The sequence below is a fragment of the Halorubrum xinjiangense genome, from assembly GCF_049604745.1.
Lineage (GTDB): Archaea > Halobacteriota > Halobacteria > Halobacteriales > Haloferacaceae > Halorubrum > Halorubrum xinjiangense_A.
The window spans coordinates 224,464-332,612 of record NZ_CP187140.1 but is presented as its reverse complement, the minus strand read 5'-3'; the positions used below and the strand labels follow the sequence as shown (position 1 = coordinate 332,612).

Below are 108,149 nucleotides of genomic sequence, written 5' to 3'. Positions count from 1 at the left end.
GTCGACCCCGAGGAGAGGACGAGGTCGCACTCGTCGGCCGCCCGACGGAGCAGCCGCTCCATCTCCTCGTAGTCGTCGCCGGCGTGGGGGTAGAGGACGGGCTCGCCGCCCGCCTCTTCGACGCCCGCGGCGATCGTCGTCGAGTTTACGTCGTATATCTCGCCGCGCTCCGGGTCGAGCTCGTCGCCCGGCCGCACGAGCTCGTCGCCGGTCGAGACGATCCCGACGCGCGGGCGTCCCTCGACCGGGACCTCGTCGACGCCGAGCGCCGACAGGAGGCCGATCTCGCGGGGCGTCAGGCGCGTTCCGGGACCGAGCGCGCGGGCGCCGGCGGCGATGTCCGTCCCCGCGGTCATCACGTGGTCGCCGGGCGCGACCGAGGTCCGGACCGCGATCCGTGCGGACTCGGCATCGTCGCCGTCGTCGCCCCCGCCGACCTCGTCCGTCCGCTCGACCATCACGACCGCGTCCGCGCCGTCGGGCATCACCGCGCCCGTGGATATCTCCGCGCAGGTGCCCGACTCGACGGTCACGTCGGGCGCCGCGCCGGCGTGGACCGCGCCGACGAGGTCGAGTTCGGCGGGGTCGGCCTCGTCGGCGCCGAAGGTGTCGCGCGCCCGCACCGCGTACCCGTCCATCGAGGCGCGATCGAAGCCCGGCACGTCGATGGCGGCGTCGACGCGCTCGGCGAGGACGCGCCCGCGCGCCTTCCGCAGCGGGACCGTCTCCGGCGCCGGCGAGAGGTCGAGCGACGCGATCGCCTCGCGGGCGGCCTCGGGCGTCGCCAGGTCGCGGAACTCCTTGCGGTCGCTCACGGCGTCACCTCCCAGAGCTCGACGTCGACGGCCTCGCCCGCGTCGAGCCCCTCCCGCGGCTCGGGGACGACGACCCAGCCGTCCGCGAGCGCGACGCTGGAGAGGATGCCTGAGCCGCTGGCGCGCGTCGGCGTCGCGGTCGGGAGCGCCTCGTCGTCGTCTTCGTCGGGAGTATCGAGCGTCACCCGCGCGAACGTCCGCACGCCGGGCTCGCTCGCGACCTTGCGGGCGAGCGTCGCGCGACGCGTTGGGAACGGCTCGGCGTCGGTCCCGCCCGCGCGCTTCGTCGCGGGGCGGAGGAACTGCGCCGCGTTGACGATGCACGCGACCGGGTAGCCGGGGAGCGACACGATCGGCGTCCCCTCCGCGCGGCCGAGACACACCGGATGGCCGGGCTTCAGGGCGACGCCGTGGACCAGCACCTCGCCGAGGCCGTCGACGACCTCGGGGATCAGGTCCCGCTCGCCGACGGAGGAGCCGCCGGTGGTGACCACCACGTCGGCGTCGAGGTCGGATTCGACCGCCTCGCGCAGCGCGTCCGGGTCGTCGGTGACCACGTCGCGGTAGCGCGCCTCGCCGCCCCAGCGCTCGACGAGCCGGGAGACGGTGAGCCCGTTCGTCTCGATCACCTCGCCGGGGCCGGGGTCGGACTCGACCAGCTCCTCGCCGGTCGGAATGACGGCGACCTCGGGCGGTTCGCGGACCGGAACGCTGTCGAGGCCGACCGAGCGCAGGAGGCCGAGATCCGAGGGGCGCAGGACGTGGCCGGATTCGAAGAGCCGCTGGCCGTCGGCGACGTCCTCACCGGCCTCGCCGACGTTCTCGCCGGTCGCAACCGCGTCGAACACCTCCACCTCGTCGCCGACCTCCTCGACTTGTTCGATCATCACGACCGCGTCCGCGCCCTCGGGCACCGCGCTGCCGGTGTGGACGCGGGCGGCCTCGTCGGGCGCGATCGAATCAGTCTCGGCCGGCTTGGCGGCGAGGACCGCGGGCGAGCGATCGCCCGCGCCGAAGGTGTCGCTCGCGCGGACCGCATACCCGTCCATCGCGGCGCGGTCGTACCCCGGCACCGGCGCGGGCGCGTCGATCGGCTCGGCGACGACTCGACCGTCCGCCGTCTCGACCGGGACGGATTCCGTCCGGTCGTGGGGCGTGACGGCGTCGAGCAGCGTCGCCCTCGCGTCCGCGACCCGGGTCCGCCGCTTGAACCCGGACTCGCGTCTGTCGTGGCTCATGGGAATACATTCGCGGCCGCGGGCAAAAACCCCGTTCTCCGCGGGCGCCGGCGCCCCGGTCTCGGTTCTCAGGCGAACCAGGAGAGGAGCCGCCGGGTGCGGTGGATCGACTGGAGCGCGGCGACCTTCGCGGCGACGGCGCCGTCGACCGCGGTTCGCTTGGTGGCTCGCGCGCCGCGGGCCGCGCCGGTCCGTGCGTAGTACGCCGAGCGGCGCCCGGCCGCGCCGACGTAGTGTTTCGCCGCCATCCGGATCGGGGCGCGCCGCCCCTCGACGGTCGTCGTGCCGCGACGGATCGCCGCCAGCACGTCGTCGGCCGTGACCTCGTGGACGGAGTCGACGCCCTCGACGGTCAGTTCCGTGAACGCCCGGCCGACGTACTGGAGGTGGTGCGCGTCGCTCGCGGCGACGCCGGGGTAGCCGTGTTCGGCCGCGAACCGCCGCGCGCGACGGTTCCGGTACCCGGTGAACAGCCACGCGTTGAACACCTCGATCGCGTCGACCTCGGCGACCGACGCGGCGGGCTCCGGGTCCGGCCCCGAGTTCGCTTCGACCGCTCCGACCGGACCGCCTTCGGGGGCGCCGTCCGTCGCGATGGGCTCGTCCGCGTCCTCGGCCGACCCGGGCGTCGGGATGTTGCGCTGGCGGACGCCGTGGCGCGAGCGCTGGAACGGGTGCGGGACGATGGTGACGCCGCCCCGGTCGCGGACCCAGCGGACCGTCTCGGCGTAGGAGCGGCCGCGGGGCGGCATCCGGTCGACGCCGATCGCGAGCAGGTGGCCGTGCGCGGTCGACACCTCCACGCCGGGGATGCCGATCAGCCCGTACTCGGGGGCGATCTCGGCCGCTCGTTTCGACTCCCGGATCACGTCGTGGTCGGTGATGACGACCGCGTCGAGCCCGATCTCGGCCGCGTGTTCTAAGATCAGCTCGACGGGCTCATGGCCGTCGTAGCTCCCCTCGGAGTGGACGTGCGGGTCGATACTGACGGTGACGCTGGACACGCTCGGACTACGCAGCGGGAGATATATAAATGGGCGAACGACGGTCGTCGGACAACCGACTCGCGGGCAGTTATAAATTGACTCGCGGTGGCGCGTGCCGGCGAGCGCCCAACGGGCGCGAGTCGCACGCGCGAGGGAGTCGCTGGCGGTCGAGCGAAGCGAAGACCGCCAGCGACGAGGCTGGGGAGGTGTGAGGCTGCGGGGCGGTGCCGTGCGGGGCGGGACTCAAAGGGGCAGCCGCGAGGGCGCCGTAGGCGATGTAAGGACCGCAGGGCGGGAGCGAGCAAAGCGAGCGACCAACCGAGGACCGCAGCGAGCGTACGGCGCCCTCGCGGCTGGGGCTTTGGAGGTGGTCGTCGCCGATCTGTTACTACTCATTTATAAGCGAGCGGCTGGGGCTTTGGAGGTGGTCGTCGCCGATCGGGTATCGCCCATTTATAAACAAGCAACTGGGGCGTTGACCGTGTTCTCCACCGATCTCTGCTTTTATAAATAGTATCGAACGTAATTCGCCCGGTTCAGCCGAACAGTCCCTTGATCCTGTCGACGACCGAGCCGTCCTCGTCGTCCTCCTCGGCCTCCTTCCGCTGCTGTTCGCGCAGTTCGCGGAGCTTCGCGGCCTGGTCGTCGGTCCCCTGGCCGCTGTCGGTCTTCACGTCGCCGCCCTGGAGCCCCTTCAACTCGGAGACCGCGTCGTTGACGGTCCCGGAGGTCGTCCGCGTCTCCGTCGCCGACCCCGCGAGCTTCTCGGTGTCGACGTCGGCCTCGTCGACCGCGCTCGTGTTCAGCTCCAGCCGGCGCGTCTCGGAGCGCTCGACGCCGCCCCACGTCAGCTCCGCGTCCTCCAGCTCGCGCTCGATGTCGGCGCGGACCGACTCCTCGGTGACTTCCTCGCCGCCAGATCCGGCCGCCCCCGGGCCCGACCCGCCGCCCGCGTCCGCGGTGCCACCCCCGGTTCCCGCACCGCCCGCCGCGCCCGCCGCGCCAGCGCCGCCAGCGACGCGCTCGACGCGGTGCGCGACCAGGGCGCCGCCCGTGGCACCGATGACCGCCACCAGGCCGAGCGTGTAAACGGCGACGATCTGCGCGCTGTAGTCCGTGTTGACGACGACGTTCCAGTTGTGCGGGTACGCCCAGGTGAACGCGCCCGTGGCGGCGAGCGTGACCGCGATCCCGGCGCCCGCGAGATACAGCATCCGGCGGTCGACCGGTAGGAGGACGACGATGCCGAACAGCAGCGCGGGGAGGCCCACCGCGCCCACAACGGCGGCGACCTCGCGGACCGCGAACGTCGAGGCCGCGGTCGGGTCGAGCGTCGCGCTGTAGAGGAACACGACGACCCCGATCACCCCGAGCGCGATGCCGGCGGAGAACAGCCCGAACCCCGCGTACACGTCGATCGTCCGGTCCGGGTCGCCGACGTAGCGACGGTAGTACTCGATGAGGACGTTCTCGGCGTCCGCTTCGCTCATGTCCGAACGTTTCCGCCGAGTGTAATGACTGTTACCCCGTGCGGCGCTCCGTCCGCGCGCCACTCCCCCCGCGTTCCCGCCTGCCCGCCACTCCCCCCGCGTTCCCGCCCGCCGACGCACCCGCCCGACCCGTGCGTTTTTCACCGCGGGCGACGAGGCTCTACGCGAGAATCCGTGTCGCACGAGTGCCCCCGCTGTGGCGCCGAGCTGACGTCGCTCTCGCTGGGCGCCGCCACCGCCGTCGCCTGCGACGACTGCGGCTACGCCGACGTCGAGGCCGACCACTCCGGCGAGCCCGAGTTCGCCGAGAGCTGGGCGGACGCGCTCGCGCGCTTCGAGGAGAATCAGTAGCCCCAGACCCACGGAACCAGTCGCCGCCCGACCCACGGAACCAGTCGCCGCCCGACCCACGGAACCAGTCGCCGCCCGACCCACACCATGCCCACGCTCGACATCTCCGACGACCACGCCGACCGGATCGAAGCGCTCCGCGAGGAGCTGGCCGCGGCCCACGCCGGCCCGTACGCCTCCGTCGACCGCGAGGACGCGCTCGCGTACCTGCTCGACCTCGCCGACGCCGTCGACGATCCCGACCGCGTCGCGGCGCCGGCGAGCGACGACGACCCCGTCGAATCCACCGAGTCCGGCGAGTCCTTCGACCGCGACCGCGCCCGCGAACTCCTTTCGGCCCGAAACCGACGGGACAGCGACCCCGACCCGGAGGACCCGATGGACCTGTCGGACATCGCCGCCGCGTTCGACGTCACCGGGCGCAGCGAGATGACGAAAGACGAGCTCGTCGACGCGATCCTCGACGCGGCCGAGGCGCTCGCCGCCGACCCGTTCGCGCGCGTCGACGTCGACCTCGACGCGGCCGAGTCCGCGGATGAGCCAGTCGAGGACGCCGCCGACGAAAGCGACTCGGCGGAGGAGGATACAGGCGAAGACGACACGGGGGGAGACGCCGCGGCCGACAGCGCCGACGACGGCGGTGCCGGCCAGCTGGACGCGATGATGAGCCTCCTCGACACCCACGGCGACAAGTGGCGGGAGGCGGACGGCGACGCGCGGTACGAGGTCGACCTCCCCGACGGGAGCGTCGAGACGGCGCGGACGAAAGACGACGTGCGCGCGCTGCTGTTCAGGAACTACTGACGACGACCACACAGACCAATGGGATTCATCGACGCGGTCCGCGTGTGGCTCTTCGGCGCGGACGACGAGACGGCCGACGCGGGCGAATCGGACGACGAGACGGGATCAAGCGGCGGCGACGACGCCGACTCGAGCGCGACCGGCGCCGACCAACCCGACGGGCTCGACCCTGCGGCCGCCACCGAGACGCGAACCGCGACCGCCACCGACGACGCGGTCGACGCGCTCCGCGACGTCCGGCGGTCGCAGGAGGCAGCGGAGGAAGACCCCAAATCGGCCCCGACCGAGAGAGACTCGAGAGCACCCGACGACGACCGCCCGAAGTCGTCCGACGACGGCGGTACCAACCGTTAGGTACCCGGAGGCGAACTGGAGAGTATGACAGACGCGGACGCGCCCGGCGACGCCGGCGAGTTTCAGGACCTCGAGGACCTCCCCGACGACCCGACCGATCGGGAGTACGTGGAGCGAACCATCAGGCTCTCCGAGGAGGCGGTGGAGGCCGGCAACACCCCGTTCGGCGCGCTGCTCGTCCTCGACGGCGAGGTCGTCGGCGAGGCGCACAACGAGACGCGGACCGAGGGCGACGTGGCGGCGCACCCCGAGCTGACGCTCGCGCGGTGGGCCGCGCGCGAGCTCGACGCCGACGAGCTGGACGACTGTACGATGTACGCGAGCACAGAGCCGTGCCCGATGTGCGCGACCGCGATCCACTACGCCGGGATCGGGCGGGTCGTCTTCGGCGTCGACGGCGAGACGCTCGGCGAGCTCTCCGCCGACGTGGTGCCGATCCCCCTCGAAGAGGTGATCCGGCGCGCAGACGGCGACACGACCGTCGAGGGACCGATCGCCGTCGAGGCCGCGATGGCGGTCCACGACTCCTTCTTCCGGGAGTCGTGACGGCGGGATCGGACGCGGCCGACGCAGGCGAACCCAACCCCGCCGGCGACACCCCCGCGATCCTCTCCATCGGCGCCGCGGCCATCGACGAGTGGTACGCGGTCAGCAACCTCCCCGAGCCGGACGGCGGCGCGTTCGCGGGCGAGGTGACGTCCGCGTTCGGCGGCGTCGGCGCCAACGTCGCGGTCGCGCTCGACCGACTCGGCCGCGACACGGGGCTCGTCAGCCGCGTCGGCGACGACGAGTACGGGCGGCGCGCGCTGGCGTACCTCGACGAGACCGGCGTCGACGGGACCCACGTCGCGGTCGGAGACGACCCCCACACGCGGTCGCTCATCCTCCGCGACCCCGACGGGGAGCGCGCCATCGTCACCGCGGGCGAGAGCTTCCGCGGCCTCCGGCTCGACGACGACGCGCTCGCGGCGATGGCCGACACCGACGCCGTCTTCCTCACCGCCTACGCCCCCGACCGAGCGGCGCGACGGGTGCTCGACCGCGTCGAGTCGCTCCGGGAGAGCGCGGTCGACTCGGCTGACGCCCCACCCGCGCTCGTCTTCGACCTCTCCGGGTCCGTCGAGGAGCTGGTCGGGCGGGGGACGGAACCTGAGACGATCCACCGGTTCCTCCACCGGGCCGACCTGTTCGTCGCCGACGGGGTCGCCGCCCCGGCGTTCTTCGGCTCGGCGGAGGCCGCAGTCGAGCGGATCGCAGACAGCCAACGCCGAGCGTCCAGATCCGACCCCGCACCCAGGTCACGCTCGCGACGTGGACCGACGTGGCCCCGCGCCGTGCTCACCCACGGCGCGGACGGGATGACGGCGGTCGCCGGGGGCGAGGTGGCCGAGTTCGACGCGTTCGACGTCGAGACGGTCGATACGACAGGTGCCGGCGACGCGTTCACCGCCGGGCTGATCGACCGGTGGATCGCGGGGGCATCGGAGGACGTGTCCGCGAGGTCGCACGCCGACCGCGACGACGTCGCCTCCGGCGTCAGGTTCGCGGCCGCGGTCGCCGCGATCAACTGTACGAGCCGGTTTACGCAGCCGGGACTCCCGACGCGGAGCGAGGTCGAATCGTTCCTCGCGGAGCGCGGGTTCGGGGCCGACTGAAATCAAAGGGAAGAGAAGAGAAGGGAAGGGAAGAGAAGGGAAGGGAAGAGAAGGGAAGAGAGGGGAAGTTAACGAGCGGAGCCGACGAGGTCACCGCACCGCGTCGGCGGCCGCGACGAGGTCCGCGACGCGGTCGGCGTCGACCGGGGCGGTCGTCTCGCCGCCCTCCTTGAGCGCGGTGCCGACGATGGCGCCGTCCGCGACGCCGAGCAGGTCGGCGACGGTCTCCGGGGTGACGCCGCTGCCGACGAGGACCGGCGTGTCGAGGCCGTGGCGGTCGCGCTCGGCGACTACTGCTTCGAGAGCCTCCGCGTCGACCGCCTCGCCGGTCCCGGACCCGGAGGCGATGACGGCGTCGGCGAGGCCGCGCTCGGCGGTGTCCGCGAACGACTCGGCCGTGTAGCCCGCCGGGGTCAGCGGCGCAGAGTGTTTCACGTCGGTGTCGGCGAAGACGCCGACGTCGACGCCGAGTCGGTTGCGCAGGCGGAGCGTCTCGTGGGCACGCCCCTGGACGATCCCCTGGTCCGTCACGCGGGCGCCGGTGTGGACGTTCACGCGGACGAAGTCGGCGCCGACCGCGGCCGCGACCGAGAGCGCGGCCTCGGCGTCGTTCCGGAGGACGTTGATCCCGAGCGGCAGGTCCGTCTCGTCGGCGACCGCGGTCGCGGCGCGGGTCACGCCGGCGACGACGTGGGGCGGGACCTCGTCGGGATAGAAGGGCGCGTCGCCGAAGTTCTCGATCACGATCCCGTCGACGCCGCCGCGGTCGAGCGCCCGCGCGTCGCTCGCTGCCCGGTCGACCGCCGCGCGCATCGCCTCGCGCCCGTCGTCGGGCGCTCTGGGGGCGCCGGGCAGCGGCGGGAGGTGGACCATGCCGAGCAGCGGCGCGCCCGTGCCGAAGGTGGATTCGAACTCCATCGTCGGGGCCGAGGAGGCGCCCGGACAAAAGCCTCCCCACAGCGTTTAGGTCGCGGGTCGCCTCCCGCCAAACGAGATGGGAATCGACGCGACGACCCCCGGCGACGGCGACGTGACGCTCGTCTTCTCGCTCGGCGCCGCGCGCTCGCTCGCCGACCCGGCCGCGGCGTTCGCCGACGCGCGCCGCTGGAGCCGCCACGTCGGCATCGTCGCGAACGAGGCGGATCAGGTGGCGGCGTTCGCCCGCGACCACGGAGTGGAGAACGATTACGAACTAACGAACTGGGACAAGTGGGGGACGCTTGCGGACGTGCGCGAGGAGAGCGCCGCCCCGCGGTGCGTGTTCGTCGGCACCACCCGCGCCGACGAGCGCGTCGCGACCGAGACCGGCTACGAGTTCCTGCGGGTCGACGAGGCCGCCGAGAAGGCTGGCTGGGAGCTCTCGGAGCCGGGAGCGACGGGAGCCGGCGGCGAGGGCAACGAAGACGGACGCCTCGCTCGACTGCGGCGCGCGGTCCGCGACGCGCTCTCACGGTTCCGGTGAGCTCCGGGTACCCGCTCGTCGGGCTCGATGGGGCTCGCCCGCGGAAGGTACAAACCGCTGGTCGCCCAACGTGAGGTATGTCCTCACCGCTCGCGGACGAGCCTGTCGAACCGGCCGATGACGACGCGGAGCCGCTCGACGCCGACGAATGCGCCGACTACGTCGCCGAACTGGGCGACGCCTGGGAGGTCGTCGACGACCACCACCTGGAGGCGAGCTACGAGTTCCCCGACTTCGAGACGGCGCTGGCGTTCACGAACGACGTGGGCGAGCTCGCCGAAGAAGAGTGGCACCACCCGGACATCGCGCTGTCGTGGGGCGAGGTCGGGATCGAGATGTGGAGCCATGAGGTGGGGGGCCTCACCCGCGCCGACTTCGTGATGGCGGCGCGGATGGACCGCCTGTACACCGACTACGACGAGTGACCGGGCGACCCTCGACCCGACACATCAACGAACGGCTTTAAACCTCTGCCGGCGAAACGACGGGTAATGAGCGAGAACGTCTTCCTGGTCCCGATCGACCCGGAGAACTTCGACCGAACGGTCCGGTCCGCCGTCGACCTCACCGACTACCCGGACCGCCCCGAGCCCCTCGCGGACCTCGACGAGGCCCGCCTGTGGGCCGTCGACGACGACAGCGGCAACGGCTCGACGTTCGAGAAGATGGAGTCGGGTGACCTCCTGCTGTTCTACGCGGACGACGTGTACGTCGCGACCGGACGTGTCGGCGAGGCGTTCACGGACGACGACCGGTGGGCGAGCGGCACGTTCTGGACCGCGTTCCCGACCACGCGGGTGTACACGGTCACCGACTTCAGCGCCGTCTCCGCGCCCAAGCGCGCCGTCAACCGCATCTTCGGCTACTCGTCGTCGTACACGCCCGGTTTCATGCGCGTCGCCGACAGTCGCGTGAACGCGGACCTTTCGTCGATCGAGTCCGCGCTGGAACACTACACGAAGCGGAACGCCTGAGCGCGGACCCCCGGACTACTTCTCAACCGTCGATCGCGCCGGTGAGCGCCGCGTACGCCGGTTCGTACTGCGACGCGATCCGATTCGGATCCCCCCGAACCTCGCCGGACAGCGCCGGAAGCGCCTCGGTCGCGAGCGGTTCGATCATCTCCGTCACCGCGTCGACGTGCTCCTCGCGAGTCCCCTCGCGCGGGCTCCCGGCGGCGACCGCGCGGGCCTTCGCGTAGCGGTCCCCCGCGTAGATCCGCGCGCGGCCGGGGTCGACGACGGCGACCGCGTCGGGCGCGACCGGCCTGTCGCGGGGGAGCGTCCCGGCGACGTCGGCGTACGACTCGACGACCCGCGGGACCGGGGTGCGCGCGACGCGCTCCGCGAGCCGTTCGATCGCGGGGAGGTGCGCCTCGGCCATCACCTCGTTGAACTCGGGGACGTCACTCACGCGAGTCGCGTCCGCGAGCGGCAGGCGCTCGGCGAGGCCCTCGGGAAGCAGGCCCGCCTCCTCGGCTGCGCCGTTGACGACGAACCGCGTTCCGGACTCGGTCGTCACCCGGTCACAGAGGAAGGTGCGGTCGGCGTCGCCGAGCATCCCGGTCCGGCCGGGCGTCGGCCTCCAGAGCCGGTGAACGGGGTTGATCGATTCGGGCGTGACCGCCGAGGGCGACAGCGCGGCGTCGTCGACGGTCGCCAGCGCGCGGGTGTTCGCGGCCGCGAGCGTGCGCGCGTCCTTCCCGTAGAGCCGGCCGGCGTCGGTCGCGACCCGGTAGTCGTCGTGGTCGAACCAGAAGTCGTTGCCCGCGCGGGGCTTGACGCCGACCGCGTCGCCCGCGTGCTCGGCGAGGTGCGCGACCAGCCCCGCTGAGAAGGTGGTCTTGCCGGCGTCGACGCGCGCGCCGCCGGCGACGAGGTAGGTCGGCGGGTCAGCAGACTCCCCGGTCACGCGGACTCGTCGGTGGCGGTTTCCGCGTCTGGTTCCTCATCCGTCGCCAGCCCGTAGTATCCCGGTCCGTCCTCGGACAGGGGCTCGGCGACGACCATCTCCTCGGCGTGGACCATCACCCACGGGACCGCCCAGTCGACCAGCACGGCCTCGGTGTCGGGGTCGACGTCGGCGTCCGGCTCCAGCCCCTGAAGGAGGCGACCGATCTCCGGGATCGTGTACATCTGGTCCGGTTCGAACAGCTCCGCTGGCTCGTAGAAGTCGCACGGGTAGGTGGCGTCGAACGCCGACTTCGGTTCAGGCATGCGCGAGGGTACGCGACCGCATCCGTAAACGCTGCCGATACAGGTTCACCGGTGCGGTGGCGCGTGCCTGCGAGGCCGCCTCGCGGCCGAGCAGCACGCGCGAGGGAGTCAGTCGCCGGAGCGGAGCGACGGCGACTGACGAGGCTGGGGAGGTGAGAGGTGCGGTGCGGAGCGGTGCGGGGCGGGACTCAAAGGGGCAGCCGGGAGGGCGGCGCAGGCGACGTAAGCACCGCAGCGAGTGAGCGAAGCGAACGAGCGAGGAGCGCAACGAGCGTGCGCCGCCCTCCCGGCTGGGGCTTTGGAGGTGTGTTCCGTCGGCCCACAATCAACCATTTATAAACGAGCGGCTGGGGATTTAGAGGCGTTTTCCGCCGTTCCGTAGTCGAGGATTTATAAGCAGACGGCTGGCCCTTGGAGGTGTTCACCGCTGACCCATCGGTAATCACTTATAAATCAGCCAGTCTGAACGGATCCGTCACTCACCGGGCCGCGTCCTGCGAAAAAATGCGGATCTCGACGCGCGTAACGCGTCCTCTCGAACGCGCTTACTCGAACAGCTCGACGGCCTGCTCGTAGCGATCCGACGGCTCGTCCCAGTCGACGACCTCGAAGAAGTTGTCGACGAACTCGCCGCGAGCCGGGCCGTAGTCGTGGTAGTAGGAGTGCTCCCAGACGTCGAGCGCGAGGATCGGGTGGCCGCCCCAAATCGCACCCTGGTCGTGCTTGTCGACCACGACGTTACGAAGCTGATTCGAGAACGTGTCGTACACCAGAAGCGCCCACCCGCTCGCCGCGGAGGCCGCCGCCTCGAACTCGCCCTTCCAGGCGTCGTACGAGCCGAAGTCCTCCTCGATGCGGTCGGCGAGCGCACCTTCGGGCTCGTCGCCGCCCTCCGGCGACATGTTCTGCCAGAACAGGTCGTGGAGGATGTGGCCCGAGGAGTTGTGGGTCACGTTGCGGATGGCCCCGCCGGACGAAGAGAAGTCGTGCGACTCACGGTTCTCTTCGAGCGTCTCTTCGGCGGAGTTCCAGCCGTTGACGTACCCCTGATGGTGGGTGTCGTGATGCCATTCGAGCACCTGCTCGGAGATGTGCGGTTCCAGCGCGTCGTAATCGTACGGTAACGGATCGAGTTCGTAGCTCATGTCTGTATCACCTACCACGAACATGTGTCGGAACGCTGTTAAAGATAATGCGGTACGCGGTACCACGGGTCACCGGACGTGAGTGTTACCGGCCGCGTCAGGCGATCAGCGGTGTGGTTGCGGTTCCGGGAGGCAGGCGCACGAGCGCGAAGATGAATCGTGATCGACGGACTGGACGTAGTAGTAACTGAATTCAGTTTCACCAGACCGGTTGCTCTCTGATTCGAATCCCAGCTACCGTTCTCCGCTCCCTAGTGTTCGCGGAGAAGCGGTGGGACTGGGATTCGAACCCAGGAAGCCGTGAGGCTACCTGCTTTCAAGGCAGGCGCAATGGGCCACTCTGCCATCCCACCACACGTGACCGCTGGAGGCCGCCCGACTAAGTGGTGTCGGATCGGAAAAGTCCCACTCAGCGGTATTTTAAAAGCCCTCGCGATAAATCACACGTCAATGGACCGAGACGAGATCGATGAGTACGTCGACCGATGCCGGGGACTCATCGAAGCATCGCCGCAGATGGACGAGGAGAACACGAAGGTTAAGCTGATCCAGCCTTTTCTCGAGCTCCTCGGGTGGGATCTCTACTCAACGGAGGTCGCACTGGAGTACAACGTTCCGATGGCGTCGGGCAGTACACACGTCGACTACGCCCTCCTCGTCGGGGATTCGCCGGTCGTCTTCGTCGAAGCAAAACCCGTCCGATCGACGCTTTCAGACGACGAAGTCCGTCAATTACGAAGCTACATGCGGCAAGAGTTGGACGTCGATTGGGGAATCCTGACCAACGGAAAATCGTTCGAGGTGCTGACGAAGGATCGCCGCCGCAACGGCGGCGAAGAAATGTCGGTCGTACAGTTCAGCCTTGAAGATCTCAGCGAGCGTCCGGGCGTTCTCGAACTACTCACGAAAGAGTCGATTCGTTCGGGAAAATCGGCGGAGATCGCCGAACAAGTCGCAGAAACGAATCGTACGATCCGGTATTTAAGCGAGAACGAATCCGCAGTCACTGATTCCGTCGCGAGCGCGGTTACCGATGAGGTCGGCGAGTTGCCGATCGATCTTGAGGCGCAGTCAAGAGAGTTCGTTCAGGGTCTCGTATCTCTGCTACGTGAACAGCGCCAGTTCGTTGGAGAGACGGAAAACGAGCCATCCTCTGGCGACAATCCTCCCGCGGATGATGACGACATTGACATCAGTGATGAAACTGGTTCTACCGATGGCCCGGACAACCTCCAACTCAATCCGATCAAAAATCATATTGCTGGAACGATCCGGCGCCGAGATATCGAAGGAGATCCGGAGTCAACGGTTGCGGTATTCCCGACGAGAGAATCTGGATTGTCCTTTTTAAAAGAGAACGAGGCGTGGGGGTTCGTTCGGGTCGGACGCGAGTTCGATTACGTGGCGATGTACGTCACTGGTGACGTTCGCCAAGTGAAATACATCGCCGAAGTCGATCGAGTTGTGTCACCTGATCAGGCGGATCTGATGCGTGAGCCGTTAGAGTACAAGGACCGGGGAGCAATCGCGGAGGAGAAGAAGGTCATCATATTCAAACCAGGCTCGCTGTACGAACTGGAAGATCCGGTCCCCTACAAGACACGCTATCCGCAAGCGCTGCGATACACGACCTTAGGAGAGCTCCGGACGGCGGAGACGACTGACGATATGTTGTAATCGGGTTCGGTGCGGCGACTCGCGTTCAGACGGTGTGACGTTTTTTTAATCCCGCACCAGCCGCTGCTCGCCGTCCTCGACGACCACGTCCAGCCCCTTCTCGTGGACGAACGCGGCCGTGTAGTCCGGCACCACGCGCTCCGCGGCGAACCGCGCGCGCAACATGGGAACCACGTCGAGGAGGTCCTCGCCGGCCTCCAGCGAGGGCGACGGCTCGACGAAGTCGACCGAGCGGTCCGCGTCGCGGCCGCGCTCCGCGAGCGTCGGCAGCGCGGGCGCCTCGAACGCCCCGTCGAAGTCGATCGGCTCGGTGAACCCCGCGTAGTACGCCCGCCCGTTCGACGAGGGGCCGAGGACGACCTCGGTCGTCCGCAGCTTCATCGCCGCCGAGTCGACGATGGTCCGCGAGAGCAGCGGCGCGGTGGGGGTGACGACCGCGACGGAGTCGGCGCCCTCCTCGCGTAGCAGGTGCGTGACGGTGTTACCGGCGCGCGCGCCGAACGAGGAGCCGACCTGCCGCTCGAAGCGGACCTCCTCGGTGCCGCCGAGGGTGTCCGCGACGAGCGTCCGCAGCTCCGCCTCCGGGGTCGTGTCGGTGCGGTGCTCGGCGGGTAGATCCTCCTCGTCGGGGTAGTTGACGAGGAGTTCGCCACCGGAGCGGTCGACCGCGAGGACGGCGTCGCGGAACTGCGCCTCGTAGAGGTCGGCCGCCTCGGCGGGCGACAGCGGCGTCGACTCGGCGATCGCGGTTCCGACGAGCCCCTCGCGGGGCGGGTTCGCCAGCAGGGCGACGACGGTCATACCGGATCGCGGCGCGGGAGCGCCTTCAAGCCGCCGTTTCGGTCCGGGAAGAGGGCATCCAAGAGGAGGGCATCCGAGAGAGCGGGCCGCGCCAAGAGAGAAAAGAGCGGCCGCTCAGGAGAAGTCGCGCCGCATCGCGATCTCGAACCACGGGCAGAAGCGGATCTGCCGGTACAGCGCGGGGTTCTCGTGGAGGTGGTCGTAGTCGGCCCACAGCATGCCACCGATCTCGTCGTCGTCCGGGTCCAGAGACTTGTCCTCGAGGGTCACCTTCAGCACCGCGCACACCTCCCACTCGACGCCCTCGTTGGGGTAGTAGCGCTTGTACTCGAACTTGTCCGTCACGCGGAGGTCGTCGTACTGGTCGGGCGAGATACCGAGCTCCTCCTCGAGGCGCTGCTCGGTGGCCTCCTCCTGTGACTGCCCCTCGACCGGGTGGGAGGCGACCGTGCCGTCCCAGTGGCCGTCCCAGAGGCGCTTGTTCGGCGCGCGCTGGGCCAGCAGGATCCGGCCGTCGGTGTCGAAGACGAGGCAGGTGAACGCGCGGTGGCGGATCCCGTCGCCGGTGTGCGCGTCGAGCCGGTTCACCGTGCCCTGCGCGACGTCGTCGGGGTCGACGGCGATGACGTCCTGAAGCGCGTTCTCGTGGTCGGTGTCGCTCGTGTCGCCCGTCTCGCTCGCGCCGTCGCCGGCGGAATCCCCCGGTGCGGCAGCGTCTTCGGAACTCATGCGCGATACGTCGCGGACCAAGGCTAATAAGGGTTCGATACGGCGTCCGTTCACGCCCCCGCCGACGCTCCCGTTCGCGCGCCCGCTGACGCCCTCGTTAGCGCGCCCGCTGACGCCCCCGTTACCGCGCCACGACGGAGCTTCGCTCCCGCCGACCGACGGTCCGCGCACGGTCGCCGGCGCTTCGACGCTCTTAACCGCGTCCCGGCGCTACTTCGCGCGGATGAGTGACCCGGCGCTCGACGTCGTCGAGTTCGTGTTGACGACGCACTTCTACACGCAGGACCGCGACCTCGACGAGAACGACCTGCCGCCGCGCTTCCGGCAGGTGTTCTGGTCGGCCGACGCCGCCGAGGATGCCCCCGGCGGCGTGGAGCGACCGCTGAAGGCGACCGACGAGACCACCCGCACCGCGACCGGCGTCGAGCGGCCGTGGGACGCGGTCTCCGACCTCCTCTTCACCCAACGCACGGAGTTCTCCGGCGAGATATCGCTGACCCAGCCCGCGATGGGGTTAGAGTGGTATCGCGACCACGCGGACGACGAGCGCGTCGCCGGAAACCCGACGATCGTCGCCGCCCTCGAGGCCGCCGAGGACCTCGAGGCGCCGGTGACCCGCGAGGAGGCCAGAGACGACGTGCGGCCGGTCCAGGCCGACCGCGTCTGGATCGACGCGCTGCTCGCGGAGTACTTCGACGAGGACGAGGACGGGGAGATGCTCGACCTCGTCAACGTCCGCGCGCCCGAGGAGATCGAGACGACGCTGGCCGACCTCGTGTTGACCGGCGACCAGGAGGGCGAGATACAGAAGATCGTCAAGGCGATCGAACACCGCGAGTACCTCGCGGAGATCGGCCTCCGCGAGATCGGCAAGCTGCTGTTTGTCGGCCCGCCGGGAACCGGGAAGACGACCGTCTCGCGTGCGCTCGCCCACGAGCTCGGGCTCCCGTTCGTCGAGGTGAAGCTCTCGATGATCACGAGCCAGTACCTCGGCGAGACGTCGAAGAACGTCGAGAAGAGCTTCGAGGTCGCAAAGCGGCTCTCGCCGTGCATCCTCTTCATCGACGAGTTCGACTCGGTGGCGAAGACCCGCCGCTCGGACGAGCACGCCGCCCTCAAGCGCGCGGTCAACACCCTGCTGAAATCTATCGACGAGGTGTCGCTGGTCCGCGACGAGGTCCTCCTCATCGGCGCGACGAACCACCCGGACCAGCTCGACGCCGCCGCGTGGCGCCGGTTCGACGAGATCGTCAACTTCCCCAAGCCGGACCGCGACATGCGCGCCGACATCCTCCGCGTGGTGACCAAGGAGATGAAGATCGCCGACTTCGACCCCGAGGAGGTCGCCGACCGGACCACCGGCCTCACCGGCTCCGACCTCCGGATGGTCCTCCGCGAGGCCGTCCTCGGCGCCCTCACCGAGGACCGGATGACGATCACCCAGGCGGACGTGATGGAGGCGGTCGAGGACTTCGAGGAGCGCGACAACCTCAAGAACATGGACATGATCGACGGGGAGGGCGCCGAGGTCCTCGGCGAGACGGGCTCGAACGACGCCCACGACCACGGCGAGGAGGGGGGTCACGATCACGGCGATCACGACCACGGCGGCGGCCACGACAACGGCGAGGACGCCGGCCACGACGAGGACTCCCCGAACCCGACCCGCGGCGCCGAGCCGCAGGGGCGGACGCAGGACTGAGGCAAACGACCAGATTCATCGACATCGATCGACGCTAACACCTTCGAAGCCCCAGCCGCTCGGCAGTACATCTCTATTTATAAGAGGCCGATCGACACGAACACCGCCGAAGCCCCAGCCGCGAGGCGGGCGTACACTCGCTGCGGTCCTCGTCACTCGCTCCGCTCGTTCCTGCGGTCCTTGCGTCGTCTACGCCCGCCTCGCGGCTGCCCCTTCGGAACCCACCCCGCACCGCTCCGCCCAGCACCTCACCCCTCCCCAGCCTCGTCGCTGGCGGCTGGTGCCGCCAGCGACTCCCTCGCGCGTGCGACTCGCGCCCTGCGGGCGCTCGCAGGCACGCGCCACGGCACCGCCGATCGGCAGTCTCTTTCTCTGTACCGACCGGTCATCGTCGAACGCCGACGACCGTGTAGCCGAACCCGCGGTCGACGATCCGCGGGTCGAGGCCGGCGCCGTCCATCGCGGCCGCGAGGTCGGCCGGCGTCCGGAACCGCGAGTCCATCCCGATCGCGTGCTCGCCGGCGACGAGCAGTCGCCCGAGCGGATGCTCCGGGTCGAACTCGCGAACGACGAGCGCGCCGCCGGGCGCGAGCACGCGTGCCGCCTCCGCGAGCGCGGCGTCCTGATCGGGCAGGTGGTGGAACGCATCGACGACCGTCACCGCGTCGACGCTCGCATCCCGGAACGGGAGGCGTCCCGCGTCGCCGGCGACGCCGGAGAGCCCGCGCCCGCGGCGCGCCCGCGAGAGCATTCCGACGGAGGCGTCGACGACCGTGATCTCCGGGCCGGTCAGCGCGGCCGCCGCGCGCCCCGAGCCGCCGCCGACGTCGAGGAGGCGCTCGATCGGCCGCGTGGCGTGGTCGAGGCCCGCCGCCAGCGCCTCGCCGTCCGCCGGCGGCATCGCGAGGTCGTACAGCGGCGCCACCCGGTCGAAAAAGTCCACGTCGCCGACTCCGTACATGGAGGAGACGAGCGCCGCGAGGGACAAAGAGCCACCGCCCTATTTACCTTCTCGCCGCCGTACGGCGCCCATGGAGTACGCGCTCGTGTGTCCGCCCGACGTGGGGGAGACCCTCCGCCTCGACTACCGGGCGTTCGCGTACGCCGGCAAGTTCGTCGTCGGCGCGCCGGGGAAGTCGGTGATCCGGACGCCGGACGGGCGCCCGGCCGCGCCGGACTGGGAGCCGGACGAGCCGCTGCCGGACACGGTCGACCCCGATGCGTTCGACGAGGACGTGGTCGCGGCCGTCTCCTTCTCACCCGACCGGACCGACCCGGCCTGCTGTCGGCTGCGGTACGTCACGGTCCACGCCGCGCGGCGCGGCGAGGGGATCGGCCCGCGGCTGATCGGCGAGACGGTCGCCGACCTCGCGGTCGCCGGCTTCGAGCGCGTGAAGATTGCCGTGAACAACCCGTTCGCGTACGAGGCGTGCCACAAGTGCGGCTTCGCATACACCGGCGAGCGCACGGGGATCGCCGAACTGGAACTGGAGCGACCCGCCGCGGCGCCCGCCGACGTGGATCCCGAGCAGTACCGCGAGGGGCTGGCGGCGTTCCGCGAGACGGACGGCGAGCTCAGTCAGGCTGAGCGCCGGTTCGTCGCCGAGCGGCTGGAGCGCGGCCCGCCCGAACTCGACCGAACCCCGCGCGACGGGCGCTAATTGAGCGTCCAGATTGCGTAGTTGAGCGCGGTCGCGAAGCAGACCCACGCGAGGTAGGGGACAAGCAGCGCCGCGGCGCGGCGGTCGACGCGGTCGAAGGCCCGGATGGTCGCGACAACCAAGGGGAGGAGGACGAGGAGGATGACGAGCCCGAGGTCGGCGCGTTCGAGCCCCCAGAACACCGGCGACCACGCCACGTTGACGGCGAGCTGGACGCCAAACAGCGCGAGCGCGGTCCGGACACGACCCGTCGGCGCTCCCCCGTCGCGCCCGGCGAGGTAGACGAGCGCGGCCGCCGCACCGAGTAACGCGTACAGGATCGGCCAGACGACGCCGAACGCCCAGCCCGGCGGGTAGAAGGCGGGGAGTTCCAGCGCCGCGAACCAGACGCTCTGGGTGGTCGTGAAGGGGACGCCGAGCGCGCCGATCAGGTTGACGGCGACCGCCGCGCCGGCGATGAGGAGGGCGTCGCGGCGGTCCGGGAGTCGGGAGGTCGCGGTCGTTGCCATGGGTATCGTTCGCGGGGTGCGGGATTAAACCCCGGTTAGATCGCGTCGTAGTCCTCGCGGAACGTCTCCAGCGTGGCCGCGAGCACACCGATCACGATGGGGCCGACGAAGAGGCCGGTGAACCCGACCGAGTAGATGCCGCCGAACACGCCGAGGAGGATGATCGCCGGGTTCAGGTGCGCCTGCTGGTCGATGACGAGCGGCCGTGCGTAGTTGTCCACCATCGCGATCACCGCGACGCCGTAGACGGCGAGGAAGATCCCGGCGGTTACTTGGTCGACGATCACGAGGTACGCGGCCGCCGGGCCCCACACGAAGAAGGCGCCGATGAGGGGTAACAGCGCCAACACCGCCATCACGAACGTCCAGAACACCACGTTCGGGATCCCGGCGGCCCACAGCCCGATCCCGGCGACCAGCGCTTGGAGGAGCGCGACGGAGATGTGGCCGATGACGACGCCACGGGTCATCACGTTCACACGGTCGACGAGGTCCGCGGTCACGTCGGACGGCAGCGGGCTCGTCGCCCGGATCCACTTGACGAACGCCGGGCCGTCGATGAGCGTGTAGTACACCAAGAACAGCGCGAGCGACAGCCCGACCGACGCGCGGATGGCCGTGTTCAACACGCCGCTGAACCCGCCGAACAGCGTCTGGACGAGGAGCTCACCGATCGTTTGGAGGAGGTCGCCGACCTCCGGGTCCTGTCCCGTGAGCGCCGCGATCTCGGCCTCGATGGCGGCGACGTCTATCCCCGTTTCGCCGGCCGCGATCGCGGTGAGGTCGCGGACGAACACCCAGGTGATGTACGCGAGCGGGAGGATGACGGCGACGATCGACGAGAGGATGAGGATCAGCGCCGACAGCATCTGGCCGAACCGGTTCGAGACGCGCTTCCGGAGCCAGCTGGTGAGCCGGCGGTGGAACGGGTAGAGGATGAAGGCGAGAATCGCGGAGGCGATCACGTACTCGACGAACGGGAGGATGACGAAGAGGGTCAAGAGCGCGACCGACCCCATGAGGAGCAGCAGGAACGATTGCCCGCGGTTCATACGCCCCCGTGTCCCCGGCGGGGTATAAACGTGGTCGGCGAGCGGTCGCGACCGCCGAGCCGCGCGGAACCGGCGTCAGAAGGGAGCAGAGAAGGGATTAGAGATGGGAGCAGAGAAAGAAGCAGAGAACCGGCGATTCGACCGCGCTCAGGCGCTCGCCTCGTCCTCGTCGAGGCCGGGCGCGGTCGCGGCGTCGACCTCGTCCGGCTCCTCCGTGTCGCCGCCGACGACCGTCTCCCCGTCGTCGGTCTCGACGTACACGTCGTCGGCGAAGCCGGCCAGCGCGTTCTCGTACTCGGGCTCGTCGAGCTTCTTGGGCGTCTCCGGCGCCTCGACGACCCCCGCCGGCGGGCGGAACTCGCCGAGCGGGTCGTCGATCGTGATGCCGTACCGGGTGAAGAACGACTCGTACCGGCGGTAGTGTTCCTCGAGCTCGTCGCCCGGGATCTCCATCATCTCCGTCCAGCCATGGTTGAAGAAGTCGAAGTTCGCCTGGACGTGGGTGATCTCGCGGGCCTCGGCCTCCGGGAAGCCGGCCTCCAAGGCGGCGACGTACGCGTCCATCGTCGCGTCGAAGAAGCTGTCGAGGTGGTCGCGGCGCTCCTCGCGGCGCCCCTCGTCGGCCTTGTTGAGGAAGATGCTCGTGTGGAGATCGACGAGCTTGTCGTTGGCGACGTCGCCGACCACCGGCGTGGTCAGCGCCTTCTTGGCGGCCCAGTGGCGGATGTTCTGCCGGATTTTCATACGCGTCGTTGGGTCGGGACGCTCTTGAATGTGTGGCGTCGCGGCCGCGGCGCCCGTCAGCGGGACCGCGATGCCCGCCCGTACTCCCGCCGCGGCCGTGTGCGAGCCCGACCCCGCCGCGGAACTGTTATTGCGCTCACCGAACAATATTGGGGTAGACATGGCATCGAAGGAGGCGGACGACGACTGGGCGGGACAGGTGGAGGCACAGCGGGAGGCGAAAATCGAGCAGTTCCGCGAGTCGGCCCGGTCGCCGCTACCGGCGTCGATGCGGGGCGACGCGTTCCCGGGGCTGGCGTACTTCGATCCGGACCCGGCGTACCGGTTCGTCCTCCCGCTTCACGAACACGACGAGAAGGAGACCGTCACCGTCGAGACGACCGCGGACGGCGAGCAGACGTACCGCCGCTGGGGGGAGCTCCGCTTCGAGGTCGACGGCGAGTCGGCGACGCTCCAAGCGTACCGGCCGGCCGACGGCGCCGACCGCTTCTGGGTGCCGTTCCGCGACGCGACCAGCGGCGAGGCGACGTACGGCGCGGGCCGCTACCTTGACTTGGAGCCCGACCGTGACCGCGTCGACGGCGAGTGGATCGTAGACTTCAATCTGGCGTACAACCCGACCTGCGCGTACAACCACGCGTACGAGTGCCCGCTCGTCCCCACGGAGAACTGGCTCGACGTCGCCGTCGAGGCGGGCGAGAAGGACTTCCCCGGGGAGCCCGCCGGCGGAGATCACTGATCGGGCGGGCGCGGATCACTAATCTGGCGGGCGCGGATCACTAACCTGGCGGGAGAGATCCGTCGCAGAAGGCGGAGCGGAACCCGCTCAGCGCCTCGATGTGGGAGGTTCTCACGCCTCCAGACGCGGATGACAACCCACATTAACCATGAATCCGAACGGCCGGCTATGAGCGATTCGTACGTGATCATCGGTGACGGTATCGCGGGCGCGTCCGCGGCCGAGACGCTGCGCGATGAAGCGCCCGACGCCGAGATCACGGTTCTCACGGACGAGGGTGAGTCCCTCTACAACCGGATCCTGATCAAGGAGTACGCGAAGGGGAAGCTCCCCGAGGCCCCGATTTCGATCCACCAGGAGGACTGGTACGACGACCACGACGTGGACCTCCGCCTCAACACGGTCGTCGTCGACATCGACTTCGACGAGGACGCGGTCCACACCCACGAGGGCGAGACGTTCGAGTACGACAGCCTCCTGCTCGCGATCGGCGGCACCCCCCAGCAGCTCCCGGTCGGGAACGCCGACGCCGACGGGATCCACCACTTCTGGACGTTCCAGGACGCCCGCCGGATCAAAGAGAGCGTCGAGGGCGCGGAGAAGGGCGTCATCGTCGGCGCCGGACTGCTCGGCATCGACTTCGCGGCCATCTGCGGCGCGCAGGACGTCGAGGCGAAGTACCTGATGCGCGGCGACAACTGGTGGCGCTACGCGCTCTCGGAGGAGGGCGCGGAGATCATGCACGAGGCGATGCGCGAGCGCGGCGTCGAGCCCGTCTTCGGCTCCGGCGTGGACCACTTCGAGGTCGACGACGACGGCCACGTCGAGGCCGCAGTCGACCCGAACGGCGAGCGCTACGAGTGCGACTTCGCGGGCGTCGCCATCGGGCTGAACTTCAACACCGAGCTCGTCGAGGACACGCCGCTGGAGCTCGACGACGGCATCGTCGTCGACGAGTTCATGCGCACCAACGTCGACAACGTGTACGCCGCGGGCGACATCACCACGTTCAACGACCTCATCCTCGGCGAGCGCGCGAAGAACGGCTCGTGGGGCTCGGCCAAAGAGCAGGGAACGATCGCGGCCCGCAACATGGTCGAGTACGGCAGCGAGGAGTTCAAGTGGGTCTCCTCGTACTCGATCACGCACTTCGACTTCCCGTTCCTCTCGTTCGGCCACCCGACGCTCGGCGACGAGTCGGTCGAGGCGACCACCGCCGAGGGCGAGTGGCGCCGCGTCGCGTTGAAGGACGGCAAGGTGGTCGGCGGCGTGCTCATCGGTGACCTCTCGCCGCAGTCCGCGTTCAAACAGCTGATGCGCGAGGGCCGCGACGTGAGCGACCAGACGGACCGACTCATGGAGCCCGGCTTCTCGGTCGACGACCTGGCGGCCCCGACCGAGCAGTAACGCGCCGACCCCGCCCCCGTATCGGCGAGCGCCGACCGCGGTGACGGAGTCTCTGCGAGCGACGTGTCAAGGTGCTTTTCACGGTCGACACGCTACTTCCTTTATATGTCACCCGGATCGCAACGGCCTCCGGACGGCTTCTTCGCCTCCTTCGTCGAGGGGTGCTCCGATCCGGTCGTCTCCGTCGACGGGGAGGGAACGGTCGTCTACGCGAACCCCGCCACGGAGGCGGTTCTCGGGTACGACCCCGCGGACCTCCGCGGCCGCGAGCTCGCCTCACTCGTCGCCGCGGAGGCGGCGGACGGACGCGCCCGCTCGGTCCGCGAGCGGTTCACACGGGCCGAGGGACTCGACGACGGCGGGAGCTTCTCCGTTCCGCTCCGACACGCGGACGGCCACACCGTGACCTTCTCCGTCCGATTCCACGAACACGCAACCGGAGACGAGCGCGGAAGCGACGGACGCGACGGCGTTCCCGAGGCGTCGACGGAGGACTGCGACGCCGTCTACACGGGGATCTTCCGCGACGGCGTCGAAGAGGTCGGTGGAGAGACGTTGGAGACGTTCCGCAACCTGGTCGAACACGCCGGCCACGCCATCTACGTCACCGACACCGACGGAACGATCGAGTACGTCAACCCGGCGTTCACCGACCACACCGGCTACGAGCCGGAGGAGGTCTTAGGCGAGACCCCGAGAATACTCAACTCCGGCGAGATGCCGGACGAGTACTTCGACTCGCTGTGGTCGACCCTGCTGAACGGCGAGGTGTGGGAGGAGGAAATAATCGACCGGCGGCGAGATGGCGAGCCGTACCACGCCCACCAGACGATCGCGCCCGTCGTCGACGACGGCGGCGAGGTGTCCCGCTTCGTCGCGATCCAGACGGACGTCACGGAACGGAAGGCGGCGATGGGCCAGCTGAAACAGTACCGGGACATCGTCGAGCGGCTCGACGACCCCGTCCTCCTCCAGAACCGCGACGGGGAGTTCGAGCTGGTTAACGAGGCCGTAAGCGAGTTCGCGGGCATCGACCGCGAGGCGCTGTACGGCACCGACGAGTTCGCGTTCATGGACGCGGAGACGGCGGCCGAGGTCGACGAGCGCCGGCGAAGCGTGCTCGACGCCGAGGAGATGGCCGAGTACGAGGTCTCACCGACGTTTCCGGAAAGCGAACGGGAAGCGACGTTCAGCACGCAGCGGTACCCCTACTACGACGCCGACGGCGACTTGGCCGGCACCTTCGCCATCTGTCGGAACGTCACCGATCGCAAGGAGCGCGAACGGGACCTGGAGCGGTACAAACGCGCGATCAACGGCGCGACGGACCTCATCGCTGCGGTCGACCGCGACGGGCGACTCCTGTTCGCGAACCCGCAGTACCGCGAGTACCACGGGCTCGGCGACCGCGACGTGACGGACCTGACGTTGGCCGACGTCGTCCCGGCGGACAGCTACGAGGATGTCGAGCGACAGGTGGAGCGTGCGCTCCGCGGGAGGCGGGTGGAGTACCGGACGACGCGGACGCACCCGACCCGCGGCAGGCGGACGTTCGACGTTCGGTACTACCCGCTCGGAAGCCCCGTCGACGGGGAGCCCGCCGGGGTCGTCGGCGTGCTTCGGGACGTGACCGACAGCGAACATCGCGCTCGACAGCTCCGGGTCGTCGACCGCGTCCTCCAGCACAACCTCCGGAACGCGCTGACGGTCGTCCGGGGACGGGCGGAACAGATCGTGGCGGGCGCCGCCGACGCCGCGGACGCGGCCGAGTACATCGTCTCTCGGGCCGACGCGCTCTTAGAGACGAGCGAGAAGGCCCACCACATCACCGAGATACTGAGCGACGCGCCGGAGACCGAACCCGTCGACGTGGGGCGCGTCGCCCGACAGGTGGTCGAGGCGCGGACGGCGGAGTTCCCGCACGCGACGATCGAGGCGGCGGCGCCGGACGACGGCGTCGCGACGGCGTCCGCGACGACCTGGCTCTCCCGGGCGATAGACGAGCTGGTCCGGAACGCCGTCGAACACCACGATCGAGACCGACCGACGGTCGCGGTGTCGGTCGAGGCCCGACCCGACGCGATCGAGGTCCGCGTCGAGGACGACGGGCCGGGGCTGACCGGCATGAACCGAGACGTCCTGGTCGACGGGACGGCGGTCGACGCGCTGTACCACGGCAGCGGCCTCGGGCTGTGGCTCGTCTACTGGGTCGTCCAGCAGTCGGGCGGCGCCGCGGCGGTCGGGAACGCGGAGCCCCGCGGCACCGTCGTGACGCTCACCTTCCCCCGATCCGACGCCTGAAACGCCCCTCGCGTTTGCGGGGCGAGCGAACCGAACCGGAGCGACGCCCGCCGCGAAACGCTTATGATTAATCGTGGTATACGATAACACATGTCACTTAGAGACACCGGGCGACGGCTGCGGCTCCGACGCACCGGCCGCGTTCCGCCGGACGCGCGGGTTCGCCACTACGACGAACTGGACGACGACGAGCAGGGGATCGTCAGGGAGCTGGCGGACGTGCCGTGGACGGCGCCGGAGACCGGCGACCTCGCCGATGGCGACGTGGTGAAGTTCACCGACTACTACCTAGTTCGGTCGCGGTGAGAGCGGGCGCGGCGCGGGAAGCGGTCACGCCAGAGGCCGCAACCGCGCGACGGTGAGCGATCGCGCGACGGTGAGCAGCCGCGGGCGCGGCCGCCCGGAAGCGAAGTTGTTTTCGCCGGTCGGGGGCAAGCGGGTCGCATGGACAGCGGCGGATCTACAGACATGACGCTGGCGTTCGAGTTGGAGGCGCTGAAAGCGCTCGCGGACCCCAACGCGGTGTTCAACAACGCCCGGCAGTGGACCGAGTACGTCGGGGTCGTCAGCGAGAAGCCCACCTACGTCGTCACGAACTTCACGCGGAAACACCGCGTGCGACAGGACTTCTTCTCCGGCCCGCGCGGCGTCGAGGAGAGCTTAGAGAACATCAGCGGGCAGTTCGACACGGACCGCCACGTCTTCGTGGGGGTCGACGACGAGGACGAGGCGCTCGCCGAGGCGACCGGCTGGGAGTTCCTCCACGTCGAGGACGCGGCCGAAGCGGCCGGATGGACGCTCGCGACCGGCGAGTCGGCAGAGGAGGCGCCAGAGGAGCAGACCAGAGACGACTGGCCCTGAGCCGCGGTCGGAACGAGATTTCGGCGAGGTTGGCGGCCGTCGGCGTCGACGGACTCGACCGCGGCGCCCGCGACCGGGAGGTGTTTTGACGAGGGCGACGAACGCGAACTCATGACCGATACCGACGAGGCCGGCGACCACAGTCACCAGCACGACCACGACGACGAAGGTCACCAGCACGACCACGACGAAGACTCCGATCACGGCCACCAGCACGACCACGACGAAGACTCCGATCACGGCCACCAGCACGACCACGACGAAGACTCCGATCACGGCCACCAGCACGACCACGACGAAGACTCCGATCACGGCCACCAGCACGACCACGACGAAGACTCCGATCACGGCCACCAGCACGACCACGACGAAGACTCCGACCACGACCACCATCACCACGACGTCGACTCGGTCGCGGCCGCGGTCGTCACGGTGTCCTCGTCGCGTGGCTCGGACGAGGACCCGGCCGGCGACTACATCGAGGGCGCGTTCGAGGAGGCGGGCCACGAGGTCGTCGTCCGCGAGCTAATCGGCGACGACTACGACAGCGTCCAGGGAACCGTCGACCGCCTCGCCCGCCGGAAGGACACCGACGTCGTGGTGACCACGGGCGGGACCGGAGTCACGCCGGACGACGTCACGCCCGAAGCCGTCCGGGGGCTGCTCACGAAGCGACTCCCCGGGTTCGGCGAGCTGTTCCGGCGGCTCTCCTACGAGGAGGTCGGCACGCGGACCATCGGGTCGCGCGCGACCGCCGGGGTCGCCTCCGCCACGCCGGTGTTCTGTCTGCCGGGCTCGGAGAACGCGGTCCGACTCGGGGTCAACGAGATCATTCTCCCCGAGGTCGGCCACCTCTCAGGACTCGCGGCCCGAGGGCTCGACGACGAGGAAGGAGGCGAGGACGGGCCGATCGACGGCGGCGACGAAGCGGCCGACGACGGCGAGGCCGTTGCCGACGGCGAGGACGAAGCGGTCGACGACGAATAGAACGAGAAGGCCTGATCCGCCGGCGCCTCAGACCCCGGTGAGGAAGTTCCGGACGAGGTCGTGGCCCGACCCGGTCAACACGCTCTCCGGGTGGAACTGGACCGCCTCGATCGGGTGGTCGCGGTGGCGGATCCCCATCACGATCGACTCGCCGTCGTGGTCGGTGGTGGCCGTCACCGCGAACGCGTCCGGCACCTCGGTGGCCGCGAGCGAGTGGTAGCGGCCGGCCCGGAACCCCTGGTCGAGCCCGCGAAACACGCCTTCGCCGTCGTGCTCGACGGGGAACGCCTTGCCGTGGACCGGTTCGGGGGCGTGCCCGACGGAGCCGCCGTATTCGTAGACGGCGGCCTCCAGGCCGAGACACACGCCGAGCGTCGGCACCGTCGGCGAGAGCTCGCGTAACACGGACATCGTCACGCCCACGTCGCGCTCGTTCTTCGGGTGGCCCGGGCCCGGACTGACGATCACCGCGTCCGGCTCCGCGGCCTCGATCTCCGCGAGCGAGGCGGTGTTTTTGAACACCTCGACCGCGACCGGCTCCCCGTCGACCGTCTGGTCTGAGACGTACTCGACGAGGTTGTAGGTGAACGAGTCGAAGTTGTCGACGACGACGACCTTCATCGCTCGGCCTCCGTGCCGGTGGCGAGCGGGTCGGCTGCGTCGCCCTCTCGCTTGCCGTCCTCCCGCTCGTCGCCCTCGCGAATTCGGTCGATCGCGGTCAACACGCCGTCCATCTTCTGTTCGGTCTCCTCGTACTCCGCGGCCGGGTCGGAGTCCGCGACGAGGCCCGCGCCGGCGCGCACGCCGACGACCGACTCCTCGCCGGACTCGTCGAGGGTCGCGGTCCGGATCACGATCGCGAAGTCGGCGTCGCCGGTCCACGAGTAGTAGCCGACGCCGCCGCCGTACGCCTCCCGCGGCGTCGTCTCGAGGTCGTCGATGATCTCCATCGCGCGCACCTTCGGCGCGCCGGTGAGCGTCCCCGCGGGGAACGTCGCGCGCGTCGCGTCGAACGCGTCCGCGTCGGCCGCGAGCGTCCCCGTCACGGTCGACTCGATGTGCTGGACGTGGCTGTACTTCACCACGTTCATGAACTCCTCGACGCGGACGGAGCCGGGCTCCGAGACGCGCCGCACGTCGTTGCGCGCGAGATCGACTAACATTGTGTGCTCGGCGCGCTCCTTGCCGTCTGCGAGCATCTCGCCCGCGAGCCGGCGGTCCTCGACCGGGCTCGTCCCGCGCGGGCAGGTGCCGGCGATGGGGTTCGAGACGACGCGGTCGCCTTTCACCGACACGAGCGTCTCCGGGCTGGCGCCGACGACGCTCCGGTCGTCGTGGCGCAGCACGTACATGTACGGCGAGGGGTTCACGTCGCGGAGCGCCGCGTACAGCCCCAGCGAGTCGACCTCGCCGCGGAGCTCGCGGCTGCGCGAGATCACGCCCTGATAAATGTCGCCGTCGAGGACGTGCCGCTTGGCGGTCCGAACGGCCTCCTCGTACTCCTCGCGCGGGTCGGCGGACTCCTCGCGCACGTGGACTCCGTCCGGGTCGGGCGGCGACGCGGCCGCCAGTTCGGCCGCGACGCGCTCGGCCTCCGCGACGAGGTCGTCGTAGACCTCGGCGGGGTCGTCGTCGACGCCGATCACCGGGGTGAAGACGAGTTCGGCGCCGCCCTCCTTCTCGTCGAAGACGACGGTCCGCGTCGTGAGCGCGAACTCGGCGTCCGGGAACTCCGTCTCGGGTCGGTCGACGCCGACCTCCTCCAGCCAGAGGTCGTAGACGGCCTCGTACGCGAGGAAGCCGACGAACCCCCCAGAAAGGATCTGCCGATCCGTGTCGGGGAAGCCGCGGAGGCTCACGTCGGGGAACGCCGCGCGGACGCGGTCGACCGCGTCGCCGGCGTCGGGGCCGAGGTCGCCCTCGACGTCCGGGTCGCCGGCCGATCCCTCCCCGCCCGCGCTCTCGCCGACGAACTCGGCGGCGGGCCCGAGTTCGGTCACCTCGGTGCGGTCCGGGTGGACCGAGACGATCGCCTCGGGGTCGTAGCCGACGAACGAGTATCGGGCGTGCCTGTCCGCCTTCCCGCCCGACGTGAACGCGCCGTCGGGGTCGCTGGAGGCGACCTTCTCCCCCGACTCGAGGAGGAAGCCGTACGGCCCCTCGCCGACGAGGGTCGCGTACGCGCCGAGTGGGGTGACGTCGGCGTCGAGCGAGGCCGACGCGCGGACGACGACGGGCTTCTCGGCGTCGGCCGCGAGCTCGACGAACTCGACCTTTGAGCGGTCGAGCGAGGGGCTGCCCGTCGACGCCTCGGCGGCGTCGTGCGCGCTGTCGTCGCCGGGCGCTCCGTCGTCGCTCATGCCAGCTCCATCTCCCGGCCCGCGTTGGCGACGAAGCGGGCGACCGCGTTGTGGTCCTTCCGCCCGCCCTCGATCTCGACGCCGGAGGCGACGTCGACCGCGAAGGGGTCGGCGACCCTGACCGCCTCGGCGACGTTGTCGGCCGTGAGCCCGCCCGCCAGCACGACGGGGGTGGTGAGTCGCTCGGCGAGCTCGCCGGTCGCGCGCCAGTCGTGCGTCTCGCCGGTGCCGCCCGCGCCGGAGTCGTCGGTGGAGTCGACGACCAGGGCGTCGACCGCGCCGTCGAGCTCCTCGGCGCGGGTTGGGTCGTCGGCGTCGACGGTGAGCAGCACCCGGCGCTCAGTTTCGGCCCGAATGTACCGGAGTTCGTCGACGGTCCACTCGCCGTGAAGCTGGATCGCGTCGGGCGCGACCGTGCGGGCGAGATCAGTCGCGCGCTCGGCGGAGTCGGGCATCGTCACGAGCGTCGCGGTAACGAAGGGAGGGACATCTGCGAGCAGTTCGGCGGCCTTTGCCGGGTCGACCTCGCGCGGCGAGTCGACCGGCACCTCGGTGATGACGCCGACCGCGTCGGCGCCCGCGTCGACCGCGGCGCGCAGGTCGGCCTCGCTGGTGATCCCGCAGATCTTCACCCGCGCCATCAGTCGTCGTCCTCCGCGGTCGCGGTCTCGACGCTGTCACCGGCGGAGTCGCCGTCGCCGCACAGCGCCGCGAACTTCTCCGCGGCCGCGCCGGAGTCGATCGCCTCGGCGGCGCGCTCGACGCCCGCTTCGAGCGTGTCGGCCTCGCCGGCGACGTAGATCGCGGCGCCCGCGTTCGCTAAGATTAGGTCGCGTTTCGGGCCCGTCACGGAGCCGTCGACGATCCCGCGAAGGTCCGTCGCGTTCTCTTCGGGCGTGCCGCCCGAGACGTCCTCGATCGGCGCACGGTCGAGCCCGAGGTCCTCGGGTGAGATGGTGAACTCCGTCACGTCCTCGCCGTCGACCTCGGCGGCGACCGTCTCGTCGTGAATCCCGATCTCGTCCATGCCGGCGCCGTGGACGACGAGGGCGCGCTCGACGGGCATGTGCGCGAGCGACCGCGCGATGACGGGCACGAGGTCGGGGTCGTAGACGCCGAGCACCTGCGCGTCGGCGCCCGCCGGGTTGGTGAGCGGGCCGAGGACGTTGAAGATCGTCCGCATCCCGAGCTCCTTCCGCGGGCCGATGACGGCCTTCATCGCCGGGTGGAAGACGGGCGCGAGCATGAAGCCGATGCCGTCCGCCTCGATCGCGTCCTCGACGGCCGGCGGCTCGGCCTCGACATCGGCGCCCGCGACCTCCAGCACGTCCGCGCTGCCCGACGAGGAGGAGACCGAGTAGTTGCCGTGCTTGGCGATCGGCACGCCTGCGCCCGCGGCGACGATGGCCGCGGTCGTCGACACGTTGATCGTGTCGTAGTCGTCGCCGCCGGTGCCGCAGGTGTCGACGAGCGGCTCGCGGTCGGGCTCGATCGTGCGCGCTGCGTCGCGCATCCCCTGTGCGAACCCGGCGATCTCGGCCTCCGTCTCGCCCTTCGTGCGGAGCGCGGCGAGCAGCGCCCCGATCTGGGCCTCCGTCGCCTCCTCGAACACGAGTCGCGCGGCCTCGCGCGCCTCCTCGACAGTGAGATCCGTCCCGTCCGTCACGCGCTCGACCGTGTCGTTGAGATTCATTGTGTCCACCGATGTAGTATTCCGCGTTGTGATGTACAAGTATGTACACTAATTTAACGCTGTCGCCGCATCGCGGATCGGTACCGCGCGGCGAGAACACTAGTGAACGGCGTGGACGGGGGAGAAAACCCCGCGGGCGGCAGCGCCGACTGGCTCCCTACTCCGCGTCGAGCGCGGTCGACCCGTCGGCCTCGACGACGACGACGGGAACCTCGGCGTCGCCGACGACCGTGTCGGTGGTGGAGCCGAAGACGAAGCGGCCGACGGTCCCGGTCGTCGGCGCGCCAACGACGACCAGGTCGTAGTACGCCGACTGCTCGACGACCGCGCCCGCCGCGGTCCGGTCCTCGACGAGCCACCGGTCCGCGCGGTCGAACCCGGCGAGCCGGTCCTCGGCCGCGTCGAGGAGCCGCTCTCCGGCCGCCGCGTAGTCGGTGGCGTCCGGGTCGCCCGCGTCGACGGCGGTCCCGGAGGCGTCCTCGTCGGGTCCGGCGTCGGCCAGCGCCGCGTCCGAGGGGACGACGTGGAACAGTTCGAGCCACGCCTCGGTCGCGTCCGCGATCTCGCGCGCGACGTCGACGGTCGCCCCCGAGTGCGGACCGGGACCGACGGCGACGAGGACCGAGGAGACGCGGTCGGGGCGCTCCGCGCGGTCGGCACCGTTCAGCGACACGTCGGCGACGGTCGGCACCTCGGCCGCGTCGTCGACGGCGGGCCGGATCACGGTGTCACCGACCGCGGGCGCGCCCGCGTGACCGGCGCCCCCGGCCGAACCGCCCGACTCGCCGCGGGCGCCGCCGTTTCGCGTCCCGCCCTCTCGGGCGTTTCCGCCGTCGGCGTCGCTCCTGTTCATACGTGAACGTCTGACGCTCGTCAGATAAATCCCGTTGGTTCCCGGCTCGTGACCGGTTCCGGACGGCGCGCCGTGAGGAGGAGCGGGGCGCCGGATCCGGGGTCCGAAGCGCGTTACTCCCGGAAGAACTCGTCGCGCTCGAACGGCTCGTCTTCGCCCTCGACCGCGAGCACGTCGAGCGCGGTCACCTCGGCGCCGACGCCGAGCAGGCCGGCAAGGCTCGGCTCGGTCCGGCCCTCGTCGCTCGAAATGAGCTCCTTGATGTAGAGACCGCCCTCGCCGCGGATCTCAACAGTCGCGTGGCGCGGGTCGTCGAGTTCGGCGGTCGCCTCGTACACGTCGCGCTCGCGGGTGATGCTCGCGCGGCGGTGGTCGACCCGGTTGGGCGTGTACTGCTCGACGGTGGCTCCCTCCAGTTCGGCGACCGCCTCGGCGAGCGCGTCGGCGTCGACGTCTGCGTCGAAGGTCACCTGTGCCCGGTAGCGCTTGGCGGCGTCGTGTTCCTTCACGCGTTCGACCATGTCGTAGGTCGCGAGCCGGAGGCCCTCGACCTCGACCGCGCCGTCGGCGAAGGCGTTGATGTCCGACTGGAGGCGGTCGGTGTCGACCCGGCGCCGGCGCGGCTCCTCGACCTCGATCACGAACGGGCGTCCGGTGCCGAGCATGAGCGCGTCGACGTCCTCGCGGCCCGCGCCGTGGAACGTCGCCTCCGTGCCGTCCATCACGTCCTCGACGACCGGCGCGGTGTACTCCTCGACGCTGTCGTCGTAGAGGTAGCCGGAGCCGCCGCAGTGGTCGCAGGGGTCCGCGCCCTGTCGCCCGGAGCCCTTGCACTCGCGGCAGGGCCATTCGGTTTGGGGAATGTCGCGCTCCAATTTTTTGTACCGGCCGTAGACGAACGTGGAGTTCACCTTGGCGTCGACCTCGTCGTCGGCTAGGTCGATCGTGAACTGGACGTCCGGGCGGTCGAAGGAGACCTCGGTGTCCGTCAGCCGTCCGAACCGCTTGCCGACCTCGCGGTTGAACTCCGACTTGAACGGCTCGCCGGCGTCCTCGTCGAGACCGACGTCCGCGCGGAGCAGCGCCTCGTTCTCCTCGATCAGCGGCGGCGGGCGCGTGCCGACGTTGTAGGTGGCGAACTCGATCCCTTCTACCGCCTCGGCGGCGCGCTCGGCCCACGCGTCGAACTCGGCGCAGCGCCCCTCGCACACCCAGCAGTCCGCGACATCGACCGGCTCGTGGTCCTCGTCGTCGCGCAGCGCGAGCGACACCCGGAGCGCCGAGCCGCGGTCGGCGTTCGACAGCCCGAAGCTCCGGTCGGCGACGAGCCGGCCGAGACAGGCGTCGCACACCGGCCCGGTCTCGGTCGCGCGCGCCGCGACGTCGAGTACGTCCATACGCCCTCAAACGCGGCGCGTGGTAACTGTCTTACTACTCGACAGAGGTACCGCAGTCGGATCGTTCAATGTCGCCCGCGCGGAGGGGATCCGTATGGGAACGCCACTCGACTCGCGAGAGGAGCAGGTCGCCGAGGTCCTCGACCGGCTGTATGAGGAGTACCCCGACTCGACCATCTCGCTCAACTACTCGAACCGCCTGGAGCTGCTCATCGCCGTGATCCTCTCGGCGCAGTGCACGGACGAGCGCGTGAACAAGGTGTGTGCCGACCTGTTCGAAACGTATCACGGTCCCGAAGAGTACGCGAACGCGTCTCAGGAGGAGCTGGCGGAGGCGATCAACTCAATCACCTACTACAACAACAAGGCGAAGTACATCCGCTCCGCGTGTTCGGACATCGTCGAGGAACACGACGGCGAGGTGCCGGACACGATGTCGGAGCTGACGGACCTCGCGGGCGTCGGCCGCAAGACCGCGAACGTCGTTCTCCAGCACGGCCACGACGTGGTTGAGGGCATCGTCGTCGACACCCACGTTCAGCGGCTCACGCGCCGGCTTGCGATTACGGAGGAAGAGCGCCCGGAGGCGATCGAGCAGGACCTGTTGGAGATCGTCCCCGAGAGCGACTGGCAGCAGTTCACGCACCTCATGATCGACCACGGCCGCGCGACCTGTACCGCGATCAACCCCGACTGCGCCGACTGCGCGCTCGCCGACGTCTGCCCCTCCGAGAAGGGAGACGGCGACGTCGACCTCGCGAGCGGCGAAGCGTGGTAGGCGAGGGGAACGGCAAGATGCCGATGACGTTCGGCGGGTAGTATTTAAAGACCCCGCGGATGCGGGGACCCGGCGGAATTCGTCCCGCCGAGGGGGAACCCGCTTTCCGCTTTATATGGGTATCCGGCGTATCCGTAAGTGAGGAGAGACACAATGTCCACCAAAACCACAAACGAGTTCGGCGGCGAGATCGGCGGCGTCACACTGTTGGGGAAGGCGCACTCGCTGTCGGCGCTGTTCATCGTCCTGCTCCGGGCGACCATCGGCGGGATGATCCTGTTCGCAGGCCTCGGGAAGGTCTCCGAGTGGCCGTTCGACGCGGCCGGCTACCTCGCGAACGTCGGCTCGGCGAGCCCGGTCAGCGGGATATACGCCGCGATGGCGTCGAACGCGGCGCTGATGGAGATCGTCAACGTCGTCGTCCCGGTCACGCAGGTGCTCATCGGCGTCGCGCTGATTGCCGGCGCGTTCGTCCGCCTGGCCGCGCTCGGCGGCGCCATGCAGATGATGCTGTTCTACCTCGGCGGGTGGAGCGGCGAGGCGCTCGCCCTGTTCGACTCGACGCTGGTGTACGCGATGGTGTTCCTCACGGTCGCGGCGTTCGGCGCAGGCCGCGTCCTCGGCCTCGACGCCTACATCGAGAACATCGACGTCGGCGGGCAGGCGCTCGTCGAGAAGTTCCCGGCGCTCCGGTACGTCCTCGGCTGAACGAGGGCGAGACCGAGCGAGGGGAATCGAAGCAGCGGTGTGCGAACGCCGCCGCCGACTCGTTTTCGAGACGCGGAGTACAGTTCGGTCGGTTCGATTTTCATACTGGGTTTCGTAACGGAGAGCGGTCGCGTTGCTGACGCTTATTTATAAGCGAATGACTGTGGATCCCCGGAGAACTCCTCCAAAGCCCCAGCCGCTCGTTTATAAATAACTGACTGTGGATCGACGGAGAACACCTCCAAAGCCCCAGCCGCTCGTTTATAAATAACTGACTGTGGATCGCCGGAGAACACCTCCAAAGCCCCAGCCGCGAGGCGGGCGTACACTCGTTGCGCTCCTCGGTCGCTCACTTCGTTCGCTCCCTGCGGTGCTTACGTCGTCTACGCCCGCCTCGCGGCTGCCCCTTTGAGTCCCGCCCCGAACAGCACCGCGACCGCACCTCACGCCTCCCCAGCCTCGTCGGCCACCCTCCGCTACGCTCCGGGTGGCCGACTCCCTCGCGCGTGCTGACTCGCGGCCGCCAGGGGCGGCCGCTCGCAGGCACGCGCCACCGCGACCGCTCGTTTTTATAAGTAAAAGAGTCGGCCGCGCGGTCCAGTTAAGTAGTCGTTCGCGACACCGGCGCTCCGTTTCGGGTTCCAATCCATATAAGACCGCGCGGGCGGAACGGAGGCGTAATGGAACTCGGTTCGCGGGAGGCGTTCTCCCGGATGGGGACGCTCGGCATCGAGGAGGAGTTCTACATCGTCGATGCCGACGGCTACCCCACGTCCGGGACCGACGACCTCGTGTACGGCCGCGACCCGCCAGCGGCGGTGCCGGAGGGGTTCGACCACGAGCTGTTCGAGTGCACGATAGAGGCGCAGACGCAGCTGATCGAGGACCCGGCGAACGCCGCGGACTCGCTCGCGACGGTCCGCGAGGCGCTCGTCGACCACGCCGCCGCGGACGGGTATCAGATCGCGGCCGCGGGGCTCCACCCGGCGGCGAAGTGGCGCGAGCTCGACCACGTTCAGAAGCCGCGGTACCAAGCGCAGTTAGACCGGATCCAGTACCCGCAACACCGGAACACGACCGCGGGGCTCCACGTCCACGTCGGCGTCGACGACGCGGACAAGGCCGTCTGGGTCGCGAACCGCCTGCGGTGGCACTGTCCGGTGCTGCTCGCGCTGTCGGCGAACTCCCCGTTCTGGAACGGGTTCGACACCGGGCTCGCCTCGGCCCGCGCAAAGGTGTTCGAGAACCTCCCGAACACCGGGATCCCCTCGGCGTTCGACGACTTCGACGCCTTCCAGCGGTACGAGCGCCGGATGGTCGAGACCGACTCCATCGCCGACCGCGGCGAGCTGTGGTTCGACGTGCGCCCCCACACCGGCCACGGGACGGTAGAGGTGCGCGCGCCCGACGCCCAGCGCGACCCCGAAGTGACCTTGGCGCTCGCCGAGTACGTCCGCGCGCTGGTCGTCGACTACGCCGAGCGGTACGAGGACGGCGAATCCCCGTCGACGCTGCGCCGCGAGCTGCTCGACGAGAACAAGTGGCGCGCGATCCGCCGCGGCCACGACGCCGCGTTCGTCGACCGCGACGGCGAGGGGACGACCGCGCTCGGCGAGATCGTCGAGGCGGAGTGCGACCGACTCGGAATCGACGGCATCCGCGAGGTGTACGAGGCCGAGAGCGGCGCCGCGCGCCAGCGCCGGATTCAGGAGTCGTCGGGGGCCGACGCGCTGCGTTCTGACCTCCTCGTGAGCCCCTAACCCCGGAATCGAGAGCCTCGCGGGCCGGCCGCTCCAGCGAGTTTCGTCGGAACAAAAGCGACGAGAAACCCTTTTGGCCGCGTAGCCCCCAGTCTCCGGCATGACCACGGACGATACACCGACCGATCCGGGAGACGACCCGGAGGAGTCGCCGACGGACCGGACCCGCGAGGAGCTTCGGAAGACGAAAGAGCGGCTCGGCGAGGGCGCCGATAGAGCTGTCAAGGGGTTCGACGACAACGTCGTCGACCTGCTCGCGTGGCTGCTCGACACCGAGACCCGCGCGCGCATCTACGTCTACCTCCGCGATAACCCCCACAGCACGAGCGACGAGGTCGCCGACGGCACGGGGCTGTACCCCAGCACCGTCCGCGAGGCGCTCGCGGAACTCCACGACGAGGGCACCGTCGAGCGCGGCAAGCGGAAGGCGGAGGGTGCGGGCAACAACCCCTACGAGTACGAGGCCATCGCGCCGAGCGAGCTGGTCCGCACCGTCGTCGGCGACGTCCAGGCGGAGCTGAACGCCGTCTTCAACCTCGACCGCCGGCTCGGCGGCGAGTCGCCCGACGGCGACACCGAGCCGGTCCAGATCTCCGTCGACGGCGAGGACGGCGACGGCGGGGCTGAAGACGACAGCGATGAGGACAGCGACGGCGACGACGGCGACGACGGCAACGACGCTGACGAAACGGACGACGAGTCGACGAACTGATTCGGCCGGCACCGACTTCCCCTCGGCCGACCGCGGTTCGGGACGTTTTAAGTTCGACCCGCGCAACGGAGAGGCATGAACGTCGCGCTGGGGGGTACGTTCGATCCCGTTCACGACGGCCACCGCAAGCTGTTCGAACGGGCGTTCGAGCTGGGTGACGTCACCGTCGGGCTCACCTCCGACGAACTGGCGCCGGAGACCCGACACGTCGAGCGGTACGTCCGCCCCTACGACCGGCGCGAGCGCGACCTGGAGGCGGAGCTGGCCCCGCGGGCCGAGGCGCACGACCGCGAGTACGAGATCCGCGAGCTGACGGAGCCGACCGGCATCGCGGTCGAACCGGAGTTCGACGCGCTGATCGTCTCTCCAGAGACGAAGGCCGGCGGCGAGCGGATCAACGAGATCCGCGCCGAGCGGGGCCGCGACCCGCTCGATTTAGTCGTCGTCGACCACGTGACCGCGGAGGACGGCGAGCGAATCTCCTCGACGCGCATCGTCGCGGGCGAGATCGACGAACACGGCAACCGCACCCCCGACCGCGAGGGGCGGGGCGCGACGCGACCGGAATGACGGGCGATGAGGCAGGCGACGAGCGGACAGCAGACGCCGCGAGCGACGGTGACGCGGCCGAGTCCCGACGCGCGGCGCTCCGGCGGATCGCCCTCGGAGAATCCGGCTTCGAGCGGGCGACGGTGTGGAGCGCAGTCGGCTTCGCGCTGTCGTACGTCGCCTTCGACGCGACGGCCGCAGTCGGCGTCGAGAGCGCGGCGACCACCGGGGCCCTCGCCGCGGTGACGGCGATCGGCGCGGTCGCGTTCGCCGCGACCGGCGGCGGCGCGTTCCCGGCGATACTGGTCGCCTACGGCCCCTTCGCGGGGACGCTGCTTCGGGGACTCGGACCGGAGCCGTACGTCCTCCCGTTCGTGGCCGGCGCCCCGGCCGCGGCCGCGTTCACCGCTCCGCTCGCTCTCGCCGGCGCGGTCGCGGTCGCGGTGGGCGCCGCGTCGGCGATCGTCGGCTTCCTCGTCTCCCGGATCGCGGCCACGCGGTAGCGCCCCGCCGCGAACCGAACCGCCTCACTCCTCCAGCGTCCCGTTCAGCACCTTCGCGGCGACGAGTATCGGGTCCCAAACCGGGCTGAACGGCGGCGCGTACGCGAGGTCCAAGCGCTCGACCTCGAGGACGGTCATGTCTGCCTCGATGGCGGTCGCGAGGGTGTCGATCCGGATCGCCGCGCGGTCGGTGCCGACGATGCTCCCGCCGAGGAGGCGCCCCGTGTCGCGGTCGGCGACGAGCGTCACGTCCGTCTCGGCCGCGCCCGGGTAGTAGCCGGAGCGCGACCCCGCCGTCACCGTCTCGCTGACCGGGTCGAAACCGGCCGCCTCGGCCTTCTCGCGGTCCAGTATTCCGACGCGCGCGGCCTCGGTGTCGAACGCCTTCACGGCCGCGGTGCCAGCGATGTCGCCGACAGGCGTCGGGTCGCCCGCGACCGTCGCGCCGATGGCCCGTCCGGCGCGGTTCGCGGTGAGCCCGAGCGGGACCCAGTCGGGTTCGCCCGTCACCGCGTGGCGCGCGGTCGCGCAGTCACCCGCGGCGTACACGTCCGGCAGGCTGGTGCGCCCGCAGTCGTCGACGCGGATCGCGTCGCCCGGCCCGAGGTCGACGTCGGTTCCCTCCAGCAGGTCGGTGTTCGGCCGGATCCCGACGCCGACGACCGCCATGTCGACGGGGACGCGGTCGGTCGACGCTCCGTCGCCTTCGCCCCCGACCTCGATCGCCTCGATCCGGTCGTCGCCGACGAGCGCCTCGACCGGGGCGTCGGTGTGAACTGTCACGCCCTCGGCTTCGAGCGCCGCCTCGACGCGCTTCCCGACCGTCTCGCCGAACGGCGAGAGGAGGTGGCCGGAGCGGTGGAACACGTGGACGGAGAGCCCGCGCTCCGCGAGCGCCTCCGCGACCTCGACGCCGACGTAGCCGCCGCCGACGATCGCGGCCGTCTCCGGGGCCGGCATCGCCGCGTTGCGGTCCACGCGCTCGCGGTCGACCGCGCTCACGTCGGCGCGCTCGGGGTCGTAGGCGTCGGGCTCCGCGATGTACGCGTCGATGGCGGCCGCCGCGTCCATGTTATGCAGCGTGAACGCGCCGTCGACGCCGCGCACGTCGAAGGGGCCGGTCGTCGCGCGCGCGCCGGTCGCGACGAGCAGGTCGTCGTAAGCCTGCTCGAAGCGGTCGCCGTCGGCCGTCTCGACGGTGACGCGCTTCGCGTCGGGGTCGACGGCGACGACCTCGCTTTCGCGCCGGAGGTCGATCCCCCGCTCGTCGACCTCGCTCGGCGACAGCGAGAGGAGGTTCGACATGCGGTCGACGTAGCCGGCGATGAAGTAGGGCATCCCGCAGTAGGCGTACGAGATCCACCGGCCCTTCTCGAAGACGACGACCTCCCGGTCGGGCGCCTCGCGACGGAACTTGCTGGCCGCGCTCAACCCCGCCGCGTCGGCCCCGACGACCACGAACGGATCGCTCATGGCTGGACATCGGCGGGCCGGGTGAAAAAGTCACGCCGCGGGCGCGGGGCGGGCGCGCGAGCGGGCGGATGCGGTCCGGACGCGCGGCCGTCGTCGGTCGACCGCGACCGGCCTCGGTCGCTCTCAGTCCTCGTCCGCCAGCCGCGAGAGCGTCTCGCGGGCGTTCGCGACCGCCTTCTCCTTTTTCGCCGGGTACGCCTCGACCTTCGTGCGGACGGTGAGCCCCGGACCGAGCCGGACCTCGTCGCGGAACGCCGCCTGCTTGTCGAGGCGGAGGAACAGCGCGCAGTTGTCGTCGACCCGCTCGTCGAGCTCGCCGAGGACGCGGTCGAGGTCCTCGAGCTCGGAGAGCCGGTCGAGCACGTGTCGCATCTCGTCGGCCCGCTCGACGCGGGCAGAGAGCACGACGATCCGGTCCCCGTGATGGCCCACGTTCTCGACACGCTCGAGCTCGACGTCTTCGGGTAACAGAGAGTACAGCGCCTGCTCGACGCGTTTCACGTCCTCCGTGGCGTACGAGAACGCGCGGAGGTCGACGTAGTGGAAGGGGACTTTCGGCATGCGGTGCGGTGGGGGCGGCGTTACTCCTCGCTCTCGACGGCGTCGAGCGCGTCCTCGGGGACGCCCGTCTCTTGGCCGTCCTCGAAGCTGACCGTGTACGTCGCGTCGCCGAACATCGTCTCCATCACCTGCGTGATCGTGCCCGTCTCGCCGTCGTACTCGCTGTGTTTGTCGTGGAGCACGACCTCGTCTTCCTTCTCGAAGCTCATGGCGTTTCGTTCCGGTGGGACGGTTAAAAGCGCGCGGATCCGGAGCGAGGCGGGGGAGTGAGGCGATGGTGGCGGGCCGACGGAGATGGAGGGTAGTGATCCGTCCCTCACGTCACCGCGAGCAGCGCCGCGCCGAACGCGACCATCAGCGCGATCCCGACCGCGAGCCAGACGATGGCGCTGTCGACGGCGACGGCGACCGCGACCGCGACGCCGACCGCGACCAGCCCGAAGACCGCCCCCGCGACCCCGCCGCGCTGTACCAGGCGGTCGAGCGCGTTCACCGCGCGCTGTCGGGCCGGCGGCTCCGGCGTACGCTCCGGGGGCGCGGAGAGCCGCTCGTCGACGGCGACCGACTCCTCGGGAGTCTCGGGCGACGGGTCGACCCGCACGTCGACGTACCTCGTGTTCGACCCGTAGCCGGTGACGATCTTCAGTTTGCCGCGGACGGCCTCGTCGACGTCGGCCGTCGAGACGTGGACGTGGCGGGTGGCCTCGTCGGCGACGAAGTGGTTCCCCTCGTCGAGCGCGGCCACCCGGCCGAGGTCGTCGTCGAAGTGGAGGTGGACGTGCGTCGAGCGCCCGCTGTTCTCGAGCACGACCGGAAACGGCCCGTCGGTGACGAACGAGTCCGGGGCGTCGATGTCGTGGACCGTCTCCCCGTTCAGTTCGACGTCGAGTGTCGGCACGGGTGAGACCACGACCCCGTACTAAAAAAAGATTCACACGGGCGAGGGGTTTTCGAGCAGGTGTCGCCGCCGTCGCGGCTCGTCTGACCCGGGGAGTCTTCGTGGGTGAGTCCTACGCCGCTGCTTCCTCGCGCATGTCCGGCGGCAGGAGGTTCGGGATCCCGTCCTCGATGGGGTACGTCTCGCCGCACTCCGTGCAGGTGAGCGTCCCGGCGAGGACCTCCTCGTCGTCCGCGTCGTCGACGTCAAGTTCGAGGGTCGCCTTGTCGAGCGGACAGCAGATCACGTCCATCAGGGATTCCTTCATACCGCTCGGTTGGGTTGGACCGATAAAAAAGCGTGCGGGTCGCGGCCGGTCCGGGGAGATCGGCGCGTCGAGGGCGGGTAGAACCGGCCGCCGGGAGCGACCCGGATAACAACCCCTTTTGCGACGCGCCCCGCCCTCCGTGACATGGGCATCCCGGCGGAGCGGATCGAGCGGCTGTTCGCCCTCGCGCGCGAGGCGGTCGTCGACGACGAGTACGACCGCGCCCGCGAGTACGTCGCCCGCGCCCGCCGGATCGCCGAGCGCAACCGCTGCGGGGTCCCCTCAGAGCTCTCCAGACGCGCCTGCGACGACTGCGCCGTCTACCTCCGGCCGGGAAAGACGAGCCGCGTCCGGACGCGACCCGGACGCGTGGTCGTCCGGTGTCTGGAGTGCGGGGCGACGGCGCGGTACCCGTACGGCGGGGAGTGAGAGAATGACCGAGAGGGGGAAGAAGGCCTCCGACTACTCGGCGCGCTCGCGCAGTCGTTCGAGTACCGAGATCGTCCCGTCCATGAACCCCTCGTCGACCACCTCGTCGGCCGCCTCGCGCGCGGCGGCGTCCGCGTTGGCGACCGCGTAGGACTCGCCGGCGACGCCGAACGTCGAGACGTCGTTCTCGCTGTCGCCGACCGCGACGAACGCGGCGGGGTCGACACCGAGCGCGTCGGCGACGACACGGAGCGCGCGTCCCTTGCTCACCCCCGTCGACTTGACGTGGTAGGCGTAGCCGGTGTCGACCACCTCCACGTCGTCGACTCCCGATGTGACCTCGCGGAGGAGCGCCTCGTCCGCGTCGGTCGAGAGCGCGACCTCCGTCTCACGCCACCGGTTCACCGTGTCGCCGTCGCCCCAGCCGATCTCCCCGCCGCGCTCGCGGAACGCCTCGACGACGGCCCGGGCCGCGTCCGGGTCGCCGACGATCGTCGTCTCGCCGTCGGCGTACGCGACGCCGCCGTTCTCCGCAATCACCGTCTCCTCGCGGCCGAGGAAGTGCGCGAGCGCGACCGGGTACGGGAACGCCTTCCCGGTGGCGAACACGATCGGCGCGTCCCAGACGGGCAGCAGTTCGAAGGCTCGCGGGTCGATCCGACCGGTCGGCGTCGTCAGCGTGCCGTCGATGTCGAGCGCGAGGGGCGGAAGCATACCTCGGATCGGTCGTTCGGCGACAACTGTCTTCCGTTCGATCGGCTCTGTTAGGGAGCGGAATCGGAGCGACTGGGTGATTGTTTATAAGCAGTTCGCGACATTGCGGTGAAGAAATCCAGATCCCCGGCCGATCACTTATAAATAACTGGTGGTGAACCGCCGGAGAACACCGCCAAAGCCCCAGCCGATCGCCTATAAATGGCTGCTGGCGGATCGGCGACGAACACCTCCAAAGCCCCAGCCGCGAGGCGGGCGTACACTCGTTGCGCTCCTCGGTCGCTCACTTCGTTCGCTCCCTGCGGTGCTTACGTCGTCTACGCCCGCCTCGCGGCTGCCCCTTTGAGTCCCGCCCCGCCCAGCACCGCAACCGAACCTCATGCCTCCCCAGCCTCGCCGCTCGCTCCCTCCGGTCGCTCGCGGCGTCCCTCGCGCGTGCGATTCGCGCCCTACGGGCGCTCATCGGCACGCGCCACCGCGGTTCCATTTATAAGCGTTGTCGGCGTCGCGTACGCCTTTTAAAAAAAATCGCATCGCTGCTGTTCTCCAGTTGGGTCGGCTCCGTGGCCGCTATCCCGTCCGGACGCGCCGGTCGAACAGCTCGCGGAAGACGACCGTCGGGAACAGCGGCACGAGACGGCTCGGAGGGCGCCCCTTGCCGTCGCTCTGGTGGACGGTGACCCGTTCGAGCAGGCCGGCGTCGGCCAGCTCGTAGAGCACGCGCCGCACCGTCGACGCCGAGAGGTCGACGCCCGGGCGCGCCGCGATGGCCTCCGTCGCCACGCCGACCGTCGACCGCTCCTCCTCCGAGAGCCCGGCGAGCTCGTAGAGGAGCCGCTGCCGGCTCTCGGGGAGCGCGAGCACGCGCCCCAGCGCCACGCAGGGGCGAGGGACGCCGTCGATGCCGGCGTCGACATCGCCGGAGCGGACCGTCGACGCGCCCGCCCGCTCCGCGTTGACCGCCGCGCCCATCACGGCGGCGAGGGCGTCGTGGGCGTCGCCCGCGGCCCACTCGACGATCTCGCGGATCTGGTCGTGAGAGAGCGCGTCGCGGCCGAGCCCGGTCGAACACCGGCTCGTCAGCAGTTCGACGAGCACGTGCCGGCGGTACTTCGCGAACTCGACGGTGGCCGCCGGCTCCCAGTCGATCGCGTCCGGCGGGTCGCGGCCGAGACAGGCCGGCGTAACCCGCTCGCCCACGTCGGTGAGCCAGTCGATCAGCGTCGCCGCCGTCGGCGTCTCGGTCTCGTTCGTGTGGTCGACCGCGACGACGAGGTCGGGGCCTGTGCGCATCGCGTCGCGCAGCGAGTCGGCCAGCTCCTCGGTCCCGATCCCGTGATCCGGGACGGGGTCGTCGCTCATCGCGGCCAGCATCGCGTGGTACAGCCGGAATCGGGTCGACGCCTTCCGAGCGTCGACGTACACGAATCCGGGGATCGTCGGCTCGACCGCCCGCGTGGTCGTCTGGATGGCGCGCCGCGGCCCGCTGTGGCTCGCCAGCCGGTCGAACAGCGCGGAGACGACCGCCGACTTCCCGCTCCCCTTCGGCCCGTACACGTAGAGGCTCGGGGGGAGCGACCCGCTGAATGCGGGCTCGAACACGTCGAGGAGCCGCTCTATCGCCGGGCCGCGGGCGACCGGCGACTCAACGTGCTTGACCGGCGAGACGGCTTCGAAGTCGGCCAGGACGCTCATGCCGGCGTCGTAGCCGAGCCGTCGCTCGATCCGGTCGTCGATGTTCACGGTCGACCCTCCGAGGTCGTCGAACAAAACTGGCACGAAGCGGGAACGATACGGTGGCGATCCCGGTCGGGACAGCCGTCGGCGGCAGGGGCGTCGGGGGCGTCGCGAGCGACGGTGCGGTCGCGAGCGCCGGCGACGCCGAGCGGGCGACGGCCGCCGCTCTCGAACCGAGCGCGTCGGCGGTCGCGTGTCCAGGCTGGTCTCATTGGTATCCGGCGACTTGGTCGGAGGGTGATTGACGCGCGGAACGGTCTCCGGCCGCTACGTGGGAGCCGACGCGGCGTCGGCTCCCGCGAGCGGGCTCAGAGGTACCCGGCGTTCGGCAGGATGCCGAGGATGGCGAGGATGCCCACGATGAGCATCATGATCGCGATGGCCATCGCCGGCGGGTCCACGTGGGTCCCGGAGTGCGAGTAGAACATCCGCTGGGTGACTTCGCCGACGAGGCCGCTGAGAGCCCCGAGGACGCCGCCGGCCAGCAGGGCGACGACGGCGCCGCTCGTACCGACCGACGCGAGCGGCGTCACCGCACCGATGTCCCCGAACGCGCCGACGCCGAGGACGGCGCCGACGGAGCCGAGCAGGGTGATGTGGTGTGTCACCGGGATCTTCTCGACGCCGAGGTTCAGGAACAGCAGGCTGATCGCCGAGATACCGTAGCCGAGGAAGATGCTCCCCGTCTGGAGGTAGATGTATCCACCGAGGATACCGCCGACGAGGCCGATGGTCGTGACCCCGGCCCACTTGTACTGGTGGGGGAGCCACGGCTCGGTCGCCGGGCGACCGGCGTGTTCCTCCGCGCCGCTGTCGGCCTTCGGGTGGTCCTCGCCGCGCTCGAACGGCGACATGTCGAGGAGGCCGTCGCCGGCCGGCTTCCCGACGATCGGGTAGCCGAAGACGGGGCGGGCGAGGAACGCGGTCGCGAACACGGACACCGCGATGAAGTCAGTCGGCGGCGTCATCTCCAACACGTTGATGAAGAGGCCGTTGGCGACCCGGGTGAACAGCATCCCGATCACGCCGAAGATCGCTCCGACGGCGAGGATGTCCGGCTTCGTGCCGAACGCGTACGTGATGTCCTTCCCGAAGTGGTACCCGCCGTCGGCGGGGTTCATGTCGGGGTACTTCTTGCCCGCGTACGCCGAGGCGGCCACGCCGCCCGCGAACGCGATGTGCGGTCCGGTGATCGCCCCGAACCCGATGACGCCGGTGATGCCCGCGGCGAGCTCGCCCGCGGGGATGCCTTCGACCGCGCCGATCTGTCGCTGAAGGATGCCGATACCCTCACCGAGGAAGACGACGAACCCGGTGAAGATGAACGCCGGGAGCGCGCCGATCGCGGCCCCAAACGCGCCGCCGGCGAGCGCGGTGATGAGGAGCATGACGAACAGCTTGGTCTCGATCCCGAGGACCGGGATCTGGAGCAGAAGCTCGTTCATCTACTCCTCCTCCTCGTCGTCGATCGCCCAGTTCTTCGAGCGCTCGACCGCGTCGTCCCAGCGGCTGTACAGCTTGTCGACCTCGGCCTGACCCTTCTCGGGGTTGAACTCGCGGTCGACCTGCCAGTTGTCGCGCAGCTCGTCGACGTTGTCCCAGTAGCCGACCGCGAGCCCGGCGGCGTACGCCGAGCCGAGCGCGGTGGTCTCGTCGACCTCCGGTCGCGCGATGTCCGTCTGGATGATGTCGGACTGGAGCTGACAGAGGAAGTTGTTCTTCACCGCGCCGCCGTCGACGCGGAGCGTCGTGGTCTCCACGCCGGAGTCGGCCTCCATGGCCTCGGCGATGTCGCGGGTCTGGTAGGCGATCGACTCGAGCGTCGCCCGCACGATGTGCTCCTTGCTCGTCCCGCGGGTCATCCCGACGATGGTGCCGCGAGCGCGACCGTCCCAGTGCGGGGCGCCGAGCCCCGTGAACGCCGGGACCATGTAGACGCCGTCGGTCGAGTCGACCGAGCGCGCCAGCTCCGCGGTCTGGGCCGCGTTGTTGATCAGGTCGACGTCCTCGAGCCACTCGATGGCGGCGCCGGTGATGAAGATGGAGCCTTCGAGCGCGTACTGGACGGGCTCGCCGGACATCTGGAACCCGATCGTCGTCAGGAGTCCGTGGTCGGACTCGACGGCGTCGGTCCCCGTGTTCATCAGGTAGAACGAGCCGGTGCCGTAGGTGTTCTTCGCGTCGCCCTCGTCGAAACAGGTCTGGCCGAACAGCGCGGCCTGCTGGTCGCCCAGCGCGCCCGCGACGGGGACCTCCTCGCCGAGGAAGCCGTCGGGGTCCGTGTGCCCGTAGTAGTCCTCGTCGGAGGAGGGGCGTACCTCGGGAACCATCTCCTTCGGCACGTCGAACTCCTCTAAGAGCTCGTCGTCCCACTCGAGATCCCGGATGTTGTACAGCATCGTCCGGGAAGCGTTGGTGACGTCAGTGATGTGGTTGCCCGTCAGGTTGTAGATGAGCCACGAGTCGATGGTGCCCATCACGAGCTCGCCGGCGCGAGCGCGGTCGCGCAGGTCGCCGCCGCGGGAGCTCTGCATCTTGAGCGGCTCCGCGTTGTCGAGGATCCACTCGGTCTTGGTCGCGGAGAAGTACGCGTCGGCCTCGAGGCCGGTCTTCTCGCGGATCTCCTCGACCTTGTCCGCCTCCTGAAGCTCCTCGACGCGGTCGGTCGTCCGCCGGTCCTGCCACACGAGGGCGTTGTGGACCGGTCGGCCGGAGTCTTTGTCCCAAACGATCGTCGTCTCGCGCTGGTTGGTGATGCCGATCGCTTCGAGCTGGTCGGCGTCGAGGCCCGCGTCCGCGAGGCCGTCGAGGACGACCTGTTGGGTGTTCTCCCAGATCTCCGTCGGGTCGTGTTCGACCCAGCCCGGGTTCGGGTAGATCTGTTCGTGCTGTTCGTAGGCGTTCGCGACGACCTGGCCCGCATGGTCGAACACCATGAATCGGGTGCCGGTCGTCCCCTGGTCTATCGCACCGACGTACTGTGTCATGTTGTGGATCCCTCCTGTGGCGCTGGTCCGCGCGCGGCGGTGACCGGGTCGCCCTCGCCGTCGAGAGCGATCCCGGCGCCGCGTTCGCCGTCGCGTCGCGCGTCCGATCGGTCAGACCCGTCCGGAGCCGACCCGAGGCGGCCGCGAGGCGTATCGACGCCGTCGCGACATATCTTCACGGAAGCTACCACGCCGGTCGTGAACATAATGTACTACCATAATAATCTTCCTGTTGAAATCCGGACTGCGGCGCGAGTCAAAAAGTGTGGTATATAACTATATCGGCAGCGGCGTTGATTACACTACTTGAATGACCCTGATAGTTATGGGTAGGGCGCCTCGGGAGGTAAAGTAAAGTGGTCGTGGTCCAAGGGCCTCGCATGGACAGACAAGTGGACGTCGTCGTCGTCGGTGGGGGGTCGACGGGGTGCGGCGTCGTCAGGGACCTGGCGCGACGCGGGCTCGATACGGTCCTCGTCGAGAAGGGGAACCTGACGCACGGCACGACCGGACGGATGCACGGCCTCCTCCACAGCGGGGGCCGCTACGCGGTCTCGGACCAGAAGAGCGCGAAGGAGTGCATCGAGGAGAACATGGTCCTCCGCGACATCGCGGCCCACTGCGTCGAGGAGACCGGCGGGCTGTTCGTCAAGCGACCGGAGGACGACGAGGAGTACTTCCAGGAAAAGCTGGAGGGATGTAAGGCGTGCGACATTCCCGTCGAGGTGATCGACGGCGAGGAGGCGCGGCGCCGCGAGCCGTACCTCGCGCGCGACGTCGAGAAGGCGATCGCCTTACCCGACGGAGCGGTCGACCCGTTCCGCCTCTGCGTCTCCAACGCCGCCGACGCCCGCGAGCACGGCGCGCGGGTCGAGACCCACGCCCCGGTGACCGACGTGCTCGTCGAGGACGGCGAGGTGGTCGGCGTCGAGATCGAACACGAGACTGGCCCCGGGAAACGCGTCCATCACGAGCCCGGGACGACCGAGGAGATCCGCGCGCGCCACGTCGTCAACGCGACCGGCGCGTGGGCGGGCAACGTCGGCGAGATGGCCGGCGTCGACGTGGAGGTGCGCCCCTCGAAGGGCGTGATGACGGTGATGAACACCCGGCAGGTCGACACCGTGATCAACCGCTGCCGGCCGAAGGGCGACGCCGACATCATCGTCCCGCACGAGACGGCCTGCATCCTCGGCACGACCGACGAGGAGGTCGACGACCCCGAGGACTACCCTGAGGAGGACTGGGAGGTCGACCTGATGATCGAGACGCTCTCGGAGCTCGTGCCCGCGCTCGAGGACGCCCGGACGCTCCGCTCCTTCTGGGGCGTTCGCCCACTCTACGAACCCCCGGGAACCGGCACCGAGGACCCGACGGACATCACGCGGGACTATTTCCTGTTGGACCACGGCGACCGCGACGACCTCCCGGGGATGACGACCATCGTCGGCGGGAAGCTCACCACCTACCGGATGATGGCCGAGTCCATCTCCGACCACGTCTGCGAGACGCTCGACTACGAGGCGACGTGCGACACCGCGGAGGCGCCGCTGCCGGGCTCGGAGAGCGAGGCGCGCATGGAGGAACTGATGGACGAGTTCGGGCTCCGCTCGCCGGTCGCCCGGCGGTCGGGTCAGCGGCTCGGCTCCCGGGCCGACGACGTGCTCGACGAGTACGACCCGAACCCGATCGTCTGCAACTGCGAGAGCGTGACGCGCGCCGAGATCCAGGACGCGGTCGGCGAGGCCGGCTCAGACCTCAACGCGGTCCGCCTGCGGACCCGCGCCTCGATGGGGAACTGCCAGGGCGGCTTCTGTACGCACCGGATCGCCGCGGAGCTCGCCGAGGAGTACCCCGAGCCCGTCGTCCGTGACGCCGAAGACGAGCTGTATCAGGAGCGCTGGAAGGGCCAGCGCCACGCGCTGTGGGGCGAGCAGCTCTCGCAGGCGATGTTGAACCACATGCTCCACGCGACGACGATGAACCGCGACGGCGACCCGGCGAACCTCGACGGCGAGGTCGACTTCGGCGCGTTCGACGCGGGCGCCGAGAGCGACTCCGTCGGCGCCGAGGGTTCGGGAGGCGAAACCGGAACTGCGGCCACCGACGGGGGGCGCTGATGGCGATAAACAGCGACGTCCTCGTGGTCGGCGGCGGCCTCGCGGCGATCACGGCCGCGGTGTCGGCCGCCCGCGAGGGCGCGGACGTGCGGCTGGTCTCCCACAAGGCGAGCACGCTGCGGCAGGCCTCCGGGCTGATCGACGCGCTCGGCTACGTCCCGGCGACGGAGCCCGCGAAGCCGCTGCGCGACGGGCCGCCGACCGCGGGCCGGGAGCTCGACCCCGACGAGTGGCCCGACCCGGAGGGGCCGCTCGCGGACCCCTACGAGGGGATCGACCGGCTCCCCGAGAGCCACCCCTACCGGGTCGTCGGCGCCGACGCGCTCCGCGAGGGCCTCGACCTGTTCGACGACCTCGCGGGCGACGCGTACCGCGGCGGGCACACCGACCGCAACGCCCTCGTGCCCACCTTCGGCGGCGCGGTGAAGCCGACGGCGCGGTACCCCGCGGCCGCGGAGGCCGGCCTCGCCAGCGACGACCGACCGATGCTCGTCGTCGGGTTCCGGTCGCTCACGGAGTACGACGCGCGCGCCTTCGCGGGGCGGCTGGAGGCCGCGGGCGTCCCGTTCGACGTGGCAGGGGCAGAAGTCGAGTTCGCGGAGGCGTTCCGCGCCGACGCGAAGATTACTCGGCTCGCGAAGGCGCTCGATCACGACGAGGCGATCGACGGCACGCCCGCCCGCGAGGCGCTCGCGAAGGCGGTCTCGCCGCACCTCCACGACGTCGTCGACGGGGAGGGGGGCGTCGACCGCGTCGAGCGCGTCGGCTTCCCGGCGTTCCTCGGCGACGACCGGGGCGACGAGGTCCGTGAAGAGCTCGCCGACCGGCTCGGCGCGGACGTCTTCGAGATCCCGATGGGGCCGCCGAGCCTCCCGGGGCTCCGCTTAGAAGACCGGCTGTTCGACGCGCTCGACGCCGAGGGCGTCCGGTTCGAGACCGGGAACCCCGTGGTCGGCGTCGAATCCGCGAGCGACGGGCGGGTGGAGGCGGTCGCGGTCGATCGGAAGGGGCGGACGGCGCCGTACGGCGCCGACGCGTTCGTGCTGGCGACCGGCGGCCTCGTCGGGAAGGGGCTCGACTCCGACCGCGAGGGCGTCCGCGAGCCCGTCTTCGACCTGCACGTCGACCAGCCGGACGACCGGTACGAGTGGTTCGTCGACGACGCGTTCGGCGACCAGCCGTACGCGCGGTTCGGTGTCCGGCCCGACGAGCGGTGTCGGCCGACTGACGCCGACGGCGAGGTACAGTACGAGAACGTGTTCGCGGCCGGCGGCGTCGTCGGCGGCGCGGACGCGGCGCGGGAGAAGTCCGCGAGCGGGGTGTCGCTCGCGACCGGCCTCGTGGCCGGGCGGCAGGCGGCGACGGAGGCGAACCAATGACACGACACACCGAGGACGACGGCGACGCGGGGGATTCGAACGGGACGAGCGAACCGAGCGACGGTCGCGGCGGGGGCCGAGAGAACGCCGGCTCCGGAGGCTGCGGCTGCGGCGGACCGGCCCCGGGCGTGCCGGAGGCCGGCCGGGACGAGCAGCCGTCCATCTTCGTCCCGGACGAGGGGGAGATTCCGGAGGCGGACGCGGCGAGCGGCGGTAGCGCTGACCCCGGCGCCGACCGCGCGGCCACCGACGGCGGCGTCGAGAGCGCCTCCAGCAGTACCGACAGCGCGACGGGCGGGACCGACTCGGCCGAACTCGACCCCGACGCGTACGACCCCGTGGACGTGTTCCCCGGCGGCGACCTCGACCTCCGCGAGGGGGCCGACTCCTGTTACAAGTGCACGAGCTGCGACACCTCCTGTCCGGTGGCGGAGGTCGACGACGAGTTCCCCGGGCCGAAGTTCCAGGGCCCCGAGCAGTGGCGGCTCAAGCGGAAGGAGGACCACGACATCGACGAGTCGATCACCTCCTGTTCGAACTGCATGCGCTGTGACGACGCCTGCCCCTCCTCGGTGCCGCTCTCGCAGATGCACAACGAGGCGCGCGGGCAGTTCGTCGAGCGGCAGATGGAGAAGCTCTCGGTCGAGTACATTCGGAACCGGATCCTCGCGAACTATCACACCTCGGCAAGTCTCGCGAGCATGTTCCCGCGGACGGCGTCGTTCGCGATGAACTTCGGGCCCGCGCGGTGGGCGATGGAGAAGGTGATGGGGATCCCCAAGGAGCGCGACTTCCCCGAGTTCGCCACGGAGACGTTCCGCGAGTGGTGGAAGGCGCGCGGCGGCGCGCAGGTGGAGAACCCCGACAAGCGCGTGGCGTACTTCCACGGCTGCTACTCCAACTACAACACCCCCGAGGTCGGCAAGGCCATGGTGCGCGTCTACGAGCACTTCGGCTACGAGGTGATGGTGCCACCCCAGAAGTGTTCGGGCACCCCGATGTTCGCGAACGGCATGCTGAAGGACGCCCGGCGCCACGCCGAGACGAACGTCGAGAACCTCGTGGAGGCCATCGGCGAGGGGGCCGACGTGATCGCCTCCTGTACCTCCTGTTCGATGTCGCTCCGGCAGGAGTACCCCGAGCTGTTCGACCTCCACGGGATCGAGGACCTCGCCGAGCACACCTTCGAGGCGATGGAGTACCTCCGCATCCACGAGGACTTGGAGGGCGAGCTCGACGCGGCCGGCGGGCTCGACGACGAGCGCGCGTTCGCGTACCACGCGCCGTGTCACGCGCGCAACCAGGGGCTCTCCCGGCAGGCGGTCGAGACGTTCCGCGATGTCGACGGCGTGAAGATGGAGGACGTCGGCGACTCCTGTTCCGGTATCTCCGGGACGTACGGTTGGAAGGAGGAGAAGTACGAGAAGTCGATGGAGATCGGCGCGGAGATGTTCGAACACATGGAGGACGCGGAGGGCGATGTCGGGATGACTGAGTGTCCGACCTGCGCGATGCAGATGGAACACGGCACGGGGTACGAGATCGAACACCCCCTCCAGCTGCTGGAAGACACGCTGGGCGCGTAGGCGCTCTGGGCTGCCGTCGGCCTCGCTGGACAGGGCCTCGGCGTGCTCGCCGGCGCGCCCCGCGGCCATGGTGTATCCGGGTTCCGGCCCCCCGTTCTCAACGCAGATAACCGCGTGAGAATCCTTATGAGTCGAACCACCTCATTCAGCGGCACGTGACTCTCGAACAGTTTCTCGATCGCTTCGACGGACCCGAGCGCTCCGTGGTCGTCGTCAACCGAACCGACCCGGACCCCGTCTTGAACATGCTCGTGGACACGTTCGGCGACGACGCAGTACGGGTGGTGGACGGTCGCGTGGTCGAGGGCGCGGGCGACGGCCGCGGGAACGACGGCCGCGGGAACGACGGCGCGGACGACGGCCGCGGAAACGACGGCGCGGACGACGGCCGCGGAAACGACGCCCCCGACGACCGACGCCTGACCGATGGGGCCGGAACCGCGGGTCTCACGGCCCGAGAACTGGCGACGACCGGCGTGCTCGACGGGGAGGGCGAGCCCGTCCCGGCGCTCGACGTCGAGGTGCTCCGGCGCCACGAGGACGTCCCGTTCGACGGCGGCGACCCGGACGAGATCGAGAACCTCGCCCTGCTCATGGAGGGCGACGAGGTGGTGGCCGGCTCGACGCTCGACAAGCTCGGCGACGCGGTGTTGTTCGTCAACTCCGACCTGTACACCACCGGCACCCGGTCGCTGGGCGACGTCGACCTCCCGTCGGTGATAAGCGGCCTCGACGACGCGACGTTCACGCTTCGGGGATACCCCGAGTCGAACCGACAGAAGCTGCTGCTCATCACCATCTCGCGGTTCATCGAACGGGTGGCGTGGACGGCCGGGGATGGCATCCTGCGCTCGTCGTTCCAGCGGCTCTCGCGCATCGACGACGAGGTCGGCACGCGCGAGGTGTACGAGCGGATTTCCGACACCGGCGTCGACACGCACCTCTACGGCGTCCCGGACGAGCTCCCGGCGGACCTCGACGCGGTGATCCACGCGGGCGACGACCCCGACTTCACCGACAGCTGGTTCGTGGTGTATCGCCCCCCGGAGGGGCCACACTCGGCTGAGACCGACCCGAAAAGCGACCTAAAGCGGGGGATCGAAGGAGGCGTCGGCCTCCTCGCGGTCGAGACGGAGCCCCGCATCTATCGCGGCCTCTGGACGTTCGACGCGGACCGTGTCTCCCGAGTCAACCGGTACATCGAGCGGTATCTGTAGCGCCACCGTCGATTTCCTCCCGGGCGACGCCGCCCGTATCCAACCCGTGCGTTCATATTCTCGGAGCGGTGACGGGCGGCCATGTTCACGGAGCGGTCCGCGCTCGTCGACGACGCGAGCCCGATGCGCGGGTACGGCGTGGCGGTGACGCCCGGGCGCGACGGGCCGCTCGTCTTCGTCGCTGGCTACGGCGAGCCGAACCGGCTGTACGCCCGGGATGACGACCGCTTCTCCGACACTGCCTGCGGCATCGTCGCCGACGGGACGCGCCACGGGATGGGGGTGTGCGCGGCCGACCTCGACGCCGACGGCTGCGAGGAGGTGTACGTCCACAACTGCGCGCGCGGCGTCGACGGCGGCGACCCGGACCTCCTCTTGAGCCGCCTGGAGGCCGACCGGTACCGCTGGACCGACGTGTTCGCGCGCGAGGTGAACGCCGACCGCATCGACGTCCGCGCCGGCCGGTCGGTCGCCGCGCTCGACCGGCTGGGGACCGGCCGCTACGGCGTCGCCGTCTCCGGCTACGCCGCCCCGCTCGCGTTCTACGAGCTCGGCGACGACGGCGAGGTGACCGACATGGCCGAGGCGGTCGGCCTAGAGGTCGACGGCGGTTGCCGGTCGCTGCTCGCGGTCCCGTACCGCTCCCGCGAGGGCGACCTGTTCGCGGGCGTCGAAGGAGGACCGAACCGCCTGTTCAGCAACCGCGACGGCCACTACGCGCGGACCGACGGCGGGCCCGACCTCTCGGACCCCGGCGGCGACACGCGCGGCGCCGCGGTCGTCGACGAGGGCGGGACGTTCGCGCTCGCGGTCGGCAACGAGTCGGCGCCGAGCCGCCTCCTACGTTGTTCGCCGGACGGCGGCTACGACGACGTTGCCCCCGACGCGCTCCGCGACGTCGGGGCGGTCCGGACGGTCGTCGCCGCGGACTTCGACAACGACGGGCGCGAGGAGCTCTTCTTCAACGTCTGCGGCGCCGAGAACCGGCTGTTCGAGCGCGTGGACCGCCCCGACGAGCCCCCGGAGTGGGAGTCCGTGGACCTCGGCGCGGCCGCGGAGCCGGACGGGTTCGGCACCGGCGCGGTGGCGGCCGACCTCGACGGCGACGGCGCCCTCGAACTCCTCGTCGTCCACGGGGAGGTCGCCGCGCAGCCGGTGACGGCCTACGGCGATCCAGACGCCCCAGACGCCGGCTGGCTCCGCGTGCGCCCGACGACGCGCCACGGCGCCCCGGCGCGCGGCGCCGTCGTCACCTTGGAGACCAAGGACGGGGTCCAGCGGCGGACGATCGACGCGGGCGGCGGCTGCCTCTGTCAGACGGAGCCCGTCGCGCACTTCGGGCTCGGTGGCGCGGAGCCGCAGCGCGTGGACGTGCGCTGGCCCGACGGCCGCGAGCGGACCGTCGTCGTCCCGAACGCGGACCGGGAGCTGACCGTCAAACACCCGTCGCGGAAGGCGACCGACCGCGACGCGCGGACACGGCGGTAGCGGCCGAGACGCACCGGCAACGGGGCCGCCGGAACGGTGGCCGCAGCCGTGGCCAGAACTGCCGCCCTTCGCGGGTTCAAGTGTCCCCGGGCGTACGAAGAGGTATGGTGGATCCGACCTCGGAGCTCGAGGAGGACGTCGACGAGGAGTCCGCGCCGAGCTGCGCGACGTGCGGCGAGCCGGCGCTGGGAACCGGGCGACGAACGGTCACGTGGGTCGACGGCAGCGACGCCGTCCACCGACACTTCTGTTCGGAGTCGTGCCGCGAGGACTGGGACGACGAGCGGCCGGCGGCGACCGAGTAATCGGCCGCGACGCACGAACTCGACGCCCGATAATCCGATTCAACGCAAGACCGGCGACGGCGGGAGGCTTTTTGCCTGCGGGGGTGGTATCGTTCGGTATGATATCGCTCGACGAGGCCGTGACGGCCCGACTGGAGTCACACGGGGAGCGCTTTGAGGTCTTGATTGACCCCGACGCCGCGCTCGCGATGAAGCGCGGGGAGTTCGAGGGTGATCTCGAGGAGGTCATCGCCGCGGAGGACGTCTTCGAGAACGCCTCGCGAGGGGATCGCCCCGCGGAAGAGGACTTAGAGACGGTCTTCGGCACCACGGACGCGCTCGAAATCATCCCCGAGGTCGTCGAGCGCGGGGAGATACAGATCACCGCTGAGCAGCGCGCGGAGATGCAAGAGCGGAAGCACAACCAGCTCGTCACCACCATCACGCGAAACGCCGTGAACCCGCAGATGGACGACTCGCCGCACCCGCCCGAGCGGATCGAGCGCGCCTTGGAGGAGGCCGGGTTCCAGATCGACCCGATGGAGCCGGTGGAGAACCAGGTCGACGACGCGCTCGACGCGCTGCGACCGGTGATCCCGATCCGGTTCGAGGAGGTGACGATGGCGGTTCAGCTCCCCGCCGACTACGCGGGGTCCGGGCAGGCGCAGATCCGCGAGTTCGGCGACTTAGAGCGAGAAGAGTGGCAGAACGACGGCTCGTGGGTGGGCGTGCTCACCTTCCCGGCCGGGCTCCAGAACGACCTCTACGACCTCGTCAACGAGGTCACCTCCGGCGAGGGCGACGCCCGCGTGCTCAAGGATAAAGACGAGCTCCGGACCCGCTGAGGCCGCCCGATCGTCCGCCGCCAAGCCGGCCGCGACCACAGCCGCATTTTCACCGCCTCCGGGAGGTTGATACCGGCGGGCCGCGGGTCCGATCGCATGCATCCACGCGCGGCGGAGTTTGCGGAACGGGCGCGGGAACGGTACGACACCGACGTCGACGTGCTGGAGTTCGAGGCGGGCACGGAGACTGCGGCCGCCGCGGCCGACGCCCTCGGCTGCGAGACGGGCGCCATTGCGTCGACTATCATCGTCTCGCTCTCGGGCGGCGAGCGCGACGGTGAGCTCGTCGCCGCGATCACGAGCGGCGCGAACCGGCTCGACCTGAACGCCGTCGCCGACCACTTCGGCGCGGACGCCGCCGAGATGGGCGACCCGGAGCGGATCCGGGAGGTCGTCGGCTGGAGCATCGGGGGCGTCCCGCCGATCGCTCACGACGCCGCGCTCCCGACCGTCTTCGACCCGACGCTCACCGAGTACGACACCGTCTACGGCGCGGCCGGGACGCCGAGCGCGGTGTTCGCGGTCGACCCCGAGACGCTCGCCGAGCTCGCGGACGCGACCGTCGTCGACCTCACCGAGTGACCCCACGGCGTCGCTCCGTTGTCCTGTGCCGGGCCATTCCGCCCAGTTGTTAAGTCGGTACGCTCTCGGCGCCCGAGTTATTAATTCTGACTTGTGAAATAATAACCTTTTTCTGTTAATCCGTGGTAGCGATCGGTATGACTCACTCACGGCGGTCGGTGCTACGGCGCGGCGCCGGACTCGCGGTCGCGGGAGCCGCGGCGTCCCTGGCGGGCTGTTCCGGTGCCACGGGCGGCGGGTCCGAGGGGTTCGATTCCGGGTACGCCGCCTTCTTCACCCTCAACGACTGGGCCAACGAGGTCGCGGGCGAGCGCGCGAGCTTCGAGGATCCGGTCGACGTGGGCCAGCTCGGCCACGGGTGGACGCCGGACGGGACCCTCGCGAGGGACGTCGCCGCGACGGACGCGTTCGTCTACCTCGACAGCCCGGAGTTCTCGTGGGCGCAGGACCTAGCCGAGACGTTGGAGAGCGACTACGACACCGTCGCCGTGATCGACGGGCTCGACGGGCTGGAGGACGACCTCCTCGACTGGGACCACACGCACGGCGGCGAGGAAGGGGACCACGACGGGGAGGACGGAGGACACGAGGGCGACGACCACGACGGGGAGGGCGAGGAACAGGACGATGACCGCCAGTACGACCCGCACGTCTGGGTCGATCCGGTGTTCGCCGCCGACATCGTCGACACCATCGCGACGGGGCTGGGCGAGGCGGACCCGGACAACGCCGACGCGTACGCCGCGAACGCCGACGCCTACGCCGAGGAGCTCGACGCGGTCGACGCCGCCTTCCAGTCGATCGCCGACGAGGCCGCGCGCGACGTGGCGGTGCTCGCGGGCCACAACTCCTTCCAGTACCTGGAGGCGCGCTACGGGTTCCGGCTCCACTCGCCGGTCGGCGTCTCGCCGCAGAACGAGCCGACGCAGTCGGAGATCGCCGACACGATCGACCTCGTCGACACGGAGGGGATCGACGTCGTGCTGTACGACCGCTTCCAGTCGCCCAGGCTCGCCGAGTCGATCGTCGAGAACAGCGACGCCACCGAGGCGGTCCCCGTCACGCCCGCCGGCGGGACGACGCAGGAGTGGAACGACGCCGGGTACGGCTACCTCGAACAGATGACCGAGATCAACGTCCCCGCCTTCGAGCGGGCGTTCGACGCGCAGTGAGCCGATCCGACCTCGGGCTGGCCGCGCTCGGCGCCTCCGGAGACGGCGCCGACGCCGCCGGACTAAAAGAGCTAAACGTGCGGCCGACCCACACCGGACACACGCAGTGAGCGCAATCGTCGACCTCGACGGCGTGACGTTCGCCTACGGCGACACCGTCGCCGTGAGAGACGTCTCCCTCACCGTCGAAGAGGGTGACTTCCTTGGGCTCGTTGGCCCGAACGGCTCCGGGAAGACCACCCTCCTCCACCTCATGCTCGGCCTCCACGAGGCCGACGAGGGGTCGGTCGAACTGTTCGGGCGCCCGATCGACGAGTTCGACGACGGCGGCCGGATCGGCTACGTCTCCCAGAAGGCGACGAGCCGCGGCGGCGCGATGCCGGTCACCGTCCGCGAGTGCGTCACCATGGGCCGATTCGCGCACGCCGGACGGGGGCGCCTCTCGGAGGCCGACCGCGCCGCCGTCGCGGACGCGATCGAGACGGTCGGCATCGGCGACCTGACCGACCGGCTCGTCTCGGAGCTGTCCGGCGGGCAGAAGCAGCGGGCGTACATCGCGCGGGCCCTCGCGAGCGACGCGGACCTGCTCGCGCTCGACGAGCCGACGGTCGGCGTCGACGCCGAGTCGCGCGACGCCTTCTACGCCCTCCTCGACGACCTCAACGACGACGGGATCACGGTCATCCTCATCGAGCACGACATCGGCGTCGTCACCGACCGCGCTGACCGCATCGCCTGCATCAACACCGAGCTGTACCACCACGGGGACACCGAGTCGTTCGTCGAGAGCGACGCCCTCGCGGCGGCGTACGGCACGACGGGGCAGGTCGTCCACCACCACCACTGATGAGCGGAGAATCGGGCACTGAGACCGGACGCCGCGCGGAGCCCGAGCGGGGCCGCCGCCGAACGGCGGAACTCGTCGGAATCGGAATCACGGCCATCGTCGCGGTCGGCATGCTCGGGTTCCTCCTGCTCTACTGGGCGCAGGACCTGCCGGTCGCGAGCGAGCTGTACGCCGCGTTCCGCTCGCTGGGCCGGGGGATGGACGCCGCGTTCGGCACGAACGTGTTCCGGCACCCGATCATGTGGCAGTCGATGGCGGTCGGCGTGCTCGTCGGGGTGGTCGCCCCGCTCGTCGGCTCCTTCCTCGTCCACCGCGAGATGGCGCTGATCGGCGAGACGCTCGCGCACACCGCGTTCGCCGGCGTCGCCCTCGGCATCCTCGTCACCTCCTCGACCGGGTGGAACGGGTCGCTGCTGCTCGTCGCGCTCGCGGTCGGGGTTCTCGGCGCGCTCGCGGTCCAGTGGCTCACCGAGCGCACCGACGCGTACGGCGACGTGCCCATCGCGATCATGCTCAGCGGGAGCTTCGCGGTCGGCACGCTGATCATCAGCTACGGCGACGGGCTCACCGGCGTCAACGTCGAGGGGTTCCTGTTCGGGAACCTCGCGGTGGTCACGCCGGAGGGCGCGCGCCTGATGGGGGCGCTCTCCCTGATCGTCGTCGCCGGCGTGGCGCTGACGTACAAGCAGCTCCTCTTCATCACCTTCGACGAGCAGGCCGCGCGGGTCGCCCGGCTGAACGTCACCGGCTACAACACCCTGCTCGTCGTGCTGACCGCGGTCGTCGTCGTCGGCGCGATGCAGGTGCTCGGCGTCATCCTCGTCGCCGCGATGCTCGTCGTCCCCGTCGCGGCCGCCTCGCAGGTCGCCCGGAGCTTCCGCGAGACGATGTACCTCGGCGTGATCTTCGGGCAGCTGTCGGTGCTCGGCGGCTTCGCGGTCTCGATCGGGTTCGGCCTCCCGTCGGGGGGGTCGATCGTCGTCACGGCCATCGCGGTGTACCTCGCGAGCGTCGTCGGCTCGGGGTCCTCCGTGACGGCGATTTCGACGCACGGGTGACGCTGGACGCTCGCGCGTTCGAACGCGCGGGCGCCGTTGCGTCCGGTTTCCACAGACCCTTATGTCGCGGTCGCGACTCAGGGGTATGGGAGACACCGAGACCTACACGATCACCGGTCCCGACGGTGACGAAGAGTCGTTCGAACTGCCCGCCGGCCTCGTCGACGTGCTCAGCGAGCAGGGCGAGCCCGCGACCGCCGTCGTCTCCGACGTGATCGTCCAGGCGATGGCACAGCAGGCGCACGTTATCGTCCACCACAGCGAGGGCGACGTGCCCGAGGACATCGCGGAGATGGAGGAGACGGCCGCGGAGCTGTTCGAGGAGCGCTTCGGGCAGCCGCTCGAAGAGGCGCTCGGCCACTCGCACTGAGCGGGTTCGAGCCCTCTTTTTCGCCGACTCGCTAGCCGCCGACCGGCCGCTTAAGCCGGTCGAGACCCTATATTCTCGCATGCCTACCGACCCGGATAGCGGGGACGCGCCGGTGTTGATCTTCGACGGCGACTGCCCGTACTGCTCGGTCGCGGCGGTGGCGCTCCGCCGTCTCGACGGCGTCGTCGCGGTCCCGTGGGAGGCCGACCCCGTCGGGCCGTTCCTCGACGCGCAGTTCGGCTCCCGCCCGTTCGCGATGGTGTTCGTCGACCCCGCGAAGCGTCGCGTGTACGCCGGCCGGTCCGCCGCCGAGGAGCTGGCGGAGCGCGCGGGCACCCCCGGGATCGTCGGGGGGCTCGTCCGCGACAACTACGACCGTATCGCCGACGTCGTCGGGACGCTCTCCGGTCGCGACCGCGACCCGGCCGACTTCCACGACACCTACCGCCTCGACGACGAGGCGAACGATCTGGTGGGATCGCTCCGGTCGGCCGCCGCCGAGGCACCGGCCGCGCTGTCGTGAGCGCGGTCGCGAACGCCGTTCGGACGGTGATCGACCGATGAGCGACGCCAGCGGCGGCAGCTACACCCTCGTCGTCGCCCTCGCGGACGACGCGACGCTGTCTGCGGGCGCGCTCGGCGAGCACCGCCTCCCGGCCGGCGCGTACGCGTATACCGGGAGCGCGCTCGGTGCCGGCGGGTTCTCCCGGGTGGACAGACACCGCCGGACCGCGCGCGGCGACCACGACGTCCGCCACTGGCATGTCGACTACCTGCTCGGCCACCCGGCCGCGCGGATCGACCGCGTCGTGCGCAGCGTCGGCGTCGACGTCGAGTGCGCGGTCGCCGAGCGCCTGCCGGCCGGCCCGATAGACGGGTTCGGCGCCTCCGACTGCGGCTGTCCGAGCCACCTCGCGAACGGGGGCCGGGACGAGCGCGCGCGAGAGCGCGGCGGCGACATCGACGAGGTGCTCGACGCCCTCGCGGAGCGCGCGCTGGCGGCGCACGAGGCGGCGGTCGCTGAGACCGACGACTCGGACGCGACAGTCGAAGTCGTCGCGGGCTCAGCGGAGTGAGGCCGTCCGGGTCGCGTCCGCCGCCGTCCGGACCGCGCCGGATCTAGAGGTCGTAGCGCTCGACGACCTGCCGTAACTGCTCCTCCCGGCCGCTCATGGCGTCCTCGCGGAGGACTTCCTCGTCTTCGGTCGGACACTCCAGGTCGGGGACCGGCGTCGGGCGGCCGTCGTCGTCGAGCGCGACGAACGTGAAGTAGGAGGTGGTCGTCCGCCGCGTCTCGTCCGTGCGGGGGTTCTCGGCGCGCACATCGACCTTCACGTCGACGCTCGTCCGGCCGGTGTTGAACACGTACCCCTCGATGATGGCGACCTCGCCCATCTCGATGGGCGCGATGAAGTCGACGTGATCCATCGAGGCGGTGACCACCTGTCGGTTCGAAAAGCGCATGCCGGCGATGGCGCCGCAGATGTCCATCCAGTGCAACACGGCGCCCCCGAGCGCGCGGCCGAGGTTGTTCGTGTCGTTCGGGAGCAGCATCTCCGTCATCTCGGTGTGCGAAGAGGCGAGCGTGGCCGTCTCGTCCATGCCCGTCGTGGGAGGGCCGGCGACTTGAACGGCGGGCTTCGCCGGCGGCGCCGCGGGAAGCGAAGCCGGCACCGAAGCGGCCTCTCAGCGCTCCCCAGAGGGGTCCTCGGAGGGGTCGTCGTCGCCGAAGCGGAGTGAGTCCCGCGATCGGCCCGCCTCGTCAATCACCTCGTCGGTCACGACGATCGGACAGTCGACGCGCACCGCGAGCGCGAGCGCGTCCGAGGGGCGGGCGTCGAAGACGAACCGCTCCGGCTCGCCGTCGTCGTAGCGCTCGGCGTCGACCTTCGCGTAGAAGGTGCCGTCGTGGAGGTCGTCGACGCGGACGCGGTCGATGGCGCCCCCGAACTCCGTGAGGATGTCGACGAGGAGGTCGTGCGTGAGCGGTCGGTCGAACGGTTCGCCTTCCAACGCCATGCCGATCGAGTGAGCCTGGTCACCGCTGACGAATATGGGGACGTACTCGCCGCGCGCGGAGAGGATCACCGCCGGCACGTCGCCGCTTGGCGCCGAGCCCGCGCCGACACCGACGACCTCGGCTTCGTGTTCCATACGCGAACGTGGTGGCGGCGGCTTGAATAGCTGTCCCACGCGCGACCGCCGGGCATCCTCGATCTCGTCAGTTCGACGCGCGGTACCAGTACGCCCACGCGAGCGTGAACACGACCGCGGCGCCGACGAAGAAGACGATCCCGGGCTCGACGAGCGAGACGGCGTACTCCGCAAGCGGGTCGCCGACGAGCTCGATGGCGCCGTCCGCGCTCTCGGCGGCGGTGTCTTGGTCGGGGACGCTCTCTACCGTGGGGCCGTCAGCGCCGTCCGCGCTCCCGTCGCCGCCATCGGCGGTGGCCGTCCCCGCGTCGCCGCCGCCGGACGCGCCCGCGTAGCCGCTCGATCCGCCGAGCGAGCCGACCGCGAGGAGGCGCTGGACCGCGACCGCCGCGAGACCGATCAGTCCGTAGCCGCCGAGCAGGCGCATCAGCGCGGTCTTGATCCCGGTCGACTCCTCGGAGCCGCCCGAGAACAGCACGAGCGGCTCGTCGGCGGCGGCGTACACGTCCATCTCGCGGCCCTTCTCGGAGTAGGCGGTGTCGACGACGTCGACCAGATCGGCCTCGTCGAGCCGGGAGAGGTGGTACTGGACGTTCTGGAGCGAGGTGTCGACCTCGTCGGCGAGCTCGGACTTGGTGGCCGTCCGGTCGTGGAGCGTCGAGAGGATGGCCCGCGCCGTCTCGGAGCCGAGGGCGGCGATGAGGTCGTCGGCCTCGTCGTCGTCGACGCCGACGACCCGGGGCTCGCGCTCCTCGGGGGTCGCGTCCGGCAGGGAGGGCAACAGCCGGGACATACGAACACGTGAGACGCGTGAGAATACAAATTTGTTGGATCAGCGGGAACGCTCGGACCGTCGGGCCGCGGCCCGGACCAGCCACCGACTCACAAACCCTAAACGCGGTGACCGAGTACGATGGGTGATGACAGAGCCGTCACGGGGGAGCGACGAGGCACCCCCGTCGACCGACCCATCCCCGCGGGCCGACGGCGGCGACCTCGACGGCGCGCCGCGCAGCGACGCGGCCGGCGAGGGGAGGGTCACGGTCGTCGGGACCGCGCACGTGTCGGAGCGCTCCGTCGACGAGGTCGAGGAGACGATAGAGCGGGAGCGCCCCGACGTCGTCGCCGTCGAGCTCGACGAGGGGCGCTACCGCCAGCTCAACGGCGAGACTCCCGACGACCTCGACGCCGGCGACCTGCTCAAGGGGAACACCGTGTTCCAGTTCCTCGCGTACTGGATGCTCTCGTACGTCCAGACCCAGCTCGGCGAGCGGTTCGACATCGAGCCGGGGGCGGACATGAAGGCCGCCGTCGACCTCGCCGAGTCCCTCGGCATCGACGTCGCCCTCGTCGACCGCGACATCCAGACGACGATCCAGCGCTTCTGGGCTCGCATGACGGTTACCGAAAAGCTCCGGCTCGTCGGCGGGCTCGCGTTCGGCGTCAGCGACCCGCGGGTCGCCGGCGTTATCGGCGGGCTCATGGTCGGCCTCCTCGCCGGCCCGGCGATCGGCCTCTTCGGCGGCGCCGTCGGGATCACGACCGCCGTGCTGACGAGCGTCGCCGCGGGCGTCCTCGTCGCGCTCGTCGTCGGCATCGTCGTTGACCAGATCGGAACGGTCGCGCTCTCGCCGGACCAGCGGCTCTACGCCGCGGTCGGCACCGGGCTGGCCGCCGGCATCGCCGCCGGGATCACGGGCGTCGCGAACGGGATCGTCTCGACGTACCTCGGCGGCTTCCCCGTGACGGCGATCGGCGGCTTCGGGATCGGTATCGGCCTCGGCTTGGTCTTCGGCGCCGTCCTCGCGGTCGCGGTCGGCGCGTTCGCGAGCGGCGAGGTCGACGCCGAGACCGGCGGGATCGAGGAGCTCGACGAGGCGGACCTCACCGACACGGACGTGGTGACGATGATGATGGAGGAGTTCCGCCAGTTCTCCCCGGGCGGCGCGGAGGCGCTCATCGACGAGCGCGACGCGTTCATCGCCCACCGGCTGGTCGCGCTCCGCGAGGCCGGCCACGACGTGGTCGCCGTCGTCGGCGCCGGCCACCGTGCGGGGATCGAGGGGTATCTCAGGAATCCCGCGACGCTCCCGCCGATGGAGGATCTGGTCGGCCAGGAGTCGGGCCGCGGGCTCCCGTGGAAGAAGGCGATCGGCTACGCGATCACGGTTGGGTTCGTCGGCTTCTTCCTCCTGCTGGCGCTGGGCGGCGCGGGCAACGCGTTCCTGCTCCGGCTGTTCGGCGCGTGGTTCCTGATCAACGGCGTCTTCGCGTTCGCGTTCGCGAAGGTCGCCGGCGCGCGCTGGCTCTCGGCCGCCGTCGGCGGCGCCGTCGCGTGGATGACCTCGATCAACCCGCTGCTCGCTCCCGGCTGGTTTACCGGCTACGTGGAGCTCCGGAGTCTGACGGTGAACGTCGCCGACATCGGGGCGCTCAACGACCTGCTCGGCGACGAGACGCGGTCGGCCGGGGAGCTCGTCTCCGCGATGTTAGACGTGCCGCTGTTCCGACTCATCGTCGTCGTCGCGATGACGAACGTCGGGAGCATCGTCGCGAGCTTCCTCTTCGCGGCGTACGTCATCCCGGCGATGTTCGGGGCCGAGGTCGGCGGCGTCGATGACGTCGGCCGGCTGCTCGTCGAGGGCGCGCTCAACGGCGCCGACCTCGTGCGCGGCGCCGTAGGGGGGATCGCATGAGCGGCGGCAGCGCGGTCTCCGGGCGGCGGATCGCGGGCCTCTACTTCAGCGGGACCGAGATCCGCGACCTCCTCGTCGCCTGGCTCGCGCTCGGCGTGGCGTTCATGCTGTTCTTCGTCGGCGGCTCGGGCGGGATCAGCCGGATACTCGCGGCGGGCGTGGTCCCGCCGCTGTTCGTTGCCCTCTCGACCGCTGGGGTCGCCTTCCTGCTCCACGAGGTCGCGCACAAGGTCGTCGCGGTTCACTACGACCAAGTCGCGGAGTTCCGCGCGGACAACAGCATGCTGTTTTTGGCCGTGATGAGCTCCCTGTTGGGGTTCATCTTTGCCGCCCCCGGCGCCGTCCACCACCGCGGGAGGCTGACCCCCCGCGAACACGGCCACATCGCGCTCGCCGGCCCCGCCGTGAACCTCGGGCTGATGGTCGTCTTCTTCCCGCTGTACGCGCTCGGCGGAATCCTCGGCAGCGAGATTGTCATCATCCTCGGCGCGCGCGGCATCGCGATCAACGCGTTCCTCGCGGCGTTCAACCTCGTCCCGTACGGCCCGCTCGACGGCAAGACGGTGATGGGGTGGAGCAAGCCGGTCTGGGCGGCCGTCTTCGTCCCGTCCGTGCTGCTCGCCTTCGGGCTCGTCTTCGTCGTCGGGCTCGGGTTCGGCGGGCCGTTCTGATCGCCCGCCGCTCTGATCGCCCGCCGCTCTGATCGCCCGCCGCTCTCTCCGGCGACCGCTCCCCGCCGGAACGGTGCGCTTTTGCTCCGCGGGCGTGGCCCCACACACATGACTGAAGGCGACGGGGACGACGACGCACCGAACGAGGGCGAGGAACTCACCTACGCGGACGCGGGCGTCGACATCGACGCGAGCGAGGCCGCGACCGCGGCGCTGATCGGCGCTGTCGGGGCGGACACCGAGGCGGAGGGCTCCGGAAGCGAGTACGCCGGCCTGCTCGACATCGGCGACCGCTACCTCGCGCTCGCGACCGACGGCGTCGGGACGAAGCTGCTCGTCGCGGAGGCGCTCGGCGACTACTCGACGGTCGGCATCGACTGCATTGCGATGAACGTCAACGACCTCGTCGCGGCCGGGGTCCGGCCGGTCGCGTTCGTCGACTACCTCGCGGTCGACGAGCCGGACGAGCGGTTCGCCGAGCAGGTCGGCGAGGGGCTCTCCCGCGGCGCCGAACTCGCTGACATGGAACTCGTCGGCGGCGAGACGGCCGTCATGCCCGAGGTGGTCCGCGGGCTCGACCTCGCCGGCACCTGCGCGGGCCTCGCCGCGAAGGACGGCGTGTTCGACGGGCGCGCGGAGCCGGGCGACGCGTTGGTCGGCTGGCGCTCGTCGGGGATCCACTCGAACGGGCTCACGCTGGCGCGCGAGGCCGTCACGCGCGACCACGACTACACCGATCCGTGCCCGTTCGGCGACTACGAGACGCTCGGCGACGCGCTGCTCGAACCGACCGCGATCTACACCGACCTGCTCGACCCGATGCGCGCCCACGGCGTCCGCGGCGCGGCCCACGTGACGGGCGGCGGCTGGACAAACCTCGAACGCCTCGGCGCCCACCGCTACGCCATCGACGACGCGTTCGACCCGCAGCCGGTCTTCGAGTTCGTTCAGTCGGAGGGGAACGTCTCCGACGAGGAGATGCACCGCACGTTCAACATGGGGACGGGCTTCGTGGCCGCCCTCGACCCCGACGAGGCCGAGGCTCTGGCCGACGCGACCGACGGGCGCGTGATCGGGCGCGTCGAGCCCGCCGAGGGAGGGAACGACAGCGACGAGGATGAAGCGACGGTCGAGATCCGCGGACTGGAACTGTAGGTCCTCGCGTCCGAGGTAACGGAGAGAATCGCGGTCACCGGGGAGACCCGGCGCGACGTGCCGTCGAGTGGCCGCTTATGCCCGCCGTCGACCTCCGTTCAATTGATGAGCGACGACGAAGTGTCGGACGGCGAGAGCGGAGACGACGACGGGAGCGACGGCGATACGAGCCACCTCGACGACGTGGCGGACGGCGCGGGCTGTACGGAGATCTGGGAGCGGCTCTCGGAGCGACGGGAGGAATAGCCGACCTTACGACAGCTGCGCCGCGATGTCGGCCTCCGTGATAATCCCGACCGTCTCGCCGCCGTCGGTGACCATCACGGCCTTGTAGTGGTCGAGGAGGTTCCGGACCTCGTCGACGGTCGCTGACGGCGCGACGGTCGGGAACGACTCGCTCATCACGTCGCTGACGGGGTGGTCGCCGACGTTCTCGCCGGCGTGGACGACGTCGCCCTGGCTGATCGAGCCGACCGGCACGCCGTTCTGGAGGACCGGGAGCTGTGAGTACGCCTCAGCCTCCATCAGCTCGACGGCCGCGCTCACGGCGTCGTCCGGCGCGACGCTGATCACGGTCTCGTTCATCAGGTCGGTCGCGCGCACGACCTCGCCTTCGGCCTCTTGGAGGGCGTTGACGATGCGGCGCAGCGTCGAGAGCCGGGGGTCGACGTCGCCGCCTTCGATCCGCGCGATGAGGGGCTGGGAGACGTCCGCGGCGTCGGCGAGCTCGCTCTGGGTCAGCTCCAGCCCGGTCCGGCGCTCGCGGAGGTCCTGTGGCGTCGGCAGTTCCATGCCGACTAATTACTTAAGGTTATTAGAAAAGCTTTCGGCACCGACCGAACTCGCGGCGCCGAGCCGCGTCTATCGCGCCGCCTCCTCCTCGTCCTCGTCGGCGTCGGTCTCGAAGACGTCGATGACTTCGAGGGGGACGTCGCGGAGCGCGCCGCCGACCTCGCTTTTCGCGATCCGCTCCGCGTGCTCCTCGCTGTCGGCGTTGAAGACGTCGATCTCGAGGAGGAGTCCGACGAGGGCCGTGTTCGCGGCGAGGAACGCGGCGTCGAACGGCTCGCCGCAGGCGGGACAGCCGGTGACGCCGGGCTCGACCTCGACGTACTGCTTGTCCGTCTCGTTGAGTCGCTTGCCGGCTTCGCTGACCGCGACGCCGATGGCGTCGTCGGTCTCCTCGACGTCACGGACCAACCAGGCTGCTTCCATCGCGACTTCGTAGTTGCTCATATCCGAGCGGAGGAGCCGCAGGGTTTCTTGTCTTGTGGTTCGCCCGCGGTCGCCGACGGACCACCGACCCGGCCGAACCGGCGGCGAGGCGCGCCTTACAAGCGGTCGACGATCGCCGCGGTGACCTCGTCTGTCGTCGCCGAGCCGCCGAGGTCGCCGGTGCGCGGGCCGTCGGACAGGACGCCCTCCACGGCGTCGCGCACGCGCTGGCCCTCCTCGACGTGGCCGAGGTACTCCAGCAGCATGGCCGCCGAGAGAATCGCTGCGGTCGGGTTCGCGACCCCTTCGCCCGCGATGTCGGGCGCCGTGCCGTGGACCGGCTCGAACAGCGCGTTGTCGTGGCCGACGTTTGCCGACGGGAGCAGGCCGAGCCCGCCGACGAGCCCGGCGGACAGGTCGGAGAGCACGTCGCCCGCGAGGTTCGGGCAGACGATCACGCCGTACTGCGTCGGGTCGAGCGGGAGCTTCGTCGCGAACGCGTCCATCAGCTCCTCGTCGGCGTCGACGCCGCGCTCCTCGGCGACCGCAAGCACCTCCTCGCGGAACCGACCGTCAGTCTCGCGCATCACGTTCGCCTTGTGCGCTACGGTGAACCCCTCGTCGGGGTCGCCCGCGGGGCCGCGGCCGTCCTTGACGAACTCGCAGGCGTACTCGGCCAGCTCGCGGGAGGCCGACGAGGTGACGACCCGCGTCAGCGTCGAGAGATCCTCGGAGAGGCGGTCCTCGTGGCCGGAGTAGACGCCCTCGGTGTTCTCGCGGAGGAACACCACGTCCGTCTCCGGGCGGAGCGCGTCGACGCCGGGGTACGCCTTCGCGGGTCTGACGTTGACGAACGAGTCCACCGCGTCCCGGAGCGGGAGGATGACGTCGGCGGCCGTCTCGCCGGCCGCGCCGAACAGGGTCGCGTCCGCGTCGGCCGCGAGATCGTACGTCTCCGCCGGGAGCGCCTCGCCGGTCGCCTCCTTCGTCGCGTCGCCCGCGTCCGCCTCGACGAACTCGAAGTCGACCGGAAGCGCCTCCAGCACCTCGACGGCGGCGGGGACGACCTCGCGGCCGATCCCGTCGCCCTCGATGACGACGACCTCGTGGCTCACGCGTCGTCCCCCGGGATGTCCTCCTCAGGAACGTACGGCAGCGACCGGGCGGTCTCGCGGACCGCGCCGGCGTTCGCGCCCATCAGCGCCGTGGTGTCCCAGACGCCCTCGACGAGCGCCTTCCGCTGTGCGTCGTGGACCTCCGCGTCGATCACGGTGTCGCCGTAGGTGATCGTCTCCTCCGCCACGTCGATGTCGACCTCGGCGTCGGGGTTGGCCTCGACGTAGTCCTGCAGCGCCTCGATGTCCTCCTGGTCGGCCGTGACCGTCGGAACCCCGAGCGCGAGGCAGTTCCCCGCGAAGATCTCCGCGAACGACTCGCCGACGACCGCGTCGATCCCCCAGCGCATCAGCGCCTGCGGGGCGTGCTCGCGCGAGGAGCCGCAGCCGAAGTTGGCGTTGACGACTAAGACGTTCGCGCCCCGGTACTTCTCCTCGTTGAACGGGTGGTCCTTCTCGTTGTCCTCGTCGTCGAACCGCTGGTCGAAGAAGGAGAACTGGCCCAGCCCGTCGAAGGTGACGACCTTCATGAACCGCGCCGGGATGATCTGGTCGGTGTCGATGTCGTTGCCACGGACCGGGATCCCGGTGCCGGAGACCTCGGTGACCTTCTCCGCCGGCGCCTCGCCGTCGCTGAACTCGGGCGAGCTCATACGGTCGCCACCTCCTCCATCTCGCGGACGTCGGTGACCTCGCCGGTCACCGCCGCGGCCGCGACCATGATCGGACTCATCAGCACGGTGCGCCCGTCCTTCGAGCCCTGTCGTCCGACGAAGTTCCGGTTCGACGAGGAGGCGCTCGCCTCGTCGCCCTCCAGCTGGTCGTCGTTCATGCCGAGACACATCGAACAGCCGGGCTCGCGCCAGTCGAAGCCGGCCTGCTTGAAGATCTCGTCGAGCCCCTCGGCCTCCGCGGCGTCGCGGACGCGCTGGCTGCCGGGAACGACCATCGCGCGCACGTCGTCGTCGACCTCGCGGCCCTCGACGAACGCCGCGGCCTCGCGGAGGTCCTTCAGCCGCGCGTTGGTGCACGAGCCGAGGAACGCCACGTCGATCTCGTACCCCTCCATCGTGTCGCCGGGCTCGACGCGCATGTGCTTCTGCGCGCGCCGCGCCGTGTCCCGATCCTCCTCGGGGAGGTCGTCGGGGTCCGGAATGGGTTCGGTGATCCCCGCGGTCTGTCCGGGCGTGGTCCCCCACGTCACGGTCGGCTCGATGGCCGAGCCGTCGATGGTGACCACGTCGTCGTACTCCGCGTCGTCGTCGGTCCGGATCGACTCCCAGTAGGGTTTCAGCCGCTCGAACTCCTCGGGGTCGTCTTCGAAGGCGTCCGTCTCTCGCAGCCACTCGTAGGTGGTCTCGTCGGGGTTGACGTACCCCGCGCGGGCGCCGCCCTCGATCGACATGTTACAGATGGACATCCGTCCCTCCATCCCGAGGTCCTCGATGGCCTCGCCGGCGTACTCGTACACGTAGCCGACACCGCCGTCGGTCCCGAGCTTCCCGATGATCGTGAGGATGATGTCCTTCGCGGTGACGCCCTCGCCGAGCTCGCCCGTGACCTCGATCTTGCGGACCTTCTGTTTCTCCATCGCGACACAGCCCGTCGCCAGCACGTCGCGGATCTGCGAGGTGCCGATGCCGAACGCCAGCGCGCCGAACGCGCCGTGCGTCGACGTGTGGGAGTCGCCGCAGACGATCGTCATCCCCGGCTGGGTGAGCCCCTGCTCCGGGCCGATGACGTGGACGATCCCCTGATCGCCGGAGTCCGGGTCGGAGAAGTCGATGCCCGAGCCGCGGACGTTCTCCTCTAGCTCCGCCATCATGCTCTCGGCCGCGTCGTCGCGGTAGGGGCGGTCGCGGTTGCCCGTGGGCACGATGTGGTCGACCGTCGCGTGGGTGCGCTCCGGGAACGCGACCTCCTGCCCGCGCTCTTTCAGCATGCCGAACGCCTGCGGGCTGGTGACCTCGTGGACGAGGTGGAGCCCGACGAACAGCTGGTCCTGTCCGGTGGGCAGTCGCGTCACCGTGTGCCGGTCCCACACCTTGTCGTACAGCGTTCCCTCGCTCATCGGCGCTCACCCGCGTGGCGCGCCGACCGCGCGGTCGCTTCCGTCCGGTTCGCGCCGCCGCGTACGCCCATCAGGCGGTCACCTCGGCGCTCTCCTCTTCGTCCTCGTCGGCGGACTCCTCCCACGCGAACAGGCCGCGCAGCTCGTCGCCGACGGCCTCGATCTCGTGGTTCTTTTCCGCGTTCCGGAGCTGGGTGTAGGAGGGCCGTCCCGCCTGGTTCTCCGCGATCCACTCGCGGGCGAACTGGCCGTTCTGGACCTTCTCCAGCACTTCCTCCATGTTCTCGCGGGCGTGCTCGTCGACGACGACGTCGCCCTGCGTGAGCCCGCCGTACTCGGCGGTGTCCGAGACGGAATCCCACATCTCGCCGAGCCCGCCCTCGTACATCAGGTCGACAATGAGCTTCAGCTCGTTGAGACACTCGAAGTACGCCATCTCCGGGGAGTAGCCGGCGTCGACCAGCGTCTCGTACCCCTGCTTCACGAGCGAGGTGACGCCGCCACAGAGGACGGCCTGCTCGCCGAACAGGTCGGTCTCGGTCTCCTCGCGGAAGGACGTCTCGACGACGCCGGCGCGGGTACAGCCGATCGCGGCCGCGTACGCGAGCCCCTCGTCGTGGGCGTCGCCGGTGGCGTCCTGGTACACCGCCAGCAGCCCGGGCGTCCCCTGGTTGTTCTCGTAGTTGCGGCGCACGAGGTGGCCCGGCGACTTCGGCGCGACCATCGTCACGTCGACGTCCTCGGGCGGCTGGATCTGGTTGTAGTGGATGTTGAACCCGTGCGCGAACTGGAGCGTGTCGCCCGCGTCGAGGTTCGGTTCGATCGCGTTCTCGTACACGTCCGGCTGGACGGTGTCGGGGACGAGGACGCTCACCACGTCGGCCTCGGCGGCCGCGTCCGCGGGGGTCTCCACGCGGAGCCCGTCGCTCTCGGCGGCGCTCCGGGAGGAGCTGTCCTCGCGGAGGCCGACGATCACGTCGACCCCGCTCTCGGAGAGGTTCTGCGCGTGCGCGTGGCCCTGCGAGCCGTAGCCGAGGACGGCCACCGTCTTGTGGGCGATCGCCTCCTCGTCTGCGTCGTCGTCGTAGTATACTGTCGAGTCGAACGTCTGCGTGTCGTCTTCGGTCATGTGTATCGTGTAGGTTCGCGTGTGTTCGCGTGTCAGTCGTCGTGGGTGGTCGGTTCGCCGGCCGTTCCGGGTTTCTCTCCTGGCGCCGTCGGGGTGTCGCCGCGCGCGAGCGCGGTCGGCCCCGTCCGCGCGATCTCGACGATGCCGAACCGGTCGAAGGCGCCGATCGCGTTGTCGATGCTCGCCTTGTCGCCGGTGAGCTCGACGGTGATCGTCTCCGGCCCCGCGTCGACCGTCCGGCCGTCGTACATCTCGGAGACGGCGTGGACCGCGGCGGGGTCGTCGGCCTCGACCTTCAGTAAGACGAGCTCGGAGGTGACCGCGTCGCCGGCGACCTCGCCGACCGAGATGACCGGCTTCAGCTTCGCCATCTGTTTCTCGATCTGGTCGATGCCCGGGTCCGTCTCCTCGACGACCATCGTGATTCGCGAGTGGCCGTCGACTGTCGTCGGCCCGACCGTGAGGCTCTCGATGTTGAACTGGCGGCGGGAGACGAGCCCGGAGACGCGCGCGAGCACGCCGGGCTCGTCCTCGACGAGCGCCGAGATGACGGCGCGCCGCGACTCGTGTTCGGCCTCGACCACGGGGTCGATCCGGATCCCTTCGAGGTTCCGGCGCCCCGCGGGGTGGTCGCGCTCGTCCGGACCGGGCTGTTCGCCGGGGAGCGGTCGTGAGTCGGCGTCGGGAGTCGACCGCGAGTCGCCGTCGGCGCCGGAGGCGTCGCCGCTCATAGCTGGTCCTCCGCGGCCGCGAACTTCCCGTTCGCGCCGCCGCTCGGCACCATCGGCAGGACGTTCTCCTCGGGGTCGACGTGGAAGTCGATCACGGCCGGCCCCTCGTAGTCGAGCGCCTCCTCGACCGCGGGCGCGACCTCGTCATAGTCGTCGACGCGGAGGCCTAAGGCGCCGAACGCCTCCGCGAGCTTGTCGAACTCGGGCATCCACGTGTAGTCCGAGGCCATGTGGCGGCCCTCGTAGAAGGCGTCCTGCCACTGGCGCACCATGCCGATGTACTCGTTGTTGAGCACGGCGATGGTGACGTCCAGCTCCTCGCGGACGGCCACCGACAGCTCCTGCATCGTCATCAGGAAGGAGCCGTCGCCGTCGAAACACACCACGTCGCGGTCCGCTTCGCCCATCGTGTCGGCCGCGACGCGCGCGCCGACCGCGGCGGGCACGCCGTACCCCATCGTCCCGAGTCCGTGCGAGGAGACCCACGTCCGGGGCTCCGAGTACGTCCAGAACTGGGAGGCCCACATCTGGTGTTGGCCGACCCCGGTCGTGACGATGGTGTCGTCGTCGGTCGCCTCGTCGAACGCCTCGACGACGAACTGCGGCTTCAGCGGCTCGTCGTCCGGCGTCGCGTACGTGAGCGGGTACGTCTCCTTCCACTCCTCGCACCTATCGCGCCACGCCTCGGTGTCGGGCGCCTCGCGGACCGCCGCGGTCAGCTGGTCTAAGACGCGCCCGGCGTCGCCGATGAGCGGGTAGTCGGCGTAGACGTTCTTCGAAATCTCCGCGGGGTCGATGTCGACGTGGATCACCTCGGCCTCCGGCGCGAACGTGTCGATCCCGCCGGTGAGCCGGTCGTCGAACCGCGTACCGACCGCGATCAGGCAGTCGGTGTGAGTGATCGCGAGGTTCGCGTAGCCGGTGCCGTGCATCCCCGCCCACGAGAGGCAGAGGTCGTCGTCCTCGGGGAACGAGCCGATGCCCGGCATCGTCGTCGTCACGGGGATCCCGTAGCTCCGGGCGAACGTCCGCGCCTCGTCGCTCGCGTCGGCCTTGATGACGCCGCCGCCGAACAGGCAGACGGGCCGCTCGGCCGACTCGATGGCGCGCGCAGCCTCCTCGACCGCGTCCTGGTCCGCGTTCGGGTCGGGATCGGTCCCCGCGGGGGGCGTCGCCGGACCGGGCGTCCGGTCCGTCTCGTCCTGCGTGACGTCCTTCGGGAGGTCGACGAGCGTCGGGCCGGGGCGCCCCGCCCGCGACAGCTCGAACGCCTCGCCGACGGTGTCGCCGACGGTGTCCGCGCCGCCCGCGAAGTAGTTGTGCTTCGTGATGGGGCGCGTGACGCCGACCGTGTCGGTCTCCTGGAACGCGTCGTTCCCGACGAACTCGGTCGGGACCTGGCCGGTCAGCGCCAGCATGGCGTCGGAATCCATGTCGGCGTCGGCGATGCCGGTGACGAGGTTCGTCGCGCCCGGGCCGGAGGTGGCCATACAGAGCCCCGGCTCGCCGGCGACGACGCCGTACGCGTCGGCGGCGTGGGCGGCGCCCTGCTCGTGGGCCATCGTCACGTGCCGGATCGAGGAGTCGTACAAGGCGTCGTAGACCGGCATGATCGCGCCGCCCTGAACGCCGAAGGCGGTCTTCGCGCCCGCGGCCTCGAGGGCGGCGACGACCGACTCGGCGCCGGTCGAGACGGCCCCAGCGGCCTCCTCTTCGACCGGGTCGGTCGGCTCGTCGGTCGCGGCCGACGAGTCGTCGGCCTCGTCGTCGTCGGATCGCGGCTGTGCTGCTGTGTCGCTCATTGTCGTGGTGGTGTGCGGTGTGGCATCTGGCGGGTTGTCGTGTCGGTCGCTGCGAACGCGGGACGGACAGGAGAACGCTCCACGCGTGGGAAACGGCCCGGCCGCCGGCGTTCGGCGGTGCGTCGCGTCGGTGAGGAAAGGGTAGTGTAGGGGGTTATACCCCTACAATAATCGGCGCGACGGCTGCCGGAACGCTCGCTCGCGCCGCGGCCGTGGTGTGCCGTCGCATCTCGCCCGGAGCAACGCGGCCGGGGTATAAATTCCTGTCGGGCGACGCGGCGCGCCGCGCGGCGGCGGCCCCCGCGAGGTCGACGCGGGCCCCGCTCAGAGTGCTCCCGCGACCGCGAACGCGGTCGCTCGGGGGGCGATCCGGTCGGGGAGGGGGTCATCAGACCCGGACCTCCTCCTCGCGCGTGACGTCCGCCTCCTCGGCGAACCGCTCGACGTCGCCGGCGGTCACCTGCCGCTTGCCGGCGCCGTACTCCTTGACCCGCTTCGTAATCGACCGGACCTCGCTGTCCGTCGGGTCGAAGCCGGCCTCCACCAGGTGCTTGCGCACGCTGTGGGTGCCGGTGTGTTTGCCCAGCACGAACTCGCGTTCGGCGCCCACCATCTCCGGGGTCATCACGCCGGTCTCGAACGTGTCGCTGTTCTCGATGACGCCGGCGGCGTGGATACCCGACTCGTGGGCGAACGCGTTCCGCCCGGTGACGGGCTTGTTCGCGGGCACCGGGATGTCCGAGGCCTCCTCGACGATCCGGGCCAGCTTGGTGATCTGGGTCGTGTCGATGCCGGTGTCGACGCCGTACACCGACTCGACGGCCATGACGACCTCCTCGTAGGCGGCGTTGCCGGCGCGCTCGCCGATCCCGTTGACCGACACCTGCGCCTGCTCCGCGCCGTTCTCGAATCCCATGACCGCGTTCGCGGCGGCCATGCCGAAGTCGTCGTGGGTGTGGACGTCGACGCGGGCGTCGGTCGCCTCCACGACGGCGTTGACCGTCTCGCCGAAGCTGGTCGGCATCCCCACGCCGCAGGTGTCGGGGATGTTGATCCAGTCGGTGCCGGCGTCGGAGACGGCCTCGACGATGTCGATCAGGTAGTCCGGGTCCGTCCGGGTGGCGTCCATCGGCGAGAACATGCACTCGACGCCGGCGTCTTTTACCTGCTCGACGGCGTCGACCGCGCGCTGTTTCGCCTCCTCTCGGGTCGCGTGCATCGAGTCCTCCAGCTGAACGTCGCTGGTGGAGACGAACACGTGGACCATCTCGACGCCGGAGTCGATGGCGGCGTCGATGTCGCCCTCGACGACCCGCGCCAATCCGCAGACGGTGGTGTCCGTCGCGGCGGCGATGTCGCTGACGGCCTCGAACTCCGCGTCCGAGTTGACCGGGAACCCCGCCTCGATGACGTGGGTGTTCATGTCGTCCAGCGTCGCCGCTATGCGGCGTTTCTCATCGTAGCTGAACGACGTGCGTGGTGACTGTTCTCCGTCTCGCAGGGTCGTGTCGAAGATCCGTACCGGACCTATATCGACGTTAGAAGCTATCGTGCCCTGGAAGAACTCGATCCGCCGGGGTGTCCGACGAAGCCTCCGTGATGTCTGTCATCGGTTCACGACAAGGCGGTCGGGTACTTAACGGTTTGGACGATCGCAAAATCGGAGCGGACCGGCAGTTCAGGGCGGCGCGCGGTTCGAACGAAAAACCGCACGACTGCGCCGATGTCCATACACCTTAAAGAGGTTATACACACACCGGTGATCCGGCGCGTATTCCGATCCGGAACTCGATTAATAAGCCGGATCGACGTTCGTTTCGTTCGGACTGCGGCCGGCGCGCGGTGCGTGCCAGCTATCCGCACTGCCGGATCGCGGACATCGCTACCGCCGAGTCCGGACACCACTACCGCCGGTTCGCGGATGCCGCTACCGTCCGAGCGCCGCCGTCACCTCGCGCCGGAGCGCGACCAGGTCGGCGTCCGCCCGCTCGCGGGGGCGGTCGATGTCGACGTCGACGACGGACTCCACCGTGCCGGGCTGGCCGCCGAGGACGACGACGCGGTCCGCGAGGTAGACGGCCTCTTCGACGTCGTGGGTGACGAGGACGACCGTCGTCCCCCGGTCCTCCCACACGTCGAGCAGGTGGTCCTGCTGGTCTGCTTTCGTCAGCCGGTCGAGCGCCGAGAACGGCTCGTCGAGCAGGAGGACCGAGGGGTCGTACGCTAGCCCTCGCGCGAGCGCGACGCGCTGGGCCATCCCGCCGGAGAGCTCGTCCGGATGGCTGTCGGCGAACCCGTCGAGCCCGACCGTCTCGATCAGGTCGTCGACGCGCTCGCGGGCCGCGGGAGAGTCCGGGTCGACGTCTGCCGGAAGCCCGACCGCGACGTTCTCGCGCACGTCCGCCCAGTCGAGCAGCCGCGGCTCCTGGAACACCATCCCGACGGCGTCGCTGCCGCCGTCGCGGACGTCGGTCCCGTCGACCGCGACGCGCCCGCCGAACTCCGCTTCGAGCCCCGAGAGCACGCGCAGCAGCGTCGACTTCCCGCAGCCCGAGGGGCCGACGACGGCGACGAACTCCCCGTCCGCGACCGCGAGGTCGACGCCGTCGAGCGCGACCGTGTCGTCGTACCGCTTCCGGAGGCCGTCCACTGCGAGGACGGGATCCGCGCCTGACGAGGCGGCGGCCTTCGACGACGGGGCGTCCGCGTCAGCGTCCGACGACGCGCCCTTGACGTCAGCGTCCGACGACACGGTCTCTCACCTCCTTCACCGCGACGTCCGAGCAGTTGCCGAGGAAGGCGAAAAGCAGGATCGAGCCCACGATGATGTCGGGCCGCGCGAGGGTCCGCCCGTCGCTGAGCAGGAACCCGATCCCCTGACTCGCCGCGATCAGCTCGGCGGCGACGACGAACATCCACGCCAGTCCGACGCCGCCGCGGATCCCGACGAGGAGGTCGGGAAGCGCGGCCGGGAACACGACCCGCCGCAGCGACTCGACGCGCCCGAGGTCGTACACCTCGGCGACCTCCAACAGCTCCTCGTCGACCGCCGCGATCCCCGTCGAGAGGTTGAGGTACACCGGGAAGAACGCGCCCACGGCGATGAGCAGCACCTTCGCGGTCTCGCCGATGCCGAACCAGAGGAGGAACAGCGGCACCCACGCCAGCGACGGGATGTTCTTCAGGCTCTGGAGCAGGGGGTCGAGGAGGTCGCTCGCCGTCCGCGAGAGCCCGGTCGCGGTCCCGAACAGGATGCCGACGACGATCCCGAGGCCGGCGCCCAGCACCACGCGCTGGAGCGTGATCGCGACGTGGCCCCACAGCTCGCCGGAGGCGGCCATCCCGTAGAGCGTCTCCGCCACCCGCAGCGGCGCCGGGAGCTGGTGGGCCGCGAAGACGCCGGTCGCGACGAAGAGGTGCCAGACGACGACGAGCGCGGCGGGGACGAGCAGCCCGAGCAGGGGGCGGAACCGACTCGCTGCGGGGAGGGGAACCGGGCCGAGGCTGTGAGACTCGGTGCCGCCGGTCGACCCGCCAGCCGTGGACCCGCGGCCGGAGTCGGACTCACGGGAGACGTCCGACTCCCGGCGGGTGTCGGCGGCCATCTCAGACGACCTCGCTCGCGAACTCCGAGTCGATCAGCTCGTCGACGTTGCCGGCGGGGTCGGCGTCGTCCGTCACGAGCCCCTCGCGTTCGAGAATCGGCGAGAGGTCGGAGAGGAGTTCTCGGTGCGGCTCGCCCGGGATCGGCTCGGAGAGGTCGTTCCGCTGGGTGAACACGCGCTCCGCGACCGGCGCCGACATCTCGGAGGCGTCCGCGAGGATCCCCGCAGTCTCCTCGGGGTTCTCGATGGCCCAGTCGCGGCCGCGCTCGTAGGCCTCGAGCACGCGCCGGGCGTCCTCGGGGTGGTCCGCGAGGAACCCGTCGAGGAAGTTCAGGAAGCCGTAGGTGTTGTACCGCGGCTCGCGGAAGAACAGCTCCGCGCCGTCGTGTTCGAGCTCCAGCTCCGCCATGTGAGGGTCGAGGCCGGCCCACGCGTCGACGTCCCCGCGGACCAAGGCGGACTGCCCCTCCGGGTGCTGGAGGTTGACGACCTCGACGTCCTCCTCGCTCAGTCCGGCGTCGTCGAGCGCCTGGAGCAGGAAGAAGTACGGGTCGGTCCCGCGGGTCGCGGCGACGCGGCTCCCCTCGAGATCTTCCACCGACTCGATCCCGGTTTCTTGGAAGGTGACGAGCGCGGTCCACTCCGGCTCCGAGTAGATGTACGGCGTCGTGATCGGCACGCCGTTCGTGCGGGCCATCAGCGCCGCGATGCCGGCGGTCGAGGAGACGTCGGCCTCGCCGCTCTGCGCGTACTCGTTCGCCTGGTTGCTCCCGAGGCTCAACACCCACTCGACGTCGGTGCCGGTGTCCGCGAACGCCTCCTCGACCCAGCCCTTCTCGCGCAACACGAGGCTGACCGGGTTGTAGTACGCGTAATCGACCGTCACCGACTCCAGTTCGCCCCCGCTGCCGCCGCCCCCGACGCAGCCGGCGACGAGCGAGCCGCCGATCGCCGCGCCGGTACCGCGCAGGAATTGTCTTCGCTCCATCGTGACTCCTGCTACCGGTGCCACCCATAAGGGGATATGGCTATGGAGAATATTCAGCTCCGGCTATGATGTTCTGTAGTTATTTAATTTCATCAATGCGTACAGTTCACACGGGCATCGACCGACGCTTCACGGCTCCTGACGGCCCATCGGGCGTTTCCGACCCGGTCTCACGCACCGGCGAAGCAGTTCGGCTCACGTTCCGGGTACCGGATCATGCTGCTGGTTGTTCGCGCCGTCGGCGCCGTCGGCCGCGAGAAACCACCGACCGCGCCGACCGGGCGGTCCGTCGCCGCGGCTACATTCCCATGTCGGCCGCGGCGTCCGGCACCGGGAGGTCGGGGACGTCGACGCCGAGCAGTTCGGCGGCGTGGTCGAGCGCCATCTCGAACCCGTAGTAGCGCTCCAGCTCGTCGCCGTCGGGACCGGACCGGACCTTCAGCATGGCGTACCCCTCGGCGTTCTGCGCGACGGTCGCCTCGCGGCCGTCCCGCGAGAAGGTGAGCAGTCGTTCGCCGTCCGTCTCCTCGTAGCGGGCCGCGACGCCGTTTGCCGTCGCGGTCTCCGTGTCGGTCATACGCGTTGTAGGGGCCGATCCCTGTCGAACCTGTCGGTCGCCGAGGGCGCGGTGTCTAACTGCGGTCGGCGTCCCGCTACCGCGGATCCCACCCGTGGAACTCCGTCCCCGACTCCAGTTCGAGGTCGAACGCGTCGATCATCCCGCCGAGCGCGTCGTACCCCCGCGCGGCCGCGGCGATGCCGACGACCGTCTCGTCGTCGTACAGCGCCGCTATTTCGTCGTGCGCGACCGCGTCGACCTCGCCGCGGACGACCGCGAGCGCGTACTCGACCAGGGTCGTCTCCTCGTCGCCGAAGGACGCGAGGTCGCCGCGCCCGAGCGCCGCGATCTCGTCGTCGTCGATCCCGACGCCGCGGGCGATGTTGACGTGCTGGTGCCACTCGTAGCGGTTCCCGATCTCGCTCGTGACTGCCAGGATGACGAGCTCGCGCTCCCGGTCGGTGAGGCCGCTGTCGGTCCACAGCGACCCGAGGAACGACCGGAGCCCCGCCAACACCTCGGGGTTGTTGCCGATCGACTGGTACACGTGGAGCGGTTTGCCTTGGAGCGACGACACCAGGAGATCCTCGTACTCGTCCGGCACGTCCGCCGCCTCGGCGTAGGGAACGCGGGCCATGGCTGGCGGTCGCGCCCGCGGGGGATAGGTGTACGCGACTCGGTATCGTTCGCCGTGATCGGTATCGGACCGACCGGTCGGGCAGGGGCCGAGAAGCCGTCGGCGCGGACGCGGCGATCCACGAGCGGCCGGCGACGATCCGCGATGGCAACCTTAAGGGACGCCACGCACCAACTGCGGGCAATGAGTACCGAGGTGACCCGTCGGCGGGCGTGGGTGATCGCCGCGCGTCCCCAGACGCTTCCGGCCGCGGCCGCGCCGGTGGTCGTCGGCGTCGGGCTGGCGCTCGCCGACGGGGTGTTCGCCCCGCTGCCCGCGCTGGCCGCGCTCGTCGGCGCGGCGCTGATCCAGGTCGGGACGAACTTCGCGAACGACTACTACGACGCGATCCAGGGCGCCGACACCGACGACCGCGAGGGGTTCACCCGCGTCGTCGCCAGCGGCCTCATCGAGCCGGCCGAGGTGAAGCGGGCGATGTGGCTGACGTTCGCGGCCGCGATCCTCGTGGGGACCTACCTCGTCGCCGTCGGCGGCGTCCCGATCCTCGTGATCGGGCTCGCCTCCGTCGCGGCCGGGATCGCCTACACCGGCGGGCCGTACCCCCTCGGCTACCACGGGCTCGGCGACCTCTTCGTGTTCGTTTTCTTCGGCGTCATCGCCGTGACCGGGACCTACTACGTTCAGGCCGCCGCGCTCCTCTCCGGCTGGTTCCCAGTTGGGATCCCGGAGGGAACGGTCGCGCTCGCCGCGGTCGTCGCGAGCCTCCCGATCGCCGCGCTGTCGACGAACATCCTCGTCGTCAACAACCTCCGCGACCGCGAGGAGGATGCCTCGACCGGCAAGCGCACGCTCGCCGTCCGGTTCGGCTACCGATTTGCCCGCGGCGAGTACCTCGCGATGCTCGCCGTCGCCTACCTCGCCCCGCTGTGGTTCGTCGCGCGCGGCGAGGGGCTCGCGACGCTGCTCCCGCTCGTCACCCTCCCGCTGGCGGCGGCCGTCGCGCGGACGGTGCTGACCGAGACGTCCGGCGAGGCGCTCAACCCCGCGCTCGAATCGACCGGCAAACTGCTCGCGGCGTACGCCGTCGCGTTCGCCGTCGGCCTCGCGGTGTGACCGCCGACGATCCCCGCGACGAGGAGGCGGTTCACACGATGCGACACCGTCCCTTCGCGCTCGACCTGACCCGCCCGCTCGGCACCGCCCACGGCGCGATCCGCCGTCGAGAGGGGTTCCTGATCGCGGTCGAACGCGGGAGCGACGGATCCGGCGCGGTCGGCCTCGGCGAGGCGACCCCGCTTCCGGGGTGGACGGAGTCGCGCGAGGCCTGTGCGGCGGCGCTCGACGGTCTCGACGACCGGGCTGGAGCCGGAGCAGCGCTGGAAGCGCTCGACGCGGCGTCGACGCCGGCCGCGCGACACGGCGTCTCCCTCGCGCTCGCCGACGCCGCGGCCCGCGACGCCGATGAGCGACTCGCGGATCGGCTCGCAAGTGAGGCCGGCATCGGCGCGACGCCCACGGACGCTGTCCCGGTCAACGCGACCGTCGGCGACGGGACGCCCGACGAGACCGCCGCCGAGGCGAGGCGGGCGGTTGAGGCGGGATTCGACTGCCTCAAGCTGAAGGTCGGCGCCCGCGACGTCGACACCGACGTTGAGCGCGTCCGCGCGGTCCGCGAGACGGTGGGCGACCGGGTCGCGCTTCGCGCCGACGCGAACGGCGCGTGGGACCGCGAAACGGCGCGCCGCGCGCTCGACGCCCTGGCTGACTTCGACCTCGCGTACGCGGAACAGCCGCTCCCAGCCGCCGACCTCGACGGGCTGGCGGCGCTTCGCGGGGGCGATCGCCTCAGCCGAGCGAACGGCCGAGTCCCGATCGCGGCCGACGAATCGGTCGCAGCCCGGGGGATCGACGCGGTGCTGGACGCGGGCGCCGCCGACGCGGTCGTTCTCAAGCCGATGGCGCTCGGCGGACCCGACCGCGCACTCGCGGCCGCGCTGCGGGCGCGGTCGGCCGGCGTCGACCCGGTCGTCACCACCACGATCGACGCGGTCGTCGCGCGGACGGCCGCCGTCCACGTCGCGGCCGCGATTCCCGACGTCTCCCCGTGCGGGCTCGCGACCGGGGCGCTGCTCGACGAGGACCTGGCGGCCGACCCCTGTCCGATCGATGACGGACGGATCGCGGTCCCGACCGGTCCGGGCCTCGCTGGCGACGCGTTCGACGACCTGCGGCGGTGGTAGCGGGCGCGACTCGGGCTGGGTTCAGGCGCGGCTCTGGCGCAACTCGGGCGCAGTTCGGCGAGCGCGGACGCGGCTCGCCACAGGGGGACGGACTTTTCACCGCGACCGGCGAACGGAGGCGTATGAGCGAGTGGACCGACGCCATCGTCGGCGAGCGGATGACCGTCGACAACCAGTTCAACGAGCGCGTCGCAGCGTCGCGCTTCTCCAGCCAGGAGTGGGGACTGATCATGACGGCCACGGAGTTCGAGATCGAGAACGCCGACGACCCCGAGGCGGCGCGCGTCGTCGCGGACACGTCGAGCCTCCCCGCGATCATGCCCGAACTGGAGAACCTCCGGTCGCAGATGGCGGGGATGGGCGGCGCCCCCGGCGGCGACCCCGGCGGGTCTGACGGCGGCGTCGTCGACTCGATCAAGGACGCGCTCGGGCTCGGCGGCGGCTCGGACGGGCCTTCGGACGAGGAACTCGAGGCCGCCGAGCGGCTGACTCAGGAGTACGCCGACGAGCTACAGGCGCACTTAGAGGAGGTCGGCAAGTGGGAGCAGGTCCGCGTCGCGTACCAAGAATAGGTTCGGCTCGCGGCGGCAGCGACAGCGATCGAACGCCCGCCCGACGTCACTCCACGTCGCTGCCGCGGAACAGCGTGAGCTCCTCCGCCTCGTAGATGCTGATGAGTTCATTGACGATCTCGTCGTACTCCTCGTCGTCGACCCGGAGCGCGTCCAACCGCTCGACCGTCTTCTCGTCGAGGTGTATCTGGGGCATGTGCGGCGGTTCGTCGTCCGGGGAATAAAAAATGTCGGCGAGCGTGAGGGGTCGAGAACGCGGGCGAGCGTGGAGCCAGCGGGAAGGCGTGGAGCGGAGTTTCGGTTCAGTCGCGGTACTGTGACTCGGCGTTCGACCCCATATTCGGCTCCGGGAGTTCGTCTGCTTCGATCGCCCGTCGGGTGGACGCTTCGATTCCCTCGGCGGTCAGATCGTCGTTCTGGAGATAGATACCGCCCAACAGGCGGAGGATTGGTCCTTTTTTGTCGTGTAAGTGGAGTATGCCCGAAACGTCCGTCTGTCCGACGTCGCGCTCCGTTCCGGCTAGGAACGGCGTCGAATCGAGGAACTCGGTGACCACCCGGTAATCCCTCCCGAGCAGCGCTTCGGTCGAGAGGAACGACCGGAACTGGACCTGGTACGAGTCCGTCGCAGTGGGGCGACACGAGTACACCTGCGTCGGAAGTCCCCTGTCGGTGGCAACGACGGTTCCGGGGTCACCGGCGAACCGGGCAGGGAGATCTGTCGAGTCGAACGTCAGCCGTACCGCGACGACGACCGGGCATCCCGCAGCGAGCAGTCCGACGAACAACCGAATCCGGTCCGGATCGAGGGCGTTTTCGAATACTGCTCCGCTCAGACCGCCACGGCCGACCGCGTCGACCGCGGTCGTGAGGTCGGTTGTCCCCTCGAACACGGTCACCGCCGGGGCGTTCGGATCCGGTTCGACGTTTCCGTCCGAAACGTCGACCGTGCCGTCAGTGGCCTCAACGGCGCCGTTCCGCGCCGGAAGTCCGCAGAAAACGATATCCAGCGACTGGTCGGACAGGGCCTCGGCGACGGTGTCACGGCTCGGGGAAGCGACAACGGACCAAGACCCGATTCCGTCGGGAACGTCGGGCGTAGTCAGCGATTCGCGAAGTCGCCCTGCGCGCTCGCTGCTGTCGAGCAAGAAGGCCACGCTCACGTCACCGCGGCCAGAAATATCGCGTTGAAACCGGTTCTCGTATGCCGTGGGCGTCAGGACTGACGTTCCCGCCGGCACGGGATCGGCTTCCGGATTCGGAGCCGGATCCGCAACGGCATCGGTCCAGCCCGGCGTCGCCAACCCGAGCGGGGCGTCCGGCCGTGCCGAGTCGGAAGTTTCGCGGACGCGAACGGGTGCGAGGACGCGTGCGAGATGAGGGAGCAGCTCGGCGGCCGCGGGTGTGGGACGGAGGACCGCTTCCGTCGGCCACGCGGGAGCGTACGGCGCGACCATCTCCGGATCGACTTCCAGGTACTCCATCAGCCGTTCGCTCATCGACAGGTCCGCGAGGTTCGGCGGATAAAACGGGAGATCCGGTCCGACCGCCTCGTACTCGTACCGATTCGAGGGCGTGTACCCCTCGATCCGCGCGAGCGTGTCGAGGAAAAACCAAGTTCGAAGGAGTTCCTCGACGCGCGATTCGAGCGCGCGACTGTCGGTGGGGAGGCGTTCCTCGTATCCGTTGTCGAACCGGATCGCCGGTGCGTCGCCTGTCCGTACCCGCGCACCGAGGTAGTACGACAGCGTCGAGAGCCGGTACACGTCGGCGTACGTCGGCCTGACCGTCACTTCGATACCGGTGTCCGGCGCGGCGAGCGGACTCGGGATATCGAGGGCGTCACCGCGTACGATCCGCGGCGGATACCCGCGGAGGGTCGGCCACGAGCGCTCCGGCGAGAACTCCCTGATCGACGAGCCGAGTACCGACACCGCCTCCGCGAGAGCGGCCGGATCGTCGGGGACCGTGATTGTCGCTTCGGGACGCGTGTGAAGCGAGCGAGCGCCGACCGTTACCGTACGCGGGCGGTCGAAGGCGAGTTCGACTGGCCCCGGATCGCGCGTTCCGTTCACGGTGATTTCGACGTCCGGTACTCGGAGGTACACCTTCGTTACCCCGTTGACCTCGATACAGTAGTCGCGGCGGGAGAATTCAGTCGATTCGTCCGCCGAAGCGATGAAGTCGCCGTCGTCGTCGCGGATGTTCACAACCGAGTACTCCGCGACCGAGATCGACGCCGCCTCGAAGCTGACCGCTCGGTCCACCGGAAGGGGAAAAAGCTCCAGTAACGCCGACGAGAGCGCCGGCTCTCGGTCGAGGCGGAACCGCATCCGCTCGCCCTCGATCACGTCGTGGACGGCGAGCGTCGTCCCGTCGACCTCGAATTCGATGCGCTCGCCCGATGACCCGTCGTTCACTGGATCTTTCTGATTCGCCAACACGTATGAGGATGTCGGTGAGCGCCCCGATTCGGGAGTGTGGCACGTGTGAGTCGGTTTATCGTGGCATGACCGCGAACCTTGACAACAAGATTATCACTGTCCGGGCGGGACGAAACTCCATGAACGGCGCCGAGTCCAGGTCGATCGAGCGGGCCCTCCGCGCGGCGTTTCCGGACCGGACCGTGGACCGGGTGACGGGCGTCGGTCCCTCCTGGAACGGCGCCAACGAGACGGTCGGCGTCGTCTTCGCCGACGGGGAGCGAGCGTTCCTCAAGGTCGCCCTCGCGGACGAAAGCGACCGGCTTGCCCGGGAGCGCGCCGTCCTCGGGTACGTGGAGGAACACGGCCCGCTTCCGGTCCCCGAGGTGGTGGCGGCCGACCCCGATGGCGACCCGGCGTACCTCGCGACGGCGCCGGCCCCCGGCCGCGGGCTGTTGGAGGTGTACGAGGCCGCGAGCGACCGGGAACGCGAGCGGTTGCTCCGCCGCGTCGGCGCCGCGCTCGCCGCGCTCCACGCCGACCGGTTCGCGAGCCACGGTGAGATCGTCGGCACCGGGGCGGAGCGGGGGACTGCCGCGGACGAGAGAGCGACGGACGAGCGAACGGCGGACTGCGGACCGACCGAGCCGGCCGGGTCACCCCGGTCCGCCGGACTCGCGATCGAGTTCGCGTCGTGGACCGACGTCCTGCTCGCGACTATCGAGCGGACGCGAGAGATCGGCACCTCCGAGCGGCTCGCGGACCACTACGACGCCGTCGTCGACTGCGTCCGCGCGAACCGGGACCTGCTCGACGGCGCGCCGGCGGCGCTGGTCCACGGCGACATTACGAAGCCCAACCTCTTCGTCGACGGCAACGCCGTGGCGGCGATCGACTGGGAGCTGTCACACGTCGGCGACCCGGCGCGCGACCTCGTCCGCGCGGAGGACCAGCTGCTAAACGGGTTCGACTCGACCGGCCCGGACCGGTTCGCCGCCGCGCTCCGCGATGGGTACCGCGAGCGCGCCGGCGGGCTCCCGAAGGGGTTCGAGCGACGCCGGCCGATCTACGAGGTCGTCCGGATGCTCGGTCGCTCGGGATTCATCGACCAGTGGGTACCGTACCTCGACGAGCCGCTCGACGACTTGGTCGAGCGCGCGGACGCGGAGCTTCGGGCGCGGCTCGACACGGTCTGAAGGCGGCGACGAACCGGAGACCGGGCCCTCCTCAGCGGTTCCACGCCGCGTCGTCGGGGTCGATCTGCCGGTCGCCGGGTTCGAGCGCGTCGATTGTATCGAGGTCGTCGTCGGGCAGGTCGACGTCGACCGCGCGCAGGTTCTCCCGCACGTGGTCGCCGCGCGCCTTCGGGATCGGCACGATTCCGCGGTCGAGCGCCCACGCGAGCGCGACGACCGCGGGCGAGAGATCGTTCCGCTCGGCGATTTCGAGGATCGCCGGATCGTCGAGCATCTCGCCGCGACCGAGCGGGGAGTAGCCGACGAGGCGATGGTCGAACTCGTCGGCGAGGGCGCGCAGCTCCGGCTGCTGGAACCGCGGGTGACACTCGACCTGATGGGCCGCGATCGGCGCGTCGAGGATCTCGCGGGCCTCGCGCAGCAGGTCGGGGGTGAAGTTCGAGACGCCGACGTGGTCGGTCAGGCCCGCGTCGCGGAGGTCGTCGAATGCGGGCAGCGTCGCTTCCGCGTCGTACGCCCGGATCGGCCAGTGGACGTACAGGAGGTCGACGCGGTCGAGGCCGAGCCGGTCGAGGCTCTCGTGCGCCGTCTCGCGCACGTCGTCGGGCGCGAGGTTCTCGGGGTGGACCTTCGTGGCGACGACCACGTCGTCGCGGTCGACGTCGCTCTCGGCGATCCCCTCGCCGACTGCGGCCTCGTTGTCGTACATCTGCGCGGTGTCGACGTGGCGGTAGCCGGCCTCCAGCGCCGCGACGACGGTGTCGGTACAGGTCTCGGGGTCGTCGAGCCCGGACGTTCCGAGCCCGATCGACAGGTCGAGCGGTGGCACGCGAACCCGTTCCGCCCGCGGGGTGAAAAAGGCGCGCGAGCCGGCACGCCGCGGGCCGAGGGGCCGTGGGTTCCCTTGCGTCCCGCACCCTTAATCCGTCGCGCCCGTAGGGTGGGCCGATGGCGACCGGTCTCGCGCTCCCCTCAACCCCGGAGCCGCTCCCGCTGGGCGCGCTCTCCGACCCGATCCTCGTCGACCCCGGGCCGCGGCTGCTCCGCGCGGTCGTCGAGGCGTACCGCGAGGCCGCCCCGGCGCTCGTCGAGCCGAGCGTCGCGGACCTAGCTACCGAGGCGGACGAGACTGGCGGTGGCGACCACGCACCGCCCGATCTCCCGACGCTAAACGTGTTCGCCGGCGAGGCCGCGATCGACGCCGCGACCGCCGGGTTCCGGTCGGCGAGCCGGCTCGCGGCGCTGCTCGACGCCGATGCGGTCGACCTCCGCGTCCTCGGCGCGCCGCAGCCGAATCCGGTGCTGGCGGGAACGGAGACTGGATTCGCGCTGATCGGAAACGAGCGCGACGGTCCGGGCGGGGGGACGACCGAGAAGGCGACCGGAGAGGCGAGCCGGTGGCACCGGGTCGGCGACGACGCCTCGCTCCGCGAGCGGTACGCCTCGGCGTTCGCGGCGGCCGAGCCGTACCGCCTCCGAACGCCGAGCCGGCGGCGCGTGTACGAGGGGTTCGCGGCGCGGTGCGACGAGTCGGTCGCGGCCGCGGTGCTTCGCGCGCTCGACGTGGTGATGGCGGCGAACGAGGGTCCCGACCCCGAGGAGACCCGCGTCCGCGCCTACGCGGTCGGCGCCCGCGAGGGGGTCCTCGACCGCACCCTCCGGCGGGCCTGCGAGGACGCAGGGCTCGGGAGCCCCTCGACGTTCACACGGATAAAGCGGCTCCTTCGCGAGGCTGACCTGATCGAGACCGTGTCGGAGCCGCAGCCGGTCGGTCGGCCGCGCGAGCGGCTCGCGGCGCGGGGCGCGCTCGCGGAAGCCGAGACGCCCGACGAGACGGTCGCGGCGGTTCGCGGCGTAACGGAGTGAGAAGAGTTCGGACGCCCGTCTCCGGGCGTCATGCCGGCCGGGTTAGTCGTCTTTCGTCTTGATGTCCGCCGAGAGCCCCTGTGCCATCTCGATCTCCTTCGAGTTGTTCAGGGTCCACGCGGTGCGGTCGGTGACGGCCTCGATCGCCTCCCGGGCGGAGGGGTAGCCGTTGCCGGACTTCTTCACGCCGCCGAAGGGGAGCTGGACCTCGGCGCCGATGCACGGGAGGTTCCCGTACGCCAGCCCCAGCTCGGCGTGGTCGCGGTAGTAGTTGATCTGCCGGTAGTTCTCGGAGATGATCGCGCCAGCCAGCCCGTATTCGGTGTCGTTCTGGATCTCGACGGCCTCCTCGATGTCGCCGTCGTACTCCATGAGCGCGACGTGGGGGCCGAACACCTCCTCCTGCGTACACGTCAGGTCGGCGTGGGGGTCGGCCTCGTAGACGAACGGCCCGACCCAGTAGCCGTCCTCGTGGCCGTCCGGGATCTCCCCGTCGTCGAGCTCGGTCCGGTCGACGAGCACGTTCACGCCCTCCTCGCGGGCCGCCTCGTTGTTCCGGGTGACCTTCTCTCGGTGGTCCTCCTCGATGAGCGGCCCCATGAAGGTGTCCTCGTCGAGGGGGTCGCCGACCGCGACCGACTCCGCGACCTCGACGAATCGCTCTTTGAACTCGTCGTACACGTCCGTGTGGACGATCAGGCGCTCGGAGGAGACGCAGCGCTGGCCGGTCGTCTTGAACGAGGACATGACGGCCGAGTGGACCGCCGTGTCGAGGTCCGCCTCCTCGGTGACGACGATGGCGTTCTTCCCGCCCATCTCACAGGCCGCGCGCTTGCCGGCGACGCCGCCGAGCTTGTCCTGGATGTGGTGACCGACCTCGGCCGAACCGGTGAAGATGACCGTCTCGACGTCGTCGTTCTCGACGATTGCGTTGCCCGCGTCGCCGAACCCCTGAACCATGTTGAACACGCCGTCGGGAATGCCCGCGTCGTCGAACATCTCCGCGATGATCTGCGCGCACCACGGCGTCTGCTCGGCCGGCTTGAACACGACGGTGTTCCCCTCCACCAGCGCGATGGCCATGTGCCAGTAGGGGATCGCGACCGGGAAGTTCCACGGCGTGATGCAGCCGGTGACGCCGCGCGGCTTCCGACGCATGTACGCGTCCTTCGAGGGGATCTCCGAAGGGACGATGTCGCCTTTCGGGTGTCGGGCGTCGCCCGCGGCCCACTCGACCATGTGCGCGGCCTCGACCACGTCCGCTTTCCCCTCGCTGATCTCTTTGCCGCACTCCTTGGTGACGATCTCGCCGAGCTCGTCGGTTCGGTCGCGGAGCTCGTGGTACACGTCCCAGAGGTACTCCGCGCGCTGGATACGCGAGAGCTCTCGCCACTCCTCGAACGCCGCGTCCGCGGCGTCGACCGCGCGGTCGACGTCCTCGGGGGTCCCCTGACGGAACTCCCCGAGCGTCTCTCCGGTCGCGGGGTTCTCGCTCTCGAAGGTCTCGGACCCGTCGCCGTCGACCCACTCGCCGTCGATGTAGTGCTGGTAGGGCTGCGCCATGGTCGAGGCTTCCGGTCGGCACGTCCAAATAACCCACCCTACCATGGTCGGCAGGGTCTTGGTGGTTCGCTACCAAGGAAAGGCGAACAATGGCTACAACCGACGCGGAAGGGGCAGGGGAGTGGGCCGGAACCAGGCTCACGCTCGACCTGTGGCATCCGAACTGCTGGGCGATCGAGGCGACGGGCAGAACCGACGGCGGCGTGTTAGCACACGCCATATACAACTCGCCGAGGGCCGAGAGCGAGGCGCCGAACACGGTGAACGGCTTGTTCACGGCGTTCGGAGACACGAACGAGGAGGTCGAGGCGCTGCTCGACGCGATCCGCGAGTCCGACCGCGCGGGGAACCTGCTCGAACTACAGGAACGGTTCGGGCGCGCCCGGGACGCCCCGGGAAACGTCGTTCGCGAGTTCTTCTTGGAGTACGACCCGGGCGACATGGTGTGTCCGACGCTTTTGGAACACGGCTTCGTCCACAGCGCGCCGGTCCGGATCGAGGACGGACGCGAGGAGTGGCAGGTGTGTTTCGTCGGCGAGCGGACGGAGATCCGGGAGTCGCTCGACGCGGTACAGGCGGACGCCGGCGCGGAGGTGACGGTGGAGTCGATGTCGTCGTCGGGCCACGCGGGGCGGACCCCCCGCGAGCAGCGGCTCGACACCCTGACCACGACCCAGCGGAAGGTGTACGAACACGCCCGCGAGGCGGGCTACTACGAGTGGCCCCGAGAGGCGTCGACGCGCGAGCTCGCCGACGACATGGACGTCTCGAAGACGACGCTGCTCGAACACCTTCGGAAGGCGGAGTCGAAGCTGCTGGACCCGTGATCGGCGGTACCGACAGCGGAGCGAGCGTTACACAGCGTCGGTTGCGATACGATATTTAAATACCCACGAGCGGTGACAACGATTGCTTATAAATAGCGGCGGTGGCGCGTGCCGGTGAGCGCCGCACCGCGGCGCGAACCGCACGCGCGAGGGAGTCGGGCGCGACGAGGGCGACCGAAGGGAGCCCGAAGAACGCGCCCGACGAGGCTGGGGAGGCGTGAGGCTGCGGGTCTGTGCGGTCGGGTGGGACTCAAAGGGGCAGCCGCGAGGCGGGCGCAGGCGACGTAAGCACCGCAGGAACGAACGGAGTGAGTGACGAGGAGCACAGCGAGCGTGCGCCCGCCTCGCGGCTGGGGCTTTGGAGGTACTCTCCGCCGATCTGCTGGGAGCTATTTATAAATAAGCCGTTGAGGCTTTGGAGGCTCCCTCCGCTGATCTACTGTCAGTTATTTATAAGCGAGCGGCTGGGGCTTTGGAGGTGTCCGTCGTCGATCCGTCGATCACTTATAAACAGCTGACCGCAACGCCACACTCCGATTAACAAATCGCAACGCCCGCTCGCCGGTCCCTGACCCAGTTCGTTCAGTTCCCGACGATCGCGCGCAGCGCGAACAGCGCGTTCGACTTGCGCTCCCGGATCCGCCGGTAGAAGTAGGAGAACCACTTGGAGCCGTACGGAATGTACTGGTACACTTTCACGTCGTCTTCGGCCGCGAGTTCGAACTGCGCCGACTCCCGGACGCCGGTCAGCATCTGGACCTCGTAGGAGGTCCCGTGTTCGGCGTACAGCTCCTTTGCGTACTCGATCATCGCGGGGTCGTGGCTCCCGACGGCGACGCCGTCGTCGAACGCCTCGAACATGTACGCGAGGCAGTCGCGGTACGACTCGTCGACGCGCGCCTTCTTTTTATACGATATCTCGGCCGGCTCATCGTACGCGCCCTTGACGAGTCGGACCTTCCCCGGGAGGTCGGCGAGCCGTTCGAGATCATCGCGGGTCCGCTTCAGGTTCGCCTGCACGCAGACGCCGACGTTGCCGTCCGTCTCGACCGCGTGCCGCTCGAACGCGTCGAGCGTCACGTCGGTGGTCTCGTGGTCCTCCATGTCGATCCAGACGAAGGTGCCCGTCCCGTCCGCCCCGGTCGCCGCCGGCGCGTTGGCCGCCTCGACGATGCGCGCGAGGTTCTCTTCGAAGACGTCGTCCCCGATGTCGAGGCCGATCTGACTCGACTTGACGGAGACGCAGGCGTCGACGTCGCGCTCCGCGATCGCCTCGACGAGGTCGACGTACGCGTCGGCGTCGGCGTCGGCCGGAGGCCGCTCCTCGTAGTGTTCGCCGAGCAGGTTCAGAATGCCGGCCACGCCGCGGTCGTTGAGCCCCTCGACGTGAGCGAGCGCCGCCTCCGGCGTCTCTCCGGCGACAAAGTTGCTCGCGATGGGCGGAATCATGCGATCACTGCGGATCCGGAGCGGTATATAATGGCACCCGACCAATCGTTCCAAATATATATTTTTGTATAAAACGTATTCAGTGCCACTACCCACCGATTCACCGATCTGTCCCGCGCTCCCCGACCATGGACGGGCCGGGGTTAAGGTAGCCGAATGTGCTCGGGACTACCGGAAACATATGTCACGGGATACCACGGACATGACGGACCGGCGGACGCTGCTGAAACTGACCGGCGGTGCGGGACTCGTCGGACTGTCGGGCTGTCTCAGCACGACCGATGACGGCGGCGATGGAAGCGACGGCGACGACGGCGGCGACGGGAGCGACGGCGGTGACGGCGACGACGGCAGCGACGGAAGCGACGGCGGAGACTCGACCGACGCCTACGAGATCGGGATGGTCGACTCCCAGACCGGGTCGCTGTCGGCGTTCGGCGAGCGGAACCAGCGCGGCGTCAACCTCGCCCTCTCGATGGTCAACGAGGTCGGCATCAACGGACGAGACCTCGACATCGTCGTCGAGGACTCCGAAAGCGAGAACCAGGGCGGGATCGCTGCCGCCCAGAAGCTCGTCAATCAGGACGGCGTGCCGTTCCTCATCGGCGCGGTCGGCTCCGGCGTCTCGCTGGCCATCTACGAGAGCGTCATCGAGGGGACCGACGTCGTTCAGCTGAGCCAGAACTCCACCGGACTCAACCTCACCGAGTTCCCGGGACTGCTTCGGATGTCGCCGTCCGGACGGAGCCAGTCGCTCGCGCTCTCGAACCTCATCAGCGACGACGGCTACGACGAGGTGGCGATCACCTACGTCAACAACGACTACGGCCAGAGCCTCACGGACGCGTTCGTCGACGCGTACGACGGCGAGGTCGTCTACAACACGCCCCACGACCAGGACCAGCAGTCGTACTCCAGCGTCATCTCGGAGATGAACAGTTCCGGCGCCGACGCGTGGCTGTTCATCACCTACCAGGCCGAGTTCGCGACGATGGTCAACGAGGTGTACTCCTCGGGGTACGAGGCGCAGTTCTACGGCGCCGACTCCGTCTCCGGCGACAACGTTCTCGAGAACACCCCCGATGGGAGCATCGAGGGGATGAAGATCGTCGTTCCGTCCGCGCCCGTCGAGGAGGAGAACTACCAGTCGTTCGCGGACGCCTTCGAGTCCGAGTACGACCGGCAGCCGACCTCGTGGGCGGCGTACGCGTACGACTGCGTGATCAACGCCGCGCTCGCGATTCAGGCCGCAGACGAGTTCACCGGCGAGGCGCTCCAAGATACCGTCCGGCGCGTCTCCGGCCCGGAGGGCGAGACGGTGACCTCGTTCGAGGCCGCGAGCCAGATCCTCGCGGACGGCGGCGGCCCGGACGACGTCGACTACCAGGGGGTCAGCGGCCCCATCGACTTCGACGAGAACGGCGACCCGGTCGGCTTCCTTCAGGTCTTGGAGGTCCAGGACCACGCGTACGAAGGCATCGACTTCATCGAAGGCTAATCCCGACCGATGACCGTCCTCGGATACCTGGCCAACGGGTTGGTGTTCAGCAGCATCATCATCCTCGGCAGCATCGGGCTGTCGCTGGTGTACAGCATCGCGGACTTCGCGAACTTCGCGCACGGCGACACGATGACGATCGGCGCGTACTCGGCGCTCGTCACCTTCGGCGCCGTCGGCGGGCTCGGCGGCGCGGTGTTGGGGCTCCCGTACGGCTTCTTCCTAGCCTTGGTCGTCGGGATCGCCGTCGCCGCGGTCGTGGCGGTAATCACCGAGAAGCTCATCTACGAGCCGCTCGACGTCGACTCGATCGGCCTGCTGATCACGTCGATCGGGATCGCGTTCATCTACCGCGCGGTGATCCAGATCCGGTTCGGCTCCGACTTCACCCGGTTCGACGTCCGGCCGCTGCGGCCGATCGAGGCGCTGGTGCCGTACGGCGTCCGGATAACGCTCCACGACGTCGCGATATTCGGGTCGGCGGTGGTGCTCGTCGTCGGGCTCCACGTCCTGCTCCAGTACACCGACCTCGGTCGGAAGATGCGCGCGATGGCGGACAACCCCGACCTCGCGCGGGTCAGCGGTATCCGGACGAAGCGAGTCAAGCTCTGGACGTGGGTCATCGGCGCCGGGCTCGCCGGGGCGGGCGGCGTGTTCCTGGGGCTCTTCAATCAGCTCGCGCCCCGGATGGGCTTTAACCTCCTGCTGGTGATCTTCGCGGCGGTGATCCTCGGCGGGATCGGCTCCGTCTACGGCGCGATGGCGGGCGGCTTCCTCATCGGCATGATAAACCAGCTGACGCCGTTCTTCTCCAACGTGGTCGAGGCGTTACCGATCCGTCCGAACTGGCTCGCGACACTGCTCGAGAACATGATCACCATCGAGTACGCGAACGCGATCGCGTTCGTGATCATGGTCGTCGTGCTGTTGGTCCGGCCGAACGGGATCGCCGGGGAGGGTGCGACATGAGCCTCCTCGACGACCCGAAAGCGGCGTTCGCCGACCTGTCTCGCCCGGAGCGGTGGGTGCTCGGCGTCAGCGTCGCGTTCGTGCTGTTCCTCCTCGTCGCGATGCTCACCGGCGCGCTCGGCCCGACATACTTCCTGTTCCTCGTCGGACTGGCGGGGATGTACGCGCTGTTATCCTTCGGGCTGAACGCCCAGTGGGGGTTCACGGGACTGATCAACTTCAGCGTCGCCGCGTTCTTCGGCATCGGCGCGTACGGCACCGCGCTGATGACCGCGAGCGGCTCGCCGATCGCCGGCGGCTTCAGTCCGCTCGTCGGGCTCGCCGTCGCGCTCGTCGTCGCGCTCGCGCTCGCGCTGCTCATCGGTATCCCGACGCTCCGGCTCCGGGCCGACTACCTCGCCATCGCCTCGCTCGGGCTCGCGGAGGTCGTGCGGCTGATCGTCTTAAACGAGCGCTGGCTGACGAACGGCAGCGCGGGGCTGCGCGGCATCCCGGGCTTCTTCGACGGGTGGCCGGTGCTCTCGACGTTCCCGGAGGCGATGCCGGGGCTCCGGCTGGAAGTGATTCCGGGGTCGCCGGTGATCCTCGAGACGGCGTTCTGGCAGGCGTCGCTGAACGTCCTCTTGGTGCTGGCGTTCGCGGGGGCCGCGTACTTCGTCCTCCGGCGCGCGCACCAGTCGCCGTGGGGGCGCGTGCTGCGCACGATCCGGTCCGACGAGGACCTCGCGCGGGCGCTGGGGAAGAACACCTACTCGTTCAAGATGCAGTCGTTCATCCTCGGCAGCCTGATCATGGCGCTGGCGGGCGTGTTCTACGCGCACCTGAACCTCTACGTCGGGCCGGGCGACCTGGACCCGATCACGACGTTCTACGCGTGGGTCGCGGTGATCTTAGGCGGCAGCGGCTCCAACCGCGGGGCGCTGTTCGGCGGCATCGTCATCGTCACGATCCGCGAGGGGACGCGCTTCCTGAACGACGTCGCGCTCCCGATAGACCCCGCGCCGCTGCGTCTGCTGTTGATCGGCGTCGTCATCGTCGCCGTCATGCGTTACCGGCCGCAGGGGGTCCTCCCGCCGCAGCGAGAGCTGATCTGGCCGAGCGCCGTCGACGGCGGCGGAACGCCCGAGACGCCGGACAGCGGCGTCCGGGAACAGAAGGGAGGTGGTGGCGATGAGTGAGGGCGCGCTTCCGAAAGACGACGCCGTCCTCCGCGTCGACGACCTCCAGAAGTCGTTCGGCGGGCTCGCGGCGACCGACCACGCGACGTTCGCCGTCGAGCGCGGGACGATCACCGGGCTCATCGGCCCGAACGGCGCCGGAAAGTCGACGCTGTTCAACCTCATCTCCGGCTTCTACGAGCCCGACGGCGGGACCGTGGAGGTGAACGGGACCGACGTGACCGGTATGGAGCCGTACCAGGTCGCGGACCACGGGCTCATCCGGACGTTCCAGACGCCCCGCAAGCTGGAGGGGATGACCGTCCGCGAGGCGATGCTGGTCGGGCCGCGGAACCAGCCCGGCGAGTCGTTCCTCTCGCTTTTCACCTCGCCGGGAACGGTCGCCGAGAGCGAGTCGGCGAACCTCGCCGAGGCGGAGCGGATCTTGGAGGACTTCGAGATCGACCACCTCGCGGCCCAGCCCGCCACCGACATCTCCGGCGGCCAGATGAAGCTCGTCGAGCTCGCGCGGGCGATGCTCGCCGAGCCGGAGGTGCTGTTGCTTGACGAGCCGGTGGCGGGGGTGAACCCGACGCTGGCGAAGAAGCTCAAAGAACAGATCCGGCGGCTCAACGAGCAGGGGACGACGTTCCTGCTCATCGAACACGACATGGAGTTCGTGATGGATCTCGCGGACCCGATCGTCGTCCTCGATCAGGGACACGTCCTGACCGAGGGGACGCCGGAGGGGGTCCGGAACGACGACCGCGTCATCGACGCGTACCTCGGAGGCGGCACATGAGCGACGGTATGACAGACGACACGACCGGGGCCGCGGACGGGCCTCACGGCGGAACCGATCCCGTGCTCTCGCTGTCGGGCGTCGACAGCGGCTACGGGGAGGTACAGGTGCTCGACGACTGCTCGGTCCGGCTCGATCCGGGCGAGATCGTCTGTCTGGTCGGCCCGAACGGCGCCGGGAAGTCGACGGTGCTCAAGACCGCGTTCGGGATGTTGACGCCGTGGGAGGGGACCGTCGAGTACCACGGCCGCGACATCGGCGGGATGGCGCCCGAGGAGATCGTTCGCGAGGGGATCGGCTACGTCCCGCAGACCGACAACGTGTTCGGCTCGCTGACGATCGACGAGAACCTCCGGATGGGCGGCGTCGCCCGCGACGGCGGCCTCGAAGAGGTCATCGAGACGCTGTACGACCGGTTCCCGATCATCGACGAGAAGCGCGGCTCGAAGGCGAAGACGCTCTCCGGCGGCCAGCGCCAGGTGCTCGCGTTCGCCCGCGCCCTGGTAATGGAGCCCGACGTGCTGCTCATCGACGAGCCGTCCGCGGGGCTCGCGCCGAACACGGCCGACGACGTGTTCGAGGACGTCAAAGAGGTCAACGACATGGACACGGCGATTCTCATGGTCGAGCAGAACGTGACGAAGGGGCTCGGCATCTCCGACCGCGGCTACGTCCTCGACCAAGGGACCGTCCGGTTCGAGGGGACGCCCGAGGAGCTGCTGAACGACGAGGAGGTCTCGCAGCTGTACCTCGGCGGCTGAGCCCTCGCCCGGCTCGCCACCCGATCCCACTCAATGCCCACGCTCGGACGGTACGCGTTCGCGCTCGCTCCGCTCACAGCCGCGGCGCTGTGGGGCGGGATGTACGTCGTCAGCAAGTGGGGGTTCGCGCTGATCCCCCCGGTGACGCTCGGATTCCTCCGAGTCGCGCTGGGCGCCGGGGCGCTCTGGCTCGTCGTCGCCGGCCGCGGCGGTCCCGCCCCGTCGCGCGAGGAGTGGCCGACGTTCGCGGCGCTCGGCGGCTGGGTGACCCTGACGGTCGCCACGCAGTTCGTCGGCACGGAGCTGACGAACGCCAGCCAGGGTTCGCTTTTGACCGTCCTCACCCCGGTGTTCACCGTCGCGCTGGGGGCGCTCGTGCTCGGCGAGCGCGTCACGCCGGCGAAGGCCGGGGGAATGACGGTCGCGGGCGTCGGCACGGCGGTCGTCCTCGCCGGGCGGTACGAGCTCACGTCGATCGCCGCCGGCAACCTCCTCGGCGTGGCGCTGCTGCTCGTCGCGAGCGCGGCGTGGGCCGGCTACACCGTCTGGGGGCTCCGCGCGGTCAGGCGGCACGGGGCGCTCCGCGCGGCGACGTACTCCTCGCTGGCGAGCGTCCCGATGCTCGGAGCCCTCGCGGTCGGCGAGCTGTGGTATCTCGGCCTCTCGCCCGCCGCGCTCCCGCTCACCGTCGAGTCGGCGGCCGCCGTGTTGTACCTCGGACTCGCGTCGACGGCGGCGGCGTGGTTTCTCTGGTACAAGGGGCTCTCGTACGTCTCTGCGGGGACCGTCGCCGTGTTCTTCTTCGCGCAGCCCGTCGTCGGCGCGGCGCTCGGCGCGGCGCTGCTCGGGGAGTCGCTCGGCACGGGCTTCCTCGCCGGCGGCGCGCTGATGGCCGTCGGCATCTGGATCGTCAGCCGCGAGCGCGCGGATCCGGCCGACGGGCCGGCGGAGTCGACCGCGGACTGAGACGGGAGCCGGCGGAGTCGACCGCGGACTGAGACGGGAGTCGGCGGAGTCGACCGCGGACTGAGACGGGAGTCGGCGGAGTCGACCGCGGACTGAGACGGGAGTCGGCGGCGAGGAACCCCTACGCCGTGCGCTTTTCGAGTTCGCCCGTCAGCTCCGCGGCGTCGAAGTCGTGGTCCGGGCGGATCGCGACGAAGTCGAGGAACCGGCGCGCCGCGAGGAGCTCGTCGGCCGAGTAGCTCGTCAGCGCGGCCTCGGTCGTTTCGGCGGCGCCGATCAGCGGCTCCAGCGCCGCGAGCGCGCTCGCGAGGTCGTAGGCCCGGGCCGCCTCGCGCCCGTCGTCGCTCACGCGGGTCGCGTCGATGACGTAGAGCTCGCCGTCCGCGACGAGGACGTTCTCGGCCCGGAGGTCGCCGTGGGCGAGCCCCGCGTCGTGGACCGTCCGCAGCGTCGCAAAGAGGTCGGGCGCCAGCCCGGCGACGGTCTCCGCGTCGAGCTCGCCGAGGGTGCGGAACTCGGGGAGGTACTCCAACACGAGCACGCCGAGGCCGTCGACCTCGAACGCCTCGATCGGGTCCGGCGCGTTGACTCCGAGCTCGCGGACCCGCCGGGTCGCCTCCAGCTCGTGGCGCGCCATCTCGTAGGGGGTCTCGTGTCGCTCGAAGAACCCCTCGGTGCCAGCCGAGAACGCGCCGAGGTTCCGTCCGGTGGTGAACAGCGCATGGACGAGCGTGTTCTGTCGCGTGATCACCTTCACGAAGAGGTCGTCGTCGACGACCATCGGGGTCGACAGCCAGTTGTCCGCGTCGAGGAAGCGCACGCGCATCTCGTCGCGGTCGTACCGGTCCGCCAGCTCGCGCGCGACCCGCTCGATGTCGGGCCAGTCGACGCGACCGCGGACGAGCTGCCGGAACTCCATACCGGCGGAACGCGGCGACGCCCCATAAGTCGTCGGCTCGCGGACGGACGCTCGGTCGCCCACGGGGCCGGGCTCCGTGCCCCCGAAGGGGGCGGGTCCTGTACCCCCGAGGCGGCCGATCACGCGGTCGCGTTCGCCCACGTGCGCTCCGGGCCGCCGCCGTCGAGGAAGCGGGCGCACTCGGTGTCGAGCGACCCCTCTGTGACCCCGGAACAGCCAGCGTACTCGCCGTTCTCCAGCCAGAGGACGCGCGTCCCCTCGTCGCCGAACGAGAGCGGTCCCGACGAGCGCGGCTCGTACGAGAGGCGCACCCGATACTGGATCCCGACGCGACAGCCGTCGCTCCCGTTCGCCGTCGAGACCGAGTCGACGCGTTCGTCGGGGGCGACCGAGTCGACGTACACGCGGAACGCGCTCAGACGGGCGCCGCGCGGCGACGTCCGCTCGGTGGCTACCGAGAGGTTCGCCGCCGGGTCACCGGTCTCGACGAACGCGACCCGGTCGAAGGAGCCGCCACCGGTCCGGCTCGACGCGTACGTTGCCACGTCGTCGGCGCAGCCGACGTCGAGCCGCTCGACGGACTCCACCGACAGCCGCGGCGGCTCCGGTTCGGCGCCGATACCGGCGATTCCGTCGGTGTCGGCCGCGTCGGCGATCGCGACCGCGCCGAGCGCGGCGGCCGCGACGACGGCGACCGCGAGAAGGACTCGTGGAGGGCGAGAGGCCATACGCGTCGCGTGGGGTTCGGTTCGGGAAAAGGACGCGGTTCTTCACGGTCGTTCGCATCGTTTATGCCCGCTCGTCGCAATTCTTGCCCATGGACTTCGAGGTACCCGCGGAACACCGGATGATACGCGACACCGTCCGGGAGTTCTGCGAGGAGGAGATCGCACCCATCGCCCAGGAGATCGAGGACGAGCACCGCTTCCCCGAGGAGGTGTTCGACTCCCTCGCGGAGCTCGACATGATGGGGATCCCGGTCACCGAGGAGTACGGCGGCCTCGGCGGCGACCAGCTGATGTACGCCCTGGTCACGGAGGAGCTCGGACGCGTCTCCGGCGGGATCGGGCTCTCGTACGCCGCACACACCTCGCTGGGCGCGAAACCGATCGACCTGTTCGGCACCGACGAGCAGAAGGAGCGGTGGCTCCGCCCGCTCGCGGAGGGCGAGGGGCTCGGCGCGTGGGCGCTCACGGAGCCGGGCAGCGGCTCGGACGCCTCCGACATGGACACGACCGCCAAGTACGACGCCGACGCGGGCGAGTACGTCCTGAACGGCACGAAGCAGTTCATCACGAACGCGAACGTCGCCAACTCGATCCTCGTGAAGGCCGTCACCGACCCGGAGGCCGGCTACGACGGCATCTCAACGTTCATCGTCGACCCGGCGAACGACGACGGGTTCGAGGTGACGACCGTCTGGGAGAAGATGGGACTCAACTCCTCGCCGACCTGCGAGATAACCTTCGACGACGTCCGGATCCCGGAGGACCGGCTGCTCGGCGAGGAGGGCGAGGGGTGGAAACAGACGATGAAGACGCTCGACGGCGGGCGGATCTCCATCGCCGCGCTCTCCGTGGGGCTCGCGCAGGGCGCCTACGAGGCGGCGAAGGAGTACGCTGGCGAGCGCGAGCAGTTCGGCAAGCCGATCGCGAAGTTCGACGCGGTCCGCGACAAGGTTGTCCACATGCACCGCCAGATCGAGCGCGCCCGGCTCCTCACGCACCGGGCTGCGTCGAGATACGACGCCGGCGAGTCGGTCACCCGGGAGTCGGCGCTCGCGAAGCTCGACGCCAGCGAGGCGGCCCGCGAGGTGGCCGAGGAGGCGGTCCAGACGCTCGGCGGCTACGGCTACACCACCGACTTCGCGCCGCAGCGCTTCTACCGCGACGCGAAGCTGATGGAGATCGGCGAGGGGACGAGCGAGATCCAACACGTCGTCATCGGGCGCGAACTGGGGCTGTAGTCGGGTCCGAAACCGGTTGAGGACGGGTCAGGGAAACTCGATCAAATCGTCGTCGACGCCGCGTAAGCTCTCGGCGAGCCGCGAGTCCTCGGGGACCGCCTGCCGGAACGGCGCCGATCCGAAGGTCACCTCGCCGTTGACGGAGACGAGTCCGAGGTCGGCGGGGTCGCCGTCGAGACCGGTCAGGAACGCGACGGTGCGGACCGCGGGCACGTCCCCCGCCCGCGCCTCCGGGTCGACGGAGCCGTACAGCGTGCGGTTCGTCGCGACGTGGTGGACGCAGGTCGGCGTCGGCGCGAAACACAGCAGGTAGCGGGCGCCCGGCTCGGTGCGGCCGAGCTTGGGGCGGAGCGCGTGGCGCTCGTCGGCGTGGAAGTACCGCTCCATCCGGCGGTACTGCCGGAGGACCTCGTTCGCGCCGGTGGCCCGCCGGACCGCGGCGTCCGCCTTGAGCTCGATCACGCGGTCGACCGGCTCGGGCGTCCGCGTCCGGACGAACATGTCGACGACCCCCTCCCGTCCGTCGGCGTTGTACGGCTCTTCGAGCCGGATCGCCGGGTCGTCGACCGTCGCCTCGTAGTGCTCGACGAGCCGGGTCGCCAGCGCGTCTTCGCGCATTTGTCGCCGGGACGGTCCGGAGCGCGATAAACCCGCCCCTCGCGCGGCGGGATGCCGACCACCGGACGGGTCGATCGGGGGGCGAAACGTTCCCGGAAAACGGGAGCCATCCGGGGGTTTGTAAGGCTCCAGACCCTACTACAGATGATGTCTGATAAACTGTCCAGACGGCGGTATCTCGCCGGAACCGGCGCCGCGTTGACCATCGGAACGCTCGCCGGCTGTTCCGGCGGCGGTGACGGCGGCGACGGGTCCGACGGATCTGACGGCGGCGACGGCGGGAACGCCGTCGAGGACGTCCCCAGCGAGATCGACGAGTACCTCTCGGACGCCCGCATGTACGAGGGCACCATCACCGACCTCACCGGGCAGGACGAGGTGACCGTTCAGGTCGGCGCGGGCGACACCGGGTTCGCCTTCTCGCCGGCGGCGATCCGCATCGACTCCAGCACGACCGTCGTCTGGGAGTGGACTGGGACCGGCGGCGCGCACAACGTGGCCTCCGTCGAGGACTCCGAGTCCGACTTCAACAGCGGCGACGCCGTCTCCGAGGAGGGGACGACCTTCGAGCAGTCGTTCGACAACACGGGCATCCAGCTGTACCAGTGTACGCCCCACCAGGCGAACGGGATGCTCGGCGCGATCGAAGTCGTCGAAGCGTAAGGAGTTCGCGGCGGGTCGTTCGGACGCGAACGCGATTTTTTGGCGACGAGACGGGACTCACGAGAGGAACGACCAGCGGACGTCGACGATCCGGTCGTGCTCGCTGGTGACCGTCGGCCGCGCGAGGTGGTCGTTGGCGTTGGCGCCGACGTCAGCGAGGTGCGAGAGCGCCGTTTCGAGCGTCCGGTCGGAGCGTTCCACGGCGGAATCGCGTTCGTAGGGGGCGTCGATCGGGTTCGCCCGCGAGTTCGCGATCGCGATCGCGTCGGTGAGGTCACCGCCGATCGCGTGCGGCGGCTGGTGGAAGTGCCAGTCGCCGACGGTGAGGAACAGCCACACGTCGCCGTTGATCGCGTGGTACTCGCCGGTGACCCGGTCGGCGTCGTACGCGACCATCCGCGAGAGGACCGCGGTCTTGAGCCGGTAGAGGGCGTCCTTCCGTGCCGAGCGCACGTTGCTCTCGGTGACGTCGCCGCGCTCGTAGGCCGCGGTGGCCTCGTCGGCGAACTGCTTTGCGACCTTGTTGACGACGTACAGCGATTCGAGCAGGTCGTCCGTCGGTTCGAGCGGAGTCACGGAAGGTGCCGGTCGCGTGCTGCGACTAGCGAAACCTGCGGCCGTCGCGCGGATAGGCGTTTCGGGATCCAAAACGCCGGCGCGGCCCCGTCCGGCGTCGGCACGCGGCCCGCCCAGCGCCGGCGCGCGGCCCGCCCAGCGTCGGCACGGCCCTACCCGGCGCCGGCGCGCGCGATCCCCCGATGGTTAATTCTTTAAGCGCTGGGACGAAGTGGGAGGTAAGATGGCGCACGACTCTGTGAAACTGTATTCGGCGATCTACGTCGCCCTCCTCGTCGCGGCGACGTTGAACTTCGCGCTCTTCGAGACGTCGTTCATCGAGTTCACGTACACACAGGCGATCGTCGGGACGCTGGTGATCGCGTCGGTCAAGACGCTGCTCATCGTCGCGTACTTCCAGCACCTCCGGTGGGAGAACCGCTCGCTCACCTACTTGATGGGGCTCGCGCTCGCGCTCACCATGCTGCTGATGGCGGCCGCGACGTACTCCATCTCGTAAGCCGACTCCGCCGTCTGTTTTCTGCCCGACCCGCCTCGAAGCGCACTCTTCCGCCCTGTCCGCAGTAGTATCGTCTCGTTCGGGAACCGAGTCTTCGACCGGAGCCTATCACTATAACAACCAAGTAATATTAGTTAGTTATATCTGCGCGTGAAACGACAGGCCGACGAGATGAGTTTCAGCGAGCGACTCCTCGAAGCCGGATCGGAGATATGGGACGCGCAGAAGGAGCACCCGTTCGTCGTCGAACTCGCCGAGGGCACCCTCGACGAGGCGGCGTTCCGCCACTGGGTGAAACAGGACTACCGGTACCTGCTCGACTATGCGCGCGTCTTCGCGCTCGCGGGGACGAAGGCCGACGACGAGGAGACGACGCGGCGGCTCACCGGAACCGCCCACGCCACGCTCGCGGACGAAATGGAGCTCCACCGCTCGTTCGCCGCCGACTACGGGCTCTCGCCCGCGGACCTGGAGGCCGTCGAGAAGGCCCCGACCTGCGCCGCCTACACCGACTTCCTCGTCCGGACGGCCCACGAGGGGTCGATCGCGGAGGTCGCGGCCGCGGTCTACCCGTGCGGACAGGGGTACCTCGACGTCGCCGACCACATGGCGTCGCTCGCGGGCGAGAAGCACCGGTACACCCCGTTCATCGAGAAGTACACGAGCGATGCGTTCCGCGAGACGGTCGGGTGGATGCGCGAGCTCGTCGACCGCTACGGCGAGGCGTACCCGGGCGAGCGCGACGCGATGCGGGCGGCGTTCCTCCGGAGCGCCCGCCTCGAACACGCGTTCTGGGAGATGTGTTACACCGAGGAGGAGTGGCGCGTCTGAGGCGACGCGCCGACCGAGTCGTCTCGGTCAGCGGCCGCGCAGCTGGAGAGGCTCGCTTAGAACGGGTACTCGCGCGGCTCGTGCTGGATCGAGATCCACTTCGTCTCGGTGATCTCGTCGAGGAACGCGTCGCTGTTGTAGTGGCCGACGCCCGAGGCGCCGATCCCGCTGAACGGGACGTGCGCCTCGTCGTTGATCGGCTGGTCGTTGATGTGGACGTTGCCGGTCTCCATGCGGTCGGCGATCGCCTTCGCCGTGCCGAGGTCACCGGAGTGGACCGCGCCCGAGAGACCGTACTCGGTGTCGTTGGCGATCGCGACCGCCTCGTCGACGTCGGAGAACGGGATCACCGGCGCGATCGGCCCGAAGTGCTCGTTCGCCGCGACGGGCATGTCGTTGGTCACGCCCGAAAGGACGGTCGGCGCGACGACGAGGGAGTCGTCGACGCCGTCGACGGCAACCGTGTCGCCGCCGGTCTCCAGCGTCGCGCCCGCGTCGACGGTCTCCTCAACGTAGCCGAGCATCTCGTCGCGCTGCGACTCGTCGATAATCGGGCCGACGATCGTCTCAGAGTCGTGGACGCTGCCGGCCGGCAGCGACTCGGCGCGCTCGACGAGGCCGGCGACGTACTCGTCGTACACGTCCTCGTGGACGACGTGGCGGTTGATCGAGATACACACCTGTCCCTGATGGACGAAGGAGCCGAAGGCGGCGGCGTCGAGCGCGCGGTCGAGGTCGGCGTCCGCGGTGACGACGTGCGCGTTGTTGCCGCCCAGCTCCATCGCCGGGACGGCGAGGTTCTCGCCGGCGAGGCCCGCGACGCGCTTGCCCACTTCCGTCGAGCCCGTGAAGGCGACGACGTCGCTCTCGGGGTGGCTCGCGACGCGGTCGCCGATCTCGGAGCCGCGGCCAGTGACGACGTTCACCACGCCCGCGGGGAGGTCGGTCTCCTCGAGCAGCTTCGCGAACAGCAGCCCGCCGGTGATCGGGGAGTTCGTCGAGGGTTTGAGCACCACCGCGTTCCCGGCCGCGATCGCGGGCGCGACCGCCCGCATCGAGAGGTTCAGCGGGAAGTTCCACGGCGAGATCACCGTGACGACGCCCTTCGGGCCGACCTGTAGCTGGTTCTCCTTGCCGGGGATGTTGGAGGCGGCGTGTTCGCCCTTCATCCGGCGCGGGAGCGTCGCGGCCTCGCTCGCGTGGTCGCTCGCGATCTGGATCGACGTCTCGCCCATGATGGCCGAGCCGCCGACCTCGTACTCCAGCAGCTCGATTATCTCCTCGCTGTGGGCGTCGAGGGCCCCGAGGAACTGCTGGACGACCTCCTGCCGGTGCGCGGGCGGCTGCTCGCCCCACGCCGCCTGCGCCTCTGCGGCGGCCTCGTAGGCCGCGTCCACGTCGGCCTCCGTCGCGGCGGCTACCTCGGTCACCGTCTCACGGGTCGAGGGGTCCTCAACGGCGATGGTCTCGCCGCTCTCGCTCGCGCGCCACTCGCCGTCGACGTAGAGCTCGTCCCACGCCGCGTCGATCGATAGGTCACTCATTGCGTTTTACCAAACGGTAGAAACAGGTAAAAGGGGTTAGATAGCGGAGATGCCCACCGGATCGGAAGCGACGAGCGACCGAGGAACGCGCCGGCGCGACGCCCGCTCCAACAGACTTTACCGCTTGGTAAACGACGGGGAACGTATGAGTCAGTTCGACCGGTCCGCCGGCGTCGCAGCCGACGGAGAGCGGACGGACCGCATCGACGGCGCCGAGGCGTCGGCAGCGACCCCGCGGACCGAGTCCCGGATCCCGCCCGCCGAGGTGTTCTCGGTCCTCGGCAACGAGACGCGCGTCGAAGTCCTCCACGCGCTGCTCGACCTCGGCGGCGACGAGTCGCCCGTGAGCTTCACCGACCTGTTCGAGCGGGTCGACGCCACGGACAGCGCGAACTTCAGCTATCACCTCGACCAGCTCACCGGGCACTTCGTCCGGCGGCGCGACGACGGCTACGAGTTCCGCGCGCCCGGCCGGAAGGTGGTGAGCGCCATCTTCACCGGCACGCTGACGGAGCGGGCACAGCTGGGCTTCTTCCCCGCGGAGGGGTCGTGTCACGCCTGCGGCGGCGACCTCCACGCGTGGTACGTCGACGACACGCTCTCGGTCGGCTGCGCCGACTGCGGCGCGATCCAAGTGAGCTACCCGTTCCCGGCGGGCGCGCT

Annotated in this window: 115 protein-coding genes and 1 tRNA gene (2 of these 116 only partly in view); 59 read left to right on the top strand and 57 right to left on the bottom strand. The window is 70.0% G+C overall.

Annotated elements, in window-relative coordinates; all coding sequences use genetic code 11:
• The 4 genes from ACOZ35_RS02580 to ACOZ35_RS02565 all read right to left on the bottom strand — a co-directional run.
• Positions 1-815: the 5' portion of a molybdopterin biosynthesis protein gene (locus tag ACOZ35_RS02580; RefSeq protein WP_424014925.1), read on the bottom strand. 1,228 nt of this gene lie to the left of the window's left edge; 815 of the gene's 2,043 nt are visible here — the first part of the coding sequence; the start codon lies at positions 813-815; its stop codon lies beyond the left edge, outside the window.
• On the bottom strand, positions 812-2,053 hold the full coding sequence (gene glp / locus ACOZ35_RS02575) for a gephyrin-like molybdotransferase Glp (RefSeq protein WP_424014924.1): 1,242 nt from the start codon (positions 2,051-2,053) through the stop codon (positions 812-814). The genes ACOZ35_RS02580 and glp overlap by 4 nt, the downstream gene beginning before the upstream one ends.
• A gap of 68 nt (positions 2,054-2,121) precedes the next feature.
• Positions 2,122-3,057, bottom strand: coding sequence for a CehA/McbA family metallohydrolase (locus tag ACOZ35_RS02570; RefSeq protein WP_424014923.1), 936 nt, complete (start codon positions 3,055-3,057; stop codon positions 2,122-2,124).
• Positions 3,058-3,575: 518 nt separating this feature from the next.
• Positions 3,576-4,529: a DUF7139 domain-containing protein gene (locus ACOZ35_RS02565; protein WP_424014922.1), complete on the bottom strand. Its 954-nt coding sequence runs from the start codon at positions 4,527-4,529 to the stop codon at positions 3,576-3,578.
• A 174-nt stretch (positions 4,530-4,703) separates the two neighbouring features.
• On the opposite strand from ACOZ35_RS02565, the gene ACOZ35_RS02560 reads away from it, so the two are divergent.
• From ACOZ35_RS02560 to ACOZ35_RS02540, 5 genes are all read left to right on the top strand, one after another.
• A complete protein-coding gene (locus ACOZ35_RS02560) occupies positions 4,704-4,880 on the top strand; it encodes a hypothetical protein (RefSeq protein ID WP_424014921.1) in 177 nt (58 codons plus the stop codon).
• 87 nt (positions 4,881-4,967) lie between these two features.
• Positions 4,968-5,684 (top strand): hypothetical protein, encoded by a 717-nt coding sequence (locus tag ACOZ35_RS02555; protein ID WP_424014920.1) that lies wholly within the window; start codon positions 4,968-4,970, stop codon positions 5,682-5,684.
• An 18-nt stretch (positions 5,685-5,702) separates the two neighbouring features.
• Complete coding sequence (locus tag ACOZ35_RS02550) at positions 5,703-6,038, top strand: hypothetical protein (RefSeq protein WP_424014919.1); 336 nt, start codon at positions 5,703-5,705, stop codon at positions 6,036-6,038.
• 24 nt (positions 6,039-6,062) lie between these two features.
• Positions 6,063-6,584: a nucleoside deaminase gene (locus tag ACOZ35_RS02545; RefSeq protein ID WP_424014918.1), complete on the top strand. Its 522-nt coding sequence runs from the start codon at positions 6,063-6,065 to the stop codon at positions 6,582-6,584.
• Positions 6,581-7,693, top strand: coding sequence for a carbohydrate kinase family protein (locus ACOZ35_RS02540; protein WP_424014917.1), 1,113 nt, complete (start codon positions 6,581-6,583; stop codon positions 7,691-7,693). The genes ACOZ35_RS02545 and ACOZ35_RS02540 overlap by 4 nt, the downstream gene beginning before the upstream one ends.
• Positions 7,694-7,783: 90 nt before the next feature.
• Here the strand turns inward: ACOZ35_RS02540 and ACOZ35_RS02535 are convergent, their stop codons facing one another.
• Positions 7,784-8,611, bottom strand: coding sequence for a BtpA/SgcQ family protein (locus tag ACOZ35_RS02535; protein ID WP_424014916.1), 828 nt, complete (start codon positions 8,609-8,611; stop codon positions 7,784-7,786).
• Positions 8,612-8,687: 76 nt separating this feature from the next.
• Between ACOZ35_RS02535 and ACOZ35_RS02530 the strand changes: the two genes are divergently transcribed.
• From ACOZ35_RS02530 to ACOZ35_RS02520, 3 genes are all read left to right on the top strand, one after another.
• Positions 8,688-9,155, top strand: coding sequence for a DUF7124 domain-containing protein (locus ACOZ35_RS02530; RefSeq protein ID WP_424014915.1), 468 nt, complete (start codon positions 8,688-8,690; stop codon positions 9,153-9,155).
• Positions 9,156-9,232: 77 nt separating this feature from the next.
• Entirely contained in the window at positions 9,233-9,580 is a 348-nt protein-coding gene (locus ACOZ35_RS02525) for a 4a-hydroxytetrahydrobiopterin dehydratase (protein ID WP_424014914.1), read from the top strand.
• A 66-nt stretch (positions 9,581-9,646) separates the two neighbouring features.
• Positions 9,647-10,129, top strand: coding sequence for a hypothetical protein (locus ACOZ35_RS02520; protein ID WP_424014913.1), 483 nt, complete (start codon positions 9,647-9,649; stop codon positions 10,127-10,129).
• 22 nt (positions 10,130-10,151) lie between these two features.
• Here the strand turns inward: ACOZ35_RS02520 and ACOZ35_RS02515 are convergent, their stop codons facing one another.
• From ACOZ35_RS02515 to ACOZ35_RS02500, 4 genes are all read right to left on the bottom strand, one after another.
• On the bottom strand, positions 10,152-11,066 hold the full coding sequence (locus ACOZ35_RS02515; protein ID WP_424014912.1) for an ATPase: 915 nt from the start codon (positions 11,064-11,066) through the stop codon (positions 10,152-10,154).
• Positions 11,063-11,371 (bottom strand): DUF5827 family protein, encoded by a 309-nt coding sequence (locus tag ACOZ35_RS02510; protein ID WP_424014911.1) that lies wholly within the window; start codon positions 11,369-11,371, stop codon positions 11,063-11,065. Before ACOZ35_RS02510 ends, ACOZ35_RS02515 begins: the two co-directional genes overlap by 4 nt.
• A gap of 545 nt (positions 11,372-11,916) precedes the next feature.
• On the bottom strand, positions 11,917-12,516 hold the full coding sequence (sod, locus tag ACOZ35_RS02505; RefSeq protein ID WP_424014910.1) for a superoxide dismutase: 600 nt from the start codon (positions 12,514-12,516) through the stop codon (positions 11,917-11,919).
• Positions 12,517-12,785: 269 nt separating this feature from the next.
• Positions 12,786-12,869 (bottom strand) — tRNA-Ser (locus ACOZ35_RS02500).
• A gap of 97 nt (positions 12,870-12,966) precedes the next feature.
• Here ACOZ35_RS02500 and ACOZ35_RS02495 point away from each other — a divergent pair.
• Positions 12,967-14,193, top strand: a complete 1,227-nt coding sequence (locus tag ACOZ35_RS02495; protein ID WP_424014909.1) for a type I restriction enzyme HsdR N-terminal domain-containing protein — start codon at positions 12,967-12,969, stop codon at positions 14,191-14,193.
• Positions 14,194-14,238: 45 nt separating this feature from the next.
• Here ACOZ35_RS02495 and ACOZ35_RS02490 read toward each other — a convergent pair whose 3' ends face one another.
• The gene (locus ACOZ35_RS02490) at positions 14,239-14,994 is read right to left on the bottom strand and encodes a DUF2064 domain-containing protein (RefSeq protein WP_424014908.1); all 756 of its coding nucleotides are present in this window, start codon (positions 14,992-14,994) and stop codon (positions 14,239-14,241) included.
• Positions 14,995-15,108: 114 nt separating this feature from the next.
• Positions 15,109-15,723, bottom strand: coding sequence for an isopentenyl-diphosphate Delta-isomerase (gene idi / locus ACOZ35_RS02485; protein WP_424014907.1), 615 nt, complete (start codon positions 15,721-15,723; stop codon positions 15,109-15,111).
• Between the two features lie 223 nt (positions 15,724-15,946).
• Between idi and ACOZ35_RS02480 the strand changes: the two genes are divergently transcribed.
• Positions 15,947-17,425: an ATP-binding protein gene (locus ACOZ35_RS02480; RefSeq protein WP_424014906.1), complete on the top strand. Its 1,479-nt coding sequence runs from the start codon at positions 15,947-15,949 to the stop codon at positions 17,423-17,425.
• Positions 17,426-17,810: 385 nt separating this feature from the next.
• Here ACOZ35_RS02480 and ACOZ35_RS02475 read toward each other — a convergent pair whose 3' ends face one another.
• Positions 17,811-18,386 (bottom strand): class I SAM-dependent methyltransferase, encoded by a 576-nt coding sequence (locus tag ACOZ35_RS02475; protein ID WP_424014905.1) that lies wholly within the window; start codon positions 18,384-18,386, stop codon positions 17,811-17,813.
• A 70-nt stretch (positions 18,387-18,456) separates the two neighbouring features.
• On the opposite strand from ACOZ35_RS02475, the gene ACOZ35_RS02470 reads away from it, so the two are divergent.
• The gene (locus ACOZ35_RS02470) at positions 18,457-19,086 is read left to right on the top strand and encodes a GNAT family N-acetyltransferase (RefSeq protein WP_424014904.1); all 630 of its coding nucleotides are present in this window, start codon (positions 18,457-18,459) and stop codon (positions 19,084-19,086) included.
• Here ACOZ35_RS02470 and ACOZ35_RS02465 read toward each other — a convergent pair.
• The 3 genes from ACOZ35_RS02465 to ACOZ35_RS02455 form a co-directional block, all read right to left on the bottom strand.
• Positions 19,083-19,595 (bottom strand): TspO/MBR family protein, encoded by a 513-nt coding sequence (locus tag ACOZ35_RS02465; RefSeq protein WP_424014903.1) that lies wholly within the window; start codon positions 19,593-19,595, stop codon positions 19,083-19,085. The genes ACOZ35_RS02470 and ACOZ35_RS02465 overlap by 4 nt on opposite strands.
• A gap of 35 nt (positions 19,596-19,630) precedes the next feature.
• Positions 19,631-20,647, bottom strand: coding sequence for an AI-2E family transporter (locus tag ACOZ35_RS02460; protein ID WP_004596174.1), 1,017 nt, complete (start codon positions 20,645-20,647; stop codon positions 19,631-19,633).
• A gap of 147 nt (positions 20,648-20,794) precedes the next feature.
• Positions 20,795-21,391, bottom strand: a complete 597-nt coding sequence (locus ACOZ35_RS02455; RefSeq protein WP_424014902.1) for a DUF6149 family protein — start codon at positions 21,389-21,391, stop codon at positions 20,795-20,797.
• Between the two features lie 160 nt (positions 21,392-21,551).
• On the opposite strand from ACOZ35_RS02455, the gene ACOZ35_RS02450 reads away from it, so the two are divergent.
• From ACOZ35_RS02450 to ACOZ35_RS02425, 6 genes are all read left to right on the top strand, one after another.
• Positions 21,552-22,130: a DUF1684 domain-containing protein gene (locus ACOZ35_RS02450; protein WP_424014901.1), complete on the top strand. Its 579-nt coding sequence runs from the start codon at positions 21,552-21,554 to the stop codon at positions 22,128-22,130.
• Between the two features lie 168 nt (positions 22,131-22,298).
• Complete coding sequence (locus ACOZ35_RS02445; protein ID WP_424014900.1) at positions 22,299-23,537, top strand: NAD(P)/FAD-dependent oxidoreductase; 1,239 nt, start codon at positions 22,299-22,301, stop codon at positions 23,535-23,537.
• Between the two features lie 105 nt (positions 23,538-23,642).
• The gene (locus tag ACOZ35_RS02440) at positions 23,643-25,838 is read left to right on the top strand and encodes a PAS domain S-box protein (RefSeq protein WP_424014899.1); all 2,196 of its coding nucleotides are present in this window, start codon (positions 23,643-23,645) and stop codon (positions 25,836-25,838) included.
• Between the two features lie 90 nt (positions 25,839-25,928).
• Positions 25,929-26,144: a hypothetical protein gene (locus ACOZ35_RS02435; RefSeq protein WP_424014898.1), complete on the top strand. Its 216-nt coding sequence runs from the start codon at positions 25,929-25,931 to the stop codon at positions 26,142-26,144.
• 138 nt (positions 26,145-26,282) lie between these two features.
• Positions 26,283-26,699, top strand: coding sequence for a DUF7124 domain-containing protein (locus ACOZ35_RS02430; RefSeq protein ID WP_424014897.1), 417 nt, complete (start codon positions 26,283-26,285; stop codon positions 26,697-26,699).
• Between the two features lie 111 nt (positions 26,700-26,810).
• Positions 26,811-27,686, top strand: coding sequence for a molybdenum cofactor synthesis domain-containing protein (locus ACOZ35_RS02425; RefSeq protein WP_424014896.1), 876 nt, complete (start codon positions 26,811-26,813; stop codon positions 27,684-27,686).
• A gap of 27 nt (positions 27,687-27,713) precedes the next feature.
• Here ACOZ35_RS02425 and trpG read toward each other — a convergent pair whose 3' ends face one another.
• The 6 genes from trpG to ACOZ35_RS02395 all read right to left on the bottom strand — a co-directional run bounded on the left by trpG (position 27,714) and on the right by ACOZ35_RS02395 (position 33,989).
• The gene (trpG, locus tag ACOZ35_RS02420) at positions 27,714-28,307 is read right to left on the bottom strand and encodes an anthranilate synthase component II (RefSeq protein WP_424014895.1); all 594 of its coding nucleotides are present in this window, start codon (positions 28,305-28,307) and stop codon (positions 27,714-27,716) included.
• Complete coding sequence (trpE, locus tag ACOZ35_RS02415) at positions 28,304-30,046, bottom strand: anthranilate synthase component I (protein ID WP_424014894.1); 1,743 nt, start codon at positions 30,044-30,046, stop codon at positions 28,304-28,306. Before trpE ends, trpG begins: the two co-directional genes overlap by 4 nt.
• Positions 30,043-30,687: a phosphoribosylanthranilate isomerase gene (locus tag ACOZ35_RS02410; RefSeq protein ID WP_424014893.1), complete on the bottom strand. Its 645-nt coding sequence runs from the start codon at positions 30,685-30,687 to the stop codon at positions 30,043-30,045. The genes trpE and ACOZ35_RS02410 overlap by 4 nt, the downstream gene beginning before the upstream one ends.
• Positions 30,687-31,739, bottom strand: a complete 1,053-nt coding sequence (gene trpD, locus ACOZ35_RS02405) for an anthranilate phosphoribosyltransferase (RefSeq protein WP_424014892.1) — start codon at positions 31,737-31,739, stop codon at positions 30,687-30,689. Before trpD ends, ACOZ35_RS02410 begins: the two co-directional genes overlap by 1 nt.
• Before the next feature lie 157 nt (positions 31,740-31,896).
• Complete coding sequence (locus ACOZ35_RS02400) at positions 31,897-32,592, bottom strand: universal stress protein (RefSeq protein WP_424014891.1); 696 nt, start codon at positions 32,590-32,592, stop codon at positions 31,897-31,899.
• A gap of 113 nt (positions 32,593-32,705) precedes the next feature.
• Positions 32,706-33,989, bottom strand: coding sequence for a tRNA pseudouridine(54/55) synthase Pus10 (locus tag ACOZ35_RS02395; protein ID WP_424014890.1), 1,284 nt, complete (start codon positions 33,987-33,989; stop codon positions 32,706-32,708).
• Positions 33,990-34,083: 94 nt separating this feature from the next.
• On the opposite strand from ACOZ35_RS02395, the gene nth reads away from it, so the two are divergent.
• The 6 genes from nth to ACOZ35_RS02365 all read left to right on the top strand — a co-directional run bounded on the left by nth (position 34,084) and on the right by ACOZ35_RS02365 (position 38,999).
• Positions 34,084-34,767 (top strand): endonuclease III, encoded by a 684-nt coding sequence (gene nth, locus ACOZ35_RS02390; RefSeq protein ID WP_424014889.1) that lies wholly within the window; start codon positions 34,084-34,086, stop codon positions 34,765-34,767.
• Positions 34,768-34,920: 153 nt separating this feature from the next.
• On the top strand, positions 34,921-35,475 hold the full coding sequence (locus ACOZ35_RS02385; protein ID WP_424014888.1) for a DoxX family membrane protein: 555 nt from the start codon (positions 34,921-34,923) through the stop codon (positions 35,473-35,475).
• Between the two features lie 680 nt (positions 35,476-36,155).
• A complete protein-coding gene (locus tag ACOZ35_RS02380) occupies positions 36,156-37,235 on the top strand; it encodes a glutamate--cysteine ligase (RefSeq protein WP_424014887.1) in 1,080 nt (359 codons plus the stop codon).
• 100 nt (positions 37,236-37,335) lie between these two features.
• A complete protein-coding gene (locus ACOZ35_RS02375) occupies positions 37,336-37,947 on the top strand; it encodes a helix-turn-helix domain-containing protein (protein ID WP_424014886.1) in 612 nt (203 codons plus the stop codon).
• 75 nt (positions 37,948-38,022) lie between these two features.
• Positions 38,023-38,517: a phosphopantetheine adenylyltransferase gene (locus tag ACOZ35_RS02370; RefSeq protein ID WP_424014885.1), complete on the top strand. Its 495-nt coding sequence runs from the start codon at positions 38,023-38,025 to the stop codon at positions 38,515-38,517.
• Positions 38,514-38,999: a hypothetical protein gene (locus ACOZ35_RS02365; RefSeq protein WP_424014884.1), complete on the top strand. Its 486-nt coding sequence runs from the start codon at positions 38,514-38,516 to the stop codon at positions 38,997-38,999. Before ACOZ35_RS02370 ends, ACOZ35_RS02365 begins: the two co-directional genes overlap by 4 nt.
• Before the next feature lie 24 nt (positions 39,000-39,023).
• Here the strand turns inward: ACOZ35_RS02365 and ACOZ35_RS02360 are convergent, their stop codons facing one another.
• The 5 genes from ACOZ35_RS02360 to ACOZ35_RS02340 form a co-directional block, all read right to left on the bottom strand.
• Positions 39,024-40,472, bottom strand: coding sequence for an FAD-dependent oxidoreductase (locus tag ACOZ35_RS02360; RefSeq protein ID WP_424014883.1), 1,449 nt, complete (start codon positions 40,470-40,472; stop codon positions 39,024-39,026).
• A 123-nt stretch (positions 40,473-40,595) separates the two neighbouring features.
• Positions 40,596-41,033 carry an RNA-binding protein gene (locus ACOZ35_RS02355; RefSeq protein ID WP_424014882.1) on the bottom strand — a complete coding sequence of 146 codons (438 nt, stop codon included), beginning with the start codon at positions 41,031-41,033 and terminating at the stop codon, positions 40,596-40,598.
• Positions 41,034-41,053: 20 nt separating this feature from the next.
• Positions 41,054-41,242: a hypothetical protein gene (locus ACOZ35_RS02350; RefSeq protein WP_004050211.1), complete on the bottom strand. Its 189-nt coding sequence runs from the start codon at positions 41,240-41,242 to the stop codon at positions 41,054-41,056.
• 107 nt (positions 41,243-41,349) lie between these two features.
• The gene (locus tag ACOZ35_RS02345) at positions 41,350-41,931 is read right to left on the bottom strand and encodes a DUF7524 family protein (RefSeq protein WP_424014881.1); all 582 of its coding nucleotides are present in this window, start codon (positions 41,929-41,931) and stop codon (positions 41,350-41,352) included.
• A gap of 112 nt (positions 41,932-42,043) precedes the next feature.
• On the bottom strand, positions 42,044-42,238 hold the full coding sequence (locus ACOZ35_RS02340) for a methytransferase partner Trm112 (RefSeq protein ID WP_004596226.1): 195 nt from the start codon (positions 42,236-42,238) through the stop codon (positions 42,044-42,046).
• 144 nt (positions 42,239-42,382) lie between these two features.
• Here ACOZ35_RS02340 and ACOZ35_RS02335 point away from each other — a divergent pair, with 144 nt between their 5' ends.
• Entirely contained in the window at positions 42,383-42,667 is a 285-nt protein-coding gene (locus ACOZ35_RS02335) for a ribonuclease P protein component 4 (protein WP_424014880.1), read from the top strand.
• A gap of 33 nt (positions 42,668-42,700) precedes the next feature.
• Here ACOZ35_RS02335 and ACOZ35_RS02330 read toward each other — a convergent pair whose 3' ends face one another.
• From ACOZ35_RS02330 to glpK, 4 genes are all read right to left on the bottom strand, one after another.
• On the bottom strand, positions 42,701-43,381 hold the full coding sequence (locus ACOZ35_RS02330; RefSeq protein WP_424014879.1) for an HAD-IIB family hydrolase: 681 nt from the start codon (positions 43,379-43,381) through the stop codon (positions 42,701-42,703).
• Between the two features lie 570 nt (positions 43,382-43,951).
• Entirely contained in the window at positions 43,952-45,124 is a 1,173-nt protein-coding gene (locus ACOZ35_RS02325; protein ID WP_424014878.1) for a Cdc6/Cdc18 family protein, read from the bottom strand.
• Positions 45,125-45,426: 302 nt separating this feature from the next.
• Entirely contained in the window at positions 45,427-46,563 is a 1,137-nt protein-coding gene (locus ACOZ35_RS02320) for a hypothetical protein (RefSeq protein WP_424014877.1), read from the bottom strand.
• Positions 46,564-48,105: a glycerol kinase GlpK gene (gene glpK, locus ACOZ35_RS02315; protein WP_424014876.1), complete on the bottom strand. Its 1,542-nt coding sequence runs from the start codon at positions 48,103-48,105 to the stop codon at positions 46,564-46,566.
• A 380-nt stretch (positions 48,106-48,485) separates the two neighbouring features.
• On the opposite strand from glpK, the gene glpA reads away from it, so the two are divergent.
• The 14 genes from glpA (at position 48,486) to ACOZ35_RS02245 (ending at position 62,129) form a co-directional block, all read left to right on the top strand.
• Complete coding sequence (gene glpA / locus ACOZ35_RS02310) at positions 48,486-50,225, top strand: anaerobic glycerol-3-phosphate dehydrogenase subunit GlpA (protein ID WP_424014875.1); 1,740 nt, start codon at positions 48,486-48,488, stop codon at positions 50,223-50,225.
• Positions 50,225-51,604: a glycerol-3-phosphate dehydrogenase subunit GlpB gene (gene glpB / locus ACOZ35_RS02305; RefSeq protein WP_424014874.1), complete on the top strand. Its 1,380-nt coding sequence runs from the start codon at positions 50,225-50,227 to the stop codon at positions 51,602-51,604. The genes glpA and glpB overlap by 1 nt, the downstream gene beginning before the upstream one ends.
• On the top strand, positions 51,601-53,190 hold the full coding sequence (locus ACOZ35_RS02300; RefSeq protein WP_424014873.1) for an anaerobic glycerol-3-phosphate dehydrogenase subunit C: 1,590 nt from the start codon (positions 51,601-51,603) through the stop codon (positions 53,188-53,190). Before glpB ends, ACOZ35_RS02300 begins: the two co-directional genes overlap by 4 nt.
• Before the next feature lie 155 nt (positions 53,191-53,345).
• Entirely contained in the window at positions 53,346-54,407 is a 1,062-nt protein-coding gene (locus ACOZ35_RS02295) for a hypothetical protein (RefSeq protein ID WP_424014872.1), read from the top strand.
• 81 nt (positions 54,408-54,488) lie between these two features.
• Complete coding sequence (locus tag ACOZ35_RS02290) at positions 54,489-55,895, top strand: ASPIC/UnbV domain-containing protein (protein ID WP_424014871.1); 1,407 nt, start codon at positions 54,489-54,491, stop codon at positions 55,893-55,895.
• A 104-nt stretch (positions 55,896-55,999) separates the two neighbouring features.
• Positions 56,000-56,200, top strand: a complete 201-nt coding sequence (locus tag ACOZ35_RS02285; RefSeq protein ID WP_424014870.1) for a DUF7576 family protein — start codon at positions 56,000-56,002, stop codon at positions 56,198-56,200.
• Positions 56,201-56,298: 98 nt separating this feature from the next.
• Entirely contained in the window at positions 56,299-57,024 is a 726-nt protein-coding gene (locus tag ACOZ35_RS02280; RefSeq protein WP_424014869.1) for a ribosome assembly factor SBDS, read from the top strand.
• Between the two features lie 96 nt (positions 57,025-57,120).
• Entirely contained in the window at positions 57,121-57,606 is a 486-nt protein-coding gene (locus ACOZ35_RS02275) for a YbaK/EbsC family protein (protein WP_424014868.1), read from the top strand.
• Positions 57,607-57,743: 137 nt separating this feature from the next.
• Positions 57,744-58,778 (top strand): metal ABC transporter substrate-binding protein, encoded by a 1,035-nt coding sequence (locus tag ACOZ35_RS02270; RefSeq protein ID WP_424014867.1) that lies wholly within the window; start codon positions 57,744-57,746, stop codon positions 58,776-58,778.
• Positions 58,779-58,884: 106 nt separating this feature from the next.
• A complete protein-coding gene (locus tag ACOZ35_RS02265) occupies positions 58,885-59,625 on the top strand; it encodes a metal ABC transporter ATP-binding protein (RefSeq protein WP_424014866.1) in 741 nt (246 codons plus the stop codon).
• A complete protein-coding gene (locus tag ACOZ35_RS02260; RefSeq protein WP_424014865.1) occupies positions 59,625-60,683 on the top strand; it encodes a metal ABC transporter permease in 1,059 nt (352 codons plus the stop codon). Before ACOZ35_RS02265 ends, ACOZ35_RS02260 begins: the two co-directional genes overlap by 1 nt.
• Before the next feature lie 85 nt (positions 60,684-60,768).
• Positions 60,769-61,053 carry a DUF7545 family protein gene (locus tag ACOZ35_RS02255; protein WP_096393320.1) on the top strand — a complete coding sequence of 95 codons (285 nt, stop codon included), beginning with the start codon at positions 60,769-60,771 and terminating at the stop codon, positions 61,051-61,053.
• A gap of 79 nt (positions 61,054-61,132) precedes the next feature.
• Complete coding sequence (locus ACOZ35_RS02250; protein ID WP_424014864.1) at positions 61,133-61,576, top strand: DUF393 domain-containing protein; 444 nt, start codon at positions 61,133-61,135, stop codon at positions 61,574-61,576.
• 37 nt (positions 61,577-61,613) lie between these two features.
• On the top strand, positions 61,614-62,129 hold the full coding sequence (locus tag ACOZ35_RS02245) for a GIY-YIG nuclease family protein (RefSeq protein ID WP_424014863.1): 516 nt from the start codon (positions 61,614-61,616) through the stop codon (positions 62,127-62,129).
• Positions 62,130-62,172: 43 nt separating this feature from the next.
• On the opposite strand, the gene ACOZ35_RS02240 is transcribed toward ACOZ35_RS02245, so the two are convergent.
• The 3 genes from ACOZ35_RS02240 to ACOZ35_RS02230 form a co-directional block, all read right to left on the bottom strand.
• Positions 62,173-62,655, bottom strand: coding sequence for an acyl-CoA thioesterase (locus tag ACOZ35_RS02240; RefSeq protein ID WP_424014862.1), 483 nt, complete (start codon positions 62,653-62,655; stop codon positions 62,173-62,175).
• A gap of 84 nt (positions 62,656-62,739) precedes the next feature.
• Positions 62,740-63,207 (bottom strand): bifunctional nuclease family protein, encoded by a 468-nt coding sequence (locus ACOZ35_RS02235; RefSeq protein WP_424014861.1) that lies wholly within the window; start codon positions 63,205-63,207, stop codon positions 62,740-62,742.
• Positions 63,208-63,274: 67 nt separating this feature from the next.
• Positions 63,275-64,000 (bottom strand): ArsR/SmtB family transcription factor, encoded by a 726-nt coding sequence (locus ACOZ35_RS02230; RefSeq protein WP_424014860.1) that lies wholly within the window; start codon positions 63,998-64,000, stop codon positions 63,275-63,277.
• 127 nt (positions 64,001-64,127) lie between these two features.
• On the opposite strand from ACOZ35_RS02230, the gene ACOZ35_RS02225 reads away from it, so the two are divergent.
• The 4 genes from ACOZ35_RS02225 (at position 64,128) to ACOZ35_RS02210 (ending at position 67,975) form a co-directional block, all read left to right on the top strand.
• The gene (locus tag ACOZ35_RS02225; RefSeq protein WP_424014859.1) at positions 64,128-65,903 is read left to right on the top strand and encodes a TraB/GumN family protein; all 1,776 of its coding nucleotides are present in this window, start codon (positions 64,128-64,130) and stop codon (positions 65,901-65,903) included.
• Positions 65,900-66,574 (top strand): metalloprotease, encoded by a 675-nt coding sequence (locus ACOZ35_RS02220; RefSeq protein ID WP_424014858.1) that lies wholly within the window; start codon positions 65,900-65,902, stop codon positions 66,572-66,574. Before ACOZ35_RS02225 ends, ACOZ35_RS02220 begins: the two co-directional genes overlap by 4 nt.
• A 108-nt stretch (positions 66,575-66,682) precedes the next feature.
• Positions 66,683-67,729 (top strand): phosphoribosylformylglycinamidine cyclo-ligase, encoded by a 1,047-nt coding sequence (gene purM, locus ACOZ35_RS02215; protein WP_424014857.1) that lies wholly within the window; start codon positions 66,683-66,685, stop codon positions 67,727-67,729.
• A gap of 105 nt (positions 67,730-67,834) precedes the next feature.
• The gene (locus ACOZ35_RS02210; protein WP_424014856.1) at positions 67,835-67,975 is read left to right on the top strand and encodes a hypothetical protein; all 141 of its coding nucleotides are present in this window, start codon (positions 67,835-67,837) and stop codon (positions 67,973-67,975) included.
• Positions 67,976-67,981: 6 nt separating this feature from the next.
• On the opposite strand, the gene ACOZ35_RS02205 is transcribed toward ACOZ35_RS02210, so the two are convergent.
• From ACOZ35_RS02205 to ACOZ35_RS02140, 14 genes are all read right to left on the bottom strand, one after another.
• A complete protein-coding gene (locus tag ACOZ35_RS02205) occupies positions 67,982-68,521 on the bottom strand; it encodes a CBS domain-containing protein (RefSeq protein WP_424014855.1) in 540 nt (179 codons plus the stop codon).
• Between the two features lie 69 nt (positions 68,522-68,590).
• Entirely contained in the window at positions 68,591-68,965 is a 375-nt protein-coding gene (locus tag ACOZ35_RS02200; RefSeq protein ID WP_424014854.1) for a DUF555 domain-containing protein, read from the bottom strand.
• Positions 68,966-69,060: 95 nt separating this feature from the next.
• Entirely contained in the window at positions 69,061-70,059 is a 999-nt protein-coding gene (locus ACOZ35_RS02195) for an isocitrate/isopropylmalate dehydrogenase family protein (RefSeq protein ID WP_424014853.1), read from the bottom strand.
• Complete coding sequence (gene leuD, locus ACOZ35_RS02190; protein WP_424014852.1) at positions 70,056-70,712, bottom strand: 3-isopropylmalate dehydratase small subunit; 657 nt, start codon at positions 70,710-70,712, stop codon at positions 70,056-70,058. The genes ACOZ35_RS02195 and leuD overlap by 4 nt, the downstream gene beginning before the upstream one ends.
• Positions 70,709-72,130, bottom strand: a complete 1,422-nt coding sequence (gene leuC, locus ACOZ35_RS02185; RefSeq protein ID WP_424014851.1) for a 3-isopropylmalate dehydratase large subunit — start codon at positions 72,128-72,130, stop codon at positions 70,709-70,711. The genes leuD and leuC overlap by 4 nt, the downstream gene beginning before the upstream one ends.
• Positions 72,131-72,200: 70 nt before the next feature.
• Positions 72,201-73,259, bottom strand: coding sequence for a ketol-acid reductoisomerase (gene ilvC / locus ACOZ35_RS02180; protein ID WP_424014850.1), 1,059 nt, complete (start codon positions 73,257-73,259; stop codon positions 72,201-72,203).
• A 32-nt stretch (positions 73,260-73,291) separates the two neighbouring features.
• Positions 73,292-73,990 carry an acetolactate synthase small subunit gene (gene ilvN, locus ACOZ35_RS02175; RefSeq protein ID WP_424014849.1) on the bottom strand — a complete coding sequence of 233 codons (699 nt, stop codon included), beginning with the start codon at positions 73,988-73,990 and terminating at the stop codon, positions 73,292-73,294.
• Complete coding sequence (ilvB, locus tag ACOZ35_RS02170; RefSeq protein ID WP_424014848.1) at positions 73,987-75,792, bottom strand: biosynthetic-type acetolactate synthase large subunit; 1,806 nt, start codon at positions 75,790-75,792, stop codon at positions 73,987-73,989. The genes ilvN and ilvB overlap by 4 nt, the downstream gene beginning before the upstream one ends.
• Positions 75,793-76,180: 388 nt before the next feature.
• Positions 76,181-77,362, bottom strand: a complete 1,182-nt coding sequence (locus ACOZ35_RS02165) for a LeuA family protein (protein WP_424016097.1) — start codon at positions 77,360-77,362, stop codon at positions 76,181-76,183.
• A 357-nt stretch (positions 77,363-77,719) separates the two neighbouring features.
• On the bottom strand, positions 77,720-78,544 hold the full coding sequence (locus ACOZ35_RS02160) for an ABC transporter ATP-binding protein (protein WP_424014847.1): 825 nt from the start codon (positions 78,542-78,544) through the stop codon (positions 77,720-77,722).
• A complete protein-coding gene (locus ACOZ35_RS02155) occupies positions 78,528-79,397 on the bottom strand; it encodes an ABC transporter permease (protein ID WP_424014846.1) in 870 nt (289 codons plus the stop codon). Before ACOZ35_RS02155 ends, ACOZ35_RS02160 begins: the two co-directional genes overlap by 17 nt.
• 1 nt (position 79,398) lies before the next feature.
• Complete coding sequence (locus tag ACOZ35_RS02150; protein WP_424014845.1) at positions 79,399-80,385, bottom strand: aliphatic sulfonate ABC transporter substrate-binding protein; 987 nt, start codon at positions 80,383-80,385, stop codon at positions 79,399-79,401.
• Positions 80,386-80,683: 298 nt separating this feature from the next.
• The gene (locus ACOZ35_RS02145; protein WP_424014844.1) at positions 80,684-80,962 is read right to left on the bottom strand and encodes a DUF7111 family protein; all 279 of its coding nucleotides are present in this window, start codon (positions 80,960-80,962) and stop codon (positions 80,684-80,686) included.
• A gap of 76 nt (positions 80,963-81,038) precedes the next feature.
• On the bottom strand, positions 81,039-81,581 hold the full coding sequence (locus ACOZ35_RS02140) for a carboxymuconolactone decarboxylase family protein (RefSeq protein WP_424014843.1): 543 nt from the start codon (positions 81,579-81,581) through the stop codon (positions 81,039-81,041).
• A 183-nt stretch (positions 81,582-81,764) separates the two neighbouring features.
• Between ACOZ35_RS02140 and ACOZ35_RS02135 the strand changes: the two genes are divergently transcribed.
• From ACOZ35_RS02135 to ACOZ35_RS02125, 3 genes are all read left to right on the top strand, one after another.
• Positions 81,765-82,694 (top strand): 1,4-dihydroxy-2-naphthoate polyprenyltransferase, encoded by a 930-nt coding sequence (locus ACOZ35_RS02135; RefSeq protein WP_424014842.1) that lies wholly within the window; start codon positions 81,765-81,767, stop codon positions 82,692-82,694.
• Positions 82,691-83,821, top strand: coding sequence for a mandelate racemase/muconate lactonizing enzyme family protein (locus ACOZ35_RS02130; protein ID WP_424014841.1), 1,131 nt, complete (start codon positions 82,691-82,693; stop codon positions 83,819-83,821). The genes ACOZ35_RS02135 and ACOZ35_RS02130 overlap by 4 nt, the downstream gene beginning before the upstream one ends.
• Positions 83,822-83,943: 122 nt before the next feature.
• Complete coding sequence (locus ACOZ35_RS02125) at positions 83,944-84,393, top strand: DUF5799 family protein (protein ID WP_424014840.1); 450 nt, start codon at positions 83,944-83,946, stop codon at positions 84,391-84,393.
• Between the two features lie 46 nt (positions 84,394-84,439).
• Here ACOZ35_RS02125 and ACOZ35_RS02120 read toward each other — a convergent pair whose 3' ends face one another.
• Positions 84,440-84,589 carry a DUF7557 family protein gene (locus tag ACOZ35_RS02120; RefSeq protein WP_424014839.1) on the bottom strand — a complete coding sequence of 50 codons (150 nt, stop codon included), beginning with the start codon at positions 84,587-84,589 and terminating at the stop codon, positions 84,440-84,442.
• 106 nt (positions 84,590-84,695) lie between these two features.
• Positions 84,696-86,813 (bottom strand): hypothetical protein, encoded by a 2,118-nt coding sequence (locus ACOZ35_RS02115; protein WP_424014838.1) that lies wholly within the window; start codon positions 86,811-86,813, stop codon positions 84,696-84,698.
• A gap of 143 nt (positions 86,814-86,956) precedes the next feature.
• Here ACOZ35_RS02115 and ACOZ35_RS02110 point away from each other — a divergent pair, with 143 nt between their 5' ends.
• Positions 86,957-88,012 carry a phosphotransferase family protein gene (locus ACOZ35_RS02110; RefSeq protein WP_424014837.1) on the top strand — a complete coding sequence of 352 codons (1,056 nt, stop codon included), beginning with the start codon at positions 86,957-86,959 and terminating at the stop codon, positions 88,010-88,012.
• Between the two features lie 31 nt (positions 88,013-88,043).
• Here the strand turns inward: ACOZ35_RS02110 and ACOZ35_RS02105 are convergent, their stop codons facing one another.
• The gene (locus tag ACOZ35_RS02105) at positions 88,044-88,841 is read right to left on the bottom strand and encodes an aldo/keto reductase (RefSeq protein WP_424014836.1); all 798 of its coding nucleotides are present in this window, start codon (positions 88,839-88,841) and stop codon (positions 88,044-88,046) included.
• Positions 88,842-88,960: 119 nt separating this feature from the next.
• On the opposite strand from ACOZ35_RS02105, the gene ACOZ35_RS02100 reads away from it, so the two are divergent.
• The gene (locus ACOZ35_RS02100) at positions 88,961-89,878 is read left to right on the top strand and encodes a transcriptional regulator TbsP domain-containing protein (RefSeq protein WP_424014835.1); all 918 of its coding nucleotides are present in this window, start codon (positions 88,961-88,963) and stop codon (positions 89,876-89,878) included.
• Between the two features lie 42 nt (positions 89,879-89,920).
• Here ACOZ35_RS02100 and ACOZ35_RS02095 read toward each other — a convergent pair whose 3' ends face one another.
• On the bottom strand, positions 89,921-91,441 hold the full coding sequence (locus tag ACOZ35_RS02095; RefSeq protein ID WP_424014834.1) for an aldehyde dehydrogenase family protein: 1,521 nt from the start codon (positions 91,439-91,441) through the stop codon (positions 89,921-89,923).
• Positions 91,442-91,530: 89 nt separating this feature from the next.
• Here ACOZ35_RS02095 and ACOZ35_RS02090 point away from each other — a divergent pair, with 89 nt between their 5' ends.
• On the top strand, positions 91,531-92,268 hold the full coding sequence (locus ACOZ35_RS02090; RefSeq protein ID WP_424014833.1) for a helix-turn-helix domain-containing protein: 738 nt from the start codon (positions 91,531-91,533) through the stop codon (positions 92,266-92,268).
• 582 nt (positions 92,269-92,850) lie between these two features.
• Here the strand turns inward: ACOZ35_RS02090 and ACOZ35_RS02085 are convergent.
• Positions 92,851-93,717, bottom strand: a complete 867-nt coding sequence (locus tag ACOZ35_RS02085) for a proline dehydrogenase family protein (protein WP_424014832.1) — start codon at positions 93,715-93,717, stop codon at positions 92,851-92,853.
• 181 nt (positions 93,718-93,898) lie between these two features.
• Between ACOZ35_RS02085 and ACOZ35_RS02080 the strand changes: the two genes are divergently transcribed.
• From ACOZ35_RS02080 to ACOZ35_RS02055, 6 genes are read left to right on the top strand one after another with little or no spacing between them, the layout of a single operon-like run.
• Positions 93,899-95,215, top strand: coding sequence for an ABC transporter substrate-binding protein (locus tag ACOZ35_RS02080; RefSeq protein ID WP_424014831.1), 1,317 nt, complete (start codon positions 93,899-93,901; stop codon positions 95,213-95,215).
• Between the two features lie 9 nt (positions 95,216-95,224).
• Positions 95,225-96,184 carry a branched-chain amino acid ABC transporter permease gene (locus ACOZ35_RS02075; protein ID WP_424014830.1) on the top strand — a complete coding sequence of 320 codons (960 nt, stop codon included), beginning with the start codon at positions 95,225-95,227 and terminating at the stop codon, positions 96,182-96,184.
• Positions 96,181-97,362 (top strand): branched-chain amino acid ABC transporter permease, encoded by a 1,182-nt coding sequence (locus ACOZ35_RS02070; protein WP_424014829.1) that lies wholly within the window; start codon positions 96,181-96,183, stop codon positions 97,360-97,362. Before ACOZ35_RS02075 ends, ACOZ35_RS02070 begins: the two co-directional genes overlap by 4 nt.
• Positions 97,355-98,143, top strand: a complete 789-nt coding sequence (locus ACOZ35_RS02065; protein WP_424014828.1) for an ABC transporter ATP-binding protein — start codon at positions 97,355-97,357, stop codon at positions 98,141-98,143. The genes ACOZ35_RS02070 and ACOZ35_RS02065 overlap by 8 nt, the downstream gene beginning before the upstream one ends.
• A gap of 8 nt (positions 98,144-98,151) precedes the next feature.
• Positions 98,152-98,904 carry an ABC transporter ATP-binding protein gene (locus ACOZ35_RS02060; RefSeq protein ID WP_424016096.1) on the top strand — a complete coding sequence of 251 codons (753 nt, stop codon included), beginning with the start codon at positions 98,152-98,154 and terminating at the stop codon, positions 98,902-98,904.
• Positions 98,905-98,937: 33 nt separating this feature from the next.
• A complete protein-coding gene (locus ACOZ35_RS02055) occupies positions 98,938-99,870 on the top strand; it encodes a DMT family transporter (RefSeq protein ID WP_424014827.1) in 933 nt (310 codons plus the stop codon).
• 121 nt (positions 99,871-99,991) lie between these two features.
• On the opposite strand, the gene ACOZ35_RS02050 is transcribed toward ACOZ35_RS02055, so the two are convergent.
• On the bottom strand, positions 99,992-100,789 hold the full coding sequence (locus tag ACOZ35_RS02050; RefSeq protein WP_424014826.1) for an RIO1 family regulatory kinase/ATPase: 798 nt from the start codon (positions 100,787-100,789) through the stop codon (positions 99,992-99,994).
• A gap of 119 nt (positions 100,790-100,908) precedes the next feature.
• Positions 100,909-101,517 (bottom strand): hypothetical protein, encoded by a 609-nt coding sequence (locus tag ACOZ35_RS02045; protein ID WP_424014825.1) that lies wholly within the window; start codon positions 101,515-101,517, stop codon positions 100,909-100,911.
• Positions 101,518-101,606: 89 nt separating this feature from the next.
• Between ACOZ35_RS02045 and ACOZ35_RS02040 the strand changes: the two genes are divergently transcribed.
• Positions 101,607-102,755, top strand: a complete 1,149-nt coding sequence (locus tag ACOZ35_RS02040; protein WP_424014824.1) for an acyl-CoA dehydrogenase family protein — start codon at positions 101,607-101,609, stop codon at positions 102,753-102,755.
• A gap of 27 nt (positions 102,756-102,782) precedes the next feature.
• Here the strand turns inward: ACOZ35_RS02040 and ACOZ35_RS02035 are convergent, their stop codons facing one another.
• On the bottom strand, positions 102,783-103,373 hold the full coding sequence (locus tag ACOZ35_RS02035; protein ID WP_424014823.1) for a hypothetical protein: 591 nt from the start codon (positions 103,371-103,373) through the stop codon (positions 102,783-102,785).
• Positions 103,374-103,520: 147 nt separating this feature from the next.
• Here ACOZ35_RS02035 and ACOZ35_RS02030 point away from each other — a divergent pair, with 147 nt between their 5' ends.
• Entirely contained in the window at positions 103,521-104,036 is a 516-nt protein-coding gene (locus tag ACOZ35_RS02030) for a halocyanin domain-containing protein (protein ID WP_424014822.1), read from the top strand.
• Between the two features lie 57 nt (positions 104,037-104,093).
• Here the strand turns inward: ACOZ35_RS02030 and ACOZ35_RS02025 are convergent, their stop codons facing one another.
• Positions 104,094-104,612, bottom strand: a complete 519-nt coding sequence (locus ACOZ35_RS02025; protein ID WP_424014821.1) for a hypothetical protein — start codon at positions 104,610-104,612, stop codon at positions 104,094-104,096.
• Between the two features lie 223 nt (positions 104,613-104,835).
• On the opposite strand from ACOZ35_RS02025, the gene ACOZ35_RS02020 reads away from it, so the two are divergent.
• Positions 104,836-105,111, top strand: coding sequence for a cytochrome C oxidase subunit IV family protein (locus ACOZ35_RS02020; RefSeq protein WP_096393276.1), 276 nt, complete (start codon positions 104,836-104,838; stop codon positions 105,109-105,111).
• A gap of 171 nt (positions 105,112-105,282) precedes the next feature.
• Entirely contained in the window at positions 105,283-105,942 is a 660-nt protein-coding gene (tenA, locus tag ACOZ35_RS02015) for a thiaminase II (RefSeq protein WP_424014820.1), read from the top strand.
• A gap of 56 nt (positions 105,943-105,998) precedes the next feature.
• On the opposite strand, the gene ACOZ35_RS02010 is transcribed toward tenA, so the two are convergent.
• Positions 105,999-107,486: an aldehyde dehydrogenase family protein gene (locus tag ACOZ35_RS02010; RefSeq protein WP_424014819.1), complete on the bottom strand. Its 1,488-nt coding sequence runs from the start codon at positions 107,484-107,486 to the stop codon at positions 105,999-106,001.
• A gap of 145 nt (positions 107,487-107,631) precedes the next feature.
• Between ACOZ35_RS02010 and ACOZ35_RS02005 the strand changes: the two genes are divergently transcribed.
• Positions 107,632-108,149 carry the 5' portion of an ArsR/SmtB family transcription factor gene (locus ACOZ35_RS02005; protein ID WP_424014818.1) on the top strand. 445 nt of this gene lie beyond the right edge of the window, so the window shows 518 of its 963 coding nt (coding positions 1-518); its start codon is at positions 107,632-107,634; the stop codon falls past the right edge of the window.

What these genes read in the sequence shown, in the direction of transcription:
- ACOZ35_RS02340 (WP_004596226.1), bottom strand. Translation starts at nt 42,238, where the DNA reads ATGAAGGAATCCCTGATGGACGTGATCTGCTGTCCGCTCGACAAGGCG.
- ACOZ35_RS02425 (WP_424014896.1), top strand. Translation starts at nt 26,811, where the DNA reads ATGACCGATACCGACGAGGCCGGCGACCACAGTCACCAGCACGACCAC.
- ACOZ35_RS02435 (WP_424014898.1), top strand. Translation starts at nt 25,929, where the DNA reads ATGTCACTTAGAGACACCGGGCGACGGCTGCGGCTCCGACGCACCGGC.
- ACOZ35_RS02375 (WP_424014886.1), top strand. Translation starts at nt 37,336, where the DNA reads ATGACCACGGACGATACACCGACCGATCCGGGAGACGACCCGGAGGAG.
- ACOZ35_RS02045 (WP_424014825.1), bottom strand. Translation starts at nt 101,517, where the DNA reads ATGGCCTCTCGCCCTCCACGAGTCCTTCTCGCGGTCGCCGTCGTCGCG.
- ilvC (WP_424014850.1), bottom strand. Translation starts at nt 73,259, where the DNA reads ATGACCGAAGACGACACGCAGACGTTCGACTCGACAGTATACTACGAC.
- idi (WP_424014907.1), bottom strand. Translation starts at nt 15,723, where the DNA reads ATGAGTTCCGAAGACGCTGCCGCACCGGGGGATTCCGCCGGCGACGGC.
- ACOZ35_RS02470 (WP_424014904.1), top strand. Translation starts at nt 18,457, where the DNA reads ATGGAGTACGCGCTCGTGTGTCCGCCCGACGTGGGGGAGACCCTCCGC.
- ACOZ35_RS02010 (WP_424014819.1), bottom strand. Translation starts at nt 107,486, where the DNA reads ATGAGTGACCTATCGATCGACGCGGCGTGGGACGAGCTCTACGTCGAC.
- ACOZ35_RS02205 (WP_424014855.1), bottom strand. Translation starts at nt 68,521, where the DNA reads ATGGAACTGCCGACGCCACAGGACCTCCGCGAGCGCCGGACCGGGCTG.
- ACOZ35_RS02040 (WP_424014824.1), top strand. Translation starts at nt 101,607, where the DNA reads ATGGACTTCGAGGTACCCGCGGAACACCGGATGATACGCGACACCGTC.
- ACOZ35_RS02140 (WP_424014843.1), bottom strand. Translation starts at nt 81,581, where the DNA reads ATGGCCCGCGTTCCCTACGCCGAGGCGGCGGACGTGCCGGACGAGTAC.
- ACOZ35_RS02150 (WP_424014845.1), bottom strand. Translation starts at nt 80,385, where the DNA reads ATGGAGCGAAGACAATTCCTGCGCGGTACCGGCGCGGCGATCGGCGGC.
- ACOZ35_RS02480 (WP_424014906.1), top strand. Translation starts at nt 15,947, where the DNA reads ATGAGTGACCCGGCGCTCGACGTCGTCGAGTTCGTGTTGACGACGCAC.
- ACOZ35_RS02210 (WP_424014856.1), top strand. Translation starts at nt 67,835, where the DNA reads ATGAGCGACGACGAAGTGTCGGACGGCGAGAGCGGAGACGACGACGGG.
- trpG (WP_424014895.1), bottom strand. Translation starts at nt 28,307, where the DNA reads ATGAAGGTCGTCGTCGTCGACAACTTCGACTCGTTCACCTACAACCTC.
- ACOZ35_RS02235 (WP_424014861.1), bottom strand. Translation starts at nt 63,207, where the DNA reads ATGGAACACGAAGCCGAGGTCGTCGGTGTCGGCGCGGGCTCGGCGCCA.
- ACOZ35_RS02525 (WP_424014914.1), top strand. Translation starts at nt 9,233, where the DNA reads ATGTCCTCACCGCTCGCGGACGAGCCTGTCGAACCGGCCGATGACGAC.
- trpD (WP_424014892.1), bottom strand. Translation starts at nt 31,739, where the DNA reads ATGAATCTCAACGACACGGTCGAGCGCGTGACGGACGGGACGGATCTC.
- ACOZ35_RS02060 (WP_424016096.1), top strand. Translation starts at nt 98,152, where the DNA reads ATGACAGACGACACGACCGGGGCCGCGGACGGGCCTCACGGCGGAACC.
- nth (WP_424014889.1), top strand. Translation starts at nt 34,084, where the DNA reads ATGGGAACGCCACTCGACTCGCGAGAGGAGCAGGTCGCCGAGGTCCTC.
- ACOZ35_RS02335 (WP_424014880.1), top strand. Translation starts at nt 42,383, where the DNA reads ATGGGCATCCCGGCGGAGCGGATCGAGCGGCTGTTCGCCCTCGCGCGC.
- ACOZ35_RS02365 (WP_424014884.1), top strand. Translation starts at nt 38,514, where the DNA reads ATGACGGGCGATGAGGCAGGCGACGAGCGGACAGCAGACGCCGCGAGC.
- ACOZ35_RS02430 (WP_424014897.1), top strand. Translation starts at nt 26,283, where the DNA reads ATGGACAGCGGCGGATCTACAGACATGACGCTGGCGTTCGAGTTGGAG.
- ACOZ35_RS02350 (WP_004050211.1), bottom strand. Translation starts at nt 41,242, where the DNA reads ATGAGCTTCGAGAAGGAAGACGAGGTCGTGCTCCACGACAAACACAGC.
- ACOZ35_RS02055 (WP_424014827.1), top strand. Translation starts at nt 98,938, where the DNA reads ATGCCCACGCTCGGACGGTACGCGTTCGCGCTCGCTCCGCTCACAGCC.
- ACOZ35_RS02360 (WP_424014883.1), bottom strand. Translation starts at nt 40,472, where the DNA reads ATGAGCGATCCGTTCGTGGTCGTCGGGGCCGACGCGGCGGGGTTGAGC.
- purM (WP_424014857.1), top strand. Translation starts at nt 66,683, where the DNA reads ATGACTGAAGGCGACGGGGACGACGACGCACCGAACGAGGGCGAGGAA.
- ACOZ35_RS02260 (WP_424014865.1), top strand. Translation starts at nt 59,625, where the DNA reads ATGAGCGGAGAATCGGGCACTGAGACCGGACGCCGCGCGGAGCCCGAG.
- ACOZ35_RS02380 (WP_424014887.1), top strand. Translation starts at nt 36,156, where the DNA reads ATGGAACTCGGTTCGCGGGAGGCGTTCTCCCGGATGGGGACGCTCGGC.
- ACOZ35_RS02035 (WP_424014823.1), bottom strand. Translation starts at nt 103,373, where the DNA reads ATGCGCGAAGACGCGCTGGCGACCCGGCTCGTCGAGCACTACGAGGCG.
- ACOZ35_RS02145 (WP_424014844.1), bottom strand. Translation starts at nt 80,962, where the DNA reads ATGACCGACACGGAGACCGCGACGGCAAACGGCGTCGCGGCCCGCTAC.
- ACOZ35_RS02200 (WP_424014854.1), bottom strand. Translation starts at nt 68,965, where the DNA reads ATGAGCAACTACGAAGTCGCGATGGAAGCAGCCTGGTTGGTCCGTGAC.
- ACOZ35_RS02465 (WP_424014903.1), bottom strand. Translation starts at nt 19,595, where the DNA reads ATGGCAACGACCGCGACCTCCCGACTCCCGGACCGCCGCGACGCCCTC.
- ACOZ35_RS02370 (WP_424014885.1), top strand. Translation starts at nt 38,023, where the DNA reads ATGAACGTCGCGCTGGGGGGTACGTTCGATCCCGTTCACGACGGCCAC.
- ilvB (WP_424014848.1), bottom strand. Translation starts at nt 75,792, where the DNA reads ATGAGCGACACAGCAGCACAGCCGCGATCCGACGACGACGAGGCCGAC.
- ACOZ35_RS02270 (WP_424014867.1), top strand. Translation starts at nt 57,744, where the DNA reads ATGACTCACTCACGGCGGTCGGTGCTACGGCGCGGCGCCGGACTCGCG.
- ACOZ35_RS02410 (WP_424014893.1), bottom strand. Translation starts at nt 30,687, where the DNA reads ATGGCGCGGGTGAAGATCTGCGGGATCACCAGCGAGGCCGACCTGCGC.
- ACOZ35_RS02120 (WP_424014839.1), bottom strand. Translation starts at nt 84,589, where the DNA reads ATGCCCCAGATACACCTCGACGAGAAGACGGTCGAGCGGTTGGACGCG.
- ACOZ35_RS02320 (WP_424014877.1), bottom strand. Translation starts at nt 46,563, where the DNA reads ATGAACGAGCTTCTGCTCCAGATCCCGGTCCTCGGGATCGAGACCAAG.
- ACOZ35_RS02355 (WP_424014882.1), bottom strand. Translation starts at nt 41,033, where the DNA reads ATGCCGAAAGTCCCCTTCCACTACGTCGACCTCCGCGCGTTCTCGTAC.
- ACOZ35_RS02510 (WP_424014911.1), bottom strand. Translation starts at nt 11,371, where the DNA reads ATGCCTGAACCGAAGTCGGCGTTCGACGCCACCTACCCGTGCGACTTC.
- ACOZ35_RS02490 (WP_424014908.1), bottom strand. Translation starts at nt 14,994, where the DNA reads ATGACCGTCGTCGCCCTGCTGGCGAACCCGCCCCGCGAGGGGCTCGTC.
- ACOZ35_RS02395 (WP_424014890.1), bottom strand. Translation starts at nt 33,989, where the DNA reads ATGGACGTACTCGACGTCGCGGCGCGCGCGACCGAGACCGGGCCGGTG.
- ACOZ35_RS02450 (WP_424014901.1), top strand. Translation starts at nt 21,552, where the DNA reads ATGGCATCGAAGGAGGCGGACGACGACTGGGCGGGACAGGTGGAGGCA.
- ACOZ35_RS02080 (WP_424014831.1), top strand. Translation starts at nt 93,899, where the DNA reads ATGTCACGGGATACCACGGACATGACGGACCGGCGGACGCTGCTGAAA.
- ACOZ35_RS02545 (WP_424014918.1), top strand. Translation starts at nt 6,063, where the DNA reads ATGACAGACGCGGACGCGCCCGGCGACGCCGGCGAGTTTCAGGACCTC.
- ACOZ35_RS02555 (WP_424014920.1), top strand. Translation starts at nt 4,968, where the DNA reads ATGCCCACGCTCGACATCTCCGACGACCACGCCGACCGGATCGAAGCG.
- ACOZ35_RS02330 (WP_424014879.1), bottom strand. Translation starts at nt 43,381, where the DNA reads ATGCTTCCGCCCCTCGCGCTCGACATCGACGGCACGCTGACGACGCCG.
- ACOZ35_RS02090 (WP_424014833.1), top strand. Translation starts at nt 91,531, where the DNA reads ATGGCTACAACCGACGCGGAAGGGGCAGGGGAGTGGGCCGGAACCAGG.
- ACOZ35_RS02565 (WP_424014922.1), bottom strand. Translation starts at nt 4,529, where the DNA reads ATGAGCGAAGCGGACGCCGAGAACGTCCTCATCGAGTACTACCGTCGC.
- leuD (WP_424014852.1), bottom strand. Translation starts at nt 70,712, where the DNA reads ATGAGCTCGCCCGAGTTCAGCGACGGCGAGGCGCCGGCGGAGAAGGTC.
- ilvN (WP_424014849.1), bottom strand. Translation starts at nt 73,990, where the DNA reads ATGAGCGGCGACGCCTCCGGCGCCGACGGCGACTCGCGGTCGACTCCC.
- ACOZ35_RS02125 (WP_424014840.1), top strand. Translation starts at nt 83,944, where the DNA reads ATGAGCGAGTGGACCGACGCCATCGTCGGCGAGCGGATGACCGTCGAC.
- ACOZ35_RS02100 (WP_424014835.1), top strand. Translation starts at nt 88,961, where the DNA reads ATGGCGACCGGTCTCGCGCTCCCCTCAACCCCGGAGCCGCTCCCGCTG.
- ACOZ35_RS02255 (WP_096393320.1), top strand. Translation starts at nt 60,769, where the DNA reads ATGGGAGACACCGAGACCTACACGATCACCGGTCCCGACGGTGACGAA.
- ACOZ35_RS02280 (WP_424014869.1), top strand. Translation starts at nt 56,299, where the DNA reads ATGATATCGCTCGACGAGGCCGTGACGGCCCGACTGGAGTCACACGGG.
- tenA (WP_424014820.1), top strand. Translation starts at nt 105,283, where the DNA reads ATGAGTTTCAGCGAGCGACTCCTCGAAGCCGGATCGGAGATATGGGAC.
- ACOZ35_RS02495 (WP_424014909.1), top strand. Translation starts at nt 12,967, where the DNA reads ATGGACCGAGACGAGATCGATGAGTACGTCGACCGATGCCGGGGACTC.
- ACOZ35_RS02065 (WP_424014828.1), top strand. Translation starts at nt 97,355, where the DNA reads ATGAGTGAGGGCGCGCTTCCGAAAGACGACGCCGTCCTCCGCGTCGAC.
- ACOZ35_RS02030 (WP_424014822.1), top strand. Translation starts at nt 103,521, where the DNA reads ATGTCTGATAAACTGTCCAGACGGCGGTATCTCGCCGGAACCGGCGCC.
- ACOZ35_RS02250 (WP_424014864.1), top strand. Translation starts at nt 61,133, where the DNA reads ATGCCTACCGACCCGGATAGCGGGGACGCGCCGGTGTTGATCTTCGAC.
- ACOZ35_RS02020 (WP_096393276.1), top strand. Translation starts at nt 104,836, where the DNA reads ATGGCGCACGACTCTGTGAAACTGTATTCGGCGATCTACGTCGCCCTC.
- sod (WP_424014910.1), bottom strand. Translation starts at nt 12,516, where the DNA reads ATGAGCTACGAACTCGATCCGTTACCGTACGATTACGACGCGCTGGAA.
- ACOZ35_RS02245 (WP_424014863.1), top strand. Translation starts at nt 61,614, where the DNA reads ATGAGCGACGCCAGCGGCGGCAGCTACACCCTCGTCGTCGCCCTCGCG.
- ACOZ35_RS02135 (WP_424014842.1), top strand. Translation starts at nt 81,765, where the DNA reads ATGAGTACCGAGGTGACCCGTCGGCGGGCGTGGGTGATCGCCGCGCGT.
- ACOZ35_RS02240 (WP_424014862.1), bottom strand. Translation starts at nt 62,655, where the DNA reads ATGGACGAGACGGCCACGCTCGCCTCTTCGCACACCGAGATGACGGAG.
- glpK (WP_424014876.1), bottom strand. Translation starts at nt 48,105, where the DNA reads ATGACACAGTACGTCGGTGCGATAGACCAGGGGACGACCGGCACCCGA.
- ACOZ35_RS02225 (WP_424014859.1), top strand. Translation starts at nt 64,128, where the DNA reads ATGACAGAGCCGTCACGGGGGAGCGACGAGGCACCCCCGTCGACCGAC.
- ACOZ35_RS02155 (WP_424014846.1), bottom strand. Translation starts at nt 79,397, where the DNA reads ATGGCCGCCGACACCCGCCGGGAGTCGGACGTCTCCCGTGAGTCCGAC.
- ACOZ35_RS02095 (WP_424014834.1), bottom strand. Translation starts at nt 91,441, where the DNA reads ATGGCGCAGCCCTACCAGCACTACATCGACGGCGAGTGGGTCGACGGC.
- ACOZ35_RS02475 (WP_424014905.1), bottom strand. Translation starts at nt 18,386, where the DNA reads ATGTACGGAGTCGGCGACGTGGACTTTTTCGACCGGGTGGCGCCGCTG.
- ACOZ35_RS02275 (WP_424014868.1), top strand. Translation starts at nt 57,121, where the DNA reads ATGCATCCACGCGCGGCGGAGTTTGCGGAACGGGCGCGGGAACGGTAC.
- ACOZ35_RS02440 (WP_424014899.1), top strand. Translation starts at nt 23,643, where the DNA reads ATGTCACCCGGATCGCAACGGCCTCCGGACGGCTTCTTCGCCTCCTTC.
- ACOZ35_RS02050 (WP_424014826.1), bottom strand. Translation starts at nt 100,789, where the DNA reads ATGGAGTTCCGGCAGCTCGTCCGCGGTCGCGTCGACTGGCCCGACATC.
- ACOZ35_RS02300 (WP_424014873.1), top strand. Translation starts at nt 51,601, where the DNA reads ATGACACGACACACCGAGGACGACGGCGACGCGGGGGATTCGAACGGG.
- ACOZ35_RS02220 (WP_424014858.1), top strand. Translation starts at nt 65,900, where the DNA reads ATGAGCGGCGGCAGCGCGGTCTCCGGGCGGCGGATCGCGGGCCTCTAC.
- glpB (WP_424014874.1), top strand. Translation starts at nt 50,225, where the DNA reads ATGGCGATAAACAGCGACGTCCTCGTGGTCGGCGGCGGCCTCGCGGCG.
- ACOZ35_RS02230 (WP_424014860.1), bottom strand. Translation starts at nt 64,000, where the DNA reads ATGTCCCGGCTGTTGCCCTCCCTGCCGGACGCGACCCCCGAGGAGCGC.
- ACOZ35_RS02520 (WP_424014913.1), top strand. Translation starts at nt 9,647, where the DNA reads ATGAGCGAGAACGTCTTCCTGGTCCCGATCGACCCGGAGAACTTCGAC.
- ACOZ35_RS02290 (WP_424014871.1), top strand. Translation starts at nt 54,489, where the DNA reads ATGTTCACGGAGCGGTCCGCGCTCGTCGACGACGCGAGCCCGATGCGC.
- leuC (WP_424014851.1), bottom strand. Translation starts at nt 72,130, where the DNA reads ATGAGCGAGGGAACGCTGTACGACAAGGTGTGGGACCGGCACACGGTG.
- ACOZ35_RS02085 (WP_424014832.1), bottom strand. Translation starts at nt 93,717, where the DNA reads ATGATTCCGCCCATCGCGAGCAACTTTGTCGCCGGAGAGACGCCGGAG.
- ACOZ35_RS02445 (WP_424014900.1), top strand. Translation starts at nt 22,299, where the DNA reads ATGAGCGATTCGTACGTGATCATCGGTGACGGTATCGCGGGCGCGTCC.
- ACOZ35_RS02285 (WP_424014870.1), top strand. Translation starts at nt 56,000, where the DNA reads ATGGTGGATCCGACCTCGGAGCTCGAGGAGGACGTCGACGAGGAGTCC.
- ACOZ35_RS02075 (WP_424014830.1), top strand. Translation starts at nt 95,225, where the DNA reads ATGACCGTCCTCGGATACCTGGCCAACGGGTTGGTGTTCAGCAGCATC.
- trpE (WP_424014894.1), bottom strand. Translation starts at nt 30,046, where the DNA reads ATGAGCGACGACGGAGCGCCCGGCGACGACAGCGCGCACGACGCCGCC.
- ACOZ35_RS02070 (WP_424014829.1), top strand. Translation starts at nt 96,181, where the DNA reads ATGAGCCTCCTCGACGACCCGAAAGCGGCGTTCGCCGACCTGTCTCGC.
- glpA (WP_424014875.1), top strand. Translation starts at nt 48,486, where the DNA reads ATGGACAGACAAGTGGACGTCGTCGTCGTCGGTGGGGGGTCGACGGGG.
- ACOZ35_RS02400 (WP_424014891.1), bottom strand. Translation starts at nt 32,592, where the DNA reads ATGAACAGGAGCGACGCCGACGGCGGAAACGCCCGAGAGGGCGGGACG.
- ACOZ35_RS02455 (WP_424014902.1), bottom strand. Translation starts at nt 21,391, where the DNA reads ATGAAAATCCGGCAGAACATCCGCCACTGGGCCGCCAAGAAGGCGCTG.
- ACOZ35_RS02110 (WP_424014837.1), top strand. Translation starts at nt 86,957, where the DNA reads ATGAACGGCGCCGAGTCCAGGTCGATCGAGCGGGCCCTCCGCGCGGCG.
- ACOZ35_RS02385 (WP_424014888.1), top strand. Translation starts at nt 34,921, where the DNA reads ATGTCCACCAAAACCACAAACGAGTTCGGCGGCGAGATCGGCGGCGTC.
- ACOZ35_RS02535 (WP_424014916.1), bottom strand. Translation starts at nt 8,611, where the DNA reads ATGGAGTTCGAATCCACCTTCGGCACGGGCGCGCCGCTGCTCGGCATG.
- ACOZ35_RS02550 (WP_424014919.1), top strand. Translation starts at nt 5,703, where the DNA reads ATGGGATTCATCGACGCGGTCCGCGTGTGGCTCTTCGGCGCGGACGAC.
- glp (WP_424014924.1), bottom strand. Translation starts at nt 2,053, where the DNA reads ATGAGCCACGACAGACGCGAGTCCGGGTTCAAGCGGCGGACCCGGGTC.
- ACOZ35_RS02460 (WP_004596174.1), bottom strand. Translation starts at nt 20,647, where the DNA reads ATGAACCGCGGGCAATCGTTCCTGCTGCTCCTCATGGGGTCGGTCGCG.
- ACOZ35_RS02530 (WP_424014915.1), top strand. Translation starts at nt 8,688, where the DNA reads ATGGGAATCGACGCGACGACCCCCGGCGACGGCGACGTGACGCTCGTC.